Source organism: Mesorhizobium sp. LNJC391B00 (assembly GCF_000502535.1).
Lineage (GTDB): Bacteria > Pseudomonadota > Alphaproteobacteria > Rhizobiales > Rhizobiaceae > Mesorhizobium.
The window spans coordinates 173,936-286,673 of sequence record NZ_AYWI01000003.1 but is presented as its reverse complement, the minus strand read 5'-3'; the positions used below and the strand labels follow the sequence as shown (position 1 = coordinate 286,673).

Genomic DNA, 112,738 nt, shown 5'->3' with positions numbered 1-112,738 from the left:
TGATCCGTCATAAAACCGGCGGGACCATAGCCGATCGATGGTGCGGGCGCTATTGTTTAAGGCGCGGTGTTCGGCCGCGCTTCCAGGTGGTGGGCTTTACGGCCTGGACTGATGAGACGGGATAACTGCATGCCTTTGAAAGCAGAACTGCACTGCCACATCGAGGGGGCAGCGGCGCCCGAACTCGTCATCCGTCAGGCGCAGAAATACGGCAAGGACACCTCGCCCTATATCCAGAACGGCTCCTTCGTCTGGCATGATTTCACCTCGTTCCTGGCGGCTTATGATTTTTCCGCCGACCTGTTCCGCACCGAGGAGGATTATGCCCGCCTCGCCGACCATTATCTGACCAGCCTTGCCCGCGACGGCGCCATCTATTCCGAGGTCTTCACCTCGCCCGACCATGCCGTCAGGGCCGGCCTGTCGCCCAAGGCCTATACCGATGCGCTCGGCGAAGGCATGCTGCGCGCCAAAGCCAAGACCGGCATCGAGGGCCGCATGATCGTCACCGGCGTACGCCATGTCGGCGTCGAATCGATCGAGCAGGCGGCGCGCTTTGCGGCGCGCTGCGGAAATCCGCTGGTCACCGGCTTCGGCGTCGCCGGCGACGAGCGCATGGGCGAGATGGAGGATTATGTCAGGGCCTTCGAGATCGCCCGCGAAGCGGGCCTCGGCATCACCATCCATGCCGGCGAGTTGACCGGCTGGGAGACGGTGCAGGCCGCACTCGACCACATCCGCCCCTCGCGCATCGGCCATGGCGTGCGCGCCATCGAAAATCCCGACCTGGTGCGCCGCATCGCCGATGAGGGCATCGTGCTCGAATGCTGCCCCGGCTCCAACATCGCGCTCAAAGTCTACGACAGTTTCGCCGATCACCCTTTGCCTGCCCTGCAGGCGGCCGGCTGCAAGGTGACGCTGAACTCCGACGACCCACCCTATTTCTGGACCTCGCTGAAGCGCGAATACGACATCGCCGCCGAGCATTTCTCCATGAATGAAAAAGCTTTGACCGCCGTCACCAGGACGGCGATCGAAGCGGCTTTCGTCGACAGGAAGACGAAAAGCGCGCTGCTTGCCCGGCTCGATGCGAAGAGGTGACTGGTGACTGGTGATTGGTTTGCCGGCGGTTCGGCCTGTCAACGGCAATGATCGATCCATCGGGACTCGCAAACCTGCTCACTATTCACTATTCACTATTCACCATTCACTGGAGCAACCCATGCAGGGCGTCACCGTCGTCGACCACCCGCTTGTCCAGCACAAGCTGACCATCATGCGCAAGAAGGAGACGTCGACCGCCGGCTTCCGGCGACTGCTGCGCGAGATCTCGCTGCTGCTCGGCTACGAGGTCACCCGCAACCTCGAACTGACGACGACGACCATCGAAACCCCGATGGAAACCATGGAAGCGCCGACGCTGGAAGGCAAGAAGCTGGTCTTCGCCTCGGTGCTGCGCGCCGGCAATGGCCTGCTCGAAGGCCTGCTCGACCTGGTCCCGGCGGCCCGCGTCGCCCATGTCGGCCTCTACCGCGATCACGAAACGCTGGAGGCGGTGGAATATTTCTTCAAGGCGCCGAGCGATCTCGCCGACCGGCTGGTGATCGTCGTCGATCCGATGCTGGCGACCGCGAACTCGGCCATCGCGGCCATCGACAAGCTGAAGGAGCGCGGAGCCACCAACATCCGCTTCCTTTGCCTGCTGGCGGCGCCAGAAGGCATCGAGCGCTTCACCAAGGCGCATCCGGATGTCCCGATCTTTACCGCTTCCATCGACCGCCAGCTCAACGAGAAGGGCTACATCATGCCCGGCCTCGGCGATGCCGGCGACCGCATGTACGGAACCAAATGACGGCAGCTGGCAAGGCCAGCTGGCATCCAGTCGTTTACCGCCCGTTTACGCAAAGCCGCGGTTTCGGGTTGGCGTTAAAGCGGCACACACCATACGTGGGCAAGAATGGGCCTTCACGAAGGTCCATTCATGCTGCGCAAGCTTGTCATTCTGGGCGTGTTCGCCGGAACGTCGGCATCGATCCCGATCGTCTATCAGTCGAATCCGCAGATTCTCGACAACCTGTTGAAGTCGACCGTCGCCGGCAAGCCGTCCGCGCAGCCTCAGCCCGAACTGAACATGGCCTCGGTTCCCGGCAAGCCGGCCGCACCGCTGCCCACTGGGCGCAAAGTATTGGTGGCGGCTGACGAGCGCGGCCATTTCACCTCCGCCTTCAAGCTCAACGGCCGCCAGGTCGACGGCATGATCGACACCGGCGCCACTTTGGTCGCCATCAACACCTCGACGGCGCGCCGCATCGGCATCTCGCTCAACCCGTCGGACTTCAACCAGCAGGTCAACACCGCCAATGGCGCGATCAGGGCCGCTGTGGTCAACATCGACCGCCTGCAGATCGGCAAGATCAGCGTCGACAACATCCAGGCCGTGGTCCTCGACGACAAGGCGCTGCGCACCAACCTGATCGGCATGAGCTTTTTGCAGCGGCTGGCAAAATACCAGGTCGAAAACGGCACACTGTTGCTGGTGCAGTAGCGCCTTCCGCTACCCGCGCGGCAGCACGCGCCGGATGACAGTCTTGTCGGCGGCTGGTTTCGACGCCCCGATCGTATAGGCCGAAAGCACGGCGGCTGCGGCCGCTTCGGCCTCCGCTTGCGTGCGGGCGTGGACGAGCGCCAGCGGCTCGCCGGTCCGCACCTCGGCGCCGAGCGGCAGCAGCCTGGTGATGCCGACCGCATGGTCGATCCTGTCGTCCGGCCGCGTACGCCCGCCACCGAGCCCGACCACGGCAAGGCCGATATCGCGGGTGGCAATGCCGGTGGCAAAGCCGTTGCCTGCCGCCTTGACCGCAAACTCCACCGCCGCTTTCGGCAAATATTTTTCCGGCTTCTCGACGAAATCGGCGGGACCGCCAAGGGCTGCGACCATACGTGCGAAGGCGGCCGCCGCGCGGCCGCCGGCTAGCGTCTCGGCCGCGCGCCTGAGACCGTCCTGATTGGACGACGCCAGCCCTGCCGATTGCAGCATCTCGGCGGCCAGCGCCAGCGTCACATCCTCCAGTCGCTTGTCGCGGAGCCTCCCGGTGAGGAAATCGACGGCGTTGCGCACCTCGACCGCGTTGCCGGCAGCCGACGCCAGCGGCTCGTTCATGCCGGTGACCAGCGCCGAGGCCTTCAGGCCGGCGCCGTTGGCGATCTCGACCAGGCTGTTGGCCAGTGCTGTCGCGTCGCGCGACTTCTCCATGAAGGCGCCATTGCCGACCTTGACGTCGAGCACCAGCGACTGCAGGCCGGCCGCGAGTTTCTTCGACAGGATAGAGGCAGTGATCAGCGGCACCGATTCCACCGTTCCGGTCACATCGCGGATCGCATAGAGGCGACGGTCGGCGGGCGCGAGATCGGCGGTCTGGCCGATGATGGCACAGCCGGTCTCGAGCACGGTCTTGCGGAAGCGCGCGATATCCGGCTGGCTGATATAGCCTGGGATGGCATCCATTTTGTCCAGCGTGCCGCCGGTATGCCCAAGGCCCCTGCCGGAGATCATCGGCACATAGGCGCCGCAAGCGGCGACGATCGGCGCCAGCATCAGCGAGACATTGTCGCCGACGCCGCCGGTCGAATGTTTGTCGGTGACCGGACCCGGCAGGTCCGACCAGTCGAGCACATCGCCGGAATCGCGCATGGCGAGCGTCAGCGCCACCGCCTCGTCGCGGTTCATGCCGTTGAAGAACACGGCCATGGCGAAGGCGCCGACCTGGCCGTCCGAGACGCTGCCCGAAGTCACGCCCGCGACGAAGGCCGAAATCTCCTGCGGGGACAGTTTCTGGCCGTCGCGCTTGCGGCGGATGATTTCCTGCGGAAGCATCAGGCAGCGCCCTTCGGCTCCGGCAACCCATCCTGGAACACATGCGCAAGGATCGTCGCCAGCCGTGCGCCGCCGATCGGCGCCATGTCCTTGGTCTCCTGGTGCGACAGTTCCGCCCCGGTCATCCCGGCGGCGAGATTGGTGATCACCGAACAGGCGGCTACGCGAAGCCCAAGGAAGCGGGCGAGAATGACCTCCGGCACGGTCGACATCCCTACCGCATTGGCGCCCATGACGCGCGCCATGCGGATTTCAGCAGGGGTTTCGAAACACGGACCGGAAAACCACATATAGACGCCCTTGTGCAGCGCCGTCCCTGTCGCCTTCGCCGCCCGTTCGATCGCCGCGCGCAAGCCGGCATCATAGGCTTCGGTCAGGCCGACGAAGCGGCGGTCGCTCGGTTCGCCGATCAGCGGGTTGGAGCCGGAGAAATTGATGTGATCGGTGATCAGCATCACCGATCCTGGCAGCATGTCGGGATCGACCGAGCCGGCGGCATTGGTAAGGATCAGCTTGGTGATGCCGATGCCGGCAAGCACCTCCAGCGCCGGCCGCATTGCAGCAGCAACGCCGTGCTCGTAGTAATGGGCGCGGCCGGACAGCATCAGCACCGGCGTGCCGGCGAAAAGCCCCGCGACCACCTCGCCGGCATGGCCAGTCACCCCGCTGCGGGGGAAACCCGGCAGGTCGGCATAAGAGATGCGCACGGCATTCTCGACCTGGTCGACAAGCCCGCCAAGGCCCGACCCCAGCACCATCGCCGTTGTTGGCGCCAACCCGTCCAGTCTTTCAACGAGGTGGTCCAGAGCTTCCTTCATATCAGCCAACTCTCACTTCAAAATGTCGCCACGAAACCCGTAGGGCAGCATGTCGCCCATGGTCACGGTCTCGACCACGCCGGTGTTGTCGCAAAGATAGAGCTTTGTGTCCGGCCGGCAGAATTCCGCCAGCCTTTGCCGGCAGCCGCCGCAGGGCGAGCATTTGGCCATGCGTGAGGCAATGACGGCGATTTCCACAATCTTGCCGCCACCGCCCATGATGTAATGGCCGAGCGCCGTGGTCTCGGCGCACCAGCCTTCCGGATAGGACGCGACCTCGATGTTGGCGCCGGTGAAGACACGGCCGTCTTCGGTGCGCAACGCCGCACCCACCGGAAACTTCGAATAGGGCGCGTAGGCCTTGGCCATGGCCTCCTGCGCGGCTTCGAACAGATCATGCGACATCTAGACGTTCTCTCCGACGATCGTGTTCAAAACCCGGCCATTTGCGTTTCCTGGCGCCTTTCGAGCACCAGCCGCATGTTCGACACAGTGCTCCTGGGCGCCCGGATCAACGTTCCTTGACATAGGGCACGCCGCCGGCGCGCGGCGGGATCGCCTTGCCGATGAAGCCGGCAAGCAGGATCACGGTCAGCACATAGGGCAGCGCCTGCATGAACTGCACCGGCACCTTGCCGATCAACGGTAGCGGCGAACCCTGCAGGCGGATCGCCGCCGCGTCGAGGAAGCCGAACAGAAGGCAGGCGAACATAGCGTTGACCGGTCGCCATTTGGCAAAGATCAGCGCCGCCAGTGCGATGTAGCCCTTGCCCGCGGTCATGTCCTTCACGAAGCCGCCATTCTGCACCATCGAGAGGTAGGCGCCGGCAATGCCGGTCAGCACACCGGTGCAGATCAGCGCCCGGTAGCGCAGCCAGGCGACCGAGATGCCGGCGGTGTCGACGGCGGCCGGGTTCTCGCCGACGGCGCGCAGGCGCAGGCCGAAGCGGGTTCGAAACAACACCCACCAGGTGAACGGCACCATGGCGAAAGCGAGATAGACCAGAATCGAATGGCCAGAGAGCAGCTCGGAATAGATCGGCCCAATGATGGGCACATCGTGGATCGCGGCAGCACCAGGCAGAGTGATGGCCTCGAAACGCTCGCCCGGCTGCAGCGCCGGCGTTCGCCCGCCCTGCTGGAACCAGGCCTGGCCCAGAATGATGGTCGAGCCGGCGGCGACGAAGTTGATGGCCACACCGGAGACGATCTGGTTGCCGCGATGGGTGATCGAGGCGAAGCCGTGCACCAGGGCAAAGGCGACCGACATCACGATCGCCATGCCGAGACCGAGGAAGGCCGAATGGAAGACCGAAGCGGCGGCCGCACCTGCAAAGGCGCCGACCAGCATCTTGCCTTCCAGCCCGATGTCGAAAACGCCGGCGCGTTCCGAATAGAGGCCGGCGAGGCAAGCGAGTAGCAGCGGCACCGACAGGCGTATGGTCGAGTCCAGGATCTGCACGATGGCGATGAAGACGTCCATCTCAGGCGCCCTTCCCTTTGACCGCTTCGATGCCGACCGACCTTGGACTGAACGAGGCGAACAGCGCCTGGACGTAGGGCCGGAACATGTGCTCCAGCGCACCGGCAAACAGGATGACCAAGCCCTGGATGATGACGATCATGTCGCGGGAAATCGCCGGCATTTCGAAGGCAAGTTCGGCGCCGCCCTGGTAGAGCATGCCGAACAGGATCGCCGCCAGCACGATGCCGACCGGATGCAGTCGGCCCATCAGCGCCACGGCGATGCCGACGAAGCCGGCGCCGGAGACGAAATCGATCGCCACATTGTGCTGGTCGCCCATCACCGGGTTCAGCGTCATCATGCCGGCCAGCGCGCCCGAAATCATCATTGCGATGATGATGATGCGGGTCTCCGAAATGCCGGCATAGCGCGCCGCTTTCGGGCTGTGGCCATAGGTGCGCATCTCGTAGCCGAGCTTGGTGCGCCAGATCAGCAGCCAGACCAGGAATGCCATGAGCAGCGCCAGCAGGAAGCAGATGTTGAACGGCGCCGAGCGGATCTTGGCGCCGAACAGTTCGATGATCCAGTTGAGTTTGGGCAGTTCGGCGCCGGCGAGGAAGTTGCGCGTCTGCGGCGCCTGCGACGCCGCCGGCTTCAACGGCCCGACCAGGAGGTAGACCATGATCGAGGCCGCGATGAAGTTGAACATGATGGTGGTGATGACGATGTGCGACCCGCGCTTGGCCTGCAGATAGGCCGGAATCAGCGCCCACAGCGCACCGACGGCGGCTCCGGCGACGATCGCCAGCGGAAAGGTCAGCCACCACGGCAGCACAGTGTCGAAGGCGAGGCAGACCACGCCCACGCCAAGGCCGGCAATATAGGCCTGGCCCTCGGTCCCGATGTTGAACAGGCCGCAATGTGCGGCCACCGCCACTGACAGGCCGGTGAAGATGAAGGTGGTGGCATAGAACAGCGTGAAGGCAATGCCGGTTCCCTTGCCGAAAGCGCCCTCGACCAGGATGACGGCGGCACGAAACGGGTTTTCGCCGACCAGCATGACGACGAAACCGGCAACGATGAAGGCCACCGACAGATTGATCAGCGGGACCAGCCCATAATCGGCCCAGGCCGGCAGCTTGGCGTAAGGCGTGCTCACTCTGCCGCCTCCTGGCGATCGACGCCTGCCATCAGCAGGCCAAGCTCGCCTTCGGTCGCCTCGGGGCCACGTTCGCCGACGATGCGCCCGGCAAACATCACCAGGATGCGGTCGGACAGCGAACGGATCTCGTCGAGTTCGACCGACACCACCAGCACCGCCTTGCCCTGGTCGCGCATGGCAATCAGCCGCTTGTGGATGAATTCTATGGCGCCGACATCGACGCCGCGAGTCGGCTGGCCGACGATCAGAACACCGGGATCCTGCTCCATTTCTCGCGCCAGCACGATCTTCTGCTGGTTGCCGCCGGAGAAATTCGCCGTCTTGAGACGCGGATTGCCGGGACGGATGTCGTATTTCTCGATCTTGTCCTTGGCATCGGCCATGATGGCGTCGATGTTGAGGAACGGCCCTTTGAGGTAGCGCGGGTCGTCATGGTAGCCGAGGATCGAATTCTCGTTCTCCTCGAAGGCCAGCACCAGGCCCACATGATGGCGGTCCTCCGGCACATGGGCGAGCCCACGGTCGCGCAACTCGCCGGGATCGGCGGCCCCGGTCAGGTCGATCGGCTTGTCGTCGAGCATCACCGAGCCGGAAACCGCGCGCCTGATGCCGGAAATCGCCTCGAGCAGTTCGGACTGGCCGTTGCCGGCGACACCGGCAATGCCGACGATCTCGCCGGCGCGGATATCGAAGGAGATGTCGTCGACCATGGTGACGCCGCGCTGGTCTTTCACCGTCAGGTTCTTGACTGCGAGCTTGACCGCGCCGGCCTCCGTCTCGCCCTTTTCGACCCGCAGCAGCACGCGCCGCCCGACCATCAGTTCGGCCAGTTCGCCGACTGTCGTCTTGCTGGTCTCGCGCGTCGCCACCATCGTGCCCTGGCGCATGACCGAGACATTGTCGGTGATGGCCATGATCTCGCGCAGCTTGTGGGTGATCAGCACCACCGTTTTCCCCTGGTCCTTCAATTGCCTGAGGATGCGGAACAGATGGTCGGCCTCGGCCGGCGTCAACACGCCCGTCGGCTCGTCGAGAATCAGGATCTCGGCGCCGCGATAAAGCGCCTTCAGGATTTCGACACGCTGCTGCAGGCCGACCGGCAATTCCTCGATGATGGCGTCGGGATCGACTTCCAGCCCGTATTCGCGCTCGAGCCGCTCCAGTTCGGAGCGCGCCTTGGCGATGCTCTTTTTCAACAGCGCATCGCTTTCGGCGCCGAGGATGATGTTTTCCAGCACGGTGAAATTGTCGACCAGCATGAAGTGCTGGTGCACCATGCCGATGCCGAGCGCGATGGCGTCGTTGGAAGTCTTGATCGACGCCGGCTTGCCGCCGACACGGATCTCGCCGCTGTCGGCCTGGTAGAAGCCGTAGAGGATCGACATCAGCGTCGACTTGCCGGCGCCGTTCTCGCCGACGATGCCGTGGATGGTGCCGCGTGCGATCTCCAGATTGATGTCGCGATTGGCGCGAACGGCGCCAAAACTCTTGTTGATGCCGATCAGTTCGATTGCGGCTTGCGCCATGCAGCCTGTCCCACTCTTATTTTTTTATCGCTTGGTCAAAACGCCTAGCATGATGCCCCGCCCGTGCCAATTGGCGGCGCAGTGGCCACTCTCGACAAATCCCGGTGCGCTTGTCAATTTCGAACGTGGCCGCAGACCTTCACATTCACTAATATGCAAGGGTCAACAGTCGCATCATCATGCTGCAACTGCGTGCACCAAGACCTAGGGAGTTTCGAATGATCATGCCTGTCGACCGGCTGACGACGCTGGAAATCCGCGCCGCTGAACAGGAAAAGACCATCGAGGAACTGTCGGGCCAGATCGTCGAGCAGTGGACGGCGATCGAACGCATGCAGCGCAAGCTCGATGCGCTGACCGGGCGCTTCATGGCGCTGGAGGAACAATCGGCACCCGACGTGCCGATAACCAAACCGCCGCACTGGTAGCAAGGAGAAGCCGATGGCGGGTGAAAGCGATCGCGTTGCGCGGGCGGGCGACTATGTGCTTGGCCTGATGAACGATCGCGACCGCGAACGTGCCGAGCGCGACCTGGAGATCGATCCCGCCTTCCGCGACACGGTGATGCGGCTGGCCGAGCGCATGCATGTCTTCGACCGCACGGGGCGGCCCTCGGGCGACGGCGATCGCTGGCGGCTGATCTCGCAACGCATCGCCGAACTGCCGCAGATGCGTGTGGTCGGCCAGGACGAAGCGAAGCCGGTGATCGGCAGACTGGAGCGGAAGCCCTATGGCGTCGGCGTGCATTCGCTCGGTGGCCGACGCGGCTTCGCTATCGCCATTGCGCTGATGGTGGTGTTTGCGCTGGGTTATCTCTTGGGCTTGTTGTCGACCGGCGGTGCGCTTCTGCCCTGACGTCCAAGGCAATCGCATATGGATTCTTGCGAAGAAGGACCCGCAACGCCGGAACTGCCGATCTCCCCCCTTGCGGGGGAGATGGCCGGCAGGCCAGAGGGGGGTGGGCGGGAATGCCGGCATCACCCTNCCTTGCGGGGGAGATGGCCGGCAGGCCAGAGGGGGGTGTGACGGATCGCCAACCTTTTGTCTGATCTTCGAGTAGCCGAGACGTCGGCGGGACAGCACCCCCCCTCTGCCTTGCCAGGCATCTCCCCCGCAAGGGGGGAGATCGGACGTCGCCGGGACCTCCGCCAATCCTCAACGTCCTTTAAAGCCCTCAAACAAAACCGCCGGGCTTTCACCCGGCGGTTCCAAACCTCAGCGCTTACCAATCAATAAGGGCAGGCGTTGTCGGCGGTGTAGTCGTGCACCTGGATCGTGCCGGCGATGATGTCGGCCTTGGCCTTTTCGACGGCAGCCTTCATTTCGTCGGTGACCAGCGCCTTGTTGTTGTCGTCCATGGCGTAGTCGACGCCGCCTTCCTTGAGGCCGAGATTTTGCAGGCCGCCTTTGAAGGTGCCGTTCTTGCCGTCCATGAAGGCGGTGTAGACGGCCACGTCGACGCGCTTCAGCATCGAGGTCAGCACCTTGCCGGGCTGCAGGCCGTTCTGGTTGGAATCGACGCCGATGCCGAGCTTGCCGGCATCCGCCGCTGCTTGCAGCACGCCGACACCGGTGCCGCCGGCCGCGGCATAGACCACGTCGGAGCCCTGGTCGATCTGCGTCTTGGCGATCTCGCCGCCCTTGGCCGGATCGTTCCACGCCGCCGGCGTGTCGCCGGTCATGTTCTGGATGACGTCGGTCGCACCGGCTGCCTTGGCTCCGCCGACATAGCCGCATTCGAACTTGCGGATCAGCGGAATGTCCATGCCGCCGATGAAGGAGACCTTCTTGGACTTCGAGGCCATCGCCGCCAGGATGCCGACGAGATAGGAGCCTTCGTTTTCCTTGAAGACCAGCGAGCGGACATTGGGCATATCGACGGCATCGTCGATGATGGCGAAGTTGAGATCGGGATATTCCTTCGCGACCACCTTCAGCGCATCTTCCCAGGCAAAGCCGGCCATGACGATCGGGTTGCGGCCGTCCTCGGCGAAGCGGCGCAGCGCCTGCTCGCGTTGCGAGGCGTTCGACACTTCGAACTCGACATAGGCGGTGCCGGTCTCAGTCTTGAACTTTTCGGCGCCGTGATAGGCAGCCTCGTTGAAGGATTTGTCGAACTTGCCGCCGAGATCGTAGAGGATGGCCGGCTGGACATCCGCGGCGAAAGCCGGAAGAACCATTGCGGTTGCGGCCAGGAGGCCGAGAACGATACGTTTCATGTGATCCACACCCTGTCGGTTATTTTTTTCCGTTACGCGCCGCCCGTCTGCCCGGTTCTCCGGCAGGCATGCGGCATCAGCCAGGAGTGTACTCCCCTCCCGCTCAAGGCAATCTGGCACGGCCCGAAACAAAATTCACGCGGAATTTTGACCTTTTGGAAAAGCATGCCCCCCGTTGGAAAAACATGCCCAATGCGGTGACAGCTGTGGACGATTGCCGCGTTGTCGTCGCAGTCCGCTGGGACAACCCATCAGCCCGGCGCGAACTCTCCGCCGCGCCGCCGGCGCCGGTAGCCGATCGCATAGAGGATGAAGGCAAGCACCGCGAACACGGCAAACCCCGGCTGGGCAAGCACCCAGGCGATGCCGCCATCCCATATCATCGGATTGACCTTGGCGCGCACGAAGGTCTCGAAGGCCGCGCGGGTGTCGGGCGAAACCGCCAGCCAGCTCGAATTCAGCGGCGTCATGACCAATGCGGAAGCCGCCACCGAGCGCGTCGCGTCGAGCACGGCCATGATGACGGCGACCGAGAGTGCGATCATGGCGGCGAGGCGAAACAAAAAACGCAACATCGAAATCTTCCCCGGTCCTCAAGTTCCTCCCGAGGACCTTCCGGTCAAGGCGAGGAATAGAATGCGCACGCCCGGCGTGCAATCACCATACGCGAATTTGAAGCCTATCGCCCGCCTATATGGCCACCTTTCGGCTCCGCCGATGGACGAGCCAGACGCCAAGGACGCCGCCGCCAATGGCCCCGACCACCAGCCCGGCAAGGCCGATGAACACCGCGAAGTAGCCGCAGCCGCCTTCGAAACAGCTGATGTCGGTGGCTTCGGCGATCCCCGCGCCGAGCGCGAAGCCGGCGACGGCGCCGACGACGGCGCCGAGGGTGATGCCGGCCAGCGCGGCGACGATCGAACTAAAGGCTGACGGTGCCTGAGCTTCCGGCCTTGCATAAAAGGCCTTGGCCTCGTCGCGGCGGCGAAGCAGGTAAATGCAAAACAGGCCGATGACGATTTCGGTGGCGGCGATCGCAAGCTCCCTGGCGGAGACGGTGAAATCGGGCACGGTCAGCGCATAGACCTGCTCGGCCAGCCGCCAGGCGATGGTGGTGAGCTGCCAGATGGTGAAATGACGCGGAAAGCGCGCGGAACGGCTTAAGGCGAGGCCGAGCAGATAAAGCCCCCACACGATGGTGACGATGTCGAAGGCCAGTCCGCCAAGCACGAAATAGAAGACCCTGTCCGGCAGGCCGGAACTCTCGAACAGCCACCGCGCCGAGACCAGCCAGTAGACCGACCATGCCATGACGAAGAGGAGCCAGACCACGGGCACGAAGGACAGCCCGCTGTCCGGAGGCCCTGCGGGCGTCAGCCCGCCTGGCATGCCTCCGGCCGGCGTTCCGCTGGCCGGCTGTTCATTGCTCGATGTCATGTCTGGACGTTGCCCCCGCAAAGCCTCCGCCGCACTCGACAGGTGGCGAGGGGCGAAGTCAAGCGCGGCCGGCCCTGCCGCCTTGCCCGTGCACACCATTCAGAACCGAAGCGCCTTAGAAGCGGAGCCGTTCAAAGCCCCGCGAAACGATGCATGGCCGGCAAAGCGAATAGACTGCCGTTATGGCTTGGCATTCGGCGCCGGATCGACTAGATGAGCCCCGCGCCTGTTTAATTGACGGGCGCCGGGAAGGGCATCCGCTGGTTGGCGGTGTCCATCAAGCGGGTCTTCCCGCAAATCCCAAAGGGATGCATCTCCCCAACCCGCGTGGCAAAACCGGCCGGCGCGAATGCAAGACGGAGAGGTGGCCGAGTGGTTGAAGGCGCACGCCTGGAAAGTGTGTTTACGGGAGACCGTAACGCGGGTTCGAATCCCGCTCTCTCCGCCATAACGTGTTGTTTTTGTGTTTTTTTTGGACTATTTATCGATCTGCCATAACCGGGGAAACTCGACGGTAGCAACTCTTCGGTACCTTGCCCAGCCGGATATCTTGAGTCTCGTGGCGGCGGAGCATTTGCTTGTCCCTCACAGCGATGTCGGGTCTCGTAATCCTAATTCGCCGTCACGCCTCACACAACGAAAAAGCCCGGTCCATAGACGGCAAGATTGGGTCTTTGTGGGTTATCATTGCGCCGAGTTCGAATTTCCACGCTCGCTTAGTGGAGAGCTACGTAGCGCCGAAGCGGAAGACGCGACTTGTCGACAAGGCGTAGATCCCATGGTTGGCGGGGAGCGTTGGGCGTGTCCTTGTGCCGGCGCAGGGATGATGATTTGCTGCGATTCAACAAAGCGGGGGAACGCCATGGCGGACACGGTTATGAAGGCTCCGGTTCTGGATGTAGTTTTAGCATCTGGGATCGACCCCGCCTTAGGCACGGTGTCGGTCACATTTGGATCAATCGACACAAAGAGATTCCAACTCGATTTCTCCGCACAATGTGTTCCTTTGGCAATTGCTGCCCTCTCGGCCGAGATGGGAAAGCTCGTCGCCACTCTTCCTGCCGAAAGGACACCAAAACTGCAGGGCATTTCTATAACGAGCACTCAACTGGCCATGAAAGAGGACGGCACTGTAGCCATCTTTCTCCGATTGGAGAGTGGAGCGGAACTGCCGCTTGATTTTCGGTTGGACGACCTCACCCGCCTGCGCCAACAAATAGACGAAGCGGTTACGCTCGCGGATCGAAAGACCCACCACTGACTGCCGGCGTCTGGCGATTCCGGCAGCGCGATATAGTGGGCATGGCTTCCTGCCCCTGCTGGCCGGGCTCGGCACAACCGGGCCTAATGAAACAAACTGCGACATAGCGCGTTGAGGCTCATTCGCGGAGGGAACTTCAAAAATGGATCCGGTAACGGCTGCTGTGCTAGTTTTGCTTTCTTGCAGCCCCGGAGTCTGCGAACCACTCGATACATCACCGGCCGTTTTCGGATCCCTTGACACATGCCGGTTGACGCTAGCGAGGAGGCTCGCGGACGCGCCCAACGGGGAGATTGTCGGACGATGCCGTTTAATCGATCCGATGGCTACAGGTTCCGTTCCCGCGGGATACAGGACCGTTGTCGTCACGCGGGGCACAGGGGCGGATTCGGTGAGCAGTCGCTATATCGTCCCGCACAAGGACTGAACCCCGCGACATCGCACCTCTTACGTAGGGGAAGGAGGCGCGGGGCCGACCGGCTGTTTTGCCTTGCGCAAACGCTTTCGGCTGGCAAGTTCATCAACCGGCTACCCGCAGCAGCAGTTCGGGCCGGGGTTAATCTCTACGATGGCCGCGTCTACGGGCCTGGCGGCGAAGGCTTCATTCGCCTGAATGTCGGCTGCCCGCGTCCTCTGTTGCGCCAAGGACTGGAGCGCATGTCCAGCGCGCTGGCATCCCTGTGATCGACCGCCAGGGTGCTTCGGATGCGAGCCTGGTACTTGATGCCGGCAGCCGGTAAGGAAACGTCCGAGGGCGACGAGCCGGGTGGCCCGCAAGTCCGGATTCCATAGCCGTGCCGGACACGACCCTCAAGCCAAAGTCGACATGTCCAGCTTGATCGCCGCTACCATTTCACAGCGAACCCGAGCTTGGCGCCCAGGGCGTGGCTATCGCCAAAATCCTTGAGGCTTGTCCGCGCTGTCCCTTCTCCGAAGACGGCGTAGCGACCGTCCGCCCAGCTCAGCGAGCCACCAAGGCCGACACCGCCCCACAGCGCCTGATTTTCGCTGACCAGTTTCGTGCCAGACACATCGACATCATTTCCGTCGAGGAAGTCGTAGTAAAGGTTGCCGAGCCCATAGATGTGCGTGCGGCTGACTTGCCCCGCATCGTCCACCCACTGGTCTTCATAGTCCGCGGAGAGGCCGAGGCGGCCGACGAGACTGTTGGTGCTGCCGGGCGACACGACGGCGCCAAACGGGTCGGTGAACGCGTCGAAGTCGACCGAGGAATAGGCAAGCTGGGCCTGCGGCGTCAGCGACCAGTTGCCGTTGAGGGCGATCTTCTGTCCGGTCTCGATGCTCAGCCCGTAGCCGAAACCGTTGTTGCCGTCCGCAAGCGTGGTGCCCAGCGTGGCCGACCGGATGTCACTGTCATACCATGTCGCCTCGGCCTGCGCGTCGACGTAGAAGCCACCGCTGCCGAACCAGGTGAGCGTGCTGCCGACGCCGTAGCCGGTGGCAGCGATCGACCCTGCCCCGAAGATCGAGGAGACGTCCGACGACGCGGTTCCGTAGTGGGCCGTAATCCCTCCGATCAGGGTACCGGCGTCGCTTTCGTGCAGCAGGCCATCGATGCCGGCCTGCAGCTTCCAGGTGGTCACGTCATAGTTCGTGCCGGAGGTCGACGTCTCAGGCTTGATCTCGGCATGGGCAGCTTCGATGCGCGCCCATATCGCCTTGCCGTCGACCGAGCCCTGGCCTGGCAGGTCCGCACCTTGCGGCGTAGCACCCTCGCCCCACGACCGATTGCCAATGCGTTGCTGCATGGTGCCCAGTTCATTGAAGGCCTGCAGCACCCCTTCATAGGCCTCGTACAGCGGCACGCCGGGCGAATAGAGTGGCTGCGGATCGGGATCGCCGTTGACCAGGGCCGAACGCAGATACCAATCGCCATCGGCCGGTGTGCTGACGCCGTTCTTGTAGAGCCTGTATCCGTAGGCGCCCGCGACGACCGCTGCATCGCCTTCGAAGGTATAATTGCCGTCGAGCGAGAAGCTGCCGTTCGAGACGCCGCCGACGTCGACGATCTTGATGCCTCCGACCGTTTGGGCGCCCGACCCGCCGAAATTGACGACCTGAAGGGTACCCGTCCCTGACGTGTTGCCGGCGATCACCAGCATGTCTGTCGGCGAACCGTCACCACCGAGCGCAGCGTTGAGAACGACGGCGCCGCTATTGCCGACATAGTCGCCGCTTACGGTAAGTGTGTCGCCTGGGACGCCACCCGCGATGCGCACCGTTCCGGCGTTGCTCAGCCCCGCAATCGTCTGGGACGTGCCCGCAAGATCGAGCGTGGCGCCCGAGGCGACGGAAAACTGCGAGGAGGAACTGAACGCGTTCGCAGCGCCCGCGGCAAGCGTGCCGCCGCTGACCGTAGTGGCGCCGGTAAAGCCTGAGTTGTCCAACGCAAGCAGCAGCGTGCCTTGGCCGTCCTTGATGAACGTACCGGCGCCCGAGAACACGCCGGCATAGCTGGCGGAGGCGACTTGGTCGAATGTGAAGGAGGCGCCGGCGCCGATCGCGACATCGCCACCGAAGCGCTCGGCTGCCGAGACGAGGCCGCCTTGATTGACGGTCCAGTCCAGCAGCGACGTGCCTGACAGCGTCAGCACGCCGGCGCCATCCTTCATCATTGCGCCGGTGCCGGAGATATCGCCGGCGAAGCTGGCGTCCGCCGCCTGGTCGAACACGACAGTGCCGGAATTGCCGATGTCGCCACGAATCGAGGTTGCATCGCCGACCAGCGTGCCAGCGCTGACCAACGTGTTGCCGCCATAGCTGTTCGTTCCCGTAAGCGTCAGCGTGCCGGCGCCGGTCTTGGCAAGGCTGCCAGCGCCAGAGATCGCACCGGACAAGGTCAGGTCGGCCACAGTGTCGAAGGTGCCGCCGGCCGACGAAAGCGTGACGTCGCGCGCCGAGCTGAACGCCGCTGTGTTGCGCAGCGTCCCGCCGGAGAGCGTTAGGCCGCCAGCGGCAACGCCGAGATTGTTGTCGGCTGAAACAGATAGCACGCCGCCCAGGACGGTGGTGCCGCCCGTGTAGGTGTTGGCGCCGGACAGCACCAGCGTGCCCGCATCGGTCTTGGTCAGGCTGCTGGTCCCGGTTAGCACGGAGGCGATGGTGGCGGTGTAACCTGCTCCGGCCACCGTGCCGTCGCCGACCCGAATGATGCTCTCGCCGCCAGCGCCATCAAGCGTGATGGCGTCGCCTTCGATGCGGTAGCCATCGGCGGCGAATTGCATGCCCGTAATCGCAAGCGCGCCGGCGCTGCCGTCGGCGATGACGGTGCCGCCGAGCGTCTGGAAGATGGCGAAGCCGGGCTGCGGCTTCATCGCGCCAGTTACCAGGCCGGTGCTCGTCGTCCAGTTCAGGCTTGTCGCCGTCCACGTGCCGTTGCCGCCGTCGACCAGATCATTGTTGGCATTGCCGGCCGCGTCACCATCCCAGAAGAGCAAGTCGGTGCCGACGCTGCTGACGAGATTGACCTGGTTGGCGACGGAGGTCTGCACCGTCAGGTCGGCGGCCGTGACACCGGCCGGCAGATTGCCGAGCTCGAGACCATTGTCGGTGAGTGCGCCGCCATAATTGATTAGCCGGTAGACGCCAGGCCCGAAGCCGCCGACATCGGTGATGTTGAGGCTGCCGTCCAGCGTCAGCGCGCCGGTCACCTCGATCAGGTCGTTGACACCGCCGCCGACAATGCCCGCCTGGCCGAGCTCGTAGTCGAGCATAGAACCGGAGCTCAGGCTGAGCGATCCGACCGTAAGCGTGCCAGGGCTGGACCCCGGCGCCAGCACACCGCCATCGGCGACGATCACCGCGCCGCCGATCGAGCCGGAGCCGCCCAGCGTGCCGCCGCTGTTGACCGTCGTTTCGGTGCTGCCGAGCGAGCCCTCGACGATAAGCTTGCCGCTGTCGACGGTGGTGCGGCCGGAATAGGTACTGTCGCCCTTGAGCACCAGGGTGCCGGCGCCCTCCTTGTAGACGCCGCCCACGCCGCTCAGCTCGCCATTGGCGGTCAGCGTCGTACCCGCCGCCGCGCGGAAGTAGCCATAGGCGGAAGTGAGGTTGACATCGCGGCTCATGGCGAAGCTTGCTGTCGTGCCGAGTTCGCCGCCGTCGAGTGTCAGCAGGCCCGTCGCGGCACCCAGATTCTGGTCCGACGCGACCGAGATGCTTTTGCCGGTCCCGACCTTCGTGCCGCCGCTGTGGGTGTTGGCACCGGTCAGCGTCAGCGTGCCGAAGCCTTCGATGTCGACGCTGCCCGAGCCGGAGATATTTCCGCCGAAGGTGTGGGGGCCGAGGTCGAGAAACGAGACAGCGCCGTTGTCCAGGATGTCGCCACGGATCGCCACGGTGTTGCCGGCAAGCGTTCCTGCATTGACGATGTTGCCACCCGTATAGCTGTTGGACAAATTGGTGACGTTGAGGGTGCCGGCGCCGCTCTTGACCAGTGTGCCGGTGCCGGTCACCTGGCCTGACACGTCCAACTGCGTGCCTGCCACCGTGTCGAACCCGCCGGTCGAATTGATCAGGACATTGCGATTGGTGGCGAAGCTGGTGGTCGTGCGCAACGTGCCGCCGTCGAAGGTCAAGCCGCCCGAGAGGGCGCCCAGATTGTCATTGTTCGAAATCTGCAGGATCCCGCCGGACAAGGTCCAAGGCGTGACGGCAGTTGTCGTCCCCGTTAGGGTCCAGGTGCTGTTTCCGGTTTTCTCGTAGAACCCAAACCCGTCATATTTGGCGCCAGCGCCGATCTGCGACACACCGAAACTGGCGCTGATATCGCCACCCAGCTTGAATGTATCCGCGGCGCTGAAAGCGACCACATTGCCTGTGATGGTGGAGCCGGCCTGAATCTCCAGCGAATTGACGCCGCCGGTGAACTGGATGGCTTTGCCGGCTGCCGGCGTTCCGCCACCGGTGCCGACGGCACCGCCGCTGATCGTACCCGCATTGATGACCGCGATGTTGGCGCCCTTGATCCCTGCGGCGCCATCGCCGCCTGCCAAGGAGCCCTGACCGCCACTGCCGCCAACGATCGTCGCACCTAGCTTGTTGATGACGGTTCCACCTGAAAGCAGCAGAACAGCGGCGCCACCGTCCCCACCGCCGCCGAGAACTGTTCTTCCACCGGCACCCCCGAGCAGATTCCCGCTGTTCTGGATTGTCCCGCCGCCCATCAGGACGATGGCAGCTGCGCCGCCGCCACCACCTGCTTGGACCCCAATTGTGGAGAGACTCGTGCCGCCGGTAACGCTGCCGCCCGCCTCTACAAACACGTTTGCGGACGAGAATATGCCGACGCCGCCACCACCGCTGCCGCTGTTGCCATTGGTCCCACCTCGGCCGCCAGTGCCACCACTCACCGATCCTGTGCCAGTGACTGTAACGTCGGCCGTGGCACTGACGCCCACACCGCCACCGCCACCGCCGCCGCTCCTGACGACGCCATTCGTGCCAGGGGAGCCCAAAGCGCCGGCCCCGCCGCTGATGCTGGTTGCAATGGTCCCGTCTGTCGAGATGACCAGACCCGTAGCACCAGTGGCACCGGCAACGCCATTTGGGTTGTTGGCTGTCCCACTTACCGCTCCCGATCCTCCTGGCGCCCCGTCACCCGTCGTGAGGTCAATGCCGCCACCACCGCCACCAGCGGTCGCGCCATTGGCGGCATTCTGACCCGTGGCACTCGCGAGCGCGCCGTCAACGCCACCTTGTCCAGCGCCTGCGCTGCTACCATTGCCGCCATCGGCCCGAGCCGGCGCGGCGCTCAGCGCAAGGGCAACAGTTAGGATCATCAAGGCGGAAGTGCTGGAGCGAAGCGACACGACTTGCGGCAAGCGCGCGAGATGCAAAACCCAAAACCCATCACGCGCAATCCGCTCCGCCATGCCTAAGCTCCCTGATTCCTGAGTGCGCGAAGGCAGCATGAAAGCTATTCGCCCGCAAGAAGTTTATAGTCGTGAGAGCTACCAAGAAGCTAACGGTGATCAGTAAAATGAAGTCTGCGACTTTTGAGCGACAGAAAATAGTCAATATTAGATATAGCTTATTAAACAGAGACCTTACGGAATCGCGAGAACAATCTCGCTGCATGAATTTATGCGGAAACGTTCGGACCTCCTGGGCCCAGCCGATCCCATCGGGCGGAGGTGAGTTTCGCCTCTACGGGGGCGATGAGGCGCTAGGCTGCCCCTTGGGCGACCCTCACTATCCTGCAAGAAGTGATTCTGTAATCGACTCCCACTCTGCGTCTAGCTTGCCAGTTGCCACAGGCTGCCCGGCGCGGCGGTACCAGTAGGCTGCATTAGAAAGGTCGCCTTCTTTGCGGTGCAGATAGGCATGAACCCATACAGAGGCCGGATCAGATTCGTTGGCCTGCACACACTCATGCGCCCGCTCCCAATCGCCCTGTCTATCCCACCATAGAGCGTGGAGCGCCATCCCAAGATTCGCCGGGGGCTCTACACCCTGAAGGGTCGCACGGAACTCGTCGATGTCCATAGTTACCTCGCCTCTGGCTACGCCGGTCCTGTCCCGTTCCGTGCAACGAAATGCGCCCTCTGCCGGTGATTTGCTCTGTCGACTTTAGCAATGGCTCTGGCGATCTTTAGCGGAAACGGAGTTTTCGCTCGGCAAAGGCCGCATCAAGGGCTTCCAATTGACGAATGCTCGTTGCAGGGCTGCTTCCTGCTTCTAAGCTTCATGGACGGCAGAAGCTGCCACGGAAGCCAAAGGCGCTTCGAGGCTCCATGTTATGCCATGCGGACCGTGTTCGAGAATTCCCTGCCCACTGACCGCTGCGGGCGCAACCCGCTTCAGCACAACGGTTCCAAAGCCACCTTGTCCGACAGTCTGAACCTGCGGACCATCGGTTTCGGCCCAGGTGAGGTGAAAGAGCCTCGAAGCACCGGAACCGGTGATGCCCCATGTGACCGAGATCCGGCCCTTGTCCCCTGAGAGAACCCCGTATTTGGCCGAGTTGGTCGCCAGTTCGTGGAAGGCAATCCCGAGATACTGAACTGCGTTGGGACTGAGCACCAATGATGGGCCCGACATTTCGATCAAATCCCCCCGCGGGAAAGGCTCGACCTGGGCCGCCAAAAGGTCGCTGATCGTGGCACCCTTCCAATCCGCCGATACAAGCAGGTCGTGAGATCGTGACAACGCCATGATGCGCTCGCGCACCTGGGTTTCAAATTGTTTTGGCGTCTCCGATCGCTTGTTGGTCTCCCGGATCATCGACAGGATGACCGAATACTGGTTTTTCACCCGGTGGTTGACCTCGCGCATCAGCATGCGGATGCGATATTCATTCTCCTTCGTCGACGTGATGTCTCGCGCTATCTTCGATGCGCCGGTGATCTGCCCGGTTGCGTTACGCACGGGCGATATCGTCAGTGAAACCGGAACCAGGCTGCCATCCTTGCGCTGGCGGGTCGTTTCGAATGGTTCGACGCGCTCGCCGCGGCGAATGCGTTGGAGAATGCGGGGTTCCTCGTCCTGATGGTCTTCGGGGATCAGCATGGTCACCGACCGGCCAATCGCTTCGTCGGCGGTATAGCCGAAAAGCCGTTCGGCGCCCTGGTTCCAGCTTTTTATGATGGTGTTGAGATCCTTGCTGACGATCGCGTCAAATGAGGATTCCACGATCGCTGAGAGGTGCTGCCTGGTTTCTTCGGCACGTTGGCGGTCCGTCAGGTCCAGCAGCATGTTGACGGCGCCGATCAGAGCGCCGTGCTCGTCCCGCAGCGGTGTCGGGTAGGGCAGGAACGGAAAAAACGATCCGTCGGGACGTTGCGCAACAGCTTGCTGATTGCGGACCGGCCTGTTCTCCTTGAGCGCAATGGCCATCGGGCATTCATCGTGCGGCAATTCCTTGCCGTCGGCAGTGAACAGCTTGAACGTCACGCACCATTTATCCTTGCCGATTTCAGGCTCCCTGCCTGCCAGATCGGCCGCGGCGCGGTTGTAGTAGGTGATCGTCCCATCCTGATCGGTCGTGTAGATGGCGACGGGTAGGCCGTCGAGTATCTGGTGATAGGTACTGTCATGCTGCCTGAGCTCCGAGCGGGTGTGCACCAAGTCGGTTACATCGACCGTGAAGCACCGGGTGTTGATCAGCTTGCCGTCCCGGAAATGTCCGCTTGAGGTGACTTCGACGTGCTTGATCGATCCATCGCTGGCCCTCAATCGCGCCGGATATCTTACGATCTTCTCGCCATTGGCAAGGCGACCCAAAATGTCCTCTATGACGTCCCGGTCGGGATAGAACTCGGCGATGTGGCAACCGAGGTAGTCCTCTGCGGGATAGCCGAGAAGGTCGAGCTCAGCCTGGTTGGCATGCACGATTACGCCGTCTGCGTTCACCAGATGGAGGGCAACGGCGCCGTTTTCGAAGAAATCCTTGTAATCGAAATCCAGACCGTCATTGCTGGACACCCCCGGGTTTTCGAAGGCGACAACATTCGCCTGTGTTGCTTCATGCATCCCAAACACCTTGTCCAGTCCAACCAAATATAATGCGGCTTGGATCAGTTGGTTCCCATTGCTCGCGGTCTCGACCCGCTGCGCACGGGAACCGGACCCTAAAAGGGTCGTAGCCTCGACTCGTCTTCCATCTACAAACGTGCGATCATCCGCGCATGGGCAAACCCTTGGTCCTTGTCGTCGACGACGAAGCCTTGATAGCACTGGATATGGAGTCCACTCTTTCGGAGGCGGGCTTTGCCGTGGCATTGGCGGCGACATGTTCCCAGGCGAAACGTTTTCTTGCGGACCATACCCCCGCCGCAGCGATCCTGGACGTCAGGCTGTCGGACGGCGAGGCTGTTGACGCGGCAAAAACCTTGGCAGGGCGGGCGGTTCCTTTCATCGTCTATTCCGGCCTGGGGCTCGAGGAAACCCCCGAAGCGTTCTCGTCTGGCGTAAGAGTGATGAAACCCGCCGGACCTGCAGAGGTGGTCCGGGCTCTCAAAGCGATGACCGCCGGGCAGCATAAGGCGACGGGATAGCCGTGCTCTGAGCACCTTTGGTCTAAATTAGCCAGGCGCTGCCGGAGCAGCTGCCGCGCCTCACGGAGCAGCGAATTGCGGCCGGTGCCGATCAGGCGAACAAGGTCGCGCCCGTGATCCTCGGTGATGCCGGTCTCCCTGGCAATTGACAGCACCAGTGCTTCTTCCCTTCCACATTCTTAGGGTCGTGCCTTGCCTGTGCTGATCATGCCTTCTCCATCGGCTCAACGCCAAGATCTGAGATCTCATTCTCGACGCACGGTCAACCTCGTTATGCCGCGTTTGAGCGGCGGAGATAGCGGCTCAATTTTGCGTTGCCAGGATCGATCCTGGCACAGCCAAGTGGCCGGTCCGTTCGCACGATAATGCGCCCCGCGCAGGGACGGCGCCAGTACGGGCCAGATCGACCAGACAAATTGAGCGGTCCTATGCCTCTCCGAACTCGGTTTCGTTTCTTGACGTCGGGTGCCGCTCGTAGTCAACGGGCGGCGGCAGGAGCATGATTTCGGTCTCCTTGCGGCCGAACTCCCGGCCGATCTGGAACGCCGCGTAGATCGCGCCGAGGCGGATAAGGAATCTAAGCATGGGGGTTCTCCTTCGATGTTAGGAACCGCAAGGCCGCGAGATTGTTCCATGGTTTGCGAGTGGGGACGATCTTGCCGTCTCACCAGGCATTCCAGCGCCGGCGCGGCAATCTGAGACATGCGGTGCGGCTAGGCTGTTGCGGCCGTTGCCTGGGCCGGGATCCGTTTTCGAGGGGCCGGACGGCGTCTATCGCGGCGTTTCGAAACGACTTTGAGGGGAACGGCCGGCGCTGGAGAAAGTGCGCCAAGCACAGCGTTGACCATGCCGTGGGCTACGAAATCGGCGCTGATGTCGGCGGCCAAAGCTTGCCTTTCTCGCCCGACATCGCCCTGCTCCGCGTCTGACCAGAACACAATCCCAATTCTCAAACCTGCCTTGGCGCGCTTCAGTCTCCGGACCAGAAAGCGGGCATGCTTGAGCGAATCCCGGTTCAGGAAACCGACCACGACGGTGTCGATCGCCTCTAGTTCGAGACGACGAATACCTGCCGGCTCCATATCGACAAAACTGGCCTTCGCCACCGTAGCACCTTGCACCTCCAGCACCTGAGCGAGCATGGCGGCAGCGGCATCGTCGAGTTCGCCGCGACCGCCGGCACAAAGCACCGACATGTCCTTGCCGTCGGGCAGCTCGATCTCTTCCTCTTCGACGCCATCTGTTTCCCTGCTCGCGCTCCCTTCCGCGGTGGTTGCCGGCGCATCTTCCTCGCTTGCCTCTTCCTGTGCATCGTCAGCAAGATTTGCCACAAGAATTTGGGCGCTCGCCGCCACCTGCCTTCGCTGTTGATCGCCCATCACGCCACGCATGCGGTCCTGCTCGCCCAACAGGAGAGCAGGAATGGCGACAGTGTCGTAGAAATCGATCAGGTACTTCTCCTCGAGGATCTCCTCGGCATGGTCAGTGGCCTCGTCGGGATCGCCGGCCAGGAGCCGTTGATAGAGCCGGGCGTGAGATTCAAGGACGGGCTCGTTTCCAAACAGGACGTCGAGAAATTCGAACTGCGGAACATGTCGCCCGAGGACGACGAGGCAAACTGTCAGCGGCGTCGAAAGGACCAGGCCGAGCGGCCCCCACAGCCATGTCCAGAAAATTGCCGCAACGATGATTGCCAAAGGAGAAAGTCCCGTCCGCGAGCCATAGAGCCACGGTTCGATGACGTTGCCGGTTACCAATTCCATGACGACAAACAGCGCGGCGGTCCACAGCACCAGCGACCAGCCGGGCGCAACCGCCAAGGCCAGAAACAAGGGCAGCAGCATGCCGATAACAGGGCCGATATAGGGAACGAAGCGCAGCGCCAGTGCCAGCAACCCCCACAGCAGCGCGTTGGGAATGCCGAGCACCCAAAGGCCAATCGCGATTGGTATGGCGTAGACGATGTTGACCACCAATTGCATGATCAGATAACGGCCAACCCGTTTGCCGGCATCCTGCAATGCCTGCGTTGTGCGATGGAGGTCGCCATAGCCGACGAGGCGGATAAACCGGTCGCGCAGATCCTCGCGCTCAAGCAACATGAAGATGACGACGATGATGATCAGGCCAGCTGATGCCAGCGGGCTGATCAACGGTCCGATGATGTTCTGCAATACCTCCAGAGGTCTCTCGCGGGCGACGATCTCGACGGGAACAGGCTCGCGCCGGGGCTTGTCGGCCGCAGGCGGCGCCACATCCTGCTTGTCGATCTCCTGACCGACGCGCTCGATCACCCCGCTCAGCCTGGCAATTATGCCGCCACCAACGCCCGTCTCCTTGAGGGAACGCACCTTGGTCAGAATGTTTGTCTGGTAGACGGAAATGTTCTGAGCAAGCTCGCTTACCTGGGTCGCAACAATGAAGCTGAACAGGCCCAGGGCCGCGAATGCGCCAATCACGCTCAGAAGCACTGCGGGCAGCCGAGGCAAGCCGACACGCTTCAGTGCGGAGACCATCGGCACCAGCGCAAAGGTCAAAAGCAGCGCGATGGCAATGGGAAGGAACACCTCACGACCGAAATACAGCGCAGCTACTGTCGTGACGATGGTTGCCACGGTAGGCAGAGCTGTGCGCGGATGGGCATTGCCTGCCGCAAGAATCCGTCCTAGCCCTCGCTCGGACGATGAGATGTCGTTTCGACGATTGGCAGCCACGTGATTCCCCCCGTTTCCTAGCGATAGTTAGACCCATTCGCCTGCCGGGCAATGTTTAGCAGGGCCGAATACATACGTTTTGCGGTTTTGCGCCCTGGGCGCTGTGCTCTGACGGTTCAGTCGATATCGTCGGAGCCGCAAATCTGTGGTAAAGCCGCCGCCCAACCAACCAAAGGACGACATCTGTGAGCGAACCGACTGTGGCTGAAGCGACCGAAAGTATCTATGCCTCGCTGCGGGCGGACAATGCCGACATCGACGCCCATATCGCGACGCTCAAGGCTGCGCTGACACGAGAGGGCGCAAAACAGGCGGTGTTCGATCCGGCCAAATTGGCCCAGAACAACCGCTCGGGCCGTAAGTTGATGCAGGCTTATTTTCGCCAGCGCGGCGTGAGCGTGAAGTTTTCGGACCAGTAGCGCGCGGCAGCTTGTGGGAACGGCGTCCCAACGGACGGTCCGTATCTCGCCCGCTCCGCCCTGCGGTGGACTTTCGTCGATCCTAGGCGAATGCCCGCATTGCCCTGCCCAGGTCGGTGTCGCCCCCTGCCCCTGCAGCTCTTGACGGAAACCGGTGCCTCCTGTTTGAGGTGGACCAGGACGTTTGCTGCATGGGGAGATGGGCAAGGGTGGGCAAACAGTGAAGCGCGTTCTTCAGATGCTTGCCGCGGCGATCATCGCGTCCGGGGCGACCGGCTGCACGAGCATTTCCTACTACGCGCAGTCGTTGCAGGGTCACGCGCAGATCATGGCCGCGCGCAGGAATGTCGGGAAACTCATCCTTGACCCTTCGACGCCCGAGGCATTGCGCGCGAAATTGACGTCGGCCAGCGCGATAAGACGGTTTGCGACGGATGAACTGGCATTGCCCGAGAACAGCAGCTACCGCAGCTATGTCGACATCCATCGCGACGCCGTGACCTGGGCCGTTTTCGCCGCGCCGCAATTCTCGCTGGCGCCACGAACATGGTGCTTTCCGGTTTTCGGCTGCGTTCCATACCGGGGTTATTTCTCCCGGAAATCCGCGGCTGAAAGCGCTGTCGAGCTTCAAAGACAGGGCCTCGACGTCTATGTCTCGGGCGTCACCGCCTATTCCACGCTTGGCTGGTCGAGTGACCCGCTACTGAGCACCATGCTGCGTCAGGACGACACCTATCTCGCCAGCCTTGTTTTTCATGAGCTGGCGCATCAGCGGCTTTATGTGGATGGCGATTCCGCATTCAACGAGGCATTCGCCGTTGCCGTCGAAACCAGCGGCGTCAGGAAATGGCTGCGCGCCGCCGGCGACTGGGCCGGATTGCGCCGATACGAAGCCGACCGCAAACGCAGCGCCGATTTTCTCGGACTGGTGGCGAGGACGCGCGACGAGCTAAGGCAGGTCTATGGTAGTCCCCGTACCCCGGAGCAGATGGCGACTGCCAAGGCAGCCGCGATCGAGAGGATGCGGGCGCGCTACCGGCGGATGCGCGACAGGCACTGGGCGGGATACCGGGGATACGACGCCTGGTTCGCTGCCCCGATCAACAACGCCAAGCTCGCCGCAACTTCTGTCTACGGTGAACAGGTTCCGGCCTTTCTTCGCTTGTTCGACCTGTGTTCCGGCGACTATCCGAGGTTTTACGCTTCTGTCCGGCGGATCGCGGATTTGCCCAAATCGTCCCGCGCCGAAGCGCTCAAGGCTGCGGGCACATGCAATTGACTTGAACAAGCACAGGCAGGTCCTGACGATCACCCCAGCGACAGTTCCTTCGTCTGGTGTCTCAAAACGAGGCCGACCGCGCCCAGCAAGGCATCGTTCTCGGTGTGCTTGCCAACGATGATGCGCGTGCGCAGGGCGGGAGCGACATCCCGGGACTTGATCAGCGTATGGCGTTCATAGGACGCGATCAGCGGCGTCAACAGAATGTCCCCTGCCAAAGCCATGTGGCCGCCGATGATGATAAGCGGCGGATTGAGCACCGAGCCGATCAGGCCGAGACCCCGGCCGGCGATCTCGGCGGTATCCTCGATCATCCGCAACGCCCTGACGTCGCCCTGCTCGGCCATGGCGATGACATCGTCCATGGTGACTTGCCGCCCAACGACACGCGAAATCTGTTCCAGCGGCCGGGCAAAACTCGCGTAGAGCTCCAGGCATCCGCGATTGCCGCAGCGGCAAAGGTCGCCGCCGGGATCGATGCTGATGTGCCCGAATTCGCCAGCGCCGCCGGCGACGCCCGTCACCAGCCGGCCATGCTGGACTATGGCGCCGCCGACACCCAGATCGATCTTGAACAGGACGAAATCGTCCTGGCCTACGGCCGCGCCCCACATCAGCTCGGCAATGGCCGCGCAGTTGCTCTCGTTGTCGGCGAAGATCGGCTGTTCCAGGACGGGTCCGAACACATCTCGTATGTTGACGCCGGCCCATGTTGGAACCATGCTTGCGCGCAGCACCACTCCATCGCGGCTGACAGGGCCGGAGACGGAGACACCAACCCCCAGGAGCCCCGCCACCGGCAGACCGTTTTCCCTGTAAGATTGGGCAATTGCCGATTTGACCGCCTGGGCCGCCTGTTGCGGCTGGTAGTCCAGCGCCATTGGAATATTTTGTTCGGCAATGACGGAATGCGAGACATCGGCGACGATGAGCCGTATCTGCTGAAGAGCCAGGTGAATGCCGACGCAGGTGCCCGCTGTCGGATTGAGCGTCACCGCCGCGGCTGGCCTGCCGATGCCTCTGATGCCGTCGCGGCTGGTCGGGGCTTCGATCACCATTCCAGACCTTTTCAAGCCGTTAAGCGCGGTTGACACCGTCGAGCGCGCCAGACCGGTGGCGCGTGCGATCTGCAACGCGGAGAGTGCGCCGCGCTCGCTCAGGCAGCGCACGATCATGCTCTCCGGCGACGCGGAGGGTCTGTCGATCAGCCAGGTTCTAAGCGAAGGTTTTGTCATGGCTCAACATAAACATCGTTGACTGATAGCGCCAATATGTCATCTTGGAAAGAACTCGAGATTGACGCATCTCGCCGGCGGCGGCTTCAAACCGCGGCCATAAGCGGTCGAGACGAACCGTGCAACACGATATGGGAGTGAAACGATGAAGTCCGTCATGACCGCGCTTGCGGCCGCTGCTGCGTGCACATTTTTCGCCGGAACAGCCTTCGCCGAACCCAAGACCAACCTTTTGCACCAGTGGGCGACCGGATCGGACGCCCAGGCGATCGCCAAGCTCGGCGAGATGTTCACCGCCAAGGGCGGCAAATGGGAACAGACCTCGATCGCCGGCCACACCGCCAATACGCTGGCCAAGCTGCGCGCCGACGTGATCGCCGGCAATGCCCCGCCTGCCGTGCAGCTCAAGGGCCCCGAGATCGCCGAATGGAACGAGACCGGCATGACCGCCGATCTCGACGAGTTGGCGGCCTCGGAAGGGTGGGAGAAAGTGGTGGCGCCGGAATTGCTTCCGGTGATGAAGCCGACCGGCAAATGGGTCGCCGCGCCCATGAACATCCACCGCATCAACTGGCTCTGGGCCTCGCCCAAGGTCATGCAGGCGGCCGGCGTGGCGGAAATGCCCAAGACCTGGGCCGAGTTCAATGCCGCCTGCGACAAGATCGTCGCCACAGGCAAGATCTGCATCTCGCATTCGACCGCCGACTGGACGGATTCGACGGTGTTCGAGGTCGTGCTCTACGGCCAGGACATCGATCTCTACCGTAAGGCCTTTGTGGAAGGCGATGTCGAGTCCATGCGCAGCCCGGGAATGGTCAAGGCCTTCACGCAGATGCGCCTGATGACGAGCAAATACATGGATCCGGGCATGGTCGGCCGCGACTGGGATTCGATGTCGGCGCTGGTCGGCAAGGGCGACGCGGCGTTCCACATCATGGGCGACTGGACGATCGGCCTTTTGACCGCCGCCGGCTTCAAGGAAGGCACCGACTATGTCTGCGCCCAGGCGCCGACCGATTGGGGCAAACCCGGCTTCATCCTCAACTCGGACTCGGTCGTGTTCTTCAAGCAGAAGGACCAGGATTACATCGACGGCCAGAAGCTGCTGGCCAGCCTGATCCTGTCGCCCGACTTCCAGACGGTCTTCAACCAGGCCAAGGGCTCGATCCCTGCACGCCTGGATATCGATCTGTCGAAGGGCTTCAATCCGTGCCAGCAGCTCTCGCAGAAGGATCTGCAGGCTTCGATCAAGGACGGCACGCTGGTCCGCTCGATGGCGCACAACATGACCATCCCGCAGAAGATGCGCGGCGCGATCATGGACTCCATTACCGAGTTCGTGGCGACACCGGACATGTCGCCCGAGGATGGCGCCAATGCGATGGCCGACGCGGCGGAAGCACAGAAATAGACGGGAATGGCCGGGCGCGATGCCTATCCGCCCGGCCGTCCTCCCTTCCAGTCCCGTGCTCTGCCAATTTCCGTGCTCTGAATGTCAAATCACGACCTGATCCTGTCGGTCCCGACGCCCGCCCGCCCCTGGCGCGAGCGGCTGGGCTCCGCGATGCCCTTGCTGGTGCTCGGCCCCTCTCTCGTGGCGAGCTTCGTCTACGTCTTCGTGTTCACCGGCTGGACGCTCTATATCTCGCTGTCCAACTCCTCGCTGCTGCCGACCTACGGCTTCGTCGGCCTCGAGAACTACGCGTCGCTGTGGGCGAACCGGCGCTGGAACATCGCCTACAACAACCTGTTTTTCTTCAGCGCTTTCTACATCGTCGGCTCGATGGCGGTGGGACTGCTGCTGGCGATCCTGATCGACCAGCGCGTGCGCGGCGAAGCGGCCTGGCGCACGATCTTCCTCTATCCGCTGGCCGTCTCCTTCATCGTCACCGGCACGGTCTGGAGCTGGCTCTACAATCCGACCGACGGCATCCAGGCCATGGTGCGCGGTTTCGGCTGGGCGAGCTTCAGTTTCGCACTCGCCAGCGACCGGCACTATGCGATCTACGCGGTGATCATCACCGGTGTCTGGCAGGCCTCGGGCTTTGCCATGGCGCTGTTCCTGGCCGGCCTGCGCTCGGTGGATCAGGACCTCGTCAAGGCCGCGCAGATCGACGGCGCATCGACGTTCCGCATCTATCGCAAGGTGCTTCTGCCAACCATTGCGCCGATCTTCCTGGCGGTCGCCGTCATCCAGATCCAGTTCGCCATCAAGACCTTCGACCTCGTGGCGGCCCTGACCAAAGGCGGCCCGGGGATCTCGACCACCTTCCCCGCCATCTACGTCTATGACCTGATGTTCCAACGCGGCCAGATCGGCGAAGGTGCGGCCGCCGCCATCATGATGCTTGCCGCTGTTGCCGTGGTGCTGGTGCCCTATTCATTCTGGGTGGTCTGGCGCCGGCGCAAGGAAGCCGGCCATGGCTGACGTCTCCCTGGACCAGTCGCTCGACCGTCGCGCTGCCGCAGTCGCGTCGCGCCGGCATTTTCTCACCCGCTTCGCCATCTATGGGCTGCTGGTCGTCTTCGCGGCGATCTACCTGGTCCCGTTGCTGGTGGTGGTGCTGAATTCATTCCGCGACCAGCAGGAGATCGCGCGCAACGGGTTGATCTCGCTGCCGCGCAGCTTCCGCCTCGATGCCTGGGGCCAGGCCTGGAGCACCTATTGCATCGGCGGCACCTGCGAGGGCATGCAGCGCAACTTCTACAACTCCCTGAAGATGACGATCCCGGCCACGATCATCTCGACGGCGGTCGGCGCGATGAACGGTTACATCCTGTCGAAATGGCGCTTCAGAGGTTCGGAAGCTTTGTTCACCTGCATGCTGCTCGGCGTCTTCATTCCGGGCCAGATTTCGTTGATGCCGTGGGCGTTCATCCTCGGCAATCTCGGCCTCAGCAATTCGGTCTACGGGCTCGTCCTCATCCACGTTATCCAGGGCATTTCGTTCACCACTTTGTTTTGCCGCAACTACTACGTCAGCATCCCCGACGACCTGATCAAGGCGGCGCGCATCGACGGCGCCGGCTTCTGGCGCATCTTCCGCAAGATCATTCTGCCGCTCTCCTCACCGATCCTGATCGTCACGGTGATCTGGCAGTTCACCGGCATCTGGAACGAATATCTGTTCGGCGTCGTCTTCACCTCCGGGCAGCAACAGCCGATCACGGCAGCGCTCGTCGCGCTGACGGCAAGCGGCACCAATGTGCGCGCCTACGATGTCATGAGCGCCGCCGTGCTGATCGGCGCGCTGCCGCCGCTGCTGATCTATCTCTTCGGCGGCAAGTATTTTGTGCGCGGCCTGACGCAAGGTGCCATCAAATGAGGCGCGATCAAGTGAAGGGCATCGCATGTCGACATTGACCATCCGATCGCTGCGCAAGAACTACGGTGCGGTCGAGGTGCTGAAGGGCGTCGATCTCGAGGCGCAGGACGGCGAGTTCATCGCGCTGGTCGGACCCTCCGGCTGCGGCAAGTCCACTCTGCTGGCGATGATCGCCGGGCTTGAAACCGTTACCTCCGGCGAGATCCGCATCGACGGGCGGCTGGTCAATTCGGTGCCGCCGAAGGACCGCGACATCGCCATGGTGTTCCAGTCCTACGCGCTCTACCCGACGATGACGGTGCGCGAGAACATCACCTTCGGCATGGAAAGCCGCCGCGTCCCGAAGCCGCAGCAGGACGAGGCCGTCAGTCGAGTTGCTGCCTTCCTGCAGATCGAACCGCTGCTTGGCCGCAAGCCCGGACAGCTCTCGGGCGGCCAGCGCCAGCGCGTCGCCATGGGCCGGGCGCTGGTTCGCGATCCCAAACTGTTCCTGTTCGACGAGCCGCTCTCCAATCTCGATGCCAAGCTGCGCGTCGACATGCGCACCGAAATCAAGAAGCTGCATCACCGCGTCGGCAAGACCACGGTTTACGTCACCCACGACCAGGTCGAGGCGATGACGCTGGCGTCGCGCATCGCCGTGATGCACCACGGCGAGGTCCAGCAATTCGACGATCCCGCCACGATCTACAACCGTCCGGCCAACATGTTCGTCGCCGGCTTCATGGGATCGCCGGCGATGAATTTTTTGGCCGCGGAACTGAGCCAGGAAGGCGGCCGCGCCACTGTTGTGTTGCAGACCGCCGACGGCAAGACGGCCAGCCTGCCGATGGTCCAGACGCTCGCTTCCGATACGCCGCGACAGCTCGTGCTCGGCATCCGGCCGGAGCACATCTACCGCTTCGATCCGGATCTTGCGCGCCGCAAGCCGGGCATCGCGCAGATCGATGCCGTGGTCGAGCTGGTCGAACCGACAGGTGCCGAGACCATGGCCGTCCTGCGCCTGGGCGGCAAGGAGATCACCGGCCGTTTCGACCCCGACGGCACGCCGCTTATGGGCGAGACGGTGACGCTCGGCATCGACATGGCGCGTGCCTGCCTGTTCGACCCGACGACCCAACGCCTGATCTGACCGAAGCTTGATCTGAAAAGAGTTCCGCCTTGTCCTTCGCCACCTATCCGAGCCTGTCCGAGCGTGTCGTGCTGATCACCGGCGGTGCGTCGGGCATCGGCGCCGACACGGTCCGCGCCTTCTGCGCCAATGGCGCGCGCGTCGCGTTTCTCGATCTGCAGCAGGAGGCCGGCGAGCAGCTTGCCCGCGACCTCGCCGCCGCGGCAGCGCACGCGCCCCTGTTCCTGCGCTGCGACGTGACCGATATCCCCGCCCTCCAAGCCGCGATCGGCACGGTGCGCGACCGCCTAGGGCCTGTCGCGGTGCTGGTCAACAACGCCGCCGATGACAATCGCCTCTCGGTCGCCGACGTGACGCAGGAATACTGGGACCATGCCCAGGATGTGAACCTCAGGCACCACTTCTTTGCCGCTCAGGCCGTGCATCCGCACATGCAGGAACTGGGCTTTGGTTCGATCGTCAATTTTTCCTCGATCGCCTGGCGTTTCGGCGCGTCAGAGATGGCGCCCTATGCGGCGGCCAAGGCTGCGGTGGTCGGGCTGACCTTCGCGCTGGCGCGGGCGTTTGGCCCCGACAACATCCGCGTCAACGCCATCGAGCCGGGCGCCGTCATCACCGACCGGCAGCGGGAGCTTTGGTACAAGACCCAAGGTTCGGTCGACCAGGTCGTGCAGCGCCAGGTGATCCGCAAGGTTCTGCTCGGCGAGGAGATCGCGCGCACGGTGCTGTTCCTCGCCGCCGACGACAGCCGCATGATCACCAAGCAGTCGATCACCGTGGATGCCGGCCTGAGATGACCACACCTGACTCAAAGGATCGCTTCATACTCGAGGTCGGCCTGAACCCCTACGGCCTGACCTATCATCTCGGCCTCCAGGGCCGCGGCACGCCACGCGCCAATCCTAGACCTGCGGGGCTCGAAGGTTTCATCGCGCTCGCGACCGATCTCGGCGCGCGCGTGCTGGAGATCTGGGTGCCATGGCTGAGCGAGCTTTCCGACGACGCGGTGATCGCGCTGCGCGAACGGCTCGCCGGCCTTCGCATCGCGCCGGTCGTCAGCGGCGGCCTGCTGGTGGGGGAACCGCTCGACGATGCGTTTCGGGCCGCGCGCCTGCTCAAGGCCAAAATCATCCGGACGGCGCTGACGCCGGTTCTCTGCGGCGACCGCAACGCCGCCGGCGAAAAATGGAGCGAGTACGTCGGCATCATTCGAGAGCGATTGGTGGAATGGGGTCCCCGCGCGAATGCCGAAGGGTATGTCCTTGCGATCGAAAACCACCAGGACTTTACCAGCCGGGAACTTGTCAATTTCTGCGCCCTCGGCGGCGAAGACGTCGGCGTCACCTTCGACACCGGCAACACGTTCCCGGTCGGCGAAGCGCCGCTCGATTTTACGAAGGTGATCGCCCCCTATGTCCGCCATGTCCACCTCAAGGATTACCGCGTGCAGTTCACGACCGAAGGCTATCGGCTGATCCGTTGTGCCATCGGCGACGGTGCGGTGCCGTTTGCCGAGCTGTTCGCCATTCTTGGCCAACACCACGATCGCATGACCGCCGTTCTCGAACCGGGCGCCTTGGAGGCCCGGCATGTCCGCTATCTCAGCGACGACTGGTGGCGCGGCTATCCCCCGAAGACGGCGCGCGACTTTGCCGCCTGCCTGGCGGCCGCGCAGCGCAACCGGCTGCCCGACGATGCCGACACCCGCACGCCTTGGGAGCGCGAAGACGACCTCTCACTGGTTTCCTATGAGCTCGACATGATCCGGCGCAGCGCGGCCAACATGCGCAAATTTGGTTTGATGGAGAAGATCTGATGACGGCACGTGAACTCGATGGATTGACCGCCTTCGTCACCGGCTCCGGCCGTGGCCTCGGCCGCGTGATGGCCGAGCGCCTGGCCGAACTCGGCGCCAATGTCGCGATCCACGACATGGACGAGGAAGCGCCGGCCAAATACGGCGAGTTCGCCAATCTGAGCGAAGTGGTCGAGCGCCTGAAGCGGCACGGCACGAAGGTCACGTCGGTGACCGGCAACATTGGCGACCAGAAGGCGGTGGCCGAGATGAAGCGCAGGATCGAGGCCGATCTCGGCGACGTCCATGTGCTGGTCAATTGCGCTGGCGGCGACATCGGCGCCAAGGGCGGCAAGCCGAACCCGAACAACGCCCTCGACATCGAACTGGACGACATCCGCGTGCTCACCGAGAACAATCTGATCGGCACGATGCTGGTCTGCCAGGCCTTCGTGCCGCCGATGAAGCAGCGCGGCGGCGGCTCCGTCATCAACATCGCCTCCGCGGCGGCACATCTCGGCTGCTCGCCCGAGGTCGTTTACTCCACCTTGAAGGCCGCGGTCGTGCATTACACGCGCTGTCTCGCCAAGGAACTGATCGACGACGGCGTGCGCATCAACGCGGTCAGCCCAGGCGCCACGAAGACGGCACGCTTCCAGGCGACCCGCACGGTCGATCCGGAGCGCATGGATTCGAGCAAGAAGTCGCTGAACCGCTATGCCGAGCCGGAGGAGATCGCCGAGGCGGTGGCCTTTCTAGCCGGCCCCCGCGCACGATTTATCAATGGGCAGGTGCTCCGCGTCGATGGCGGGTTTACGATCTTTCCGGGGTGATGGCGGGGTGCCTCGGATTTCAATTTCGGGGCCGAAAGCGGAAGGTCCGTTTTCGGGATTCCTGGGTTAAATTGCCCCCTCACGCCTCAAGCTTTTCGCAGCGTCAAAACGGCTGTGGAGGGATTGGCAGGCTATACCGCTGACGAAGCGCACATGTGACGCACCGAGGATAAGTAACCCCGCTTGGTCACGAGGGCGCTGCCGACCGGTTGGTCGAAACTGGCGCTGGTACTCGCTATTCACGAACTTGCCGATCACCCTGACGAGGTCCACTGAGCAATGGTGAACGTCATTTCTGAAGTCGCAAGCAACTCGGCCGCCCTACTCCATTGAGGTCAGCCATGCCTTCGCGGAGCCGACGCAATCTCTGCTGGAGCCTGCATGCTTCTTCAGGCGCAAGCGCTGTGTCTCAGTGCGGCATGAATCCTTTTCTCAGCCAAGCCAATATCTTGCTCCCATTGAGGACCCTGCGGACACGCCCGGCGGCCCAGCCAGCCTGCATGGTGGCGCCGGTGTGGCAACTGCAGACGATCTCATGCAACTGCCAATCGGAGAGTTCGAAGAAGCGTCTGGCTTCCCCGTAGGTATCCGATTGCATGCCCGACGCACGCAGCAGTGGATCGTCAAAGGCGACACTGATCGCCGATCCGACCGCGCGCGCTTCTCCGCGGACAGAGGGATGCAGATGCTCAGTCCCGGTGAGAGCCACAAGGGAGCGCGTCGGATTTCGATAGAGCAGTTCCGCCCACCGCTCTATCCGTTGCGTCCTTGTAGCCAGCAGAGCCGGCGATAGTGGACTGATGTCCGCGACTGACTGGAGTTGATCGAGTGTCTGGTGCTTCATGACTGCCTCCTGTTGGCCGTTCCAATCCCTAGGCCTTTGCTGCAGGATTGGCTCACACGCTAAGCCGCCTCGTAAAGGAGCGGCGGCCGATCAGGTGTTGCCACCAATCGCCCACAGGCACCACGCGGCGGCATCTGCAGCGACCCCAACTGCATTCCTTCGCCAATGTTCCAGCGGGATGAAAAAAACTGTGCGGCCGGCCGACCCGACGGACCCGGCTGGCGCACGCAGGATCCTGAACTGCTGGACGATGATGACGCAGGCCTGGAAAGGCGGCTAGGTTGGACCTTGCTTTTCAGGCTTGACCATGATGTTTCACTACCCGCTCGGTCATCGAGGGAAGGCCAGGAGCAGAGCCGCTGGCAACGGTGAGTTGCGGACGAGGGCGGGCGGTGGAGGACGACGCCCTTGGGCCGCCAGGTCACTGAAGGACCAACCGAAGCGGCGCTTCGGGCGTAAAAGCGATGTCCTTGTAGGTCTGCAATGTCTGCTTATGGAGGAACGGCGGCAAGGCCTCTTTGACCGGCATGGGGCGCATTGCTGACCGGCAGATTTTCGGCCGACAGCAGACCCTCTGCTGCTTGGGTACCCAGCACGCAAGCTGACATGTGAGACCTCGGTGCGAAGGCCGGGACCAGGCCCACTGCGAACGTACGTGTTGGTTCGCATGTTGGCGCTGAAGCGCCTTATCGTTCAGCCTCGCGGCACATAGATCATATGAACCGTATCGTCATCGATCAATGTGCTCGACACCAGTTGCAGCGGAGGCCTTGCCTCGTGGAAGAAAGGCTTGCCTTGCCGAGCACGAACGGCCTCACGTGCAGGTGATATTCCTCGATCAGGCCCAGCCCGGTCATAAGACCGGCCAGTTCCGGACCGGAAACGCTCAGGATACCCTCCGTGCGGGCCGCGATCTCGCGAATCTGCGTTTCAATATCGCCGGAGATGAGGGTGGCGTTCGGGTCGACCCGTGAAAGTGTGCGCGAAACGACCCATTTGGGCAGCTTGCGCCAGAGTGTCGCGAACTGGCGAAGCGAAGCATCCCATTCCGCGTGATCATCGTCCCAATAGCGCATGACCTCGTACATCCGGCGGCCATACACAGCGCCGGAATGGTTGCGAAGCGTCTCGATCCAGTACTCGAAGTGCTTCTGGCTTGGTGCGCCCATAACCAGATTTCCGGCAAGGTCATCGACATAGCCATCGATGGAAACGTTCATTCCCAAGATAAGTTTGCCCATAAGCAGCACCTTCACCTAGTGGGTCCACGGATTAACCGCTTGTAATTTGCAAGCAGTCAGACGCTATAGCAACTGATTGCAAATCGCAAGTAGCATAGAAAGAAGCGTTCGTGCCGCAAACGAGCCCTGCCTTGTCCCATCAACCCTGCATCCGTCCCGGCTATCGCCCTCTACGCCTGCCTTCCCGAATCAAGCTGCACCCCAAGTCGCTCGTTCCGTCTCCACCGCACCACGGCGCGATAGCTGGTATGATCGACAGGCACGTGAAGGACGAAACGGTCGGGGATTGCGATATCGGCCTTCACCCGCAGCTCCGCACCGTGAGCGTGCTGGTTGCAAACCAGACAATTGATACTGGCGTCGCCAACGCGGATTGTCGCTTCCTTCAGAACAAGATCACGGATATGCGACCGTCGCTCTATCGGTGGGTCAGCCGGCATTGCCTTATCCCTCTGATTTGACGACCTGAAACTCTTCTGAACCCGCAATGGAAAGCGCACTACCGGCCCAGCGGTTGCCTCGAAAGACTGACGAGCTCGGCTTCGTCGACCACGCCGGCCATATAGTTCGCGATAATCCGGGATGCGATGGCGTCGCGTGCTTCGGGCGACTGACCGTCGCGCTTAAGCTGCTCGAATACACGGCCCAACAGCTCGAGTTCGGATGGCTGCAAAACGCCGGCCTCGGTGGCTTTGCGTCGAATGGGCATTTGTGATCCTCCACTACGGTCAACAACATACGACCGCGGCAGGGAAACTCAACTCACCTGTCGAGGGCGCCACGCAGGCGGCGGCGACCACAAATCCCGTTTCGAACGATCGGCGCCTCAGCCGGCGGCCTCAGCCGCCTTGCGCCGCGCGTCGCTCACCGTCAGCCAGGCTGCCGAGACCAGGAAGTAAAAGGCGCCGAACGCGGCATAGGGCGCGACATCGGTGATGCCGACCGTCGCAGCGCTGCCAGCCATCCTCACAAAAAAGATGCCGGCCAGCGCCGACTGGGCGCCACTCAGCACCATTGCCAACTGCGCGCCGGACTTCCAGCGCCGGACTGCGGTTGCCAACTGAAAAAGGCCCGACAGGACCGCCCAGACGCCGAACACCGCGAGCACCGCATTCATGCTTTTGCCCAGAGCAATGGCGACCGCCGCCGTGGTGATGATGCTGATGACCAAATTCAGCAGCTGCGTCTTGTTGCGGCTTAGCCCGCCGCTGCGCTGGGCGTCGACGAAATTGGCCAGCGCATTCCAGGCGGGATAGGCGACCAACATGATGGCTGCCAGGGACGGCATTGTCCTGGAGGCAGTAAAGGCCAGCAGCACCCAGGCCGCCGCCACGGCAAAGCGTATGAAATAGTAGCTCTTGAGCCACGAGGATTGGTTGGCTTCATTCGTCTTGACAAGCATTTTCGGATTTTCCTTTTTTGTGTTTACCTACTAGAAGGTAGGTACGATGGATGCGTCGAAGAGAATTCGGCGGAGGGGCTCGCCGCCCCTGTCGCGCAAATTCCCTGTTAGTGAACCTTCCGAGACAGACGCTGAACGGTCGGCGTCAGAATGGCGCCGAAGATGGCGGGGTTGCCATAGGCGCGCGCGGACAGCATGGCGCCATGAACGGTCGCCATGAAGGTCTCTGCCTCCAGCTCCGCCGAGCCTGCAAATCCGAGAACCCCCTGCTCGGCGCCGCGCTCCATGACCCTGGTCAACCAGGACGACAGAAACCTGAAGTAAGCCCGCACTTCGACGGCAATTTCAGCCGGGAGCGCCGGGAGTTCGCTGGCAAGCAGCGCGCAGACGCAAAACGGAACGCTCGCATCCTCGATGCATTTTGCCCAGTAGTCGGCATAGGTCTGAAGCAGTGCAAGCGGGTCTGGGAGTTTACTTTCCAGATCTGCCATGCCGGCCTCGGTACGCTCGCGATGGCGCGCCACAAGCGTGCGGACAAGATCGACCTTGCTGGGGAAATGATGGTGGATGCTCGCCTTGCGGATCCCCACCTCGCCGGCGATATCGGCATAGCTGAATCCGTTGTAGCCGCCGGCCACGATGAAGTTTCGCGCGGACGCCAGAATCTGATCGGAGGTCGCCACAAGGTTGCTCATGGCGTTTACCTACCTACTAGTAGGACTAGCCGTCAACGCCGAATTTCCGAGCGGGGAGCTTTTCACTCAAGCGATACTGATCTGGCGTCCAGAAATACAAGGCCCGCCGGCAAAGCCGGCGGGCGCAATAGGTCGTAAGATACCTCGCTAGAACCAGCCTCGGTCGCGTTCCTGGCTTTGCCCGAGCAGCATGCCGATCAACAGCCCGGCAATGCCACCAAGCACGAAAGCGCTGCTGATGGTGCCGGGATTTTGCTGGACGGCTTCGGACACCGTCTGCGCCTGCGATCTCAGCTGCTGCGTTGCCCGTGCCGCGCGCTCGGTCGCGCTGCCGTACCAGCCGCCGGCTTCGCCGACGGCATCTTCTGCGCGCTCGGCAAGCGTCCGGTTGATCTTGCTGATCTCGCGCTTCAGCGATGCGACCTGCTTCTCCAGGGCCTCCTGGGCCTCTCGGGCGGAAATCTTCGGGGTGTCCTTCGGGGTGTCGTTCTCGGCCATGGCTGTTCCTTTCGTTGAAGGCAGGGGGAACGGCCAACGGACAAGGATGGTTCCGCTGCCTGCCGTCACGGTCATTCGCCGGGCCGGCCGCTAACTTTGGGAACACTCTCCCGATCCAACGGTTGTGGCTGATGGAGGGCACGCATTTGTCGAATCGATCGAGCCATGCTGAAACGCTGCGGACGGTCTCCGACCTGCTGCACCGCGCCCGCCGTGTCATTCGCGACGGCGGCCATGCGGCGGCGATGTTCGAAATAGACACGCTGCTGCAGGTCGCACAAACAGAGGTTGCGCGCCGCCTCGAACGCAACGATCGCTGAACTTCGATAGGTCACCGCGGTGTTCACTTGCCGGCGGCGAAGGGCCTCGTTTCCCTTTTTGATCGACTTGCAAGGCGCCCATCGAGCGGGTCGCCGTCCTCAGCGTCGGCATGGCAAAGGCGCAAAAAGCCGCTGACGAGGGGCCATCATCGCGGCATCGACCCTCCCGGTTATAACGCTTGGGCGGCGGAACAAAGCTTGGCCGCACTGGTTAGGCTCACAGCACGATGTGTGCCCCAACGAGGATCTCTGTCCATGAAAACACGTGTTCTTCTAGCTTCGCTGGCCACCGCCACAGCCATGGTCTTCGCCCTGCCCGCCTTCGCCGCCGACAGTGCTCAGGACTTTGTCGACAAGGCTGCCATCGGCGGCCTGTTCGAAGTGGACTCCAGCAAGATCGCAGAAGGCAAGGCCCAGGATCAAGGCGTCAAGGATTTCGCCAAGAAGATGATCGACGATCACGGCGCCGCCAACGCCAAGCTTGCGACCATCGCCGGCGAACAGAAGCTGAAAGTGCCGACGGAGCTGGACGCCAAGCACAAGGCCGATCTGGAGGCTCTGCAGAATGCCAACGATGCCGTCGACAAGCCCTATGTCCAGATGCAGCGCGATGCGCATTCGGAGGCGGTCACGCTGTTCGAGAGCTACGCCAAGGACGGCGACAACGCGCAGTTGAAGACCTTCGCCTCCGAGACCTTGCCGACGCTCAAAATGCATCAGGAAATGGTCGAGAAGATCGCTTCCGCCGACAATGCATCGTCGACCACCAGCTCCACCACCCCGGCCGTGAGCACGACCGACACCACCAATCCGGCCGCCCCGGTCCCGGGTGCCAACAGCTTCACCGAGGATCAGGCGAAGAGCCGCATTCAGGATGCCGGCTTCTCCGGCGTGTCCAAGCTGACCAAAGACGACCAGGGCATCTGGCGCGGTCAGGCCACCAAGGATGGCAAGACCACGACCGTGGCGCTCGATTATCAGGGCAACGTCGTTGCCGGCGCCAACTGAACCTCTGAACCAGATCGAGGAGATCAAGACCATGAAAACCGTAACCGGACTTTTCGACAACTACGATGATGCCTCCGATGCCGTCGGCGAACTGGAGGCAATCGGCGTGCCGCAGGCCGACATCAGCATCGTCGCCAACAATTCGGACGACTGGTACGACGATGGCGACACCTCCAACGCCGCCGAGGATGCAGCCGGCGGCGCCGGTCTCGGAGCCGTCATTGGCGGCGCCGGCGGGCTTCTGACAGGGCTCGGCATCATGGCCATTCCGGGCGTCGGTCCGGTCGTGGCCGCAGGATGGCTGGCCGCCACCGCGGTCGGCGCCGTTGGCGGCGCGGTCGTCGGTGGCGCTGCCGGCGGCATCGTCGGGGCGCTGACCGAGTCAGGCGTCCCCGAAAGGGATGCGCATGTCTATGCGGAGGGCGTTCGCCGCGGTGGCACGATGGTGACCGCCAGGGTCAGTGACGAACTCGCCGATGAGGCCGAGCGTATTCTTGGCGAGTCCAACTCGGTCGATCTGCAAGACCGCCGACGCGCCTATGAAGCCGGTGGCTGGACCGGCTTCGATGCCAATGCCGACCCCTACACCGACATCGAGGCCGAGCGCGACAGAACGCGCAACGCCAGCCCACTCTGATCATCGAGCCCCGTCGCCGTACGGCGGCGGGGCCGAAGGTGCTGTCGGCGCACTGCAAGCGACGTTCAGATTCGGCCATAAGGGGCGGGTTCTCATCGGACCTGCCCCTTTTCGCTGTTGCCTTGGCTTGACCGGCTCTCGCCGTGTTAACGTCGAACCAACGAACCCAGCCCCAGGAAGGCATGAGCCCGTCCCCGCAACTGATTGCCGAATGGCCGTTGTCGCCGTCAGCGACACTCGGGTCCGCCGTGCGCTCCAAGGGGATCGAACGCGAAGTCAGAGCCCGCCTGCCATGGGCAGTCAGGAAGCACGTCAAGGCCGAGACGGGGCGCATCGCATTGCGAATGTCGAGATCCGAAGCGGAAGCGTTCAAGGCGGCCTCTGCCAGTATCTCCAAAACACTGGAGGGAGTGGAGGCGCTGCCTGTGCTTCCACGCGAGGTCGAGGATATCCTTACGATCTCTTCGCGCGAGCGCCACAAATGGCTCAAGGACGGTCGGCTGCAAAGCACCGGCACACGCACCGTCAAGATGCGTGGGCGATCAAAGTCTGTCACCTTCCACGTTTTCGACCCGCGCCACATCGAGGACGTCCTTGACCGCGATCTGGCAACCGTGTGGAGAGAGCAGGATGTCCAGGAAGTCGCCGAGAACAGGCGGCGCGGCGCGGGCAAGGCCGCGTTGACGCGCGCGGGAAAGGGCACCGGCCAAGCGCGCACTGCGAGGAACGCCCGGGACACGGAGGGCCCGCCGCCCGGACTGAAGGGCTGGGATGCGTTCGAGGACGAAGGCCTGCTGCGATAATGATGCTGGTGCTTGCCCTTGTCCTTCGTGCGGGGCGAGCCTCCGCCTCAGCGCATCAATCCCGCTGCCCGCAGCGCGTCCTCGATGACCTTGGTAATCCCGCCCGCCGGACCGCCTGGCGGATTGACAGGCTCCGGGGCCGGATCGACACGGACAGCTCGCGGTTTTTCCTTCGGCGAGAAAGGCTGCAATGCAGTGCCTGAAGCGGCCTTGGCTTTCGCCGTGCGTCGTACCTCTGGCTTCGTCAGCCCCCAGAAACGGGCGATGTGGCGCGTCGAGGAAATCCCGACATCCAACATGAACGGCCCTGCTTTGCCGAGAGCATTGTCGCCGCTCGCCTGCAATGGCGTGCCATGGCCCATGCCGGCAATGCTGTATGCCTCGACCACGTCGCGGCCTTTGCCATCGGACCAGACTTTTCGGCTCTGACCGTCGACCTTTTCCGTGCGTGTCGGCGCTTGAGCGAGGCCGTGCACGCCCTGCCATTGCGCCAGCACCGCGTCGGCATTGGAAGGCACCACGGTCGTGTCGGCCGAGCCCTGCCAGATCGAAATCCTCGGCCACGGCCCCTTGTGCGGCGAAGCCTCCCGCAACAGACGCTGCAGGTCGGTTCTGGACGGGCCGCCATGGCCACGCATGCGGTCGAAGGCTTCGGGGATGGTCGAGGCGCTGCCATAGGCAAGCCCGGCAATGATCGCGCCACCGGCAAACACGTCCGGGTAGGTCGCCAGCATCACCGCCGCCATGGCGCCGCCGGCGGAAAGACCGGTGACGAATATCCGCTTGCGGTCGAGACCGTGGGTGACCACCGCCGCCTCGATCATCTGGCGGATGGACAGTGCCTCGCCGCTGTCGCGGCTTACATCGCCCGGCACGAACCAGTTGAAGCAAAGATTGGCGTTGTTGGCGCGCTGCTGCTCGGGGAGAAGCACGGCAAAACCCTGCTCGGCAGCAAGTTCGGTCCAGCCGGAACCATGATCGTAAGCGGCTGCATTCTGGGTACAGCCATGCAGCACCACGACCAGCGCTGCCTGCTTCGGCAGGTTTTCAGGGAGATAAAACCGCGCGCGCAAGGCGCCGGGATTGGACCTGAACCCTGTCATCTCGGACAGGTGATCGTCCTTGCTCTGTCCTGCACCGGCTCGCCGGCCGCGCATCGCGCTCAGCCGGGCGATCGTATCGGATATGTCTCGCAAATCGGTATCCTTGCGCGCCGGAATGGGCAGACTCGTGCACACAACGCACACGCAGCAATATCGTTGCTGCACTGCACAATAACAAGCGGCGCGGCCGATTAAATGACCGATGGATCATAGAATCCGCTGCACGGCTTGTGACGGACGAACGCAATTTGGCCCGGCTGACCTCTGGTCAGTCAGCCGATCGAGGCCGGCAGGCGCCGGGTTACCAGCGCTGATGCACGTAGGGCTTGATGTTCTCGTCGTAGACCGCCTTCACCTTGGCCATCGACTCGGAGGACAACGGCGCAAGCTCCGCCGCTTCCGCATTGGAAACCGCCTGCGCCGGATTGCGGGCGCCGGGAATGACAACCGTCACAGCGTCGAACATCAGGATCCAGCGCAGAGCGAATTTCGCCATCGTGGTGTCGCCTGACACCAGCGGCCGCACCTTCTCGACCGCCGCTAGGCCGACCTCATAGGGCACGCCCGAAAACGTCTCGCCGACATCGAAGGCTTCGCCTTTCCTGTTGAACAGGCGATGGTCGGTGGTCTCGAACTTGGTGTCCGCCCTGAACTTGCCGGACAACAGGCCGCTGGCCAGCGGCACGCGGGCGATGACGGCGACATCGTTCTTTTTCGCCTGGTCGAAGAACAGCTCGGCCGGGCGCTGGCGGAAGGCGTTGAAGATGATCTGCACGCTGACGACGCCGGGATATTGCATCGCCTTCAGCGCCTCTTCGACACGCTCGACGCTGACGCCGTAATTGCGGATCTTGCCCTGCTCGGTGAGCTTGTCGAGACGCTCGAACACCTCCGGATGATAGTAGAGATCGGTCGGCGGGCAATGCAGCTGCACCAGGTCGAGCGTGTCGGTCTCGAGGTATTTCAGGGTGCGGTCGATCCAGCCGGTGAGGTTCTCGACGCTGTAGCCCTCGACCGTCTGCTTCGGCAGCCGCCGTCCGGCCTTGGTGGCGATGAACGGGCGCGCGCCACCGCGTTCCTTCATCACCCGTGCGATCAGCTTTTCCGAACGGCCGTCGCCATAGACGTCGGCGGTGTCGAGGAAGCTGACGCCGGCATCGAGCGCGGCATGCAGGGCGGCGACCGCATCGTCGTCATTGACCTCGCCCCAGGCGGCGCCGATCGCCCAGGCGCCGAAGCCGATCTCGCTGACTGATCTGCCGGTACGGCCAAATTTCCGTGACTCCATTTTGCTTCCTGACTTGCGGCTTTGATGACGGTTCTGATTTCGGGAGCCTCATACCGCATGGCAACGCGATTGACATCCCTCTTCCTGGGATTTACCAGACTACAGGGTTGTATGACAACCCGGCAAGATTGCAACAATTTGGAGCCGGGAGGAACATGTCGCTGATGCGCCAACTTTATCTCGGCGGGGTCGCCGGATGAGCAGTCGGTCAACCGTGGTTGGCTCCCTAATCGTGAACAGCCTTGTCGCGCAGATCCTCGAAGCGGGCATAGCTTTTGGTCAGATGGCTGCGCATGGCGCGGCGCGCGGCGTTGACGTCCCTGGCTTCGATGGCCCCGAGAATGGCGCGATGCTCGCGCTGCATGCGGTCGAGATATTTTTCCCGCTCATCCTCGGTCATGCGATCGAGCCGCGTCCAATGGCGCGGTACCATGGCGCTGCCGAACGTGTCGAACAACCGGGTGAAATTCGGGTTCTGCGTCGCCGCCAGAATGGCGCGGTGGAAGCCGAAATCCTCTTCCGAGCCGGAGCCGCCGGCGCGCACCGCCGCGTCCAGCGCGTCGAGCCGCGCGCTCATCTGTTGAAGCGCCGCCTCGCTGCGCCGTTGGGCCGCAAGGCCGGTCGCTTCCACCTCGATGCCCATGCGCAGTTCGAGCACGCGCAGCACCTCGTCGATCGATTCGAGATCGTCGGGCAGCACGGAAAACGTCTTCGGCGGCGGATCCTTGGCGACGAAGGCGCCGAGCCCCTGGCGCGTGGTGATCAGCCCGCGCGCACGCAGCGCCGCCAGCGCCTCGCGCACCACGGTGCGGCTGACGCCTGTGGCAGCAACAATCTCCTGCTCGGTCGGCAGCCGCTGCCCCGGCGCAAGGTCACCGGATTCGATCTGCGCAATCAGCGTGTTGACCAGACCCGTCCGCAGGTTGGGCGCCTGCGGTATGGCGTCGAAAGTCATGGGCTCCGCCATCAGCGCGACTCCGGTTCGATTCTTGTTCAAAGGATTGCATCGACAGGTGCTCGCCGCAAGGTGACGAAAGGTGAGCCCGCCGGTGTGGGTCCAAGGAGAATTACATGAAAAAACCCGAGGATTGCATGAAAGAACGCATCGGCTTCATCGGCCTGGGCAGTATGGGCGCCGGCATGGCCGACAATCTGCTGCGCAAGGGCTGGCCGCTGACGGTGCATGTCCACCGCAGCCGCACGGCCGCCGACCGGCTGATCGCCGCCGGCGCCACCGAAGCGCCAAGCCCGCGCGCGCTCGCCACCGCGAGCGACATCGTCATCCTGTGCGTCACCGGTTCGCGCGAGGTCGAAGCGCTGGTCAAGGGCGCAGACGGGCTTGCTGCGGCCAAGACGCCGCTGCTGATCATCGACTGCTCGACCTCCAATCCGTCATCGACGACAGCGCTTGCCGCCGACGTCGCGGAGCAGGGGATGACGCTGATGGACGCGCCGCTGGCGCGCACGCCCAAGGAAGCCACCGAGGGCAAACTCGACGTCATGGTCGGCGGTGCGGCCGAGATCGTCGCCCGAGCGCGGCCGGTGCTCGAAGCCTTCGCCGCGCGTGTCGTCCACACCGGCCCGACCGGCAGCGGCCACACCATGAAGCTGCTCAACAATTTCGTTTCGATGGGCTATTCCGCGATCTATTCGGAAGCGCTGAGCCTCGGCGCCAAGGCCGGCCTGACGCCGCAGGTCTTCAACAGTGTCATCTCCGGCAGCCGCATGGATTGCGGCTTCTACCAGGCCTTCTTCGATTTCGTCCTCAACCGCAACGAAAACGCCCAGCGCTTCGCCATCGCCAATGCGCTGAAGGACATGACCTACCTCGCCTCCTTCGCGCAAGCAGCCGGCATCGCCAACCCGATCGGCGCCGCCGTGCGCAACGGGTTCGCTACGGCCGTCACAACAGGCCATGGCGAGAAATTCGTGCCGGCGCTGTCGGATATCGTTGCGGGGTTGAATGGGGTGTCGCTGGTGGAGCCGTCAGCTGGGTGAGGGGGCGGATCGATAAGGCGCGGCAAACGCGTATTCGAGCGTAAGTCAACTGTAGCGTACGCTGGTCGAGCGCGGCGGCTCCGTTCGGAGCGCGCCGAAGACTGCTTCGCATGGCTCACGACAAGCGCCTTACATATCGGCGGATTGGTGAAGCCAGTCTCGCCCAAGCAGAAGGTGAAGCGACTCCTAAACAAGCGAAAAAAGAAGTAGGCTCTCGGCTGGGAGGACTACTAATGGCGCAAGAAACTTTCACTAAGGAATCGTTTTGGGCCGAGCTGGATAAACTTGGCGAGAGTGAAGTGCGGACACGCGTCGTCACCAAGCGATATGGCGAAGTTGGACAGAAGCGAGCCCTTGCAGAAGACTGGCTTCAAGATTTGGACCGCAATCGTGCGTCGCTCTCCAATTTGGAACAGATACGCATTGCCCGAAGCGCAAAAAACGCCGCATGGGCGGCAGCTGTTGCAGCAATAATCGCTGCGGTTTGCGCCATTGTGGCTATTGTTGTTGTCCTTTAGCCAGAAGCCTTTTTGGCAAGCTTCCTTTTCTTCGCAGCGGTCAAGGGTTTTGGCTTCTGCGGCATCTTCGGCAAGCGGCGCAACACCTCGTCGCGCTTTTCCTGGTCTTTGTTTTTGGGGGTATCAGGCATGGAAGATAAATTTCGCAATTTAAATTTTGATCCGAGAAGTATCCCGCTTCGTCACCTACAAACAATCGGCCTCGCCTGTGCGGCCTACGCGCAGACCGAAGACCATTTGCAAATGGCGATAGCCGGATGCCTTGGCGTTGACGCTGAGCTTGGCTGGGCTGTTACAAGCCATATGACAGCGCCTCTCCGGGAGAACGTTTTAAAATCCGTCGCAGAAATCAAGCTCGACGATCTAGATGACTTAGACAAGCTCGACGAGCTGATCGAACTGGTAGGTAAGGCGGCCGAAAAGCGAAACAATATCGCGCATAACCTTTGGTGCACCGATGAGCGCACGCGTGAAGTCTTTGTCGTCAAAACGAGCGCAAGAGGTAGCGTTCGCGCTGACATGATCCCAATGCCGCTACCCAAGCTCAGGGAAGACGCGGGCTTCATTTACGAAGCGGGAATAGAACTGTTCCGTTTTCTCATGGCCAAAAATCTTATTCCTGCGCTTCCGTCTGCTGACCGCCCGCGCTTCCATAAGACCAAGGCTGCGCGAAAGAAACGCATTAAAACGTAGATGCTCGTCGATGCCCGCCCCTCGTTGAATTTGGTTCTATCCTCTTTTTGACTGGTGTCTCTCATGACCTCAAATCCTGACCCCTTGCGCAGCATAGGCGTCGCACTTTCAAATTGGTCGTTGGTAGAACTACAGATAGCCAATCTGTTCATGGCGGCGGCTGATATGAGAACCCAACAAAAAGCATATGCCGTTTTTGACGCGATCATCAGTTTCGATACACGACTGGCAATCTGCGACCGGCTGATGTCCTTAGAGGACATCGATGAGATTGAAGCTACCATGTGGGCGCAGCTCTCTGCGAAACTCTCTAAGTCTTACAGAAAACGACACGAGCTGGCGCATTTCTCGGCGAAGTTCGATGATACCGGTGACACCTGTATCGGCATAACGCCGTTTTTTAACTGGACCAAATTCGCAACCAGAACTGATAAAGTTCTTACTGTTTTAGATATTCGCGAGCGATCCAAGAAATTTATAGATCTGCATATGGCGGTGGGATGGTTCAAGGATCGAGCGTTTTTTCGCCACGCAGGATCGCCTCTGCCAGATCAGCCAGAACCCGCCCTCGTTCCTCTAATTCGGGCTTTAGCAATCCAGAGGATAGAAGCGAAGAAACACCAAAGCCCGCCATCTCTGGAGTAATCTGAATTTTCGGTGCCGACCTGGCCTATTATTTCGCGGCGACAGGCCGACACCAATGGCATAACTCCTATCCCTCGGTTTGCTTGCGGATAGCCTTCCTTGCCTTGAATGCCGCACCGGAGGTGCGACCTCCGGCACAGGCGCTGCCGCTTCACTCTCGAGCAGATCAGGCGCGCCTGTAGGCTGGCGAGCACCAACCCATCCTATCAAACCGCAAGATCGGTCGAGCGCGACATGTCCGGAACCGCCTATCTGGTGTCGCCACGCAGGACGAGACGTTTGATGACGCCACTTGAAAACTACCATGCCCGGATGCAGCGGGTGCTGGACCACATCGACCAGCATCTGGACGGCGATCTGGGCCTGGAAGCGTTGAGCGGCGTCGCGGCGTTCTCGAAATACCATTTCCACCGGCAGTTCACGTCAACCTTCGGCTTGTCCGTGCATCGCTATGTCCAGCTCGCCCGCCTGAAGCGCGCTTCGTACCGGCTTGCCGAGAGCGACGCCCAAAGCGTCACCGACATAGCGATGGATGCCGGTTACGACGCGCCGGATGCCTTCGCCCGCGCCTTCAGGCAACGGTTCGGACAATCGCCTTCGTCGTTTCGGAAATCTCCCGACTGGGGGTCGTGGCTCATGGCCTTCGGGCCGCTCGACAAAGCAAGGACCACGCTCATGCAGATAATCTTCGAACCCGACGACGTGATGATCCGCGATGTGCCGCCGACGCCTGTGGCGATCATGGAGCATCGCGGCGACCGGGCGACGCTCCAGGACACCATCCAGCGCTTCATCGCCTGGCGCAAGGCGGCCGGCCTCTCGCCCGAGACAAGCCCGACCTTCAACATCTTCCGTTCCGAAAGGGAGCCGGCGAACCCGGCCGATTACAGCATGGATATCTGTGCCGGAACCGACCTGCCGGTAGAAGGCGGGCGGATCGAGGACGCGCAGATGAAGGCCGGCGTGATCCCCGCCGGACGCTGCGCGGTGCTGCGCTATCCCGGCAACACCAACAATCTCGAGCCGGCAGCGCTTTACCTGTACCGCGAATGGCTTCCGGCCAGCGGCGAGGAGGCGCGCGACTTTCCGATCTATTGCCAACGGCACTTTTCGTCGAACGGACCGGTGCGTGAGGTGGTGCTTGAGCTGTTTCTGCCGCTGAAATAGCGCGGTGGGGTGGCGGCCTATCTCCGCCCCTGAGCTGGTTGAGCCGACGACCGTGTGAAATCTGATATGGCGCTCCCCCACTCCGTCTCGGCTTCGCCGAGCCACCTCTACCCCCACATTCGTGGGGGAGAGGAAACCCAAGCTTTGAAGGGCTGCGATGTCGGAGATTGGCATTTCCTCATCCCCCATGAAATGGGGGGTCCGAAGGACGGGCGAGACCCGTGGCTCGCCCCGGCAAGGTGGCTCGGCGAAGCCGAGACGGAGTGGGGGTCAGCGCCGCCATAGGCGATTGGCCCAGCTCGCGGATAAGGCAAGGCTATCCCTAAGCCTGCCCGCGCACAGCCTTCCGCAACCGCGAATGCCGTACCGGAGACGCCGCCTCGGGCCCCGGCGCTATCTCCGCAGCTTCCCCCTCATGCAACCCCACCCGCAGCGCCGCGCCCGCCAGATGGTCGCGCATCGCCGCTTGCGCTCCTTCGGCGTCGCCGGCACGGATCGCTCTCAGGATGCGCTCATGTTCGCCGAGCGTGATGCGGGCCATGTCGTCCGACTTTTGCTGGTTGCCGGCGGCGAGAATGCTTTCGCGCACCCGCTCGGACACGAAGACCAGGAATTGGCCCATGTAGGAATTGCGCGTCGCCTCGGCGACGGTGCGGTGGAATTCGAGGTCGCTGCGCAGCCAGGCGACGCTGCCATAGGGGGCGGCGCGCATGCCGGACAGCGCATCGCCCATGGCTTTGAGATCGGCGTCGCTGCGCCGTTTTGCGGCAAGGGCCGCCGCCTGCACTTCGAGGATGCCACGCAGTTCGAACAGATTGCGAAACGAGTCGGCGCGCTGCAGCGTCTCATGGTCGATGGTCAGCACCGTCGGGTTGTTGCTCTCGACCACGAAGGCGCCGCGCCCCTGCTGCGACCAGATTCGGCCTTCCGAGCGCAGCCGCGCGATCGCCTCGCGCACCACGTTGCGGCTGACCCCGAAAGTGGTTGCCAGCGCCGCCTCGGTCGGCAGCTGGTCACCCGGCTTCAGCCGGCCTTGCGCGATCTCGCGCGAGATGGAACTGGCCACCAGAGTGGAGAGGTGTGGGCCGCGATTGACCTTGTCGAGTTTCAGCGTCATCGCTCACCTATAGTCGACGGCGGGTGCGGACGCCAGAATGCGGCCGTTGCTGAGAATGTGGCGCGGGTCGAATGCGTCCTTGATGCCGGCGGCGAGGTCGAGCGTCACCGGATCGATGCGTTCGAGGAACGCCTTCTGCTTGACCCGGCCGATGCCGTGCTCGGCGCTGATAGAGCCGCCATAGCGATCGACGACGGTGAAGATCTCGGCTTCCGCCTGCTCGAACAGATGTTCCATCGCCTCGGTGCCCATGCCTTCCGGCGGCACGACGTTGAGGTGGATGTTGCCGTCGCCGACATGGCCGTAGGTGACGGCCAGCGCGTCGGGCCGGGCTTTCTGCAAGGCGGCCAGCGCATCGGTGACGAAATCGGCAAGCCTGGAGATCGGCACCGACACATCGGTGCGCAGGTAGCGCCCGCCCCTGCCCTGCCGCTCGACCATGATCTCGCGGTAGAGCCACAACCGCTCACCTTGAGCCCTGGTCGAAGCGATGACGCCGTCCTCGACGATGTCCTCGACGCTGCCGAGAAACCCCAGCAGCATATTGGAGAGGTCGATCAGCCCGCCCGACGACACCTCGATCAGCACATAGACGGGATAGGGCTGGCTGAGCGGATCGGGAAAATCCTGGCCTTCGCGCATGGTGATCTCGATGCCGCCGCGCAGGATCAGTTCGAAGGCGGTGAGCAAATCGCTGCAATCGCGCCGGGCGCGGGCATAGAGTGCCATCGCATCCTCGACCGAGCGCAAGCCGACAAGTGCTGTTTCGATCTGCGTCGGCTTGGGAAACAGCTTCAGCGCCGCCGCGGTGACGATGCCCAGCGTGCCCTCCGAGCCGATGAAGATCTGCTTCAGATCATAGCCGCGATTGTCCTTGCGCAGCACTTTCAGCCCGTTCCAGATGCGGCCGTCGGCCAGCACCACTTCGAGGCCAAGCACCAGGTCCCGCGTCATCCCGTAGCGCAGCACGTTGAAGCCGCCGGCATTGGTGGCGACATTGCCGCCGATACGGCAGCTGCCCTGCGCGCCGAAGGTGATCGGCAGCAGGCAGTCGCTCGCTTCGGCGGCGCGCTTGGCGTCCTCGAGAATGCAGCCGGCCTCGACCACCATGGCAAAGTCGATCGGGCTGATCGAACGGATACGGTTCATGCGCTCCAGCGAGATGACGATCTCGCCGCCATCCGCCGCCACTGCGGCGCCGACGAGCCCGGTCAGGCCGCCTTGCGGCACGACCGGAATGCGCTCGGCATGGCAGAACCGCATCAGCGCCGACATTTCCTCCACCGAAGAGGGCCGCGCCACCGCCAGCGGCCGGCCGAAATGATCGCCCGACCAATCTCGGCTGTAGCGCGCCAGATCCACTTCCTCGGTCAGCAGCCCGCCATTCGGCAGCAAGCCGGCCAGGGCTGCGATCTGCGATGCGGAGGGTGGCGGCACGGCATTCATGGATTGGCTCTGGGCCCCTCGGCAAAACGGCTGGACAAATACCGGCGGTGTCGTGTTATCATACAACCCTGATTGAGAACATCAAGCGAGGCTTGCCGCCAAGCGTGCGATGTGGATGATCAGACCCGCAAATCACAGAATTCGGAGGACTTCCCCCAATGAGCGACGCCCCGGGCTTTCGCTATATGCACACCATGATCAGGGTGCTCGACCTCGACAAGTCGATCGCCTTCTACACCGAAGTGCTCGGCATGACCTTGCTGCGCCGCGACGACTATCCCGGCGGCAAGTTCACCAACGCCTTTGTCGGCTACGGCCCCGAGGACAAGGAAGCCGTCGTCGAGCTGACGCTGAACTGGGGCCGCGAGGAACCCTATGAGATCGGCACCGGCTTCGGCCACCTGGCGCTCGGCGTCAATGACATCTACGCGGTCTGCGCCGAACTGGAAAAGCGCGGCGCCAAGATCCCGCGCAAGCCCGGCCCGATGCAGCACGGCACCACCCACATCGCTTTCGTCGAAGACCCCGATGGCTACAAGATCGAGCTGATCGGCCTCGACACGATGTAATCCGATCGGGCCGGACCGCATCGGCCTCGCGCCGATGCGGTCCCGTCCTGTCCGCGCTTGCCTGGGAGGCGGGATCACTTGATGACCGCGATCTTGCTGCGGTCGATGGTAATGGCGACGGCAGCGATCAGCACCGCGCCGAACACCATGTTTTCCAGGAAGATATTGACGCCGACGAAGGTCATGCCGATGCGCACGATCGAGATGATCAGCGCGCCGACCGCCGTGCGGGCAACGCCGCCGAGCCCGCCGGTGATCGCCGTGCCGCCGACGATGACGGCGGCGATGGCCGGCAGCAGCAGCTGGTTGGCCAGCACCGGCGAACCGCTCGACAGCCTGGCTGCCAGCACGATGCCGGCGATGGCCGCGAGCATACCCGACGCGGCAAAGGCGATGATCTTGGTGCGGTCGACATTGATGCCCGCGGCCCACGCCGCCGGTTCGCCGGCGCCGACCGCGATCGCTTGCCGGCCGAAGCGTGTGTAGCGCAGCGCCAGAAAGGCGGCGATGCCGATGACCGCCGAAATCAGCACCACCACGGGAATGCCGGCGACAGTGGCGTTGATCCAGGCGGTGTTTTCGCGACCAGCCTCCTCGATGGTGATGGCGCGGCCATTGGAGACCCATAGCGCCAGGCCGGTGACCACGCCGCCGGTGGCGAGCGTCGCCACGAAGGACGGCACGCGTAGCTTGACGTGAACGACGCCGCTCAGGATGCCGAAGGCAAGCCCCGACAGGATCGCCACCGGAAAGGCGGCAAGGCCGAGCGAAGGCAGCAATTGCGCCAGGATGACGCTGGCCAGCGATGCCACCGCCTGGATCGACAAATCGATGCCGCCAAGCAGGATGGCGAAGGTGACGCCGGTCGCCAGGATGAACAGCACGGCGGTGTTGGCAAACAAAAGCGCCACGGTCTCACCGGTGAGGAAGCCGGGCGACCCGATCTCGATGATCAAAAGCAGCGCGACAAGCAGCACCAGCGGAATGGCGCCTTGCGTCCACTTGCCTTCGAAAACCCGCCTGATGGAGAACGCTTCATTCATCGGCTCACACCATTGCCCTGAGAAGATCGACCTGGTTCGGCTTGTTGCCCGGACTGGCATCGAAGCGCGCGGTGATTGCACCATCGCGCATCACCAGCACCTGGTGCGACAGGCCGATCGTTTCCTCCAGCGTGTCGGAAATCAAAAGAATCGCCACGCCTTGCGCGGAGAGATCGCGCACCAGCTCGTAGACCTCTTCCTTGGCGCCGACATCGAGCCCGCGTGTGGGATGGTCGAGCACCAGGATGCGCGAGCCCGCCGTCATCCAGCGCGCCAGCACCACCTTCTGCTGGCTGCCGCCGCTGAGCTTGCGGCAGGCGGCATCGGGGCCGGGCGCCTTGATGCGCAGCCGCTTGATCCAGTCGGCGGCAAGCCGGCGCTCCTTGCCATAGTCGATGGCGCCATGGCGCATGACGCTGGAGAGATCGGCCAGCGAAATGTTCTCCGCGATCGACAGGAACATCACCAGCCCTTCGAGCCGGCGCTCGCGCGGGACATAGCCGATGCCCTTGCGCACCGCCGGTTCCGGCGAGGAGAAGCGCACGGCATCGCCGGCGATTTTCATCTCGCCCGCATCATGCTGGACGAAGCCGCCAACGGTGCGCGTCACCTCCTCGCGGCCGGAGCCGACGACGCCGGCAATGCCGACGATCTCGCCCGCTCTGATCGAGAGATCGACGCCGTGATAGAAACCGTTGGCGCCAAGCCCCTTGGCCTCGACCATCACGATATCGCGCGGCGCCAGCTGGCGGGCCTCGCGGTAATATTCGGCCTGCAGGCCGCGCCCGACCATGATCTCGTGCAGCTCCGGCGCGGTGACTTCGGCTGCGCGGTGCTCGGCGACGACCGCGCCGTCCTTCATCGTGTAGACGCGATCGGAAATATTGAGCACCTCGTCGAGCCGGTGCGAGACGAACACAAAACTGGCGCGGGATTTAAGCGAGCGCACCCGCGCGAACAGCACCTCGATATCAGCGGCGTTGAGCACCGAGGTCGGCTCGTCGAGCAGGATGAGCAACTGCCGCTCGACCACTTCCTCCAAGGTCAGCGCCTTGGCGAGCTCGACCATCTGGCGTGCGGCGAAGGTGAGTTCGGAGGTGCGCGCGGTGACGTCGATGTCGATGCCGATCTTGGCCAGTTGCCGCCGCGCCGCCGCGTTCATGGCGCGCCAATTGACCAGGCCGAAACGGGTGAAGCGGTCCTCTTCGCCGAGATAGATGTTTTCGGCAACCGTCAGGTTCAGCACCAGCGACTGCTCCTGGAACACCATGCCGATGCCATGCCTGGCCGCATCACGGGCGTTGCGCATGCGCAGCTGTTCGCCATCCAGCGTGAGCGAGCCGCCATCCGGCCGGTAACCGCCGGCCAGCACCCGCATCAGCGTCGACTTGCCGGCGCCGTTCTCGCCGATCAGCCCGACAACTTCATTGGGCCGCACCTCGATGGAGACGTCGCGCAGCGCCTGGACGCCGGGGAAATTCTTGATGATGTTGGACGCCTGCAGCATGGCGTTCACTTGACGATTTTCAGGCGGACACGGTCGAGCGACAGCGCCACCGCGGCGATGATCATCAGACCCTGCACCGTCTGCTGGATGTAGGGCGAGATGCCGAGCAGGATCATGCCATTGGCAAGCACGGTGACGATCAGCACACCGATCAGCGTGTTGACGACGCCGCCCTCGCCGCCGGTCAAAGCGGTGCCGCCGACGACCACTGCGGTGACCGCTGCAAACAGCCTGCCGTCGCCGATGACGGCATGCGACTGGCCGAGCTGTGCTGCGGCCAGCACGCCGGCAATGCCGAAGAAGAACCCGGCCAGCGCAAAGGCGGTGATGCGCACGCGCACGACATTGACGCCGGAGAGCTTGGCGACATCCTCATCACCGCCGATCGCCAATATGTGGCGGCCGAGCTTGGTGTGGTACTGGATGACAGTGGCGAGCAGGAAGGCGCCGAACGCGACCCAGACCGCCACCGGCAGGCCGAGGAAACGGTGCAAGGCCAGGTCGCGGATCGAGGCGTCGTTCAGCTTGATGGCCGTGCCGCCCAGCATATAGACCGACAGGCCCAGGCCGATGAACCACATGCCGAGCGTGCCCATGAAGGACGGGATGCGCAGCATGGTCTGGACGAGACCGCTGACGAAGCCCATGGCGGTGCCGGCGGCGATGGCAGCGAGCACCGCCCACCAGCCATAGTCGTTGCCGTTGCCGTCATTGGCGGCGAGCAGCACAAGCACCATCGCCGCCACCGAAAGCGTGCCTTCGACTGCGAGGTCGATGCTGCCCATCAGGATGATGAAGGTCAGCCCCATCGCCAGCGTCAGCGGCACGGCGGCGGAATTCGCAAGCCGCACCAGATTGCGCAGCTCGATGAAATTGGGGTTGGCAATGGCGATGAGTACGCAGAGTACAATCAGCACCGCCAGCGGCGCCAGGCTGCGCCAGCGCCTGCCGCCCAGGAATGTCGCGATGCGGCCGGGGAACGGTGTCATGGGCGTCGTCCGCTCGATGTCCGAAACGGACTTCAGGGGTTCTGTATGGATTGTCAAGAAACCGCTTCCCGTCTGCTGGTGACAGCCGTCGCGACAAGGGGATCGCGACGGCTGCGGGAGGAAGCGGGCCGCCAGGGAGTTGCAGCCCACTCCGATGGATCAGGTGCGGATTGCTCCGGTGACCCGGCCCCACAGATCGTTCCAGTCGATCTCGGGCTTCGCATCGACATTGGTCTTGTAATATTCCTCGACATTGTCGTGCGAGATCAGCACCGCCTTGCCGTAGAACTCACGGTGCTCCGTGGGCTCCTTGGTTGGGTCGAACTTGCCGATCTTGGCGTTGTAGCCGATGGCCAGACCCATGCCGCCCTGCCAGAACGGATCCGAAGTGACGGTGCAGGCGAACTCGCCGGTGCGCACCGCATCGACCGCCGTCTTGATGCCGTCGACGCCAACGATCGGCACCTTGCCGGCGAGATTTTCGGCACGCAGCGCTTCCAGAGCGCCCGAGCCCATATCGTCATTGGCCGCCCAGATGCCCTTGATGTCGTCGCCGAAGCGGGTGAGCAGATTGCCCATCAGGTCGAAGGCTTCGGTCGACTTCCAGTTGGCGACCTGGAAGTCGAGCAGCTTGATGTCCGGGTTGGCGGCGAGCGCCGCATCGAGGCCCTTCTTGCGTTCGATCGCCGCCGTGGTCGAGATCAGGCCGCCGAGTGCGACGATGCCGCCCTTGCCGCCAATGGTCTTGAACAGGATCTCGGCGATGGTCTTGCCGCTGTCGATGCCGTCGAACTCGATATGCGAGACATAGTTCGGGTTGAAATCCTTCGGGTGCAGATCCCCAGGCTTGTTCCACTGGGTCACCACATAGGCGCCGGCCTTGGCGCAGGCCTCGACGATCGGGCGCGCATCGGGCGTGTCGTTGGGATCGGAATTCAGCACCATGTTGCCGCCGGTCTTGGCCAGCATCGCCTTGATGTCGGCAATGCCCTTCTCGCTGTTGCCTTCCGAAACCAGCGTGACGTGTTCCAGCCCGGCCCATTTGGCATACGCTTCCGCGCCGGTCTTCCACACCGCGTGATAGGGGTTGGACAGCGAGCGGATCGACGTCACCAGCGTCGGCTTTTCCTGCGCGCGCAGCACGCTCGGCATCGCGAGTGCCGCCACGCCGGCGGTGGCGCCCATCATCAGCGTGCGCCGGTTGACCGCAAAATTCTTCGTGTCGTTCATACCTCGAAACCTCCCGATTGAATTCTGTTCCGCCCGGCATCTTGCGCAGGGAGCGCGGCCGGGACCTCGTGGTGAGGATCGTCAAGCTCCTCCACTTGTACGACAACCCTTCAACACGATAACCATACCCTTTCTCTTGACGTGGCACAAGCGACTTGAGATCGTCGCGCGCAAGAGGAAGGGGCGGTGATTTTCATCGCCCGCCGGAGCATGATCCCTAGAAGTGGGAACCGGTTTTCTCGGACAAATCGGGAAACCGTTTTGTCCGGAGATCATGCTCCAACAAAGAGAACCCGGGAGTGGAAATGACGGATTACATCATTGTCGGCGGCGGTTCGGCTGGCTGCATTCTGGCCGCCCGGCTGAGCGAGGACCCGGACGTGTCCGTCGTGCTGCTCGAGGCCGGTCCGCCCGACACCGACCGCTACATCCATTTGCCGGTCGGCTTCTTCAAGATGACGTCGGGGCCGCTGATCTGGGGTTATCACACCGCGCCCGGCAAGGAGATCGACGGCCGCACCATGGTCTATCCGCAGGCCCGCGTGCTGGGCGGCGGCTCCTCGATCAACGCCCAGGTGTTCACCCGCGGTTGCCCTGAGGATTATGACGGCTGGGCGACTGAGAATGGCTGTGCCGGCTGGAGCTATGCCGACGTGCTGCCCTACTTCGTCCGCTCCGAGGGCAACGACACTTTTGCCGATGCGCAGCACGGCACTGACGGCCCGCTCGGCGTCTCCAGCGGCGCGCCGCATCCGCTGACCCGCATCTTCGTCAAGGCGGCGCAGCAGGCGGGCCTTCCTTTCCGCGCCGACTTCAACGCCGGTAAGCAGGCGGGCGCCGGCTTCTACCAGACGACGACGCGCCGGGGGAAACGCTCGAGCACGGCGGTCGCCTATCTGAAGCCGGCGCTCGGCCGCAAGAATCTGACGCTACGCACCGACGCCTCCGTCAGCCGCATCGTGGTCGAGAACGGCCGCGCCATCGGTGTCGAGATCATCGTCAATGGCCGCACCGAACTGCTCCGCGCCGAGCGCGAAGTCATCGTCGCCGCCGGCGCCATCGGCTCGCCGAAATTGCTGATGCTGTCCGGCATCGGCCCGGCCGTGCATCTCGGCGAGCACGGCATCAAGGTGGTCCACGATTCCAAAAACGTCGGCCAGAATCTGCACGATCACATGGACGTCGATGTCGTCGCCGAGCTCAACGGACCGCACGGCATCGACCGTTACAAGAAGAAGCGCTGGCAAGCGGTCGCCGGTCTTGAATATGCGCTGTTCGGCAAGGGGCCGGTGGCCTCCAACATCGTCGAGGCCGGCGGCTTCTGGTGGGGCGACCGCGCGGAGAAGACGCCGGACATCCAGTTCCATTTCCTGCCCGGCGCCGGCGTTGAGGAAGGCATCGGCTCGGTTCCCGGCGGCAATGGCTGCACGCTGAACTCCTACCATGTGCGCCCGCGTTCGCGCGGCAGCGTCACGCTCAAGTCCGCGGACCTGCGCGATGCGCCCATCATCGACCCCAACCCGTTCGCCGAGCGCTATGATCTCGAACGCGCCATCGACGGCATCGAGATCAGCCGCGAAATCCTGTCGCAGCCAGCCTTCGCCAGATACATCAGCCGCGAGCATCTGCCCGGCAAGGCGATGCAGGGGCGCTCAGCACTCGAAGCCTTCGCCCGAGAACATGGCCGCAGCGCCTATCACCCAGTCGGCACCTGCCGGATGGGCGGCGATGCCGACAGCGTCGTCGATCCCGAGTTGCGCGTGCGCGGTCTGCAAGGCCTGCGTGTCTGCGACAGCTCGGTCATGCCAAGCATCGTGTCGTCGAACACCAACGCCGCCGTGGTCATGATTGCGGAGAAGGCTGCGGATCTGATTGCGGGGCGAACGCTGCCGGTGGCGTAAGCAGGACAATCGCATGTGGTGGCGCCACGCGATTGCCCTGCCTTGAGCACCTGTCGCTGAGCGCATAGCACTCGAACCGCACTAAAAACGACAGCCTCCCGCAGCGCCTTCAACCGACGCTTGCGCAACCCACCAACCGACCGGAAACCCCCGGTTGCGGGCTCGTTGCCGACGCCGGCGCGGGGATGTGAAAGCGCTTTTGCGCCAGTTCCGCGATCACACCATATGAACCGATCCAAGCTCTGCTAGCTTGTGGGCGTGGGACGTGTCCCGCTTTGGCCGGTGCTTCAGGCAACCCCATCCCAACCCCCCGCCCCCTGCGGTACCGGCCATCCCCCTCCCCCTTTTGGCAGGCTTCTCGACCTGCCATCCTCAGCCGTCCCTGCCAACTTCGAGGTCGACGACGAGGCCTGATGCGTGGCATGCAAATCAAGACCATCGGCAGCGTATCGAGGGATTTCACATCGGCTGTCTGGACGACGTCCTGGAGAGCGACAGATCGGGGTCGAGCCGCCTCAGCTCCCGGTTAATGGCCGCCAGGCGCTCCGGTTCGCCTTCCGTGTTGCAGACATTGAGAGTAACGACGCGTAAGCGCATCAGCGAACCACCGCCGCGATGCGTTCCAACGTGGTGCGCGAAACGGCTCGGCCATCGGCGCGGTTCGGCTTGCCAAATTCCGCCATGCCGCCCATACACGGCTTGAACAACCGCCCCGAGGGTCCGCGCCCATTTTGCCAAAGGATACTCTCCGATGTCTGTGACGCCGTCCCCCTGGTCAAAGCCGTGACGGCCTCCCTCGCAAGCCTGGGCTGGACGGATTTCTTCGGCGACCAGCTTGAAGCCGATGAGGCAGACCTCGTGCCGACGCGCATCGCCTCGGTGCACCGCGACCGCCTGGCCGGCCTGTCCCGGGCAGGGCCAGTGGATCTGACGCTGCCGGCCAATGCCAACACCGGCGACTACGCCGTCGGCGACTGGGTGCTGGTCGAGCAGCATACACATCTGCTGCTCCGCCGGCTGACCCGCAAGACGGTGCTGGAGCGCCGTACCCAGGGCGGCAGGATCCCGCAGCTGGCCGCGGCCAATGTCGACACGCTGTTCATCGTGACGTCCTGCAATGCCGATTTCAACATCGCCCGGCTCGAGCGCTATTTGGCGCTTGCCAACGAGGCCGGAACGACGCCGGTGATCCTGCTGACCAAGGCCGACACCGCTGACGATGCCGAGGCTTACCAAGGCCAGGCCGCCGCCCTGCAGCGTGGGCTGGCCGTGGTGGTGCTGAACCCGCGCGTCGCCGATGCCGCAGCGGCGCTTGCTCCCTGGTGTGGCGCAGGGCAGACGGTGGCGCTGGTCGGCTCCTCCGGCGTCGGCAAATCGACGCTGGTCAACACGCTGGCCGGATCGGCGCAGCAATCGCCGCAACAGACCGCGGGCATCCGGGAACACGATGCCAAGGGTCGCCACACCACCACGGCGCGGTCGCTGCACCCCATTGCCGGTGGCGGCTGGGTGATCGACACGCCGGGCATGCGCACGCTGCATGTCAGCGACGTCGCATCCGGCATCGACACGCTGTTTGCCGAAATCACCGAGCTCGCACCGCTGTGCAAATTCCGCGACTGCACCCATGTCCACGAACCGGGCTGCGCGGTGCAGGCTGCGTTGAAGGCGGGTACGCTCGACCCTGAGCGCCTTGCCCGCTGGCGCAAGCTGTCGGAGGAAAACCAGGGCAACACGCCGGTTCAGAGCGGCCCGCGCGGCAACAAATCGCCTGCCGGGCGCCCGAAGCGGCGTTGAGCGGATAGGAATTGCGGAACGAGACGTCGGAGGCCCGGCATGTGCCGGGCCTCCCTTTTTTCACTCTCCGCGCATCGTTGCCTGGAAGGTCGGCAGGTGCTTCTTCTGCGCATCCAGCATGCGCTCGCGGTAGACGCCGTAGATGACGTCGGTGTCGTGCAGCGTCACGCCGGCAATGGTCGGCGAGGCGAAGACCGGCAGTTCGATGCCGCGCTTGGCGAGCTGCTCGGCGGTGCGCGCGATCAGCTCATGCGCCAGGATCATGGCAAGCACCGTCGATGAGCCCGACACCGGCCGGCTCCAGCCCTCGACCGGCACGATGGCGTCCTCGATCGGCGAACAGGTGTCGATGACGAGGTCGGCGGCATCCGCCAGCCGCTTGCCGGAGGAGTGCGTCGCCGGCTTGTCCAGATTGTTCTTGCTGGTGACCGCGACGACGAAGATGCCGCGCTTCCTGGCATAGAGCGCGGTGTCGATACCGGACGAGTTGCGGCCGCTATGGCCGAAGATTATGATGGAATCACCCTTGTTGAGCGGCTGGTGGTCGAGGAATTTCTCGGCGTATTTTTCCGTCCGCTCCAGCCACAACAGCTCGCGCACGCCGCCGGCGCCGAGCACATTGTGCCACATCACGCGCGGGTCGGTCAGCGGGTTGAAACCGACATAGCTGCCATAGCGCGGAAACACTTCCTGCACCGGCAGCACCGAATGGCCGGAGCCATAGAGATGCACCAGCCCGCCGCCCTCGAGCGAGTCGGCAAAGTGGCTGGCCGCCTGGCCAAAGGCCTCTTCATTGGCTTTCGCAGCCTGGTCGATGAGGGCGGCGAGACGGTGGATGTAGAGATCGGACACGTGGGTACTCCTGTTTGATGTGTCGGTCTGGAATGGATCAGCTTCTTGGGTTCAGCGGCACGCGTCCGGCGCGCAGCGTCGAGCGGATTTCGTAGCGGTCGCCGCGCATGATCGAGACGGTGAATTCGAACGGGCCGCGCTCGTCGGTGGTGATGCGTTCGACGACGAAGGCCGGGCTGCCGACAGCGAGGTCGAGCAGTTCGGCGTCCGCCGCGCCGACCGCGCCGACCCGGTAGTTCTCCCGCGCGGCCACCGGCACGATGCCGTAATGGCGCTCCAGCGCCTCGTAGAGCGAGCCCTGCAGCAGGCCGGCATCGAGGAAGCCCGGCACGCGCACGGCCGACAGCTGCGCCGTCTGGATGCCGATCGGCTCGTTGTTGCCGAGCCGCAGCCTGCGGATGCGCACCACCGGATCGCCCTCTTCGATCTCCAGCGCGCCGGCAGCCGCCGCGTTGGCGGTGGTCAGGCTGCAGTCGAGCAGACGCGAGCCCGCGACCACGCCCATATTGCCCATCTCCTGGGTGAAGCTGGTCAGTTCGCGCGTGCCGGCGACCAGCGTGGTCGAGCGCACGAACGTGCCGCGGCCATGTTCGCGCCTGAGCAGCCCGGCCTCCTCGAGATTGCGCAGCGCGTGGCGCAGCGTGATGCGGCTGACGCCGAACAGGGCGCACAGCCTGTCCTCCGCCGGGATCTGGTCGCCCGTTGCCCATTCGCCGCTCTTGACGATGGCTCGGATCGCCTCTTCGACCTGGTACCAGAGCGGCTCCGGCCGTCTGCGGTCCGGTTGCTGAAAGCTTGCTTCGCTCATCGCACCTGCCTCCACCCTTGCCCAACGGCGCCGGCCAGCGCCGCGCCGACCAGACCGGCGCGGGGACCGAACTTTCCAGCCTTGACGTCGATGCCGCGCAGATGCGGCGGCAGTTGACGTCGCAGCGCCGCAAGCAGCGGCGGCCGGATCACATCCAGCGCGTCCGCCAAACCACCCGAAATCAGCACCGCTTGCGGATCGAGCAGCGCGACAGCGCCTGCAAGCGCGGTGCCGAGCTGTCGCGCCGGCAGTTCAAGCAAGGTGAGTGCAGCCAGCTCGCCGGCCTGGGCAGCGGCGATCAGTTGGCGGCCGTCGGCAAGGCCGACCTGTCCGGCAAGGCCATCGAGCGCCCGGCCCGACGCGACGCGCTCCAGCCAGCCGCTGCGCTCCTCGCCATGATCTTTGACGTCGGCGCAGGCCCAGCCGAACGAGCAGGCGCCGCCATGCGCGCCGGCAACGATGCGGCCATTGGCCAGCACCGCCGAACCGATGCCGGTGCCGATGGCGAGCAGGATCGCATCCGGCATGTTTTTCGCACTGCCTTCGACAGCCTCCGCCAGCAGCGCAATCTGTGCGTCATTGCCGAGCGCTACGCGCAATTTGGGAAACAGCGTCTGGATGTCGACGCCGTCGAGGAACGGCAGGTTGGGGATCCAGCGGCAGATTGAGCCCTCGACCAGACCCGGCACCGCGATGCCAAGCGCTGAGACCGGCCCGGCCTCAGCGCACAGCGCGTCGATGCGCGCAATGAAGGCATCAAGGGTTGCCGGCGCCGGCTCGCTGCCCAGCGCCTCCAACCCACCGACATCGCCCGTAGATACGCCGGCGCGCAGATTGGTGGCGCCGAGATCGATGGCGAGTACCCGCGTCATCGACCGGACCCTTTGCCGAAGGGGAGCGAGAACAGGCCGCTGCCGGCATTCCACGAATGCGACGCCGCCGCGAAGGCCTGCGCATGGCGCGTGCCGCGCAGGCAGCCGCGCAGCCGGTAGAGCGAACTGTAATAGTCGACATAGGGGAAGCTGCTCAGGCCGCGCGCCAGCTCATACTCCATGACCGCGTCGCGCCAGGCCTCGAACCCGTCGCTGACATCGACGAGATGCTCGGGCCGGAAGCCGTCATCGTCCTCCCAGTTCTCGCCGAACAGCAGCAGTTGCGGCGTATGCGCCGGATGGTCGCTGGCAACGGTCGGCAGTCCGGCGAAGAAGATACCGGTCTTGGTCAAATGCGCGGCGGCGCGATGGTCCTTGTGCCAGCTGCCGTGCCAATGGGTGATGACGATCTCGGGTTTCAGCTCGCGAATGATGTCGCCCACTTCGAGCGCCGTCTGATCGTCTGTGGGCAGGAAGCCGTCGCGCAGGCCAAAGCCACGCATGGTGACGCCGAGCCGCTCCGCCGCGCTGCCCGCTTCCTCTTCCTTCTGCACGCAATAATGCGCGGGAACCAGGTACGGATGGCCCTGCTCACCCATGGTCAGATGCAGGAAAGTCACCGTGGCGCCGCGCTTGACGGCAGCGGCCGCCAGCGGCCCGGCCATCACCTCGGCATCGAAGGCGTGCGCGCCGACCACCAGGATCGATTTCGCCGCATAAATTCTGTCTTCGATCATTTCATGCCCCCTCCGGTGCCCACGCCTTCGCGAATCTGGCGCGCCAGCAGACAATACATGATCAGGATGGGCGCCATGGATATCGCCAGCGAGGCGAACACCAGGCCCCAGTCGGTGCGGAACTGGCCGACGAAGACGCTGATCGCCAGCGGCACCGTCTTGTAGCGGTCGTCGAAGATGAAGATCAGCGGGAAGAAGAAATCGTTCCACACCGCGATCGCGGTGAAGATGGCCACGATCGACACCGCCGGCTTGACCATCGGCAGGATGATCTGGAACAGGATGCGCACCTCGCCGGCGCCGTCCATGCGCGCGGCCTCGTCCAACTCGGAGGGTAAGACGCGCATGAAATTGGCGAAGATGAAGACGGCGAAGGGAATGCGGATCGCCGAATAGACCAGGATCAGCCCGGTCAGCGAATCCAGCAGGCCGAGATTGCGCATCAGCGTGAACAGTTCGACCGAGGCGAGCCGGATCGGCAGCATGATGCCGGACAGGAACAGGCCGAGCATGATGGCATTCCAGCCGAGTCTGTATCGGCTGAGCGGATAGGCGGCCATCGCCGAGACGACGATGGTGAGGATGACCGCGCCGCCGGTTACGATCAGGCTGTTGATGAAATTCTGGCCGAGATCGGCGCGCGTCCAGGCGTTGACGAAATTGTCGAAGGCAAAGCTTTGCGGCAGGCCGAGCCTGTTGTCGTAGATCTCGGCCGTGGTCTTGAAACAGGAGACGATGAGGATGTAGAGCGGCAACAGCACAGCCGCCGTCCATACGATCAGCACCGTCCAACCGGGCAGCCGCGCCAGCTGCAGAAAGATGGCCGGTCTTTGCGAAATCGCCAGCGCGCTCATAGCTGCACCGTGCGGCGGTCGAAGAAGCGCAGCATCATGAGCGTGCCGATGCTGAGGATCAAGAACAGCACGGTGCCGAGCGCCAAAGCCAGACCGATATCGGTGATGCCGACAGCACCTTCCGCGCCGAAGGCCAGCCGGTAGAAGTAGGTCACCAGCGTGTCGGTCGAATAGCTCGGATTGCCCTGCACGCCCTGCATGACATAGACGATGTCGAACTGGTTGAAGGTGTTGATGAACGACAGCGTCGTCAGCGTGCCCAGCGCCGGCATCAGCAGCGGCAGCGCGATCGAGAACAGCATGCGCGCATTGCCGGCGCCGTCAAGTTTTGCCGCCTCAAAAATCTGGCCGGAAATCTGCCGCAGACCTGCCGTGTAGATCAGCACCGGCAGGCCCATCCAGTTCCAGGCATCGACGGCGATCAGCATGGCGAGCGCGGTGTGGCTGTTGCCGAGCACGGTCAGGCTGCCCTGGTGCAGGCCAAGCCCGTTGAGCGCCCATTCGACGACGCCGCCCGGTGCCAAAAGCAACCGCCACAGCGCGCCGACGATGACCGGGCTCAGCACCGCCGGAAAGAAGAACACCGACTGGAAGAACGCAGCACCCCTGTCGCGCAGGAACAGCAGCCAGGCGAACAAAAGCCCGATTCCGTTCTGGAACAGCATGATGCCGAAGAACCAGGCGGTGTTGTGCCACAGCGCGCCGTAGAGCCGCGCGCCGCTGGGGAAAACGAACAGCCTTGAGAAATTCGACAGGCCGGCGAACTCGACCATGCGCAGCCCCTTCCAGACGAAGAAGCTGCCCCACAGCGACATCCCCAGGGGATAGAGGACGAACAGCGCATAGACCGCCAGCGCCGGCAGGATGAACAGCACGGCCATGCGCTGCTGCGTGCGGCGAAGGCTGCTGGTGCGGCGAAGGGTGCTCATGCGCTTTTCTGGTCCGTGAGAGGCCGGCCGCTTTTGCGACCGGCCGCGCCTACTGCTTCGGCTTGAACCAGGTGGCGACCGCGGCCTGCATGTCGGCCGCCAGCTTCTCCGGCGCGATGTTGCCTTCGACCATGTCGATGATCTCCGACTGCAGCACCGAAGACGCCGTCGGCGACTGCCAGCGGAAGCCGACCAGCGTCAGATAGGGCGTCGAATTCTTCGCCATCTCCATCATCGCGGCCAGCACTGGATCCTTCACCGTCACATCCGTGCGGGCCGGCGGCCAGCCGAGCTCGTCGGCGAACATCTGCGCGAACTCTGCCGAAGCCATGAAGCCCAGCACCTTGGTCGCGGCTTCCTTGTTCTGGCTCTCGGAGACCAGGCCATAGGAGCCGTCGGAGAAGGCCGAGGTGTAGAGTTTTGCCCCGGCATCGTCGGCGGGGAACGGGAAGATCGAGAATTTCAGCTTCGGGTTCTGCGCCTTGAAGCTGCCGTTCTCGAACGAACCGCCGAGGAACATCGCCGCCTTGCCGCCGATGAACTGCTGCGTGGCGGTGGTGTAGTCGATGCCGGCGAAGCCGTCGGGGAAATACGGCTTCAGCTCGGCGAAGCGCTTCAGCGCCGCCACATAGCGCGGATCCTCGAACGTCGCCTTGCCGCTCATCATCTCGTCGTAGAATTCAGGACCATAGACGGTCGGGCCGACCACGCCGACGGCGATCTCCAACTCCCAGGCCGAGCCGTTGGCGCCGCCGGTGGCGATCGGCGTGATGCCGGCCGCCTTCAGCTTCTCGCAGACAGCGGTGAAATCCTTGTAGGTCTTGGGGATCTCGATGCCCTGGGCGGCGAAAATATCCTGGTTGTAGAAGACGCCCATCATCGGCACCGAGTAGGGCACACCGTAGACTTTTCCGTCAGCGCGGCCGCGCGCGCCGCCAAGCGCCGCGTCCTCCATGTTCTTCAGCTCCGGCACGCTGTCGTCCAGCGCGTCGAGATAGCCGGCCTCGACGAAGGGCTGCAATTCGCCATAGGCCTTGAGCTGGGCGATGTCGGGCCCGCGGCCGCCGCGCAGCGCCGTGCTCAGCCGGTTCTGGTAATCGGCATCGGGCGTGAACTGGATGGCGACCTTGATGCCGGGCTTCTTCACCTCGAAGGCATCGAAGATGCGGCGCATCGCGGCCTCGTCCTCGGTGCGCCAGCTCCACAGCGTCACCGTGCTGTCGGCGGCTCGCGCCGGCAATGAGGGAAAGACGCCGGCGCAGGCGGCGGCAAGGCCGCCGATCAGCCTAAGCGCTGCGCGCCGGTGAAGTGAAAGCATGCTCATTGCCAGTCTCCCATTGTTCTCTGTCTTGGCGTCCCGCGGCGTTCCGGTGCCGTGAGAAGTCATTGGTTCGGCAAAAGTCATTATAATGACATAGCGGTATTCGCAAGAGGTCTGCTGCGCCTCAGGAATGGCGGCGTTGGCCCCCTCACGACATTGCAGTACCCGCATCCGTTTGTTACATAACGATAAATATCCACATTCCAGCGCCGCAAAGAAATCTGTGACCGTACCATGTGAGACTTTTTCGCCAGCAAGCCCTTGCGTCGCCGCGCTGACTTGTCATAACCTCATGTGAACCGATAGGGAGGATGAGGAATGTCGTTTGCCTGGACGTCGAAACTGGCACTGGCCGCAGGCCTCGCCATCCTGCCCGCCACGGCCTGGGCGCAATCGGTCAACATCTCCTATCTCACCCACTGGTCGCCGGAGACGGTGGCGCTGCTGGAAGCGGCGGCCAAGGATTATGCCAAGACCAATCCGGATGTCAGCGTCACCGTGCGCGCCGTCCCCTTCGGCGACCTCCTGACCACGCTGCGCTCGCAAGGCGGCGGCGCGGACGGCCCAACCATCGGCGGCATCTACGATCTCTGGTTGCCGGAACTGGCGCGCGACAAGCTGGTCGCGCCCGCTCCCGATGCGGTGGCCAGCGAGGTCAAGGCCGCCTGGCCGGCGGGCATCACCAGCGCCGCCTCGGTCGGCGGCACGCTTTATGGCATCCCCAACGAAATCGACGTCTATGCGCTGAACTACAACAAGGCGCTGTTCAAGCAGGCCGGCATCGCGGCGCCACCCAAGACCTGGGACGAGTTCAAGGACGCGGCGAAAAAGCTGACCAACAAGGATGCGGGACAGCAAGGCTTCGGCATGATCAATTCATGGGCCGCCGGTGTCGTCCACCCCTTCGCCTCGCTGCTGGTCTCCAATGGCGGCGACCTGGTCAAGGACGGCAAGCCGGTGCTCGACAGCCCGCAGGCCGCCGAGACATTCCAGCTCTATGAAGACCTGATCAAGTCGGGCGCCAGCGTGCCGGCGATGGCGACAGCCGACGCCAACACCACCGGCCCCTTCCTCGACAATTTCGTCTCCGGCAAGACCGGCATGATCATCATGGCCAATTGGTGGGAGAGCGCGCTGAAGGCCGGCATGGGCGACAAGTTCGCCGACATTGCAACGGCGCCGCTTCCCGTCGGCCCGAGCGGCGACAAGCCGCATTCGATCTCTTACTCCTGGATGACCGTGGTCAACGCCAATGCAGGTGCGGCCGAGCAGAAGGCGGCATGGGACTTCCTCGCCTGGCTGAACAATCCAAAGTCCGGCAAGAACGGCGCTTCCGCGATGTCGGATATCCTCATGTCGATGGGCATCCTGCCCTCACGCCTCTCCGACATCGAGGCGCACAAGGACAAGCTCGGCTCGGAATTCCTCTCCGGCTATGTCAGCGTGCTCACCGACGCCAAGCCGTTCCCGGTGGTGCCGGGCGGCCAGGAATTCTCGGAATCGCTGCAGCAGACGCTCGAGGCGTTGCAGTATGGCCAGGTCTCGGCCAAGGATGCGCAGGCGACGGCGCAGGCCGACGCCATTTCGATCCTGGAGCGCGCCGCCAAATAATGATTCAGAGGTACCGTGCCTCGGCGGGCATCATGCTGGCGCCCGCCGTGACGCTGATCGGCATCTTCGTCCTGTTGCCGATGCTGCTCACCGTCTGGCTGTCGTTCCAGGACTGGTCGACGCAGACGCCGTTTTCCAGCGCCAGCTTCATCGGCCTCGACAATTTCCGCGACATTTTTGGCGTCTCCTCGGTTGGCCGCGATTTCAAGGTCGCGTTCGCCAACACAGCCGTCTACACCGCGCTCTCCGTCGTCCTCATCCTGCCTCTGTCGGTGGCCTTCGGCCTGATGGTCTACCAGCAGGATGTGCCCGGCGGCACGGCGCTGCGCACGGTGCTGTTTGCCACCTACATGGTGCCGATGATCGCTGTCGCGCTGGTGTGGTCGAAACTCTATTCGCCGAGCGAAGGCCCGCTCAACCAGATGCTCGGTCTGATCGGCATCGGCCCGCAGCCTTTCCTGTCGTCGCCGCGCTCGGCGCTGATCTCGATCATCTTTCTCAATGTCTGGCAACAGGTCGGTTACTTCACCGTCTTGGCGATCGCCGGGCTGACGCAGATCCAAGGCAGCCTCTACGAGGCGGCGAAGCTCGATGGCGCCAACCGCTTCGAGCAGTTCCGCTTCATCACGCTGCCGCTGATGCGGCGCACGCTGTTGTTCAGCGCCGTCATCGCCATCATCAACGCCGTGCAGGTGTTCGAGCCGGTTGCCCTGATCACGCAGGGCGGGCCGGTCGGCTCGACCAATGTGCTCACCTACCACATCCGCCGCGTCGGCATCGAGCGTGCGCAGGGTGGACTGGGTTCGGCCATGGCGGTCATGCTGATGCTTTCGCTGATTGTCGTCGTCTGCGCGCTGTTTGCCTTCGCCAACCGGAAGAACGACGAATGAGCGCGGGATCGTCGAGCCGGCTGTCGCGCCGGCGCCCGTCCGGCCACAAGGCGCTGCTGGCGACGCTGATGCTGCTGGTCGCCGTCGCCTCGGCCTTCCCGCTGGTCTGGATGGTGCTGTCGAGCCTCAAGACGCCGGCCGAGAGCATGCAGGTGCCGCCGGTGTGGATCCCCCTTACGCCGAGCCTCGACGCCTATAAGAAGGTGTCGGGCGTGGTCAATGTCGGCCGCTCGATGTGGAATTCTCTGGTCATCGCCTCGATCACCACCGCCGGCATCCTGCTGACCAGCATGATGGCCGGCTACGCATTCGCCAAATACCACTTCCCCGCCAAGTCGCTGCTGTTTTCTGTGCTGATCGCCACCATGTTCCTGCCGCCGATCGTGACGTTGATCCCGCTCTATCGCCTGGTCGGCTCGATCGGCCTCAACGCCAGCCTCGCCGGCATCATCGTGCCCAATCTCGCCAATGCTTTCGGCATCTTCCTGATGCGCCAGTTCATCTCCGGCGTGCCCGACGAGCTCATCGACGCCGCGCGCATGGACGGCGCCTCGGAGTTCTTGATCCTCTACAAGATCGTCGCGCCGAGCGTCGCCCCCGCAATCGCGGCTCTGGCCCTCTTCGCCTTCGTCTATCACTGGAACAGCTATCTGTGGCCGCTGACCGTGCTGCAGGGCAATGCCGACGCCTATCCGATCGTCATCAGCCTGAGCCGGTTGCTGAGCTACAACAGGGGCGCGGTCAACACCGGCCTGGTGATGGCCGGCGCCACGCTGGCCGTGCTGCCGCCGCTCATCCTGTTCGCCTTCCTGCAGCGCTTCTTCGTCGATTCCATCGTCGGCTCGGCGATCAAGGGATAGCTCGCCTCACCCGAACCTTGCCGCCGTCCAAGCCCCGCCCGCAGCATTCGACTCCACCGCCGCAGCAACAAACTTCACCCCCCGCGCGCCATCGACGACATCGGGCACCTGTGCCGCGCGCGCCGGATCAACCGTCCCGCCCGAACGGTGCGCGCGAATGATATCGGCGGCGTCGCGGTAGAAATTGGCGAAGGCCTCGATATAGCCCTCCGGATGCGCCGCCGGCATGCGCGAAACGCGCTGGCTCTCAGTGGTCGAGCCATGGCCGCCGCGCACCAGCGTGCGGGTCTCCTCGCCGTAGATGGAGAAGCGCAGTTCTTCCGGCCGGCCGCCCGACCATTCGAGCCCGGCTTTGTCGCCATAGATGCGCACCGAGAGATCATTGTAGTGGCCGGGCGAGGTCTGGCTGGCGAGGATCGTGCCGCGCGCCCCGCCGGTCCAGCGCACCAGCACATGCGCATTGTCGTCGAGCCGGCGTCCCGGCACGGCAGTGAACAGATCCGCCGACACCGCCTCGGCCTCACAGCCGGAGATATAGCTTGCCAGGTTGAAGGCATGCACGCCGATATCGGCCAGCACCGCCGACTGCCCGGCGCGCGCCGGATCGGTGCGCCACTCCGCCTGCTTCTGGCCCTCGGCGTCGATCGGCGTGGTCAGCCAGTCCTGGATGTAGGCGCCATGCACGGACACGATGCGGCCAAGCGCGCCCGCCGCCACCATCTCGCGCGCCTGGCGGACCATGGCGTAGCCGGTGTTGTTGAGCGTGACGACGAAGCGGCGCTTTTTCACCTGCGCCAGCGCCACCAATGCTTCTGCGTCGGCCAGCGTCGTCGACAGCGGCTTGTCGCAGATCACGTCGATGCCGGCCTCGAGAAAGGCCGTGGCGATCGGCGCGTGCAGATGGTTGGGCGTGACGATGACCACCGCCTCGATGCCGTCCGGCCGCGCCGCTTCGGCTCGTGCCATGGCGCGATAATCGGCATAGCTGCGCTCGGGCGCGATGCCGATCTCGGCGGCCGAGGCGGCGGCGTTTTCCGGGTCCGACGACAGCGCGCCGGCGACCAGTACGATCTGGTCGTCCAGGCGCATGGCCAGCCGATGCACGGCGCCGATAAAGGCATTGCGACCGCCGCCGACCATGCCGACCCTGAGCCGCTTGCCCGCCGATCCGTCCGATGTTGCGTAGACCATTTTCAAGCTCCTCCCGGCAGACCGCTTTCGAACATGATTTCCAATTTTCATATTGTAAAACGATCGTATCGCGCTAGCCTGAAATCATGAGTGGGGCAAGCAAGGCATCCGCACGGTCCAGCACCGACGAGGCGGCGACGCGCAAGCGCGGGCGCTCTCTGGCCGCCCTCGGCTACATCCAGCCGCAGACCTATGAGGAGCTGCGCGCCGTGCTGTCGTCGGGCACGGTGCACTTCCCCAAGCGGCTGCGCCAGGTGGCGATCTTCCTGTGGCAGCACCCGAGCGACGTCGCGCTCGGCACCATCGCGCAGGTTGCGGCACAGGCCGGCGTGCAGCCCTCGACGCTGGTGCGCTTTGCCCAGATCTTCGGCTATTCCGGCTTTTCCGATTTCCAGGGCCTGTTCAAGGAGCACATCAAGGGCTCATGGCCGGAAGGGCGCGGCGAACCGCGCACCGAGACCGAGCCAAATCTGCATTTCCTGCACGGCATGGTCGGCGCATCGCAGGCCTCGCTGGGCCGCATCGAGACCGGCTTCGACGTCGAGAGTTTCGACAAGATGGTGGCGCTGCTGGCGGCGGCCGAGCTGATCTATGTCATCGGCTCCAAGCGCGCCTTTCCCGTCACCGCCTATCTCTCGCTGACGCTCTCGCAGCAAGGCGTGCGCAACGTGCTGGTCGACAATGTCGGGTCCTCCGCACTCGACCAGATCGGCTGCATCGGCGGCAGGGATGCCGTGCTCGCTGTCTCCTTCAGCCCCTACAATTCGATCACGCCCGATCTCGTCGCGGTGGCGCATGAGCGCAAGGCGCGTATCGTCACCGTCACCGACAGCACCTTCAGCCCGCTGATCCCGCTCTCGGACAGCTGGCTGGAAGTGGTGGAATCCGACTTTGCCGGCTTCCGCTCACTGGCGGCCTCGCTCGCCGTTGGGATGGCGCTGGTCCATGGCGTGGCGGCGCGGCGCGGCGAATGAGGCGTCACTGGTCCAATTGACTATCGGGAATTGCCGTTCCATATTTCTCAAAATAGAAACTTTATTCCCGGGAGGAGGAATGGAGATCCGGCTTGACGGCAAGGTGGCTCTGGTCACCGGGTCGACGCAAGGCATTGGCCGCGCCATTGCCGAGTCGCTGGCGCGTTCCGGTGCCGCCGGGCTGCTGGTCACCGGCCGAGAGAAGACGCGTGGCGAGGCTGTGGCGGCCGAGCTTTCGCAAATGGGCACGCCGACCATCTTCGTCGCCGCCGACCTTGCCGATCCTGACGCCCCCACCCTTCTGGCGCAAGCCTGCATCGAGCGCTTCGGCCGCATCGATGCGCTGGTCAACGCCGCCGGCCTGACCGATCGCGCCTCCTTCCTCGACGCCAGCCTCGACGACTGGGCGGCGCTGTTTGCCGTCAACACGCGCGCGCCGTTCTTCCTGATGCAGGCCGCGATCACCGACATGAAGAAGCGCGGCCAAGGCGGCGCCATTCTCAACATCCTGTCGATCAACGCCCATTGCGGCTCGCCGGAGCTTGCCGTCTATTCCGCCAGCAAGGGCGCGCTGGCGACGCTGACCAAGAACGCCGCCAACGCCCACCGTTTCGACCGCATCCGCGTCAACGGCATCAATGTCGGCTGGACCGACACGCCGGCCGAACGCATCATGCAGGCGGAGACTTTGGGCAACGGCCCCGGCTGGCTCGAGAAGGCCAATGCCGCGCAGCCTTTCGGCCGGTTGCTGACGCCGGACGACATCGCCAGCCTCGCCGTCTTCCTGCTGTCCGACGCCGCCGGCCCGATGACCGGCGCGGTTGTCGACCAAGAACAGGCGGTGATCGGGGCGAACCGGTGAGCGCCATAGAGCCGCTCGGCCCGGCGCTGCTCGATCGCTTGCCGGCTTCGGTGCAGACACCGTCCTATGACCGTACGCTCCTGGCGCCCGGCATGGCGCATCTCGGCGTCGGCGCCTTCCATCGCTGCCATCAGGCCGAATACACCGACGATCTCATCTCGCTGCGCTTCGACCGCTGGGGCATCGTCGGCATCAACATCCGTCCGCCCAGCCTTGCCGACACGCTGGGACGGCAGGGCGGGCTCTACACAAGGCTGATCCGCGAGAACAGCCACATCGAGGCGCGCGTCATCGGCAGCATCGTCCGGGTGGTCGACAGCCAGGAGAGTGCCGCACCGGCGCTCGGTGTGCTGATCTCACCGGATATCGAGTTGGTGACGATGACGGTGACCGAAAAAGGCTATTGCCACGTCCCGTCCAGCGGCGAACTCGACCTCGGCCACCCTGATATCGTCCATGACCTCGCCAACCCCGAGACGCCGCGCAGCGTGCCCGGCCTGTTGGTGCGGGCGCTGGAGCAGCGCCGGGCCACGCACGGGCGGCCGCTGACGCTGCTGTCCTGCGACAACATTCCGGCCAATGGCGTCATCCTCGGCAACGTCGTGCGCAGCTTTGCCGAACCGCGCGGCAATGGGCTGGCCGATTGGATCGCGGCCAACGTCGCATTCCCCTCGGCCATGGTCGACCGCATTGCGCCGGCGGTGACGCAGGATGACCTCGATAGTGTCGAACAATGGTTCGGCTACCACGATGCCGCCGTCGCTGTCGGTGAGCCGTTCCGGCAGTGGGTGATCGAGGAAAAATTCGCCGGCCGCATGCCGCGCTGGGATCTGGTCGGCGCCACCTTCGTCGACGACGTCACGCCGTTCGAGCATCTCAAGATGCGGGTGCTGAACGGCGCCCAGACGACACTGGCGACGCTCGGCGTGCTGGCCGGGCTCGAGCACACATCGGACGCCATAGCCAACCCGCTGCTGTCGGACTTCATCAGGCGCATGCTGGTCGAGGAGACTGTGCCGACGCTGATGCCGGTATCCGGCGTCCTGCCGCTCGCCTATGTCGAGCAGAGTCTTGCCCGGCTGAAGAACACCGCGATCCGCCACCGCAACCACCAGGTCGCGACCGACGGTTCGCAGAAGATCGTCCAGCGCCTGCTCAACCCGATCCGCGACCGGCTGAGCCAGGGCCAAAGCATCGGGCTGCTGTCGGTGCCGGTCGCCGGCTGGATGGCCTATCTGATCCAGGCCTCGGGACGTTTCGGCAGACGCTGGCCGGTGTCGGACCCCTATGCCGGCAAGGTCGCCGCGATCGCCGACGCCACCGGCCATGATGCACAGGCGCTGGTGTCCGCCATCCTTGCCATCGACGGGATATTCGACCCCGGCCTTGCCGCCGACGATACGTTCCGCGCGGCCGTCACATCGGCGCTGGGCGACCTGCTGTCGGACGATCCGATGGCGGCTGTCCGGCACAGTCTTGAACAAGATGAGGTCGCGAGGTTGAAGCGATCCAAACAATCGGCATTATAGTCGTCGGGTCTAGGGAGGCAGAATGAAACTTGGAGTTCTTACGGCACCGTTTGCGGAGACGCCGCTTGGCGAGGTCGCCGGCTGGGCGCACTCGGCCGGCTTCGAGGCGCTGGAAATCGCCTGCTGGCCGAAGACCTCCGGCGCGACGCGGCGCTATGCCGGCACCAGCCATATCGATGCCGCTTCCACCTCGGCGGCGCAGGCCAAGGAGATCGTCGCTTCGCTGACGGAGAAGAAGCTGACGGTCTCCGGCCTCGGCTACTATCCCAACCCGTTGCATCCGGACCCCGCCCATCGCGAGGCCGTCATCGGCCATCTGAAGAAGGTCATCGTGCTGGCCGCCAATATGGGCGTGCCGGTGGTCAACACCTTCTGCGGTGGCGATGCCTCGAAGACCGTCGACGTCAACTGGCGGGACGCGCTGAAAGTCTGGCCCGAGACCGTCGCCTATGCGCGCGATCACGGGGTAAAACTCACCTTCGAGAACTGCCCGATGATCTTCAGTTATGACGAATGGCCGGGCGGGCACAACATCGCCTATTCGCCCTACATCTGGCGGCGCATCCTCGAGGCCTGGGGCGGCGAGGTCGGCATGAATTTCGACCCCTCGCATCTGGTCTGGCAGATGATCGACCAGGGCCGCTTCATCCGGGAGTTCGGCCCCTACATGCTGCATGTCCACGCCAAGGATTTGATGATCGATCATGATGGTTTGTATGAGCGCGGGATTCTTTCCGCCGGGATAGGCTGGCAGGTGCCGCGCATGCCGGGATTGGGCGATGTCGACTGGAGAGGCTTCTTCTCCGGCCTCTACCGCGCCGGCTATGACGGCTCGGTCATCATCGAACATGAGGACAGGCGGTTTGAAGGCAACGACGATGCGGTGAAGCGGGGCTTCCTGCTCGCCCGCGACGTGCTGCGCCCCTTCGTCAAATGACGAGGTGAATGACTTGGTCCGATCCTGCCGAAGGGTCTGGCCCTGAGACGAAAAACAACAATGTGGAGGAGTACTGACATGAAGAAAATACTGACCATGGTCCCGTTGCTTGCGGGCGCTGCCTTGCTGGCATCGATGGGCGTGTCGTCGGCCGAAGCCAAATATACGATCGGCATTTCCAACACCGTGCAGGGCAATGGCTGGCGCGAGGAAATGGTCTGCGCCATGAAGGCGCAGGCGCTGGCTTCGGGCGAAGTGACGAAGCTCAACATCGCCCACCGCAACACCGATGCCGCCGGCCAGCTCGAAGACATTCGCAATCTGATCAGCGCCAAGGTCGACGCCATCGTCGTCAACCCCGCTGATCCCGCCGGCATCAAGGCGGGCCTGGAAGAAGCCACCAAGGCCGGCATCGTCGTCGTTGCCGTCGACCAGGCGGTGACCGAACCGTCGGCCTACATCATCTCCAACAACCAGGAACAGTATGCCTATCTCGGCGCCAAATGGCTGTTCGGCCAGATGGGCGGCAAGGGCGAGGTGTTCTACATGCGCGGCGCAGCGGGTGCCTCGGCGGACTCGGATCGCGACAAAGGCTTCAAGAAGGCGCTGGCTGAAAACCCCGGCGTGAAGGTGGCTCAGGAAGTCTTCACCGGCTGGCAGCAGGATCAGGCCAAGCAGCAGATGCTGTCGTTCCTGGCCACCGGCACGCCGTTCAACGGTGTGTGGACCTCCGGCATCGACAACGTCATCGTCGACGCGCTGGTCGAATCGCAGGCGCCGCTGGTGCCGGTGGTCGGCGCCGACAATGCCGGCTTCGTCGGCCAGCTGAGCTCGGTGAAAGGTCTCGTCGGTGCAGCCGTCACCAACCCCGGCTCGATCGGCGGCGCGGGCGTGACGCTCGCGCTGCAGATCCTCGACGGCAAGAAGCCGGCGCAGCAGACCGTGCTGGTCGACCCGCAGCTGTGGGACAACGCCACCGACGAAGGCAAGGCCAAGCTGAAGGCAGCCGCCGACCCGTCCCTCAGCCCGGAATGGCCGGTCTCGATCTCGATCCCGGAGTGGACGACCTACACGAAGGAGCAGATCGTGGCCTGCAAGGGGCCGGGGGAGTAAGCCTGGTTTGAATGAACTGGCGAGGACGGCGAACGGCCGTCCTCGCCACACAGACTAGCGCTCTACGGCGCCCCCCTCTGTCCTGCCGGACATCTCCCCCACGGGTGGGGAGATTGGCTGTCATCTCGGCTTTCGCTAATTTTCTACGTCGCAAGACGAGGGACGGCGCCGGAACTGCCAATCTCCCCCCAAGTGGGGGAGATGTCCGGCAGGACAGAGGGGGGCGCCGTAGAGTGCCAGCAAGAGAATTTCTGATGCGGACATCGATTTGACCACCAGCCCCCTCCTCGACGCCACCGGCGTCGCCAAGAACTACGGCGCGGTCGCGGCCTTGCGCAACGCGTCGCTCTCCGTCCGGCCCGGCGAAGTCCACGCGCTTATGGGCGCCAATGGCGCCGGCAAGTCGACGCTGGTAAAGATCCTGACCGGCGCCATTCCCGCCAATGCCGGCCGCATCCTGATCCGCGACGAAGCGCGCGACATTCGCTCGCCCGCCGCCGCGCGCCGCGCCGGGCTGCTGCCGGTCTACCAGGAGCCGTCGCTAATCCCCGATCTCGACGTTCTCTCCAATCTCAGGCTCACCGGCACGCCGGTCGAGCCGTTCCGCGCCTGGGTGCGCGAGCTCGGCATTCTTGACCTCGATCTGCGCGACACCGCGCGCGACATTCCGCTGGCCGTGCTGCGCGTGCTCGACCTGGCGCGGGCGCTCGCCGTCGGGCCCGACGTGCTGCTGCTTGACGAGATGACGGCGGCCCTGCCCGCCAACCTCGCCGAAAAGGTGCTGGAAGTGGTGCGCCGCCAGGGCGATTCAGGCCGCGCCGTGATCTTCATCTCGCACCGCTTCGTCGAAATCTCCGCACTATGCGACCGCGCCACCGTGCTGCGCGACGGCGAGACCGTCGGCGTCGTCGACATCGTGCCGGGCGTCGAGGAAAAGATCGTCGAGCTGATGCTCGGCACCCGTATCGTGAAAACTCATGTCGCCGCCCGCAGCGCCGCCGAGAAGGCCGCGCCCGCGACCACCCGGCCGCGCATTTCGGTGCGAAACCTGCGCGTCGGCGCCAAGCTCAGCGATGTCTCCTTCGATCTCGCCGACGGCGAGGTGGCCGGCGTCGTGGCGCTCGAAGGCCAGGGCCAGGACGAGTTGTTCGCCGCCCTTGCCGGCTCGATCCGGCCCTCCGGCGGCACGATCGAAGTCGATGGCCAGCCGGTGAAATTCTCGCATCCGATCGACGCCATCCGCGCCGGCATTGCCTATGTGCCGGGCGACCGCTCGGAAGCGCTCGCCATGCAGCGCTCGGTGCGCGAAAACATCGCGCTGCCTTTCAGTGCCGCGCTGCGCAACTGGGGCCCGATCAACAGGCGCCGCGAACGCACGACCGTGCTCAGCGCCATCGAGCGGCTGCAGATCGACACCCGCGCGCAAGGCGAGGTGCAGCGCCTGTCCGGGGGCAATCAGCAGAAGGTGACCATCGCCCGCTGGATCGCGGCGGATGCCCGCACCATCCTGTGCTTCGACCCGACGCGCGGCATCGATGTCGGCACCAAGCAGGAGATCTACAAGCTGCTGCGCGAACTCGCCGGCAACGGCAAGTCGGTGCTGTTCTACACCTCGGAGCTGGAGGAGGTGCAGCGCGTCTGCGACCGCGTCATCGTCATCTTCGGCGGCCGCCTGGTCGACATTTTTCCGGTCGAGGAGGCCGACGAGCCGGCGCTGATGCGCGCCGCCTACGGCCTGCCGCGCGGCGCCAAGGCCGATATCGGCATATTGGCTGATCCGACCGCGAACACTTCGGCTTCGCCGGAGGCGACGCCATGAGCCATTTCCTGCGCCGCCAGGGCTGGGTTGTCGGCCTGTTCGCCCTGCTCATCGTCCTGTTCATCGCCACCAGGATCATCCAGCCGGCCTATGGCAGCAATGATTTCGGCTCGCTCGCCCGCGCCGTTCTGCCCTATGCCTTCGCAGTCGCCGCGCAGACGGTGGTCGTCATCGCCGGCGGCATCGACCTGTCGGTCGCCGCCATGATGGCGCTGACCAGCGTCACCGCGGCGTCGATGATGAATGGCGCGAGCGAGGAATACGCGCTGTTCGTGGTGCCCTTCGTGCTGGCCATGGGGTTTGGCCTTGGCGCGCTCAACGGCCTGCTCATCGTCGTCACCCGCGTGCCCGACATTGTCGTCACGCTGGCCATGCTGTTCGTGCTGCAGGGCGCCGCCCTGCTGGTGCTCGATGCGCCCGGCGGTGGCATCGCCGAATGGCTGAAGGCGCTGATCTCCGGCACGGTACCGATCCCCGGCCTGCCCGACGCCGTAGATGCCTGGCTGCCCAAGGCGCTGCTGGTGCTGATCGTGTGCCTCTGCGTCATCTGGATACCGCTGCGGCGCTCGCGCCTCGGCCTCTCCATCTACGCCATCGGCTCTAGCGAACTGGCGGCGTTCCGCTCCGGCGTGCCGGTCAAGCGCACTCGCATCATCGCCTATGCGCTGTCGGGCCTGTTCGCCGCCTTTGGCGGCCTGGCGCTGACCATGAGCACCGGCATCGGCGCCCCCATCCCCGGCCCCTATCTGCTCGCCAGCGTCGCCGCCGTGGTGCTGGGCGGCGTAGCGCTCGGCGGCGGCAAGGGCGGCCTGCTCGGCCCCATCGTCGCCGTCTTCGTGTTGAGGCTGGTGCGCACCGACCTGACGCTGCTCGCCATCGACCCGAATGTCACCGCGATTATTGAAGGGCTGATCATGGTGGCGGTGGTGATGTTCGGGGCGTTTATCACCATGCGGGGGCGGCAATGATGGGTGTGCTGTCGCAGAGAGACGTCGGCGTTCCTTCGCGCCCCCCTCTGTCCTGCCGGACATCTCCCCCACGAGGGGGGAGATTGGATGTCGCGACGACCTTCGCCAATCTCCAACCTTGCAAGAATGAGCGAGGCGCTGAAGCTGCCAATCTCCCCACAAGTGGGGGAGATGGCCGGCAGGCCAGAGGGGGGCGCCGTAGAGCACTGTCCTCACCAACTTGCCGCACCTTGCAAACCTCATCGCGAGCAAGAGCCGCCCCATGAGCACCGCCGCCATCACCCCCGTCCCCTTCGGCCGCCGCATAAAGCGCTTCATGGCCGATCGCCCGCTCATCCCGCTGATCGTCCTGCTCGCCATCCTGGTCGTGATCCTGCAGGTCCTGCGCCCCGGCATCGTCAACGAGCGCTGGATCGCCAACACCATCAAATTCGCCATCCCGCTGGCGATCCTCGCGGGATGCCAGACCATGACCATGCTGACCGGCGGCATCGACCTGTCGGTCGGCACGGTGGCAACGATGAGCGCCTTCATCATGGCGACGCAAGTGGTCAACCAGGACCCGGCGGTGGCGTTCCTGCTGGCGATGATGCCGGCGGTGCTGATCGGCTTCGTCAACGGCATCGGCGTCGGTGTCTTCCGCGTCCACCCGCTGATCATGACGCTGGGCACCAGCCTGATCGGCACCGGCTGCCTGCAGGTCTACCAGCGCACGGTGATCGCGTCGGGCGCAAAAATCCCCGACTTCCTGGCTTGGCTCGGCACCGGCGTGACATGGGGCTTCCCCAACGCGCTGCTTTTGTTCGTGCCGCTCGCCGCCCTCATCGTCTTCACGCTCGCCCGCACCGGCTTCGGCCGCCTGCTCTACGCCGTCGGCGACAATGAGCGCGCGACCCGCCTGTCGGGCGTGCAATACTGGCAGGTCATCACCGCGCTCTACGTCACCTCCAGCGTGCTCGCCGGCATCACCGGCCTGCTCTATATCGGCCTGATCAAGGCGCCGTCGCTGTCGCTCGCCGAACCGCTGGTGCTGCCCTCGGTCGCCGCCGCCGTCATCGGCGGCACCTCCATCTTCGGCGGCCGCGGCGGCTACACCGGCACCATCATCGGCGCCCTGATCCTGACCGTGCTGACGACGCTGCTGACCATCCTGCAGATGCCGGAGGGGGCACGGCGGATCTTGTTCGGGCTGATCGTGCTGTTCGTGACGGCGGCGTATTTGCGGATTGTGGAGGAGCGGTAGGGGGCCGAGGCCAGCGCCAGCCCCCACTCCGTCTCGGCTTCGCCGAGCCACCTCTACCCCCACGTCCGTGGGGGAGAGGAAATGCCAAGCTTTTCGAGCGAAGAAAAAACTCAACACTGTCGAGGCCGCAACCTCGAAAATTAGCGTTTCCTCTCCCCCACGAATGTGGGGGTAGAGGTGGCTCGGCGAAGCCGAGACGGAGTGGGGNGAAAATTAGCGTTTCCTCTCCCCCACGAATGTGGGGGTAGAGGTGGCTCGGCGAAGCCGAGACGGAGTGGGGGGCACCCTAAGCGATTGCCATCACCCTGGGCGCCTGTGCCCACCCAGAGCTCGCCCGCCCCCCTACTTCAACGAAATCGCCATCCCGCTCAAATCCGCATTCACCTGCAGGCCCACCTGCCGGCCCGTAAGCTCGAGCTGGGCGCCCTTGTCGTTGGTCATGACGATCACCTGCGCCCCCTTGCCGAGCGCGCCGCCACCGCCGGCCGCGCCATAAACCCCGGTCGCATCCCGCACCCTGCGGATATGGCGCACGGTGCCCCGGAAATAGGTCTTGGAAACCCCGAAGGCGAAGCCGCCCGAAACGCCGCCGATCGTGATGGGATAGGAGCGGCCGTGGAAGGTCAGCGTCCCCTCGCCGCCGGAACCGCCGACGAAGAAGGCCGCCTTGTAGACGGCAAAGCGGATCGTGCCGCTATCGGCATGCGCGGCGCTGGCAGCGCTGACGGACACAGTTGTGATGGCCGCAACCGCGAGCGAACGAAAGCTGGACGAGATGGTCATGGTGGGAGCTCCTCAAGTGCGCCGCTCACCCAACCGGCAGGCGGCGTCGAATCAAACTGGAACAGTTTAGGCTGGGATTTGGTTCCAGGGAGAGCTCTCGGTGGGTCAAGGCGCAAAGCTGGTGGGGAGAGCGGAGGAGCGCTTCATACAGAGCTGGCAATGCCAATGCCTCGGGGCAAGGGCTATCGCATATGAGCTTTTACGAAGAGGACCCCCACTCTAACTTGCCGGGGCGAGCCAGGGTTTCGCCCGTCCTTCGGACCCTCACAAGGCGGAGGGAACGCTGCCGCACGCCCAGCCCTTTTTTAAGTCGACTTAGACGGTTTTGCGGAAATCAGCGCCAACCTAGTCTCCCTCCCCCTTGTTGGGAGGGATTGAGGGCGGGGGTATTCGTAGGGCGCAAGCCTCCGCTATGGTCCCTGTGCAAACCAATCCCAGCCCTACGGATATTTCCCCGGCTTTGGTGCGTAGATTTGCGGATCGAAGTCCAAATCCTTCGGCAGCGGCAGGCTCGAGCACTGCAGATGCATCTGGCGCGCCAACAGCCTTCGCTGCTGCTGCTCATGCTCCTTGATCGCCGCCACGAGACCCATGCTGTAGGGCCCCAGCACGACGCCGGCGGCCCATCCCGGATGCTCCTTCTCGCGCCGGTCGTAGTTCAAGGCATCCGTGCGGGCCTGCTGGCATTCCGGCGTCGCCCATTTCGGGTCCTGCGGCGAGAGCGAGGCTCCATACTGGACCGGAGACGATACGCACCCTGCCACTGTCGCAGTCAACGCGACGACCATTGCAATTCTCATCCGCAAGCCCCTCCTAATGTAGGAGGCGACTACAAGACGATTCCAGCGGGAAAAAGGCAGCTTCAGGATGCGGATTTTGCAGGGCCGCTCACCCCAGCAGGTTGCGCGCCGTGCGCATGAAGATCTTCGAGCCGATCGGGATCAGATCGTCGGGAAAATCATAGTCGGGATTGTGCAATGACGGGGTGCGCTCGCCCGCGCCGAGGAAGAACATCGCCGACTTCGCCTTGTGGCCGAAAATGCCGAAATCCTCCGAGGCGCGCATCGGCAGGGCTTCCTCGCTGCGCGGCACACCCTCTTCGTCCAACGCGCGGTTGAGATGCTCCACCGCATCGGGCGCGTTGACGCTGGCGACGAAAATCTCATGATAATCGCAGTGCACGGAAAGACGGTGCTCGGCCGCGATCCTGGTGGCCAACGCTTCCGCCGCCGCGACCAGTTCCGCCATGCGCTCGTCGCGCCTTGTACGCAGCGTCGCCCACACCTCGGCGTAGCCGGGCGCGATGCCGAACACGGCCTCGCCCATCGTCGCATGGGTGACGGTGACCATGCTGAAATCATCGTCGGCAAAGGTGCCGCGTCCGAGCGCCGGCAGCAGCGGCATGAGCTCGCTCACCGCCAGCATCGGCGATACGCCGGTTTCGGGCATGGACGAATGCGCGGTCTTGCCGTCCAGCACGATGCGGATGCCGCGCGAGGCGCAGTTGACCACGCCGGGCTTGAGGCGAACCTCGCCGAACGGCACGCCCGGCAGATTGTGCAGGGAGAAAGCAAAATCGGGCGCGATCTCGTCAAAGCGCGCATCGGCGACGACGCCGGCCGCGCCATTGCCGGTCTCTTCCGCCGGCTGGAACATCAAGACGACGCGGCCGCGCGCCGGCCGTTCACGCCCGAGCTGACGGCCGAGTGCGGCCAGGATCGCGGTATGGCCGTCATGGCCGCACATATGCGATTTGCCCGGCACCTGCGAGGCATGGTCGACGCCCGAAAGCTCCTCGATCGGCAGCGCATCGATCTCCGAGCGGAACAGCACCGTAGGCCCTGCCTTGCCGCTGTCATACACCGCTGCCACACCATGGCCGCCAAGCCCGGTCAGCACCTTGTCCGGCCCGGTATCGGCGAGAAAGTCGACAACCTCCTTGGCGGTCTTTTCCTCTTCGTTGGAGATTTCCGGCTGCTGGTGCAGCTTGCGGCGCCATGCCGTCAGCTCGATGATATCGCGATTGGTCAGGGTCATGGCTTGGGCTCCGCTTTGGTGCTGCAGGTTACACAAACACGATAGGGTTTTTCTCACGCCGTGCCATACTGATCAATTCCACTAGTCCATCGGCAAATTCCCGAACCCATGGGTCGGTGCTGGATTCGATCAGTCGCAATTCGCGCTCAAGCTCGCCGAAGCTCGGCTCCTCGATGACGTCTCCAACACCGCTGGCTGAAAGGAGGACCATCCGTTCCAGCGCTGACCCTTCGCCGAGAAGACCGGCAATCAGCTCCCCGAGCGCCGCAATGTGGGCTATGTTTCCGACACGCCAGTCACGCGTTGTGACATCGTCCCAGGTGAGAGTCACGTCTTCGGGATGGATCACCTCGCATTCGCCGTTTTCCGGATCCCGCTGAAAGCGATAGCCGGGGAATTCCCGCTCCATGGTCGAAACGCTTTTAAAAACCGCCAAGTCGAGACCCATGCTCCCTCCCGCCTAACCGAAGATCATCCTTACATTCGGCTCCAACAATCGGTCAAAGCTCTTTTGGACCTATTCTCGAAACATTGGAGAAGAGATGGCCGACCGGTTGCACACTAAGGTCGTCAATCTCATCTCCGACATCTGCCGCCGGATCGACTTCGACTGGGAGATCGTCGGCGAGCGTGGCCTGCCGATCCGGGCGAGTTGCGGTGTCGAGCTGCTGCCGACCAAGGCGATCGGCAATCCGCAGAAGTTCGACGATGTCGTCGTGGTCGGCGGCCTGCTCGACACCAACCGCAGCCTCAGCTCCGAAAAGGAGGCCTTCCTCTTGCGGGCGGCCGAAAAGGGCGTGCCGCTGACGGCACTCTGCACCGGCAGCTTCGTGCTCGCGCTCTACGGCCTGCTCGATGGCTACAGTGCCGCCGTCAGCTGGTTCCATATCAAGATTTCCGCAGCCAATTCCCTGATGTGAACGCCCATGCCGACAGCCTGTTTTCCGTCGATAGGGGCCGCTCGACCTGCGCCGGAGGCACGGGTGCGGCCGACCTTGCCGGCCATTTCGTGTCGCAGTTCATCGGCCGCAAGGCTGCGGAAAAAGCCGCCAAGATCCTCGTGCTCGACCGCATCCGCTCGAGCCTGGATGTGCAGCCCGTCGGCGATCTCTTTCCGGCCGCGTCGAGCCGAGCGGTGAAACGGGCGCTGCTTCTGATGGAAAGCAATCTCCAGGAGACGCTGTCGGTCGCCGAGATCGCGGGCCGGTTGCATTTATCCCGGCGCCAGCTTGAGCGGCTGTTCGGCGCCGAGCTCGGCATCGGCCCGATGGCCGCCTATCTTGCGCTGCGCGTACATCAGGCCAAGTCGCTGCTGGAGGGGAGCGACTTGGCAATCGGCGACATCGCCTACCGCTGCGGTTTTCCCAATGCCGGCCATTTCAGCCGTGTCTTCCGCCATCAGACCGGTATCACGCCGACCCATCTCAGGCATCCGAACCGAATGTCCGGTGTCTTTGCCGACGGCAAGGGGAGCGGTCCCTAAGCCTATATTGGGGCGTGCGATCTCGCCGTTGGTATGATAATATCATACCAACCTGATAGGAGGGATCCATGTCCGCCACCGAAAAACGCACCTTCAGCCTGCCGGCCGAGCAGGCTGCTTTCATCGACCAGCTCGTTCGGTCCGGCACATACGCGACCAGCAGTGAAGTGATCCGCGCCGGTCTTCGCGCATTGCAGGAACGCGACGCCGCCGTGGAGCGCTGGCTGCGTGAGGAGGTCGCGCCGACCTATGATAGGTGGAAGGCAGACCCCTCCCAGGCCATCCCGGCCGACAAGTCTTTTGATAGCATCCGCGCACATCACGCAGCTCGCCTCAAGGGGAACGTGTGAAGCGCCGGCATGTTGTCCTTTTGTCGGAAGCCCAGACGGACCTGTTATGGATATACGATACGGTCGCTCACGCATCCGGCAACCTCACCGCCCTTCGCTACATCGAGCGGATCGAGCGATTTTGCCTGGGTCTCGACTATGCCTCGGAACGCGGAACCCTAAGGGATGATGTGCGGCCGGGGCTTCGCATCGTTGGCTTCGAGCGCCGCCTGACTATGGCCTTCACCGTAGAAGGCGACCAGGTGGTGATTCTCAGGGTGTTCTACGGCGGCGTCAACTGGGAGGACGAGTTGGCGCCTATCGCTCCGTGAACGCCCGCGCGAACGAGTCCAGCATCGGCCGCGCCAGATATTCGAGGAAGGTTCGGTCGCCGGTGCTGATAAACGCCTCGACCGGCGTTCCCGGGTAAAGCTGCTCGGCTTTCACGCCCTGCGGCAGCGTGTCGGTGATCTTCAGCCTGGCGCGGAAATACGCCTCATGCGTGGTTTCATCGATCAGCCGGTCGGCGGAAATTTGCGTCACCGTAGCCGGGACCTCAGGGGTGAGGCGCGCGTTCAGGGCGGACAGCCTGAGTTTCGCCGGCTGGCCGACGCGAACCAGATCCACGTCTTTCGGCCGCAGCTTCGCGTCGACGATGAGGCCCGACGCGGTCGGCAGGATCTCCATGATCTTCTGCCCCGGCGCAATCACGCTGCCTTTGGAGTTGTAGATCGAGGATACCACGATGCCGGCTGCCGGCGCCTTGATCGTCGTGCGCCCCAGCACCGCCTCGGCTGCGGTGATCTGTTCGCCGATGTCGGCCAGGCTGGTGCGAACCTCGTCGAGCTTGGTCAGCGCGTCCTCGACGCGCTGCGTGGTCGCGCGCTCGACCTGCGCCTGGGCTTCGACGATCTGCGTCTTGGTCGCTGCGATATCCGCCTCCAGCGCGCCGGCCTGGCCGACCAGATCGGCCTCGCTGCGCAGAAGCTGCGAATATTCGCTGCGGTTGGTGAGACCCTTGTCGAGCAGGCCGGTTTTGATGCCGAGTTCCTTCTTCACGATCTCGGCCTGTTGCTGGATGGCCAGTTTCTGCGCGTCCAGTCCCAGCGCCGACTCACGATGCATGGCGACGCGCTGCGCCAGGATCGACTGCTCGGAGCGGAACCGGGCGAGCCTGGCCTCAAACTCCTTCTGCTGTTCGTGCACCAGATTGTCGAAATCGCGCTGGAACGGCGCGGGTGCTGCTTCAGCGATCGGCGCCAGCCTGTCCGATCCGTCGCGCTCGGCCTCAAGTCGCGCGGCACTTGCCCTGAGCGCGATCGTCTGTCTGGTCAGCCGGTTGAGGTCGGTCTCGGCCGCCCTGCGGTCGAGCAGGACCAGCGGTTCGCCTTGTTGCACGCGGTCGCCTTCATGCACCAGCAACTGCTCGATGATGCCGCCCTCGGGGTGCTGGATGAGGATGTTGCCGCCCGTCGCCGAGATCGTGCCGGAGGTGATCACCGCGCCGGAGAGCGGCGCGTTCGCCGCCCAATAGCCGAAGCAGCCGACGAAGAGCGCTATGGCCACGTAGCCGACGACGGCCATGCGGCGGAAGTCGGTGCGCGGTCGACCTTCGAAGGCGAGGCTCTGCTGCATCATCGTCTATGACCCGAAGCGGACGCTGTGCGGGCGCACGGTCGGCACGAACGAGCCTGTCACCACCGCGCTCCCGGCCTTGCCGGCCGCCGGTTGCCTCAGCACCTCGCTCGCAGGGCCGAAAGCTTCGACCATGCCGTTGCGCAGGACCATGACGCGGTCGCAGGCCGCGGCGATCGAAGGGCGATGCGTGATGACGACTGTCGTGACGCTTACACTTCGCGCGGCCGAAAGCATCCCTTCGAGCGCCGCCTCCCCACTGCCGTCGAGATGGGCGTTGGGCTCGTCCAGCACCAGCATGCGTGGCTTGCCGTAGAAGGCGCGCGCCAGCCCTATCCGCTGGCGCTCGCCGCCCGACAGCACGGTATGCGACGGGCCTATCATGGTCTGATAGCCGTCGCGCAGCGTGAGAATCAGCTCATGCGCCTCGGCGCGCCTGGCCGCTTCGACGATCGCGGCGTCATCGGCGTCGGGTTCGAAGCGGGCGACATTTTGCGCGATCGATCCCGGGAAAAGCTCCACCTCCTGCGCGAGATAGCCGATATGCCTGCCAAGCTGGGTTTCGTCCCAGCTCCTCAGGTCGGCGCCGTCGACCCTGACCGCGCCGCCGGTCGGCTGCAGCGCGCCCACAAGCAATTTCGCCAGCGTCGATTTGCCGGCCCCGCTCGGGCCGACGATCGCCACCGCTTCGCCGGCGCCGATGGCAAAATTCAACCGCTTGAGGATGGGCTCCGTGCCGAAAGCCGCAGTCGGCGCGATGAAGAACAGATCCTGCACCGAAATCGCGCCCAATGGATCGGGCAGTGCGAGCTTGCGCCCCTGCGCTGGTTGCGCCGCAAGGGCGGTGTCCAGCCGTTTCCAGCATCGCTTGGCGTCGACGATCTGCCGCCAGGATCCGATCAGCTGGTCGAGCGGCTGCAGCGCGCGCGACGACACCAGCGACGAAGCGAAGATCATGCCGGCGGTCATCTGCCCTTGTAGCACCAGCCACGCGCCGGCGCCGAGGATCGCCAGTTGCAGCATCATGCGCAGCGCCCGCGACGTCGCGCTGAAGATCGCATTGGCGCTTCCGGAACGGTCATGCAGGGTCAGCGCCTCAGCAACGTGTTGTCCCCAGACCGCGGCGGCATTTTGCACCATGCCCATGGCGCGCAGCGTGTCGGTGTTGCGGGCGAAGGCCTGCTCCGCCTGGCTGGCCACCGCCGAGCGTTCCGCCGACATGGCATCGTTCCTGCCGATGGCAAGCTGGTTGGCCACGACCAAGAGAAACAGCAGCACGGCGCCGGCGAGCGTCAGCCAGAACAGGACGGGATGGATGAAATAGAGCAAGGCCAGGAAGACGGGCGCAAACGGCAGGTCGAACAACACCGCCACGCCGCGCGACCTGATGAAGGCGCAAGTCGTGGCAAGGTCGTTCAGCGGCGACAGCCCGCTGCCGGCATGTCTGGCGCCAAGCGAGGCGGCGAATGTCCGCGCGCCCAGTTTCTGGTCGACGGTGGCCGCAACACGTTGCGCGTAGATGGCGCGGACCGCGTCCAGCAGGCCGAGGAAGGCGAGCGCGAGGACCGCCATGGCCGAGAGATAAAGCAGCGTCTCGACGCTGGAGGACGGCAACACCCGGTCATAGACCTGCAGCAGATAGAGCGGGATCACCAGGAGCAGGATGTTGATCAGCAACGAAAAGATGCCGATATCGGCAATGCCGCGCAGGAAAACCGGGCGCAGGCCGATGGCCGCATCCCTGAGTGGCGCGCGGTCCCGTGACATCTAGACCGCGTGCTCGGCTGTCGTGCTCAGATGGCTCTGCTGCAAATCGTTCAGCGTATAGGCGTGGATATAGTCGATCTTCATTTGCGCGGGCGTCGCCAGATGGTCGGGCGGCGCGCCGGCTTGACCGCCGACCGCAAGGTCGACCAGCATATACATGGGCTTGTTCATATCGGACGGCGTCGCCGCTTCCGCGACCTGGACGCCATCATAGGTCCAGACCAGCTTGTCCGGCGTCCACAACAGGCCATAGGTGTGATAGCCGTCGGTGTTGGAGACATTCACCGTCGACCCGACCGTGGTGTGGGTTCCCGTCTCATTTGTGTGCGCGGTCATGAGAAGCGCATTCGGGTTCTGCCCATACATTTCGATCACGTCGAGTTCCGGGGGCCATGAACCGTCTTCGGGCAGAAGCCAGAAGGCCGGCCACGCGCCGGCATTTTCCGGGAGATCGGCCCGCATTTCGAAATAGCCATAGGTCTGCGAGAAGGTGTCGTGCGTCGTCAGTATGCCGGAAGTGTATTCGTAATTGTTGATCAGCGGCTTGATGTCGTCGGGCGCATGCGCCGCGGTTATGGTGAGCACGCCGCTTGCGACGCTGAACGGATGGACCGAGCTGGTCGGCGCATAATTGGCGTCGATATACCATTGCAGCTCGCCGTTCTGGGGCTGCGAGCTGCCGTTCTGCGCCCCCCACCAGAAATTGGAATCCCAGATGCCGCTCTGGCCGTTCCACAGGCTCAGCGTGTTGAAATCGTCGTTGAACGACAGCGTCATGCCGGTCTTGTCGATCGGCAGCTCGAACTGGCCGGGCTGAAACTTGTCGATCGTGGTGTTGTGGAACACCAGCACCTCGCTCGAGCCGAGGTTCAGCTGCACGTTCGATCCCACCTGGACCATATTGGCGTGGACGGCCTCGAACGAGGTGAAGGCATAGCCGTTGAGGCGCACCGTGTCGGTCGCGCCGAAATCGGAGATCAGGTCGCTGCCATTGCCCTTGTTGATGATGAAGGTGTCGGCGCCGGCGCCGCCGATCAGGACGTCATTGCCCTTGCCGCCGTCCAGCGTCTGGCTGCCGGCGCCGCCCGTTATGATGTTGTCCTGACCATTGCCGAAGGCATAGTGGCCGTCTCCGGTGACGACGAGGTTCTCGAAATTCGCGGGCAGCTTGTAGCTCATCCAGGTATCGATCGTGTCGACGCCCGCGCCGTAGTTCTCGACCGCTTTGTTGATCGTCGAATAGAGATGGTAATAGTCGTCGCCCGCGCCGCCATACATGGTGACCTTGACGTTGGTGTCGCCCCAGAAGGAATCGTTGCCCGAGGTGCCGTAGCGGTAAGGCGCGCCTCCAGTCGCCGAGAACCAATGGGTGGAAGCGCCGGTATAGGGAAGTGGAATGCCTTTGGCGTTGAGGACTGTGGTCATTCCGACACTCCTTGCGCGTGCTGCCTTGGTCGTTCGACAACCTTCGAGCGACCATTTCGGATCAACTCTTAAATTGATCCGTCGTTCCAGGGAATCATTCTATAGTACACCAAGGAGATCGTCGCCCATCATTTAATAGATAATGCCGAAGGCGTTAAGCTGATCCTAATACAACTTTATAGGAGAGACTTACAATTTTAATAAATTGTGAGATCCGCGCCGAAAGGTTAGGCAACCTGTCAATGATTCATGCAATTTGACGCGACACGACCGCCTGCCTGAGGCGGCGACTCGAAGTCGCGGGCGGATGGCTGCCGGCAAAGGGCTCAAGAAAATTTGACAGGCTATGTCGGACCGGGTGAGGTTCACCCGTCCTTGGGGCATAGAACAACGAAACCACAAAGGATACCGAAGAGATGCCAAGCACCGTACGTTTGCACCGCGTTCTGACGACCAGCCCGGAGAAGGTCTACCGCGCATTCACAGAAGCCGACGCGCTGGCGAAATGGCTTCCGCCGAACGGCTTCACTTGCACCGTGCACAGCTTCGACGCGAAAGTCGGTGGCGCCTTCAAGATGTCGTTCCGAAACTTCACGACGGGCGGCAGCCATTCCTTCGGCGGCGAATATCTCGAACTCGTTCCCGGCGAGCGCCTGCGCTACACCGACAGGTTCGACGACCCCAATTTGCCCGGCCAGATCGAAGTGACCGTGCTGCTGAAGAAAGTGTCGGTCGGCACGGAACTCGACATCACGCAGGCCGGCATTCCGGACGTTATTCCGGCCGAAGCCTGCTATCTCGGCTGGCAGGAGTCGCTGCGCAATCTGGCAAAGCTCGTCGAACCCGAGATCAATCAGTAGAGCCCATCGGATCGGCGGCGCCGCCCAGCCAGTCCGCGCCGCCGACAATGCCGAGCCGAGGACTCATCCCTCACGGCCCGGTGCAGATCGGCAACGGTTGTGGCGGCGGTGGCGGGTTGTCCTTGGCGTATTGCGCGATGATCGGCTCAAGGCTCTTTCGCGGCCAGAATTTCGGCTTGCCGATCTCCTTCAGGCAGGACGCATTCCAATAGGCGCCCGATTTACCAACGGCGGTGATGTCGCGCGATTCCGGGTAGATATAGAGCGTCGTCGGATTGCCCTTCACCATCGAAATGATCTGGTCGGCGTCGGACGGCGACCAGCTGGTGCAGCCATTGCTGCGGCCGCCGGCATAATCCACCAGCTTGCCGTATGGCACGAAGCCGTCATGGTCGGCATAGGAGCTGTTCGGGTTCTTGCGCAGGCACATGCCGCGCAACAGCCGCGCCGCGTGGCCACCGATCACCCGCTGCCTGGCATTCGCCGTCTCCCCCTCACCGTCGAACTGGATGAAGGTGCGCAGCAGCGCCTGGTCCTTTTTTGCGCCGATGCGGTAAAAACCCTTGAATGAGGTCTTTGCCTCGCCGGTCATATAGGCGCCACCGGTCGTCAAGGACGAGTCCAGGGCATTGCCGAAGTTTTTCGCGCAGCGTTTGCCGTTGGAGAAATCGACCACGCCTTTCAAATTTCGGCCGCCCCCATGGCCCGACGAGATCGCCCTGAACGACTGCTTGGCCTCGCAAATGACGTAGTAGCGCCGCCCCAGCACGCCATTGCCGAGATCGCCGGGGCGCGTCGCATCCATGGCGAAATAGCAGCCATTGTGGACCGCGCCTTGCGCGACCTTCTTCAGGTAAAGCGCGCGCGCCCGCTCCAGCACCACTTGCGAAATCTCGCCGTCGTCATTGCCGACATGGGCCTGCAGCCAGGCCGGTATATCGGAGGACGCGGCAAAAGACCGGGCAGACATCGTCAAGGCGATGCCGGCGATGGCGAGGAGGCCAAAGACAAAGACAGCCAGAGATTTCAACCGCACCGGACAACCCTCCCGCCCGAACCGTTCTGCGATTCTCGGAAACCCATCATAAATCGTCGCGCGCCGATCGGCGAAACACATCTTGTTCAGAACCGCGCAAGCAAGTCAGGTAGCTGCCTGTTCGCCTTTCAGAGCGCCAGGCTGCCCTGTTCCGCCTCCGCGGCATTGGGGTCGCCCGGCGCCGTCGCCCAGGCGAGCTCGACCAGCGTCACCGTGCGGCGGCCGGTGCCGTCGAGCTGGCAGACGATGAGGCCCTGCTCCTCGATATAGGTGAGCAGCCGCCGGGCGCGCCGCAGCGAATGCGAGCCGTAGGCGCGCGCGATCGCCGCGTCGCTCGGGCACGGCCAGCCCTCCTTGGCGGCGCGGGCGATCATCATGAACACGCCCTGCATGTCCTCGGGCAGCAGCGAGGCGCGCACGGAAACGTCCTGCCAGGCGTCATCTCCTGCCATGTCGGCGCCGAGCCCGGCGCGGGCACGCGTCAGCATGCGACGGAATTCTGAGAGGTCCGGCACCACCGAAGCGAGGCCTTCGATGCGGCAGCGGACGACGAACTCCTGATAAAGCACTCCGATGACGCGGAAACCCGCATCGGGCTGCGCCAGGATGGCGCGCAGGACACGGTCCACCCGCTCTCGCCGCTCGGCCATATCCTCGGCGCTTACCGCCGGTTCCGCAGGTTCCGGGCGGATCTCCATCGCCGCTGATTTGGCCGCCATCAGCTGGTCGAGCAGCTCCGGCGACGCCATCCGGCGCGGCGCGCGCATCGTCTCGGGCGGCGGCGCCGCCAGGATGATGGCGCGCGCGTCTTCAAGCGCTGTTTCCGGCATTGCCATCAGCCGCGGCGTACCGTTGCGCGGGCTGGTCTCGGTCTGGCCGATGCGCACGCCCAGCGGACGGCGCGACAGCGCTGGGCCCAACGCCATGAAGTGCCCGCGCTCCAGGTCTCGAAACGCCTCGGCCTGACGCCGTTCCATGCCCAGAAGGTCGGCGGCGCGCGCCATGTCGATATCGAGGAAGGTACGGCCCATGAGGAAATTGGACGCCTCCGCCGCGACATTCTTGGCGAGCTTTGCCAGCCGCTGCGTGGCGATGATGCCGGCAAGGCCGCGCTTGCGGCCGCGGCACATCAAATTGGTCATGGCGCCGAGCGAGAGCTTTCGCGCCTCGTCGGACACTTCGCCGGCCACGGCGGGCGCGAACAGCTGCGCTTCGTCGACCACCACCAGCATCGGATACCAATGCTCGCGGGCAACCTCGAACAACCCGCCGAGAAAGGCAGCGGCGCGCCGCATCTGGTTCTCGGCATCGAGCCCTTCGAGATTGAGCACCGTGGAGACGCGGTGGATGCGCGCCCGCTCGCCGGCTGCTTGCAGGCCACGCTCCGTATGCTCCTCGGCATCGATGACCAGATGGCCGTAATGGTCGCCCAGCGAGACGAAATCGCCTTCCGGGTCGATGATGGTCTGCTGCACCCAGGGCGCGCTCTGCTCCAGGAGCCGGCGCAAAAGGTGCGATTTGCCGGAGCCGGAATTGCCCTGCACCAGAAGCCGGGTGGCCAGCAGCTCCTCAAGGTCGAGCGCCGCCGACGCACCCGCCGTCGTCTGTCCCATCTCGATGGCTACGGTCATGTCACGACTCTCCTTGCGGACAGGGCTTATCAACCCGGCCGCGAGCCGTCGAGCGCGCCATGGCAACTCGCCCGCTGTTCCACACCTATGCTGCCAAAGCGCCACACATCAGCCCATCTGCCCAAAGGGAAGGCACATCAAGCGGAGTTGACCGGCGGCAGAAGCGGCGCTTCCAGCCCGTCGAAGGGATCGCGCCAGGCATCGATGGCTTCGAGCCGGCGATACCAACCCAGAACAGAGGGATAGTCCACCAGCGGCAGGCCGGCTGCATCGTTGAACGGCAAAAACGTCGCCATGCGGAAATCGGCATAGGAAAGCGACTTGCCCACAAGCCATGGCCGCTTGGCGAGCTCCGCCTCGAGAATCGCTGCCGCGATGCGGAACTCCGCCAGCCCCTCCTCGACCTTGCCCTGGTCGACAGGCCCAATCCCGTAGCGCTGCTTGGTTCCGCGCTCGAAATGCACGGTGTCGCAGGCCCGCACGAAATTTTCCTTGCCCCAGCTCAGCCAGCGGATCATGTCGGGTTGGTCGCCGCCGCCGCGCCAGAAATCCGAACCCGCTTCGCGCGACAGAAGGCAGGCTATGGCGTCGGCTTCCCACAGGCTGCCGCCCGTCCATGCCAATATCGGCAGGGTAAGATTGGGATTGAGCTGACGAAACCGCTCAGCCTGCCCGGGCGCCATGGGTGCCGCGAACTCACACTCGACCTTGGCCTGCAGATGACGTGCCGTTGCTACCGCAAGGCGCGGATTGGGATTGCGGCTGAAGTACAGTTTCATATCCGGTCCTGGACGCTGTGGGCTCGACCCTATCAAACACGCAAACGTGCCCTCCCGGCAATCTGGTCGGACCACGATTCCGCTGGCACACGCCGTCGTTCGGCGTATTATTTCCTTCGGGAGAGGGTTCTTGGCAGGAGGAAGCCATGAACGTAGTGCAGAGCGTACCTGTCATCGACGTGACAACCCAGAACCTTGTTTCCTCTGCGCTTTCCAGATTCCGCGCCGGCGATACCGTCTCGACCAGGGCGGCGCCCGACGCTATCCGCCGCATGGATCCAACCTGTGTCGACAGCGACGACGATCTCGTCGAGCTCGTCGTCATGGCGGCAATTGGTAAGACCATGGCGGTCGTGTTCGACCACCGCTCCCGCTAGCCCTGTGGGACGAACCTGTGCCGTTCAACTCGCTTGAGCTCGAGTGGATTCGGTTGGCGAGCTTTTACAACTGCAGCCCGGGAGGCGCACGTCTTCGTGCGCGAAGGCCGGCAATAGCATAAGCGGGCAAGACTCAGATCCCCAAGGGATGCGGCATGTAGCCGACGAAGCCGCCGATCTTCCAGTGGCCCGCCACCTTCCTGCAAAAATACAGCGTCTGCCATTTCAGCTTGTCGACGCTGCCATCGGCCTTGGCCACCGAGCCGTTGAACTTCTTGTGCAGCACGGCGCGGTCGCCATCGACATCGATGTCGCGCATGTTGGTGACGCGAAACAGCGCCTCGCGCAGCGGCTCGGCGAATCTGGCCGCCGCCGTCTCCTTGGCCTGGCGCAGCCATTCGTCGCGATAGACGGCAAGGCTCGGGAATTGCAGACGCCAGGCGTCGGCATCGCTGAGGAAATGCGCATGCATGCCGAAGAAGCTGTCGGCGAGGAAATCATCCTCGACCATCGACCAGTCCTGACGGATAAAGGCGTCGATGTCGCGCCGCACCAACATTTCCCAGAGCGCGTGGCGATCGGCATCGCCCTCTGGAAACGGGTTCTTGTCGAAGGTCATTGAAATCTCCTGTCGGGAAAATGCGACGCGCAAGATGCTGGCGAGCCTGCGATAAAGCAACACGCGTTTGGAAAAATGCTGCTTTCCAAAAAGCCCCCTATGAGGATCACCGGGACAGGCGTAGAGCGGTCGTCGAAAACGGGGCGCGGCCCGCCATTCTGAACAGGAGTTTCCTTTGCCTAAAGAGTGTTTTGGAACATCCCACGTGCCGCTGTCGCCGGCCGTGCGCGCCGGGGATTTCGTCTACATCTCAGGTCAGGTGCCGGTCGACAGCGACCGCATCGTGGTCAAGGGCGGCATCACCGAGCAGACCGAGCAGGTGCTGCAGAATGTGAAGGCGGCACTCGCGCTGGCCGGTTGCACCATGGACGATGTCGTCAAGACCACGGTCTGGCTCGAGGACGCGCGCGACTTCGGCGCCTTCAATGCCGTCTACGCCAAGCACTTCCCGAAAAATCCGCCGGCCCGCACCACGGTCGAATCGCGGCTGATGATCGACATCAAGATCGAGGTCGAAGCCGTCGCCTACCGGCCGGTTTGACCAGTCGGGGCATGATCCCGAAAGTGGAAACCGGTTTTCTCGGACAAACGGAAACCGTTTTGTCCAGAGATCATGCCCCAAAACGAAGAGAGGCAGGCGCCGATGCAGTTCGATCTCCTGATCAAGGGCGGCCGCCTGATCGATCCGGCCTCGGGCCTGGACGCGCCGCGCGATGTCGCCGTTGCGGGCGGTCGCGTCGCGGCCATCGAGACTGCCATCGACGCCGAGCATGCTACGCAGGTCGTGGATGCCAGGGATTGCATCGTCACGCCCGGCCTCATCGACCTGCACAGCCATGTCTATTGGGGCGGCACCTCGCTGGGCGTCGACGCCGACCGGCTGGCGGCCAAGAGCGGAACCACCACCTTCATCGATGCCGGCAGCGCCGGCGCCGGCAATTTTCTGGGCTTTCGCCGCCATGTCATCGAGCGCTCGAAGGTGCGTATTCTCGCCTACGTCAACATCTCCTTTGCCGGCATATTCGGCTTCTCGCAAAGCGTCTCGGTCGGCGAATGCAGCGATCTCAGGCTCTGCGAGCCACGCGAGACGGTGGCCGCGGTGCGCGAGCACGCCGATGTCGTCGTTGGGGTAAAAGTGCGCTCCGGCAAGCATGCCGGCGGCGCCAGCGGCATCGCCCCGGTCGATCTTGCGCTGGAAGCCGCCGACCAGGTCGGTCTGCCGCTGATGGCGCATATAGACGAGCCGCCGCCCGGCCGTTCCGAGGTGCTGCCACGGCTGCGCCGCGGCGACATCCTCACCCATTGTTTTCGGCCATTCCCCAACGCGCCGGTGTTCGCTTCCGGCGCGGTGCGGCCGGACATGCGGCTGGCCCGCGAACGCGGTGTCATCTTCGACATCGGCCACGGCATGGGATCGTTCGACTTCGCCGTGGCGAAAGCGATGCTGGCCGAGGGCCTCGCGCCCGACGTCATCTCCAGCGACGTGCATCTCTACTGCGTCGACGGTCCGGCCTTCGACATACTGGTCTGCATGTCGAAGCTGATGGCGCTGGGCATGCCGCTGGTCGAGGTGCTGCGCGCCGCCACGCAAAGGCCAGCCGAGGCGATCGCCAGGCCGGAGCTTGGGACGCTGAAAGTTGGCGGTGTCGGCGATGTCGCGGTGCTGAGACTGCGCCCCGGGCGCTTTACCTTCGTCGATGCGGTCGGTGCGGCGCTGATCGCGGATCAGCGGCTGGTCTCAGAAGGCATTGTTATCGGCGGTGTCTGGTGGCCGAACGAGGCGCCCGACCACAACGAGACCGAGCGCTTCGAGCCGCATGCGGCACATACGCATGTCGAGGTCGCGGCACGGCATTTCGGGCGTGGATAATCTCCCTCCTTGAGGGGGAGATGGCCGGCAGGCCAGAGGGGGTCGGTTCGACCGGACGCAAGCTCCTCGCGGCAGCTGGAGGTCAGCGCTCCACGCGCGGCGACCCCCTCTGTCGCCTTCGGCGACATCTCCCCCTCGAGGGGGGAGGAGATCGCTAGCGCCCTGCGTTACTCACNCGACCCCCTCTGTCGCCTTCGGCGACATCTCCCCCTCGAGGGGGGAGGAGATCGCTAGCGCCCTGCGTTACTCACCGCCCCAAACACCGGCGTCGCAATCCCTTCCATCCGCGCCTTGATCTGCAGCGCCACATATTTCGAGTAAAACCGCGACAGCGCCAGATTGCCGCCGTGGAACCACAGCGCGTCCTGCGCCGTCGGCTTCCACATGTTGCGCAGCTCGCCTTGCCAAGGACCGGGATCGCCCTTGACGCCGGAGCCGAGGCCCCAGCATGGCCCGACCTTGTCGGCGACCTCGCGCGAGACGATGGCCGCCACGGTCTCGTTCATCGACTGGTAGCCGGTACAGGCGACGATCGCATCGACGGCCAGCTCGCTGCGGTCGTCGAACAGGATGCCGGTCGGCGTCAATGAACTGATGCCGACGCCGCTCTTCACTTTGATCTCGCCATTGATGATCAGTTCGCAGGCGCCGACATCGATGTAGTAGCCGGAGCCGGTGCGGTAGGCCTTCATCAACAGCCCGGTCTCGTCCTCCCCGAAATCGATGGCGAAGCCGGCGGCGCGTAGCTGGTCGTAGAAGTCTGCGTCGCGTGCCTTGATCACCTCGTAAAGATCCCGCTGGCCCTTGGGTACAAGCGCGAACGGCGTGGACGCGACGATCAGGTCGGCCTTGTCGGTGCTGATGCCGCGCGCCAAAGCCTTTTCCGAGAAGATCTCGAAGCCGACTTCCATCAGAGTGTCGGATTTCACCACTGTCGTCGGCGACCGCTGGATCATGGTGACGTCTGCGCCGCTCTCCCAGAGGTCGACGCTGACATCGTGCCCCGAGCTTGCCGCGCCGATGACAGCGACACGTCTGCCGCGGAATTTCTCGCCGCTTGCATACTGGCTGGAATGCAGGAGTTCGCCCTTGAAGGTCTCGGCGCCGGGCAGCGCGATCTGGCGTGGCGGGCCATAGGCGCCGGTGGCAAAGACAATGTGCTTCGGCTTCAGCGTGATCTGCCGGCCGACGCGGTCGACCACCACAGTCCACACCTTCTCGGCCTCGTCATAGCTGGCGCTGAGGCATTTGGTGGCGACCCAGTAGTTGAGCTCCATCACCCTGGTGTACATCTCCAGCCAGTCGCCCATCTTGTCCTTGGGCGTGAACACCGGCCAGTTCTCCGGGAACGGAATGTAGGGCAGATGGTCGTACCAGACCGGATCGTGGAGCACGAGCGAGCGATAACGGTTGCGCCAGGAATCGCCGGGGCGCGCATTTTTCTCGATGATGATGGTGGGCACACCGAGCTGCCTCAGCCGCGCGCCGAGCATGATGCCGCCCTGCCCGCCGCCGATCACCAGGCAATAGGGCTGCTCGGTGGCGCCGAGGTCGCGCGTCTCGCGCGCCCGCGCCTCCGCCCAGGTTTCGCGCTTCGGATCGGCCTTGTGACGGATACCAAGCGGCCGCGCCGGTCCCTTTTGTTCCTCGAACCCCTTGAGCTCACGCACCGCCGTGAACAAGGTCCGGCAGCGGCCGTCCGTAAGGCGCACAATCCCTTCGCCCCGCGCGACCGCCGTTTCGAACGTGAACCAGGCCTCGACGGTGCCCTCATCCGAGGTCGCCTCGCCGGACAGCGTCCAGTGTGAGGGCTTCGTTTCCGCCAGCGTCGCTTGCAGCATGTCGCGGATCTCATCGCGGCCTTCCATCGTGGTGATGTTCCAGGTGAAAGCCAGCAGATCGCGCCAGTAGCAATCCTCGACGAACAGGTTGGCGGCCGCCTCGGCGTCATCAGCTTCCAGCGCCCGTGCAAGCGCGCAAAGCCATGTCGCCGCCTGTTTCGATGGTGCCATGTCGAGCATCTGTTTTTCCCTCGTTTTGCGTTCCCATTGTTTCGAAAGACGGAGCCGCCGCAAGAGGGGTCGCGATATCATGGCGTCGGTTTCTAGCGGCCCGGAACGGAGCCATCTCCCGGAAATCTTTATAGGAATTTTATATCTTTCCTCCCGGCCCCGTCTCGAACCTTTATGGCGATCGGGTCCATATTCCATCTCGAGCAAAACGCTGCGGACGCCGTGACCCCAGAGTTACGGCGGGCCGTTCTCATGGAATTTCTGGCTCGCCAGTCGCTGGCGCCAAATACAAGCAGAAGCAAGGACCAACACAAATGGACATCGTCGTCATCGGGATCGAGGTTTTGTTCTTCGGTCTTTCCCTCGCCTACATCAAAGCTTGCGACGCTCTTTAAGCGGAAGGATCGCACCATGCTTGTCGATTACATCCTCGGTGGCGGCGTGACCTTGTTCCTGCTCGTCTACCTGACATACGCCCTCGTTCGCCCAGAACGCTTCTGAAGCAAGGCACGGAAACCCATGACACTCAACGGATGGATACAGATCCTGGTTTATTGCGGGATCGTCGTTTTGCTGGTGAAGCCGCTCGGCGGCTACATGTACCGCGTCTTCAATGGCGATCGCACCTTTCTCTCGCCCATACTCGGGCCCGTTGAGCGCGGCCTCTACCGCATTTCGGGAACCAGCGAGCGCGAGGAGCAGCACTGGACGACCTACGCGGCAGGAATCATCTTCTTCAGCCTTGCCAGCTTCCTGGTGCTGTACTTTCTGCAACGCCTGCAGGGCGTCCTGCCTTACAATCCGGCCGGGATGGCATCGGTCGAACCCAATCTCGCCTTCAACACTGCCGTCAGCTTCGTCACCAACACCAACTGGCAGAATTACGGCGGCGAAAGCACGTTGTCCTACCTCGTGCAGATGGCGGGCCTGACTGTTCAGAACTTCATGTCCGCCGCCGTCGGCATTGCCATTGCGGTGGCGCTGATCCGCGGCTTCGCCTGCGCCTCGGCCAAATCGATCGGCAATTTCTGGGTCGATATGACCCGCTGCACGCTCTACATCCTGCTGCCGCTCAGCATCGTGCTCACCCTTGTCTATGTCTGGCTCGGCATGCCGCAGACGCTCGGGCCTTATGTCGACGCCACCACGCTGGAGGGCGCCAAGCAGACGCTCGCCCTTGGGCCGGTCGCCTCGCAGGTCGCCATCAAGATGCTCGGCACCAATGGCGGCGGCTTCTTCAACGCCAATGCCGCGCATCCTTTCGAAAACCCCGACGCCATCTCCAACATGATCCAGATGGTGACGATCTTCGCGCTGGGTGCTGCACTCACCAACGTCTTCGGCCGCATGGTCGGCAACCAGCGCCAGGGCTGGGCGATCCTGGCCACGATGGGTGTGCTGTTCATCGCTGGCGTCGTTATCTGCTACTGGGCGGAAGCCGCGGGCAATCCGCTGGTCCATGCGTTGGGCGTCGACGGCGCCAACATGGAAGGCAAGGAGAGCCGCTTCGGCATTGCCGCTTCGGCACTATTCGCCGTCATCACCACGGCTGCGAGCTGCGGTGCGGTGAACGCCATGCATGACTCGTTCACAGCACTTGGCGGCCTGGTCCCGATGCTCAACATGCAGCTCGGCGAAGTCATCGTCGGCGGCGTCGGCGCCGGCTTCTACGGCATCGTCATGTTCATCGTCATCACCGTGTTCGTCGCCGGCCTGATGGTTGGCCGCACGCCCGAATATCTCGGCAAGAAGATCGAGGCCAAGGAGGTCAAGATGGCAATGCTCGCCATCCTCGCTCTGCCGTTGGTCATGCTGGTCTTCACGGCAATAGCGGTCGTGCTGCCAAGCGCCGTCGCCTCGATGGCCAATGGCGGTCCGCATGGCTTCTCCGAGGTTCTTTATGCCTACACTTCGGCGGCGGCCAACAACGGCTCGGCCTTTGGCGGCCTTTCCGGCAACACGCCCTGGTACAACATCACGCTCGGCATCTCCATGTGGGTGGGTCGCTTCTTCGTCATCATTCCAGCGCTTGCCATTGCCGGCTCGCTAGCGACGAAGAAGACGGTTCCGGCTTCCGCCGGCACCTTCCCGACCGACGGCCCGCTGTTCGTCGGCCTGCTCGTCGGCGTCATCCTGATCGTCGTCGGCCTGACCTTCTTCCCGGCACTGGCGATCGGACCGATCGTCGAGCACCTGGCTGCCATCAACGGCCAGACATTCTGAGGCTTGTCATGTCCTGGTTCTACCCAAAACGCATGAAGGCCCGGCCGCGAGCCGGCCCACGAGCCGGCAATGAGGGGGAGGAAACGCCCCCTCCCTTCCCCAGCGTATCTACCTTCCTCGGCCTCGCGGCAGTCATGATCGTGATCTGGCTGCTGGCCTATGGCCCGCCGCCCCTCTTTTCGGCATCCGATCGGTCGGTGCCGGCCAACAGTTCAGATACTGGAGCCACCAAATGAGCCAGTCCAAATCCGCGAGCATCATGGATGCCCGCATCCTGTGGCCGGCCATCGGCGGCGCCTTCAGGAAACTCGACCCCCGCACGCTGGTCAGGAACCCGGTGATGTTCGTCGTCGCCATCGTCTCGCTTCTTACCACGGTCCTGTTCGTCAAGGATCTCGCCACCGGCGGCGGCGATTTCGGCTTTACGCTGCAGATCATCATCTGGCTGTGGTTCACCGTGCTGTTCGCCAACTTCGCCGAGGCCGTCGCCGAAGGCCGCGGCAAGGCGCAGGCCGATTCGCTGCGCAAGGCGCGCACCGAAACCCAGGCCAAGCTGCTTGCCGGCGAAGACCGCTCCAGGTTCAAGCTGGTGCCCGGCACCAGCCTGAAGGTTGGCGACATCGTGCTGGTCGAAGCCGGCGACATCATCCCGTCCGACGGTGAAGTGATCGAAGGCGTGGCCTCGGTCAACGAGGCGGCAATCACCGGCGAGTCCGCACCCGTCATTCGCGAATCCGGCGGCGACCGTTCGGCGGTCACCGGCGGCACGCAGGTTTTGTCCGACTGGATTCGCGTGCGCATATCAGCCGCCTCCGGCCACACCTTCCTCGACCGCATGATCTCGCTGGTCGAGGGTGCCTCGCGCCAGAAGACGCCCAACGAGATCGCGCTCAACATCCTGCTCGTCGGCATGACGCTGATCTTCGTGCTGGCCACCGCCACGATCCCGAGCTTTGCCTCCTATTCCGGCGGCTATATCCCGGTGACGGTGCTGGTCGCGCTGTTCGTCACCTTGATCCCGACCACCATCGGCGCCCTGCTGTCGGCCATCGGCATTGCCGGCATGGACCGCCTGGTGCGCTTCAACGTGCTGGCCATGTCCGGCCGTGCCGTCGAAGCGGCGGGCGACGTCGATACGCTTTTGCTCGACAAGACCGGCACCATCACGCTCGGCAACCGCCAGGCCACCGAATTCCGCCCGGTCAAGGGCGTCACCGAACAGGAACTGGCCGATGCCGCGCAGCTCGCCTCGCTCGCCGACGAGACGCCTGAGGGACGCTCGATCGTCGTGCTGGCCAAGGAGAAATACGCCATCCGCGCCCGTGACATGGCAACCTTGCATGCCAGCTTCGTGCCCTTCACCGCGCAGACCCGGATGAGCGGCGTCGACATCGATGGCTCGTCGGTGCGCAAGGGCGCCGTCGATTCGGTTCTCGCCTATGTCAGCCAGTCGACATCGGCCACTCACGGCGCGCGCCCCGGCAGCGACACCGTCAAGGATCTCCAGGCGATCGCCGACGAGATCGCCAAGTCGGGCGGCACGCCGCTGGCCGTCGAGCGTGACGGCCGCCTGCTCGGCGTCGTCCACCTCAAGGACATCGTCAAGGGTGGTATCCGCGAGCGCTTTGCCGAACTGCGCAAAATGGGCATCCGCACCGTGATGATCACCGGCGACAATCCGATGACTGCGGCGGCGATCGCAGCCGAAGCCGGCGTCGACGATTTCCTCGCCCAGGCCACGCCCGAGGATAAGCTGAAGCTGATCCGCGACGAACAGGCCAAGGGCAAGCTGGTCGCCATGTGCGGTGACGGCACCAACGACGCGCCGGCCTTGGCGCAGGCCGATGTCGGCGTCGCCATGAACACCGGCACGGTTGCCGCCCGCGAGGCCGGCAACATGATCGACCTCGATAGTGACCCGACCAAGCTGATCGAGATCGTCGAGATCGGCAAGGCGCTGCTGATGACGCGCGGCTCGCTAACGACCTTCTCGATCGCCAACGACGTCGCCAAATACTTCGCCATCATCCCGGCCATGTTTGCCGTCTTCTACGTTGCGCCGGGACATACAATCGGCCCCCTGCAAGCGCTCAACATCATGCATCTGGCGACGCCGCAGAGCGCCATCCTGTCGGCCATCATCTTCAACGCGCTGATCATCATCGCTCTGATCCCGCTGTCGCTTAAAGGCGTCAAATACCGCGCCATCGGCGCCGGCGCGCTGCTCAGCCGCAACCTGCTGGTCTACGGCCTCGGCGGCATCATCGTTCCCTTCGCCGGCATCAAGGCGATCGACATGATCGTCACCGGCCTCGGCCTCGCTTAAGGAAATACGTCCATGCTCACTCAGATAAGACCCGCTGTTATCATGATCGTCTTTTTCACCGTTTTGACCGGCCTGATCTATCCCCTGGGCATGACCGGCATCGCCCAGGCGCTGTTTCCGCACCAGGCCAATGGCAGCTTGATCGAGAAAAACGGCACGGTCATCGGCTCCGAACTGATCGGCCAGGGCTTTGCCGACGACAAGTATTTCCATGGCCGCCCCTCGGCTGCCGGCGACGGATACAACGCCGCAGCGTCCAGCGGCTCCAATCTCGGTCCAACCAACCCCAAGCTGATCGACCGCATCAAGGGCGATGTTGCAAAGCTGAAGGCGGAGAACCCGAACCAGCCGGTGCCGATGGATCTGGTGACGACGTCCGGCAGCGGCCTCGACCCCGCCATCAGCCCGGACGCCGCCTATTTCCAGGTCGCTCGGGTGGCCAAGGCCAGGGGCTTCGACGAAGCCAAGGTCAAGGCGCTTGTCGACAGCCATGTCGAAGGCCGCGAACTCGGCTTCCTCGGCGAGCCGGTCGTCAATGTGCTGGCGCTCAACCTGGCACTGGACGATACCAAGCAGTGAGAGACAATCTCTGAAGCCAGGGGCCAGGGATCGACACGATCCTCGGCGCCGTTCATGATCGAGCCTGATGCCGGACGCCAGAAGCAACTATACCAGACCCTCTCCGGACGCGCTGCTCGAGCATGCGGAACGGGAAGAGCGCGGCCGCCTGCGGATATTTCTGGGTGCTGCACCCGGTGTCGGCAAGACCTACGAAATGCTGATGGCCGGCCGCGCCATGCTTGCCGACGGCATCGACGTGGTCATCGGCATCGTCGAAACCCACGGCCGCAAGGAAACCCTGGCGCTGGTCGAAGGCTACGAGGTCATCCCGCGCCAGAAGGTCGACTACAAGGACCGCGTGCTGAATGAGATGGACATCGACGCCATCCTCGCCCGCCGGCCGGCGCTGGTGCTCGTCGACGAACTCGCCCACACCAACGCACCCGGCAGCCGCCACCCCAAGCGCTATCTCGACGTCCAGGAAATCCTTGCGCGCGGCATCGATGTCTACACCACGCTCAACATCCAGCATGTCGAGAGCCTGAATGACGTGGTGGCGCAGATCACCCGGGTCAGGGTGCGCGAAACGGTCCCGGACTCCATCATCGACCAGGCCGATGACATCGAGATCATCGACCTCACGCCCGACGACCTGATCAAGCGGCTGAAAGAGGGCAAGGTCTATTTCCCCAACACTGCCCAGCGCGCAGTCGAAAACTATTTCTCGCCGGGCAATCTGACCGCGCTTCGGGAATTGGCGCTGCGCCGCACCGCCCAGCGCGTCGACGAGCAGTTGCTCAACCACATGCAGTCGCACGCGATTCCCGGCCCTTGGGCGGCGGGCGAAAGGGTGCTCGTCTGCGTCGATGCGCGTCCGGGCGGAGCGTCTCGTGTCCGCTATGCGCGCCGGCTGGCCGACCGGCTGCGCGCACCGTGGACGGCGCTGCATGTCGACACGCCGCGTTCGGCCGCCATGTCGGAGGAAGACAAGGACCGGCTGGCCACACTGTTGCGCCTGGCCGAGCAGCTCGGCGCCGAGGTGACGACCATTCCGGGCCAGAACGTCGCCCAGGACATCGTCCGCCACGCCATGGCCAACAACTTCACCCATATCGTCGTCGGCAGGCCGACCCGCTCGCGCTGGCGCGAACTGATCGAGGGTTCGCTCACCTACGATCTGATCCGCAATGCCGGCGATATCAGCGTCCATGTCATTTCAGGAACGGAGCGCGACAACGAGGCCACGTCGAGGGTCAAGGCGGCGGCCGAGCAGACGCCATTTCAAATCTGGCCTTATCTTTTCTCGACCGTCTATGTCGCCGGCGCGCTTGCCGTCAGCGCCGTCCTCGATCAGTTCCTCGACGTTCGCAACCTTGCCAGCGTGCTGCTGCTGGCGGTGCTGACATCGGCAGTGACCTTTGGCCTGTGGCCGGCGCTGTACGCCTGTTTCCTCAGCGCCATTGCCTTCAACTTCTTCTTTCTCGAGCCGCGCTACACGATGACGATCCGCGATCCGGAGAGCATCGTTGCCTTCGCCGTCTNGTCTTCCTCGTCGTTGCCGTCATCGCCAGCAATCTGACGGCGCGTGTGCAGCGTCAGGCAGCCGCCGCCCGTTCACGCGCCCGGGCCACCGAGGACATCTACCTCTTTTCAAAGAAGCTCGCCGGCGCCGGCACGCTCGACGACGTTTTGTGGGCCACAGCCTTCCAGATCGCCTCGATGCTGAAGCTGCGCGTGGTGCTGCTTTTGCCGGAAGAAGGCACGATCACCGTCAAGGCCGGTTATCCCCCCGATGACACGCTGGCCGAGGCCGACATCGCGGCTGCACGCTGGGCTTGGGAACACAACCGGGCTGCCGGCCGTGGCGCCGATACCCTGCCCGGGGCAAAACGCCTCTACCTCCCCTTGCGCACCGCACGCACGGCCGTCGGCGTCGTCGGCCTCGACAATGACAAGCAAGGCCCGCTGCTGACGCCCGAGCAACAGCGCCTGCTCGACGCGCTGGCCGACCAGGCGGCGGTTGCCATCGAGCGCATCCAGCTGGTCGCCGATGTCGACCGCGCCAGGCTGGCGGCCGAGGCCGACCGCTTGCGCTCGGCACTGCTGACGTCGATCTCGCATGATCTGAAGACGCCGCTGGCGGCCATCATGGGCGCGGCCGGCACGCTCAGGGAATTTGCGCCGGCACTGCCCGAGAACGATCGGGCCGAGCTGCTGACCACCGTGCTCGACGAGTCCGAACGGCTGAACCGCTTCATCGCCAATCTGCTCGACATGACCAAGATTGAATCGGGCGCCATGGAACCGAATTTCGCCCTGCACTATGTCGGCGATGTCGTCGGCTCGGCCTTGCAGCGGGCACGCAAGATCACTGCCGGGCACAAGACCGAGGTTGATATTCCGGCCGACCTGCCGATGCTGAAGCTTGATCCCGTGCTGTTCGAACAAATGCTGTTCAATCTGCTCGACAATGCCGCGAAATACGCGCCACAGGGATCGACAATCCGGCTGCAGGGCTGGGCCGACAATGGCTCCGTCGCGCTGCAGATCATGGATGAGGGACCGGGCATTCCGCCCGCCGACCTGGAGCGCGTCTTCGACAGCTTTTACCGGGTGCGCAAGCGCGATCAGGTCCAGGCCGGCACCGGGCTCGGCCTGTCGATCTGCCGGGGCTTCATCGAGGCGATGGGCGGCACGATCATGGCGGCGAACCGCAGCGATCGCCAAGGCGCGGTCTTCACCATCCGCATGCCGAAGCCGGCACGATCGCCCGGCCTGGACGAACGGAACGCGGACGGGCAAAACTCTGGTGATCCGGCATGACAAATTCCAACGTCAGCATACTGGTCGTCGACGACGAGCCGCCGATCCGCAAACTGCTGCGCGTCGGCCTCGGCAGCCAGGGCTATGCGGTCAGCGAAGCGCCCAACGCCAACGCTGCGATCGAACTCGTCGATGCACAAAAGCCGGATCTGATCCTGCTCGACCTCGGCCTGCCCGGCATGGGTGGCCTCGATCTCCTGCGGAAATGGCGCGGCGACGGCCTCGACGTGCCCGTGGTCATCCTGTCCAGCCGCACCGACGAAGCCGGCATCGTCGCGGCGCTCGAACTCGGCGCTGACGACTACATCACCAAGCCGTTCGGCATGAACGAGCTGGTCGCCCGCATCCGCGTCGCGCTGCGCCACAAATTCCAGCAGCAGGGCGAAAAGCCGGTGTTCCACACCGGCGATCTCAGCGTCGACCTGGTCAAGCGCATCGTCAAGGTCGAAGGCAAGGAGATAAAGCTCTCCCCCAAGGAGTACGACATATTGCGCATTATGGTGCAGCATGCCGGCAAGGTGCTGACCCACCATTTCCTTCTGAAGCAGGTGTGGGGCGATTCGACCGACGTGCAGTATCTCAGGGTCTATGTCCGCCAGCTCCGGCAGAAGATCGAAAAATCACCCGACCAGCCGCGCTACATCACCACCGAGACCGGGGTGGGGTACCGGCTGCGCGAGGTTGAGTAGCCGCGCGCTCGCTGCTCAGTCCGCCGAGAGTTCCGCGGTCCGTGCCAGTGCGCCGCCGAAGCCGTTGAGCGGGATGGTGAAACTCACCGCTTGACCGGTGTCGGCCGCGAAGGCGTCGATCTTCAGCGTGGTGGCTGCCTTGAGCAGCGGCGTGACGCTGGCATCGAACGCCACCGGCACCAGGCAGCCGACGGCCTGGCAGGTGTTGAACGGCAGGCTGCCTTCCAGCTTCTGGTCGTCGATGGTCAGGCTGACGCCTTTGGCGAGCGCCAGGCCGAACGGCAGCGCCAGCGTTCCGGCGGCATCCTCGCCGCTCTTGCTCGACAGCTCGATGGCCAGCAGGCGCTGGTTGGACTGCTTGTTGAACTGCTGATGCGACAGGCTGCAAACCTTGGCCGTGCCGGTTACCTGGCAATTGACCGTCCAGTCGCCATGTGTCTCGGACAGCGCCGAGGCGCCGCCAGGCAATGTCGGGCCGGCAGCAGGGGCGGGCGCTGCGGCGGCAGGCGCCGCCTTGTCGGTCTTGGTTTGCGCCGCGACTGCCACCGGGCCAAGAATACAGATGCTGCCCAGTAGCGCCGCGAAATATACTTGCCTGCTTTTCATCAATATGCTCCCGATTGTGCCTCGAGTCAGCCGCGATTGAGGCCGAGATCCGCGCCCGATAGAGCGGTCAATCGATCTTTTCTGTCAAGTGCGGCCGGGCCGCTTCCTCAGGGATTTCGCCAACCCGTGGCAGATCGGCCCATGGCAGACCGGCCCATGGCAGATCGAGACGAACGCCCTATATAGAGAGGAGGTTATATCTGTACGGGAATGAACTGATGTCGACGCTTCGCCTATCGACAGTTCTCATGTCGGCAATGCTGGCGGCGGCAACGCTCGCCGGCATCATGCAATCTGCTGCGGCTCAGTCCGTCAATCCCAGCGCCAACCGGCTGATCCAGCAGAACCAGCTGCAGCAATTGCGCAACAGCCTGCAGCGGCAGCAGTTCCAGCAACAGCAGCAGCAATATCGCGAGCAGGACCGTCGGATCGTGCCGCAGCCGCGCCCCGAAGTGCCCGTCGTCCGGCAAGCTTGTCCGATTCAGATCGTCAACAACCAGATTGTGCGTGTTTGCCGTTGATATCGGTCGCTTGCGATTTACTTAGTCGACTTATTTACTAAAAATGCTCATTGCCTCGCGGGCATATCAGGGTTTGCAGGCGGCGTGCGGCGGTGCGCCCGCCGACCGGATTTTCAGCACATGGCGACGACGAAGAAAAAGGCGGTACGCAAGGCAAGGCGAGGCGAACGCATTCGCCAGGTCGCCGCCATTCCCTTTCGTCTGGACGTTTCAGGCAATTTCGAAGTGATGCTGGTGACGTCGCGAGCGACGAAGCGCTTTATCGTGCCCAAGGGCTGGCCGATGAAAGGAAAGAGCGGGCGCAAGGCCGCCACCATCGAGGCGCGCGAAGAAGCCGGCGTGCTCGGCAAGACCCGCAAGGCGCCTGCCGGCAGCTATTCCTACTGGAAACGGCTGGAGCACAATTTTGTGCGCGTCGACGTCGTCGTCTATCTGTTGGAGGTGTCCGAGGAACTGGCCAACTGGCAGGAGGCCAAGAGCCGCCAGCGGGCATGGCTCAAGCCGCAGGACGCGGCGTTGCTCATCGATGAGCCGGATCTCTCGACGCTGATGGCCAACCTGGCGCCGCCTCAGCCGGCAGTGCCGGACCCGGCCTGACCAACCTCACTTGCCCTCGTCCCCTTCAGCGGGACCCTCATCCCCCTCAGCGGGAAATGGCCGCAGCGGCGTGCCCGTATAGGCCCACAGCCATTCGCGCGGCAGCGGCCCTTTGTTGCGCTCGCTTTGCTGCGACTGTTCCCATGCATGCGCCAGGATGCCGACCGAGCGCGAGAGCACGAACAGGCCGCGCGTCAACGGCGGCGGAAAGCCGAGCTCGCCATAGATGACGGCGGTGGCGCCGTCGATGTTGAGCGGTATTTTCTTCCCCTTGCGCCGTGCCGCCTCTGATTCGACGGCCTCGGCGATGTCGGCAAAGCGTCCGCTGACGACGCCGCGCGCGGCAAACTCGCGCGTCACTGCGATCAGGCGCGGCGCGCGCGGATCGACCGGGTGGAAGCGATGGCCAAATCCCGGCACATAGCCTTTCTCCTCGGCGAAGAAACGGTCGAGCCGTGCGGCTACGGCTTGGTCCAGCGCAACACCCTGGTCAAGTGCCACGGCAATGTCGCCATAGAAGGACAGCGCCTGTTCGCCGGCGCCGCCATGCACGTCACCCAGCACGTTGACGGCGGACGCCATGGCGCTGTTGATGCCGACGCCGCAGGTGATGGCCATGCGGGCAATGGCGATCGACGGCGCCTGCGGCCCGTGGTCGACGGCCGCCCCCAGCGCAATGCCGAGCAGCGCCGCCTGCTCCTCGCTCGGCAATTCGCCGCGCAGCATCAGCCAGATCGTGGCCGGAAAGCTGACGCGGCCGATCAGCTCCTGGATTTCATAGCCGCGCAGCCGGATAATGCCGGGGCTCATCTCGATGATGCCGGTCTGCCACCATTCCTCGCCGCGTTCGCGGCCGGTTTTTCTCTCGCTCACGCGCTTCTCCTGGCGCGCGGCGGCAGGGTGGAAAAAACCTCGTCCATATGCTCGCCCAGCACAGGCGGCGGCAGGACCGGCAAGGGTGCCGCGCCATCGACCATGAAGCCGCCGCGCACCACGGTCAGCGGCTGCGCCATGCCGGGCAGACCCTGGAAACGCGTGGTCATGTCGCGCTCGACCACCTGGCGCTCGCCAAGCACTTGGGGGATCGTCAGCACCCGGCCCGCCGGCACGCCGGCGCGGTTGAATTTTTCCTCCCAGGCTGCGGCCGAGGCGCTCGCCAAGGCCGTCTCGATCAGCACCTTCAGCACAGCGCGGTTCTGCTTGCGCGTCTCGCGCTCGGCAAAGCGCGGATCGTCGGCCAGTTCCGGCTGGCCGATCAGCCGGCAAAGCGTGACGAACTGCTCCTGCTTGTTGGCGGCGATGTTGAGCAGGCCGTCGCCGGTGCGAAACGCGCCGGAGGGCGCAGCCGTCATGTTCTCATTGCCCATCGGCTGCGGCTCGACGCCGGCGGTCAGATAGTTGGACACCG

The 112,738-nt window shown here is 63.8% G+C and carries 110 protein-coding genes, 1 tRNA gene and 1 pseudogene (1 of these 112 only partly in view); 57 read left to right on the top strand and 55 right to left on the bottom strand.

What is annotated here, in order from left to right; all coding sequences use genetic code 11:
- The first annotated feature begins 129 nt into the window (after window positions 1-129).
- From X750_RS155620 to X750_RS155630, 3 genes are all read left to right on the top strand, one after another.
- Window positions 130-1,101 (top strand): adenosine deaminase, encoded by a 972-nt coding sequence (locus tag X750_RS155620; RefSeq protein ID WP_023671130.1) that lies wholly within the window; start codon window positions 130-132, stop codon window positions 1,099-1,101.
- 121 nt (window positions 1,102-1,222) lie between these two features.
- Window positions 1,223-1,852 (top strand): uracil phosphoribosyltransferase, encoded by a 630-nt coding sequence (upp, locus tag X750_RS155625; RefSeq protein ID WP_023747103.1) that lies wholly within the window; start codon window positions 1,223-1,225, stop codon window positions 1,850-1,852.
- Between the two features lie 129 nt (window positions 1,853-1,981).
- Window positions 1,982-2,545, top strand: a complete 564-nt coding sequence (locus X750_RS155630; RefSeq protein ID WP_023747102.1) for a TIGR02281 family clan AA aspartic protease — start codon at window positions 1,982-1,984, stop codon at window positions 2,543-2,545.
- A 9-nt stretch (window positions 2,546-2,554) separates the two neighbouring features.
- Here X750_RS155630 and deoA read toward each other — a convergent pair whose 3' ends face one another.
- From deoA to X750_RS155660, 6 genes are all read right to left on the bottom strand, one after another.
- On the bottom strand, window positions 2,555-3,874 hold the full coding sequence (gene deoA, locus X750_RS155635; RefSeq protein WP_023740922.1) for a thymidine phosphorylase: 1,320 nt from the start codon (window positions 3,872-3,874) through the stop codon (window positions 2,555-2,557).
- Window positions 3,874-4,692 carry a purine-nucleoside phosphorylase gene (locus X750_RS155640; protein WP_023686468.1) on the bottom strand — a complete coding sequence of 273 codons (819 nt, stop codon included), beginning with the start codon at window positions 4,690-4,692 and terminating at the stop codon, window positions 3,874-3,876. The genes deoA and X750_RS155640 overlap by 1 nt, the downstream gene beginning before the upstream one ends.
- A 12-nt stretch (window positions 4,693-4,704) precedes the next feature.
- A complete protein-coding gene (cdd, locus tag X750_RS155645; RefSeq protein ID WP_023683183.1) occupies window positions 4,705-5,097 on the bottom strand; it encodes a cytidine deaminase in 393 nt (130 codons plus the stop codon).
- 106 nt (window positions 5,098-5,203) lie between these two features.
- A complete protein-coding gene (locus tag X750_RS155650) occupies window positions 5,204-6,175 on the bottom strand; it encodes an ABC transporter permease (RefSeq protein ID WP_023683182.1) in 972 nt (323 codons plus the stop codon).
- A 1-nt stretch (window position 6,176) separates the two neighbouring features.
- Complete coding sequence (locus tag X750_RS155655; RefSeq protein ID WP_023747101.1) at window positions 6,177-7,316, bottom strand: ABC transporter permease; 1,140 nt, start codon at window positions 7,314-7,316, stop codon at window positions 6,177-6,179.
- On the bottom strand, window positions 7,313-8,845 hold the full coding sequence (locus tag X750_RS155660) for an ABC transporter ATP-binding protein (protein ID WP_023747100.1): 1,533 nt from the start codon (window positions 8,843-8,845) through the stop codon (window positions 7,313-7,315). Before X750_RS155660 ends, X750_RS155655 begins: the two co-directional genes overlap by 4 nt.
- Before the next feature lie 221 nt (window positions 8,846-9,066).
- Here X750_RS155660 and X750_RS155665 point away from each other — a divergent pair, with 221 nt between their 5' ends.
- Both X750_RS155665 and X750_RS155670 read left to right on the top strand, forming a co-directional pair.
- Entirely contained in the window at window positions 9,067-9,273 is a 207-nt protein-coding gene (locus X750_RS155665; protein WP_198020972.1) for a SlyX family protein, read from the top strand.
- A 13-nt stretch (window positions 9,274-9,286) separates the two neighbouring features.
- Window positions 9,287-9,700: a hypothetical protein gene (locus X750_RS155670; protein ID WP_023747098.1), complete on the top strand. Its 414-nt coding sequence runs from the start codon at window positions 9,287-9,289 to the stop codon at window positions 9,698-9,700.
- A 374-nt stretch (window positions 9,701-10,074) separates the two neighbouring features.
- On the opposite strand, the gene X750_RS155675 is transcribed toward X750_RS155670, so the two are convergent.
- The 3 genes from X750_RS155675 to X750_RS155685 all read right to left on the bottom strand — a co-directional run bounded on the left by X750_RS155675 (window position 10,075) and on the right by X750_RS155685 (window position 12,501).
- Window positions 10,075-11,064: a BMP family ABC transporter substrate-binding protein gene (locus tag X750_RS155675; RefSeq protein WP_023683177.1), complete on the bottom strand. Its 990-nt coding sequence runs from the start codon at window positions 11,062-11,064 to the stop codon at window positions 10,075-10,077.
- Between the two features lie 251 nt (window positions 11,065-11,315).
- Window positions 11,316-11,639, bottom strand: a complete 324-nt coding sequence (locus X750_RS155680; protein WP_023747097.1) for a hypothetical protein — start codon at window positions 11,637-11,639, stop codon at window positions 11,316-11,318.
- A gap of 115 nt (window positions 11,640-11,754) precedes the next feature.
- Window positions 11,755-12,501 (bottom strand): hypothetical protein, encoded by a 747-nt coding sequence (locus X750_RS155685; RefSeq protein ID WP_023747096.1) that lies wholly within the window; start codon window positions 12,499-12,501, stop codon window positions 11,755-11,757.
- 358 nt (window positions 12,502-12,859) lie between these two features.
- On the opposite strand from X750_RS155685, the gene X750_RS155690 reads away from it, so the two are divergent.
- Window positions 12,860-12,949: transfer RNA gene (locus X750_RS155690), tRNA-Ser, on the top strand.
- A 414-nt stretch (window positions 12,950-13,363) separates the two neighbouring features.
- A complete protein-coding gene (locus X750_RS155695; protein WP_023747094.1) occupies window positions 13,364-13,762 on the top strand; it encodes a hypothetical protein in 399 nt (132 codons plus the stop codon).
- 845 nt (window positions 13,763-14,607) lie between these two features.
- Here the strand turns inward: X750_RS155695 and X750_RS1000000163645 are convergent.
- The 3 genes from X750_RS1000000163645 to X750_RS155700 all read right to left on the bottom strand — a co-directional run bounded on the left by X750_RS1000000163645 (window position 14,608) and on the right by X750_RS155700 (window position 22,255).
- Entirely contained in the window at window positions 14,608-19,134 is a 4,527-nt protein-coding gene (locus tag X750_RS1000000163645) for an autotransporter outer membrane beta-barrel domain-containing protein (RefSeq protein WP_156932373.1), read from the bottom strand.
- An 841-nt stretch (window positions 19,135-19,975) separates the two neighbouring features.
- Window positions 19,976-20,269 carry a hypothetical protein gene (locus X750_RS1000000164225; protein WP_023704064.1) on the bottom strand — a complete coding sequence of 98 codons (294 nt, stop codon included), beginning with the start codon at window positions 20,267-20,269 and terminating at the stop codon, window positions 19,976-19,978.
- Window positions 20,270-20,461: 192 nt separating this feature from the next.
- On the bottom strand, window positions 20,462-22,255 hold the full coding sequence (locus X750_RS155700) for a PAS domain S-box protein (protein WP_023747092.1): 1,794 nt from the start codon (window positions 22,253-22,255) through the stop codon (window positions 20,462-20,464).
- 155 nt (window positions 22,256-22,410) lie between these two features.
- Here X750_RS155700 and X750_RS155705 point away from each other — a divergent pair, with 155 nt between their 5' ends.
- Window positions 22,411-22,779, top strand: a complete 369-nt coding sequence (locus X750_RS155705; protein ID WP_023747091.1) for a response regulator — start codon at window positions 22,411-22,413, stop codon at window positions 22,777-22,779.
- Window positions 22,780-23,205: 426 nt separating this feature from the next.
- Here the strand turns inward: X750_RS155705 and X750_RS1000000165690 are convergent, their stop codons facing one another.
- Together X750_RS1000000165690 and X750_RS155710 are read right to left on the bottom strand one after the other, a co-directional pair.
- Window positions 23,206-23,364 (bottom strand): hypothetical protein, encoded by a 159-nt coding sequence (locus X750_RS1000000165690; RefSeq protein ID WP_023747090.1) that lies wholly within the window; start codon window positions 23,362-23,364, stop codon window positions 23,206-23,208.
- Between the two features lie 128 nt (window positions 23,365-23,492).
- A complete protein-coding gene (locus tag X750_RS155710; protein ID WP_023747089.1) occupies window positions 23,493-25,493 on the bottom strand; it encodes an AI-2E family transporter in 2,001 nt (666 codons plus the stop codon).
- Between the two features lie 185 nt (window positions 25,494-25,678).
- Here X750_RS155710 and X750_RS155715 point away from each other — a divergent pair, with 185 nt between their 5' ends.
- Both X750_RS155715 and X750_RS155720 read left to right on the top strand, forming a co-directional pair.
- Entirely contained in the window at window positions 25,679-25,912 is a 234-nt protein-coding gene (locus X750_RS155715) for a hypothetical protein (protein WP_023686482.1), read from the top strand.
- Between the two features lie 199 nt (window positions 25,913-26,111).
- Entirely contained in the window at window positions 26,112-27,191 is a 1,080-nt protein-coding gene (locus tag X750_RS155720) for an aminopeptidase (RefSeq protein WP_031242735.1), read from the top strand.
- Window positions 27,192-27,220: 29 nt separating this feature from the next.
- Here X750_RS155720 and X750_RS155725 read toward each other — a convergent pair whose 3' ends face one another.
- Entirely contained in the window at window positions 27,221-28,426 is a 1,206-nt protein-coding gene (locus X750_RS155725) for an ROK family transcriptional regulator (protein ID WP_023747087.1), read from the bottom strand.
- A 145-nt stretch (window positions 28,427-28,571) separates the two neighbouring features.
- Between X750_RS155725 and X750_RS155730 the strand changes: the two genes are divergently transcribed.
- From X750_RS155730 to X750_RS155760, 7 genes are all read left to right on the top strand, one after another.
- Window positions 28,572-29,837 (top strand): ABC transporter substrate-binding protein, encoded by a 1,266-nt coding sequence (locus tag X750_RS155730; protein WP_023710878.1) that lies wholly within the window; start codon window positions 28,572-28,574, stop codon window positions 29,835-29,837.
- A gap of 81 nt (window positions 29,838-29,918) precedes the next feature.
- Window positions 29,919-30,854 (top strand): sugar ABC transporter permease, encoded by a 936-nt coding sequence (locus tag X750_RS155735; protein ID WP_023671101.1) that lies wholly within the window; start codon window positions 29,919-29,921, stop codon window positions 30,852-30,854.
- Window positions 30,847-31,752 carry a carbohydrate ABC transporter permease gene (locus tag X750_RS155740; RefSeq protein WP_023671100.1) on the top strand — a complete coding sequence of 302 codons (906 nt, stop codon included), beginning with the start codon at window positions 30,847-30,849 and terminating at the stop codon, window positions 31,750-31,752. The genes X750_RS155735 and X750_RS155740 overlap by 8 nt, the downstream gene beginning before the upstream one ends.
- Window positions 31,753-31,777: 25 nt before the next feature.
- Window positions 31,778-32,884 carry a sn-glycerol-3-phosphate ABC transporter ATP-binding protein UgpC gene (ugpC, locus tag X750_RS155745; RefSeq protein WP_023747086.1) on the top strand — a complete coding sequence of 369 codons (1,107 nt, stop codon included), beginning with the start codon at window positions 31,778-31,780 and terminating at the stop codon, window positions 32,882-32,884.
- A 29-nt stretch (window positions 32,885-32,913) separates the two neighbouring features.
- Window positions 32,914-33,681 (top strand): SDR family oxidoreductase, encoded by a 768-nt coding sequence (locus X750_RS155750; protein ID WP_023747085.1) that lies wholly within the window; start codon window positions 32,914-32,916, stop codon window positions 33,679-33,681.
- A complete protein-coding gene (locus X750_RS155755) occupies window positions 33,678-34,700 on the top strand; it encodes a sugar phosphate isomerase/epimerase (protein ID WP_023747084.1) in 1,023 nt (340 codons plus the stop codon). The genes X750_RS155750 and X750_RS155755 overlap by 4 nt, the downstream gene beginning before the upstream one ends.
- Window positions 34,700-35,512, top strand: a complete 813-nt coding sequence (locus tag X750_RS155760) for an SDR family oxidoreductase (protein WP_023747083.1) — start codon at window positions 34,700-34,702, stop codon at window positions 35,510-35,512. The genes X750_RS155755 and X750_RS155760 overlap by 1 nt, the downstream gene beginning before the upstream one ends.
- A 409-nt stretch (window positions 35,513-35,921) precedes the next feature.
- Here X750_RS155760 and X750_RS155765 read toward each other — a convergent pair whose 3' ends face one another.
- The 7 genes from X750_RS155765 to X750_RS155790 form a co-directional block, all read right to left on the bottom strand.
- Window positions 35,922-36,356, bottom strand: coding sequence for a hypothetical protein (locus X750_RS155765; protein WP_023671095.1), 435 nt, complete (start codon window positions 36,354-36,356; stop codon window positions 35,922-35,924).
- Between the two features lie 737 nt (window positions 36,357-37,093).
- Entirely contained in the window at window positions 37,094-37,612 is a 519-nt protein-coding gene (locus X750_RS01000000162760; protein ID WP_348524464.1) for a dihydrofolate reductase family protein, read from the bottom strand.
- A 155-nt stretch (window positions 37,613-37,767) separates the two neighbouring features.
- Window positions 37,768-38,037 carry a PilZ domain-containing protein gene (locus X750_RS1000000166780; RefSeq protein WP_023726509.1) on the bottom strand — a complete coding sequence of 90 codons (270 nt, stop codon included), beginning with the start codon at window positions 38,035-38,037 and terminating at the stop codon, window positions 37,768-37,770.
- 59 nt (window positions 38,038-38,096) lie between these two features.
- Window positions 38,097-38,306, bottom strand: coding sequence for a hypothetical protein (locus X750_RS155775; RefSeq protein ID WP_023671091.1), 210 nt, complete (start codon window positions 38,304-38,306; stop codon window positions 38,097-38,099).
- 117 nt (window positions 38,307-38,423) lie between these two features.
- Window positions 38,424-38,999: a DUF308 domain-containing protein gene (locus tag X750_RS155780; protein WP_023747082.1), complete on the bottom strand. Its 576-nt coding sequence runs from the start codon at window positions 38,997-38,999 to the stop codon at window positions 38,424-38,426.
- Window positions 39,000-39,106: 107 nt separating this feature from the next.
- The gene (locus X750_RS155785) at window positions 39,107-39,694 is read right to left on the bottom strand and encodes a TetR/AcrR family transcriptional regulator (protein WP_023704145.1); all 588 of its coding nucleotides are present in this window, start codon (window positions 39,692-39,694) and stop codon (window positions 39,107-39,109) included.
- Between the two features lie 147 nt (window positions 39,695-39,841).
- Entirely contained in the window at window positions 39,842-40,192 is a 351-nt protein-coding gene (locus tag X750_RS155790) for a hypothetical protein (RefSeq protein WP_023740888.1), read from the bottom strand.
- 131 nt (window positions 40,193-40,323) lie between these two features.
- Here X750_RS155790 and X750_RS155795 point away from each other — a divergent pair, with 131 nt between their 5' ends.
- The 4 genes from X750_RS155795 (at window position 40,324) to X750_RS155810 (ending at window position 42,960) form a co-directional block, all read left to right on the top strand.
- Window positions 40,324-40,512 carry a hypothetical protein gene (locus X750_RS155795; protein ID WP_023671089.1) on the top strand — a complete coding sequence of 63 codons (189 nt, stop codon included), beginning with the start codon at window positions 40,324-40,326 and terminating at the stop codon, window positions 40,510-40,512.
- Between the two features lie 255 nt (window positions 40,513-40,767).
- A complete protein-coding gene (locus X750_RS155800; protein ID WP_023671088.1) occupies window positions 40,768-41,520 on the top strand; it encodes a DUF4142 domain-containing protein in 753 nt (250 codons plus the stop codon).
- Between the two features lie 31 nt (window positions 41,521-41,551).
- Complete coding sequence (locus X750_RS155805; RefSeq protein WP_023704148.1) at window positions 41,552-42,157, top strand: hypothetical protein; 606 nt, start codon at window positions 41,552-41,554, stop codon at window positions 42,155-42,157.
- Window positions 42,158-42,339: 182 nt separating this feature from the next.
- Window positions 42,340-42,960, top strand: a complete 621-nt coding sequence (locus tag X750_RS155810; protein ID WP_027049775.1) for a hypothetical protein — start codon at window positions 42,340-42,342, stop codon at window positions 42,958-42,960.
- A gap of 47 nt (window positions 42,961-43,007) precedes the next feature.
- On the opposite strand, the gene X750_RS155815 is transcribed toward X750_RS155810, so the two are convergent.
- The 3 genes from X750_RS155815 to X750_RS155825 all read right to left on the bottom strand — a co-directional run bounded on the left by X750_RS155815 (window position 43,008) and on the right by X750_RS155825 (window position 46,318).
- The gene (locus X750_RS155815; RefSeq protein WP_023737589.1) at window positions 43,008-44,156 is read right to left on the bottom strand and encodes a PHB depolymerase family esterase; all 1,149 of its coding nucleotides are present in this window, start codon (window positions 44,154-44,156) and stop codon (window positions 43,008-43,010) included.
- Window positions 44,157-44,364: 208 nt separating this feature from the next.
- On the bottom strand, window positions 44,365-45,351 hold the full coding sequence (locus tag X750_RS155820) for an aldo/keto reductase (RefSeq protein WP_023737588.1): 987 nt from the start codon (window positions 45,349-45,351) through the stop codon (window positions 44,365-44,367).
- Between the two features lie 226 nt (window positions 45,352-45,577).
- Window positions 45,578-46,318, bottom strand: a complete 741-nt coding sequence (locus X750_RS155825) for a FadR/GntR family transcriptional regulator (RefSeq protein ID WP_023737587.1) — start codon at window positions 46,316-46,318, stop codon at window positions 45,578-45,580.
- A 125-nt stretch (window positions 46,319-46,443) separates the two neighbouring features.
- Here X750_RS155825 and X750_RS155830 point away from each other — a divergent pair, with 125 nt between their 5' ends.
- The 5 genes from X750_RS155830 (at window position 46,444) to X750_RS155845 (ending at window position 50,372) form a co-directional block, all read left to right on the top strand.
- Window positions 46,444-47,349, top strand: coding sequence for an NAD(P)-dependent oxidoreductase (locus tag X750_RS155830; RefSeq protein WP_023747081.1), 906 nt, complete (start codon window positions 46,444-46,446; stop codon window positions 47,347-47,349).
- 110 nt (window positions 47,350-47,459) lie between these two features.
- Window positions 47,460-47,867, top strand: coding sequence for a hypothetical protein (locus tag X750_RS1000000165680; RefSeq protein WP_156932372.1), 408 nt, complete (start codon window positions 47,460-47,462; stop codon window positions 47,865-47,867).
- 12 nt (window positions 47,868-47,879) lie between these two features.
- The gene (locus tag X750_RS155835; protein ID WP_156932371.1) at window positions 47,880-48,560 is read left to right on the top strand and encodes a hypothetical protein; all 681 of its coding nucleotides are present in this window, start codon (window positions 47,880-47,882) and stop codon (window positions 48,558-48,560) included.
- Between the two features lie 63 nt (window positions 48,561-48,623).
- Entirely contained in the window at window positions 48,624-49,205 is a 582-nt protein-coding gene (locus X750_RS155840; protein ID WP_031242731.1) for a hypothetical protein, read from the top strand.
- Between the two features lie 279 nt (window positions 49,206-49,484).
- Entirely contained in the window at window positions 49,485-50,372 is an 888-nt protein-coding gene (locus X750_RS155845; RefSeq protein ID WP_023728488.1) for an AraC family transcriptional regulator, read from the top strand.
- A 322-nt stretch (window positions 50,373-50,694) separates the two neighbouring features.
- Here X750_RS155845 and X750_RS155850 read toward each other — a convergent pair whose 3' ends face one another.
- Both X750_RS155850 and X750_RS155855 read right to left on the bottom strand, forming a co-directional pair.
- Entirely contained in the window at window positions 50,695-51,489 is a 795-nt protein-coding gene (locus tag X750_RS155850) for a FadR/GntR family transcriptional regulator (protein ID WP_023671079.1), read from the bottom strand.
- Between the two features lie 3 nt (window positions 51,490-51,492).
- Window positions 51,493-52,935 carry an FAD-binding oxidoreductase gene (locus X750_RS155855; RefSeq protein WP_023733552.1) on the bottom strand — a complete coding sequence of 481 codons (1,443 nt, stop codon included), beginning with the start codon at window positions 52,933-52,935 and terminating at the stop codon, window positions 51,493-51,495.
- Window positions 52,936-53,093: 158 nt separating this feature from the next.
- On the opposite strand from X750_RS155855, the gene gloA reads away from it, so the two are divergent.
- Window positions 53,094-53,504, top strand: coding sequence for a lactoylglutathione lyase (gene gloA / locus X750_RS155860; protein WP_019856614.1), 411 nt, complete (start codon window positions 53,094-53,096; stop codon window positions 53,502-53,504).
- Window positions 53,505-53,578: 74 nt separating this feature from the next.
- On the opposite strand, the gene X750_RS155865 is transcribed toward gloA, so the two are convergent.
- The 4 genes from X750_RS155865 to X750_RS155880 form a co-directional block, all read right to left on the bottom strand.
- Window positions 53,579-54,547 (bottom strand): ABC transporter permease, encoded by a 969-nt coding sequence (locus tag X750_RS155865; RefSeq protein WP_023747077.1) that lies wholly within the window; start codon window positions 54,545-54,547, stop codon window positions 53,579-53,581.
- Between the two features lie 4 nt (window positions 54,548-54,551).
- Window positions 54,552-56,054: a sugar ABC transporter ATP-binding protein gene (locus tag X750_RS155870; protein WP_023747076.1), complete on the bottom strand. Its 1,503-nt coding sequence runs from the start codon at window positions 56,052-56,054 to the stop codon at window positions 54,552-54,554.
- A 5-nt stretch (window positions 56,055-56,059) separates the two neighbouring features.
- Window positions 56,060-57,043: an ABC transporter permease gene (locus X750_RS155875; RefSeq protein WP_023686507.1), complete on the bottom strand. Its 984-nt coding sequence runs from the start codon at window positions 57,041-57,043 to the stop codon at window positions 56,060-56,062.
- Window positions 57,044-57,202: 159 nt separating this feature from the next.
- Window positions 57,203-58,273, bottom strand: a complete 1,071-nt coding sequence (locus tag X750_RS155880) for a sugar ABC transporter substrate-binding protein (RefSeq protein ID WP_023747075.1) — start codon at window positions 58,271-58,273, stop codon at window positions 57,203-57,205.
- Between the two features lie 305 nt (window positions 58,274-58,578).
- Between X750_RS155880 and X750_RS155885 the strand changes: the two genes are divergently transcribed.
- A complete protein-coding gene (locus X750_RS155885) occupies window positions 58,579-60,174 on the top strand; it encodes a GMC family oxidoreductase N-terminal domain-containing protein (protein WP_023747074.1) in 1,596 nt (531 codons plus the stop codon).
- A 459-nt stretch (window positions 60,175-60,633) separates the two neighbouring features.
- Here X750_RS155885 and X750_RS1000000165675 read toward each other — a convergent pair whose 3' ends face one another.
- Complete coding sequence (locus tag X750_RS1000000165675) at window positions 60,634-60,771, bottom strand: hypothetical protein (RefSeq protein WP_023691904.1); 138 nt, start codon at window positions 60,769-60,771, stop codon at window positions 60,634-60,636.
- 186 nt (window positions 60,772-60,957) lie between these two features.
- Between X750_RS1000000165675 and rsgA the strand changes: the two genes are divergently transcribed.
- Window positions 60,958-61,971 carry a ribosome small subunit-dependent GTPase A gene (rsgA, locus tag X750_RS155890; protein ID WP_245261286.1) on the top strand — a complete coding sequence of 338 codons (1,014 nt, stop codon included), beginning with the start codon at window positions 60,958-60,960 and terminating at the stop codon, window positions 61,969-61,971.
- Between the two features lie 60 nt (window positions 61,972-62,031).
- Here the strand turns inward: rsgA and X750_RS155895 are convergent, their stop codons facing one another.
- From X750_RS155895 to X750_RS155925, 7 genes are read right to left on the bottom strand one after another with little or no spacing between them, the layout of a single operon-like run.
- Window positions 62,032-62,823: an SIS domain-containing protein gene (locus tag X750_RS155895; RefSeq protein ID WP_023740873.1), complete on the bottom strand. Its 792-nt coding sequence runs from the start codon at window positions 62,821-62,823 to the stop codon at window positions 62,032-62,034.
- Between the two features lie 37 nt (window positions 62,824-62,860).
- A complete protein-coding gene (locus X750_RS155900; protein ID WP_023683130.1) occupies window positions 62,861-63,631 on the bottom strand; it encodes a GntR family transcriptional regulator in 771 nt (256 codons plus the stop codon).
- Window positions 63,628-64,503: an ROK family protein gene (locus tag X750_RS155905; RefSeq protein WP_023747072.1), complete on the bottom strand. Its 876-nt coding sequence runs from the start codon at window positions 64,501-64,503 to the stop codon at window positions 63,628-63,630. Before X750_RS155905 ends, X750_RS155900 begins: the two co-directional genes overlap by 4 nt.
- Window positions 64,500-65,240, bottom strand: a complete 741-nt coding sequence (locus X750_RS155910) for a PIG-L family deacetylase (protein WP_031195993.1) — start codon at window positions 65,238-65,240, stop codon at window positions 64,500-64,502. The genes X750_RS155905 and X750_RS155910 overlap by 4 nt, the downstream gene beginning before the upstream one ends.
- A complete protein-coding gene (locus X750_RS155915) occupies window positions 65,237-66,094 on the bottom strand; it encodes a carbohydrate ABC transporter permease (RefSeq protein ID WP_023747071.1) in 858 nt (285 codons plus the stop codon). The genes X750_RS155910 and X750_RS155915 overlap by 4 nt, the downstream gene beginning before the upstream one ends.
- On the bottom strand, window positions 66,091-67,023 hold the full coding sequence (locus X750_RS155920; protein WP_023747070.1) for a sugar ABC transporter permease: 933 nt from the start codon (window positions 67,021-67,023) through the stop codon (window positions 66,091-66,093). Before X750_RS155920 ends, X750_RS155915 begins: the two co-directional genes overlap by 4 nt.
- 49 nt (window positions 67,024-67,072) lie before the next feature.
- The gene (locus X750_RS155925; RefSeq protein WP_023747069.1) at window positions 67,073-68,347 is read right to left on the bottom strand and encodes an extracellular solute-binding protein; all 1,275 of its coding nucleotides are present in this window, start codon (window positions 68,345-68,347) and stop codon (window positions 67,073-67,075) included.
- A 315-nt stretch (window positions 68,348-68,662) separates the two neighbouring features.
- Between X750_RS155925 and X750_RS155930 the strand changes: the two genes are divergently transcribed.
- The 3 genes from X750_RS155930 to X750_RS155940 are packed head-to-tail and all read left to right on the top strand — an operon-like array spanning window position 68,663 to window position 71,705.
- Entirely contained in the window at window positions 68,663-69,955 is a 1,293-nt protein-coding gene (locus X750_RS155930) for an extracellular solute-binding protein (protein WP_023747068.1), read from the top strand.
- Entirely contained in the window at window positions 69,955-70,845 is an 891-nt protein-coding gene (locus X750_RS155935; RefSeq protein WP_023747067.1) for a sugar ABC transporter permease, read from the top strand. The genes X750_RS155930 and X750_RS155935 overlap by 1 nt, the downstream gene beginning before the upstream one ends.
- Complete coding sequence (locus tag X750_RS155940; RefSeq protein WP_023747066.1) at window positions 70,842-71,705, top strand: carbohydrate ABC transporter permease; 864 nt, start codon at window positions 70,842-70,844, stop codon at window positions 71,703-71,705. Before X750_RS155935 ends, X750_RS155940 begins: the two co-directional genes overlap by 4 nt.
- Before the next feature lie 6 nt (window positions 71,706-71,711).
- Here the strand turns inward: X750_RS155940 and X750_RS155945 are convergent, their stop codons facing one another.
- Window positions 71,712-72,896, bottom strand: a complete 1,185-nt coding sequence (locus X750_RS155945; RefSeq protein ID WP_023747065.1) for a Gfo/Idh/MocA family oxidoreductase — start codon at window positions 72,894-72,896, stop codon at window positions 71,712-71,714.
- A gap of 86 nt (window positions 72,897-72,982) precedes the next feature.
- Here X750_RS155945 and X750_RS155950 point away from each other — a divergent pair, with 86 nt between their 5' ends.
- From X750_RS155950 to X750_RS155985, 8 genes are all read left to right on the top strand, one after another.
- The gene (locus X750_RS155950) at window positions 72,983-73,870 is read left to right on the top strand and encodes a MurR/RpiR family transcriptional regulator (RefSeq protein WP_023747064.1); all 888 of its coding nucleotides are present in this window, start codon (window positions 72,983-72,985) and stop codon (window positions 73,868-73,870) included.
- Between the two features lie 79 nt (window positions 73,871-73,949).
- Window positions 73,950-74,732, top strand: a complete 783-nt coding sequence (locus X750_RS155955) for an SDR family oxidoreductase (RefSeq protein WP_023747063.1) — start codon at window positions 73,950-73,952, stop codon at window positions 74,730-74,732.
- Complete coding sequence (locus tag X750_RS155960; protein WP_023747062.1) at window positions 74,729-76,261, top strand: mannitol dehydrogenase family protein; 1,533 nt, start codon at window positions 74,729-74,731, stop codon at window positions 76,259-76,261. The genes X750_RS155955 and X750_RS155960 overlap by 4 nt, the downstream gene beginning before the upstream one ends.
- Before the next feature lie 22 nt (window positions 76,262-76,283).
- A complete protein-coding gene (locus X750_RS155965; protein WP_023747061.1) occupies window positions 76,284-77,198 on the top strand; it encodes a sugar phosphate isomerase/epimerase in 915 nt (304 codons plus the stop codon).
- Between the two features lie 78 nt (window positions 77,199-77,276).
- Window positions 77,277-78,311, top strand: a complete 1,035-nt coding sequence (locus X750_RS155970; RefSeq protein WP_023735086.1) for an ABC transporter substrate-binding protein — start codon at window positions 77,277-77,279, stop codon at window positions 78,309-78,311.
- 268 nt (window positions 78,312-78,579) lie between these two features.
- Window positions 78,580-80,130 carry a sugar ABC transporter ATP-binding protein gene (locus X750_RS155975; RefSeq protein WP_023704175.1) on the top strand — a complete coding sequence of 517 codons (1,551 nt, stop codon included), beginning with the start codon at window positions 78,580-78,582 and terminating at the stop codon, window positions 80,128-80,130.
- Window positions 80,127-81,098 (top strand): ABC transporter permease, encoded by a 972-nt coding sequence (locus X750_RS155980; protein WP_023710849.1) that lies wholly within the window; start codon window positions 80,127-80,129, stop codon window positions 81,096-81,098. Before X750_RS155975 ends, X750_RS155980 begins: the two co-directional genes overlap by 4 nt.
- A 262-nt stretch (window positions 81,099-81,360) precedes the next feature.
- Entirely contained in the window at window positions 81,361-82,341 is a 981-nt protein-coding gene (locus X750_RS155985) for an ABC transporter permease (RefSeq protein WP_023747060.1), read from the top strand.
- Window positions 82,342-82,683: 342 nt separating this feature from the next.
- Here X750_RS155985 and X750_RS155990 read toward each other — a convergent pair whose 3' ends face one another.
- The 4 genes from X750_RS155990 to X750_RS156005 all read right to left on the bottom strand — a co-directional run bounded on the left by X750_RS155990 (window position 82,684) and on the right by X750_RS156005 (window position 85,609).
- Window positions 82,684-83,124 carry a hypothetical protein gene (locus X750_RS155990; RefSeq protein WP_023686526.1) on the bottom strand — a complete coding sequence of 147 codons (441 nt, stop codon included), beginning with the start codon at window positions 83,122-83,124 and terminating at the stop codon, window positions 82,684-82,686.
- A gap of 440 nt (window positions 83,125-83,564) precedes the next feature.
- On the bottom strand, window positions 83,565-83,924 hold the full coding sequence (locus X750_RS155995) for a hypothetical protein (protein WP_023747059.1): 360 nt from the start codon (window positions 83,922-83,924) through the stop codon (window positions 83,565-83,567).
- Between the two features lie 88 nt (window positions 83,925-84,012).
- A complete protein-coding gene (locus tag X750_RS156000) occupies window positions 84,013-85,161 on the bottom strand; it encodes an amidohydrolase (protein ID WP_023747058.1) in 1,149 nt (382 codons plus the stop codon).
- A gap of 28 nt (window positions 85,162-85,189) precedes the next feature.
- Window positions 85,190-85,609: a hypothetical protein gene (locus X750_RS156005; protein ID WP_023683109.1), complete on the bottom strand. Its 420-nt coding sequence runs from the start codon at window positions 85,607-85,609 to the stop codon at window positions 85,190-85,192.
- A gap of 94 nt (window positions 85,610-85,703) precedes the next feature.
- On the opposite strand from X750_RS156005, the gene X750_RS1000000166775 reads away from it, so the two are divergent.
- The 4 genes from X750_RS1000000166775 to X750_RS156015 all read left to right on the top strand — a co-directional run bounded on the left by X750_RS1000000166775 (window position 85,704) and on the right by X750_RS156015 (window position 87,305).
- Window positions 85,704-86,081: a DJ-1/PfpI family protein gene (locus tag X750_RS1000000166775; protein WP_245271822.1), complete on the top strand. Its 378-nt coding sequence runs from the start codon at window positions 85,704-85,706 to the stop codon at window positions 86,079-86,081.
- Complete coding sequence (locus tag X750_RS1000000166770) at window positions 86,078-86,644, top strand: helix-turn-helix domain-containing protein (protein WP_245271821.1); 567 nt, start codon at window positions 86,078-86,080, stop codon at window positions 86,642-86,644. The genes X750_RS1000000166775 and X750_RS1000000166770 overlap by 4 nt, the downstream gene beginning before the upstream one ends.
- Before the next feature lie 68 nt (window positions 86,645-86,712).
- Window positions 86,713-86,994 carry a type II toxin-antitoxin system ParD family antitoxin gene (locus tag X750_RS156010; protein ID WP_023669694.1) on the top strand — a complete coding sequence of 94 codons (282 nt, stop codon included), beginning with the start codon at window positions 86,713-86,715 and terminating at the stop codon, window positions 86,992-86,994.
- Window positions 86,991-87,305, top strand: a complete 315-nt coding sequence (locus tag X750_RS156015; protein ID WP_023747057.1) for a type II toxin-antitoxin system RelE/ParE family toxin — start codon at window positions 86,991-86,993, stop codon at window positions 87,303-87,305. The genes X750_RS156010 and X750_RS156015 overlap by 4 nt, the downstream gene beginning before the upstream one ends.
- Here the strand turns inward: X750_RS156015 and X750_RS156020 are convergent.
- From X750_RS156020 to X750_RS156030, 3 genes are read right to left on the bottom strand one after another with little or no spacing between them, the layout of a single operon-like run.
- Window positions 87,292-88,611 carry an HlyD family type I secretion periplasmic adaptor subunit gene (locus tag X750_RS156020; RefSeq protein WP_023747056.1) on the bottom strand — a complete coding sequence of 440 codons (1,320 nt, stop codon included), beginning with the start codon at window positions 88,609-88,611 and terminating at the stop codon, window positions 87,292-87,294. The two genes, X750_RS156015 and X750_RS156020, sit on opposite strands and share 14 nt — an antisense overlap.
- Before the next feature lie 3 nt (window positions 88,612-88,614).
- The gene (locus X750_RS156025) at window positions 88,615-90,375 is read right to left on the bottom strand and encodes a type I secretion system permease/ATPase (RefSeq protein ID WP_023707581.1); all 1,761 of its coding nucleotides are present in this window, start codon (window positions 90,373-90,375) and stop codon (window positions 88,615-88,617) included.
- The gene (locus X750_RS156030) at window positions 90,376-91,800 is read right to left on the bottom strand and encodes a family 16 glycosylhydrolase (RefSeq protein ID WP_023747055.1); all 1,425 of its coding nucleotides are present in this window, start codon (window positions 91,798-91,800) and stop codon (window positions 90,376-90,378) included.
- Between the two features lie 416 nt (window positions 91,801-92,216).
- Here X750_RS156030 and X750_RS156035 point away from each other — a divergent pair, with 416 nt between their 5' ends.
- On the top strand, window positions 92,217-92,660 hold the full coding sequence (locus X750_RS156035) for an SRPBCC family protein (protein WP_023683102.1): 444 nt from the start codon (window positions 92,217-92,219) through the stop codon (window positions 92,658-92,660).
- Between the two features lie 70 nt (window positions 92,661-92,730).
- Here the strand turns inward: X750_RS156035 and X750_RS156040 are convergent, their stop codons facing one another.
- From X750_RS156040 to X750_RS156050, 3 genes are all read right to left on the bottom strand, one after another.
- Complete coding sequence (locus X750_RS156040; RefSeq protein WP_023691929.1) at window positions 92,731-93,696, bottom strand: hypothetical protein; 966 nt, start codon at window positions 93,694-93,696, stop codon at window positions 92,731-92,733.
- 128 nt (window positions 93,697-93,824) lie between these two features.
- A complete protein-coding gene (locus X750_RS156045; protein ID WP_023737555.1) occupies window positions 93,825-95,327 on the bottom strand; it encodes an ATP-binding protein in 1,503 nt (500 codons plus the stop codon).
- A gap of 137 nt (window positions 95,328-95,464) precedes the next feature.
- On the bottom strand, window positions 95,465-96,106 hold the full coding sequence (locus X750_RS156050; RefSeq protein WP_023714111.1) for a glutathione S-transferase family protein: 642 nt from the start codon (window positions 96,104-96,106) through the stop codon (window positions 95,465-95,467).
- A gap of 146 nt (window positions 96,107-96,252) precedes the next feature.
- Between X750_RS156050 and X750_RS156055 the strand changes: the two genes are divergently transcribed.
- Window positions 96,253-96,483 carry a hypothetical protein gene (locus X750_RS156055; protein ID WP_023747054.1) on the top strand — a complete coding sequence of 77 codons (231 nt, stop codon included), beginning with the start codon at window positions 96,253-96,255 and terminating at the stop codon, window positions 96,481-96,483.
- Window positions 96,484-96,616: 133 nt separating this feature from the next.
- On the opposite strand, the gene X750_RS156060 is transcribed toward X750_RS156055, so the two are convergent.
- The gene (locus X750_RS156060; RefSeq protein ID WP_023726474.1) at window positions 96,617-97,102 is read right to left on the bottom strand and encodes a hypothetical protein; all 486 of its coding nucleotides are present in this window, start codon (window positions 97,100-97,102) and stop codon (window positions 96,617-96,619) included.
- Between the two features lie 175 nt (window positions 97,103-97,277).
- Between X750_RS156060 and X750_RS156065 the strand changes: the two genes are divergently transcribed.
- Entirely contained in the window at window positions 97,278-97,643 is a 366-nt protein-coding gene (locus X750_RS156065; RefSeq protein WP_023707576.1) for a RidA family protein, read from the top strand.
- Window positions 97,644-97,745: 102 nt separating this feature from the next.
- Window positions 97,746-98,972 (top strand): amidohydrolase/deacetylase family metallohydrolase, encoded by a 1,227-nt coding sequence (locus X750_RS156070; RefSeq protein ID WP_023726473.1) that lies wholly within the window; start codon window positions 97,746-97,748, stop codon window positions 98,970-98,972.
- A gap of 230 nt (window positions 98,973-99,202) precedes the next feature.
- Here the strand turns inward: X750_RS156070 and X750_RS156075 are convergent, their stop codons facing one another.
- Window positions 99,203-100,993, bottom strand: coding sequence for an NAD(P)/FAD-dependent oxidoreductase (locus X750_RS156075; RefSeq protein WP_023704186.1), 1,791 nt, complete (start codon window positions 100,991-100,993; stop codon window positions 99,203-99,205).
- A 402-nt stretch (window positions 100,994-101,395) separates the two neighbouring features.
- On the opposite strand from X750_RS156075, the gene X750_RS21945 reads away from it, so the two are divergent.
- The 7 genes and pseudogenes from X750_RS21945 (at window position 101,396) to X750_RS156100 (ending at window position 109,606) form a co-directional block, all read left to right on the top strand.
- The gene (locus X750_RS21945) at window positions 101,396-101,485 is read left to right on the top strand and encodes a K(+)-transporting ATPase subunit F (RefSeq protein WP_023669708.1); all 90 of its coding nucleotides are present in this window, start codon (window positions 101,396-101,398) and stop codon (window positions 101,483-101,485) included.
- An 18-nt stretch (window positions 101,486-101,503) separates the two neighbouring features.
- Complete coding sequence (kdpA, locus tag X750_RS156080) at window positions 101,504-103,207, top strand: potassium-transporting ATPase subunit KdpA (protein WP_023747053.1); 1,704 nt, start codon at window positions 101,504-101,506, stop codon at window positions 103,205-103,207.
- An 8-nt stretch (window positions 103,208-103,215) separates the two neighbouring features.
- Window positions 103,216-103,443, top strand: coding sequence for a hypothetical protein (locus tag X750_RS156085; protein WP_023686545.1), 228 nt, complete (start codon window positions 103,216-103,218; stop codon window positions 103,441-103,443).
- Window positions 103,440-105,533, top strand: a complete 2,094-nt coding sequence (gene kdpB, locus X750_RS156090; protein ID WP_023704187.1) for a potassium-transporting ATPase subunit KdpB — start codon at window positions 103,440-103,442, stop codon at window positions 105,531-105,533. Before X750_RS156085 ends, kdpB begins: the two co-directional genes overlap by 4 nt.
- 12 nt (window positions 105,534-105,545) lie before the next feature.
- Complete coding sequence (kdpC, locus tag X750_RS156095) at window positions 105,546-106,112, top strand: potassium-transporting ATPase subunit KdpC (RefSeq protein ID WP_023744101.1); 567 nt, start codon at window positions 105,546-105,548, stop codon at window positions 106,110-106,112.
- A 67-nt stretch (window positions 106,113-106,179) separates the two neighbouring features.
- A pseudogene (locus X750_RS01000000162750) lies at window positions 106,180-108,917 on the top strand (sensor histidine kinase KdpD).
- A complete protein-coding gene (locus X750_RS156100) occupies window positions 108,914-109,606 on the top strand; it encodes a response regulator transcription factor (RefSeq protein WP_023669714.1) in 693 nt (230 codons plus the stop codon). Before X750_RS01000000162750 ends, X750_RS156100 begins: the two are co-directional and overlap by 4 nt.
- A gap of 15 nt (window positions 109,607-109,621) precedes the next feature.
- On the opposite strand, the gene X750_RS0132415 is transcribed toward X750_RS156100, so the two are convergent.
- Window positions 109,622-110,212, bottom strand: coding sequence for an invasion associated locus B family protein (locus X750_RS0132415; protein ID WP_023669715.1), 591 nt, complete (start codon window positions 110,210-110,212; stop codon window positions 109,622-109,624).
- A gap of 218 nt (window positions 110,213-110,430) precedes the next feature.
- Here X750_RS0132415 and X750_RS156105 point away from each other — a divergent pair, with 218 nt between their 5' ends.
- Both X750_RS156105 and X750_RS156110 read left to right on the top strand, forming a co-directional pair.
- A complete protein-coding gene (locus X750_RS156105; protein WP_023683090.1) occupies window positions 110,431-110,733 on the top strand; it encodes a hypothetical protein in 303 nt (100 codons plus the stop codon).
- A gap of 120 nt (window positions 110,734-110,853) precedes the next feature.
- Entirely contained in the window at window positions 110,854-111,330 is a 477-nt protein-coding gene (locus tag X750_RS156110) for an NUDIX hydrolase (protein ID WP_023669717.1), read from the top strand.
- 6 nt (window positions 111,331-111,336) lie between these two features.
- Here X750_RS156110 and X750_RS0132410 read toward each other — a convergent pair whose 3' ends face one another.
- Together X750_RS0132410 and X750_RS0132405 are read right to left on the bottom strand one after the other, a co-directional pair.
- Entirely contained in the window at window positions 111,337-112,203 is an 867-nt protein-coding gene (locus X750_RS0132410) for a citryl-CoA lyase (protein ID WP_031205139.1), read from the bottom strand.
- On the bottom strand, window positions 112,200-112,738 hold the end of the coding sequence (locus X750_RS0132405) for a CoA transferase (RefSeq protein ID WP_031205140.1). Its footprint extends 640 nt past the window's final position; 539 of the gene's 1,179 nt are visible here — the last part of the coding sequence; its start codon lies beyond the right edge, outside the window; the stop codon is at window positions 112,200-112,202. Before X750_RS0132405 ends, X750_RS0132410 begins: the two co-directional genes overlap by 4 nt.

Bases quoted from the DNA above. Each gene is read 5' to 3' on its own strand.
- X750_RS1000000165680 (WP_156932372.1), top strand. From the start codon at position 47,460: ATGGCTCACGACAAGCGCCTTACATATCGGCGGATTGGTGAAGCCAGT.
- X750_RS155725 (WP_023747087.1), bottom strand. From the start codon at position 28,426: ATGACAAAACCTTCGCTTAGAACCTGGCTGATCGACAGACCCTCCGCG.
- ugpC (WP_023747086.1), top strand. From the start codon at position 31,778: ATGTCGACATTGACCATCCGATCGCTGCGCAAGAACTACGGTGCGGTC.
- X750_RS156020 (WP_023747056.1), bottom strand. From the start codon at position 88,611: ATGATGCAGCAGAGCCTCGCCTTCGAAGGTCGACCGCGCACCGACTTC.
- X750_RS155650 (WP_023683182.1), bottom strand. From the start codon at position 6,175: ATGGACGTCTTCATCGCCATCGTGCAGATCCTGGACTCGACCATACGC.
- X750_RS155855 (WP_023733552.1), bottom strand. From the start codon at position 52,935: ATGAATGCCGTGCCGCCACCCTCCGCATCGCAGATCGCAGCCCTGGCC.
- X750_RS155850 (WP_023671079.1), bottom strand. From the start codon at position 51,489: ATGACGCTGAAACTCGACAAGGTCAATCGCGGCCCACACCTCTCCACT.
- X750_RS155685 (WP_023747096.1), bottom strand. From the start codon at position 12,501: ATGACATCGAGCAATGAACAGCCGGCCAGCGGAACGCCGGCCGGAGGC.
- X750_RS155760 (WP_023747083.1), top strand. From the start codon at position 34,700: ATGACGGCACGTGAACTCGATGGATTGACCGCCTTCGTCACCGGCTCC.
- kdpB (WP_023704187.1), top strand. From the start codon at position 103,440: ATGAGCCAGTCCAAATCCGCGAGCATCATGGATGCCCGCATCCTGTGG.
- X750_RS1000000165675 (WP_023691904.1), bottom strand. From the start codon at position 60,771: ATGCGCTTACGCGTCGTTACTCTCAATGTCTGCAACACGGAAGGCGAA.
- X750_RS155695 (WP_023747094.1), top strand. From the start codon at position 13,364: ATGGCGGACACGGTTATGAAGGCTCCGGTTCTGGATGTAGTTTTAGCA.
- X750_RS1000000166780 (WP_023726509.1), bottom strand. From the start codon at position 38,037: ATGCCGGCTGACCCACCGATAGAGCGACGGTCGCATATCCGTGATCTT.
- X750_RS156070 (WP_023726473.1), top strand. From the start codon at position 97,746: ATGCAGTTCGATCTCCTGATCAAGGGCGGCCGCCTGATCGATCCGGCC.
- X750_RS155935 (WP_023747067.1), top strand. From the start codon at position 69,955: ATGATTCAGAGGTACCGTGCCTCGGCGGGCATCATGCTGGCGCCCGCC.
- X750_RS155790 (WP_023740888.1), bottom strand. From the start codon at position 40,192: ATGGCCGAGAACGACACCCCGAAGGACACCCCGAAGATTTCCGCCCGA.
- X750_RS156000 (WP_023747058.1), bottom strand. From the start codon at position 85,161: ATGACCCTGACCAATCGCGATATCATCGAGCTGACGGCATGGCGCCGC.
- X750_RS156030 (WP_023747055.1), bottom strand. From the start codon at position 91,800: ATGACCACAGTCCTCAACGCCAAAGGCATTCCACTTCCCTATACCGGC.
- X750_RS155905 (WP_023747072.1), bottom strand. From the start codon at position 64,503: ATGACGCGGGTACTCGCCATCGATCTCGGCGCCACCAATCTGCGCGCC.
- X750_RS155755 (WP_023747084.1), top strand. From the start codon at position 33,678: ATGACCACACCTGACTCAAAGGATCGCTTCATACTCGAGGTCGGCCTG.
- X750_RS155620 (WP_023671130.1), top strand. From the start codon at position 130: ATGCCTTTGAAAGCAGAACTGCACTGCCACATCGAGGGGGCAGCGGCG.
- X750_RS155675 (WP_023683177.1), bottom strand. From the start codon at position 11,064: ATGAAACGTATCGTTCTCGGCCTCCTGGCCGCAACCGCAATGGTTCTT.
- X750_RS155630 (WP_023747102.1), top strand. From the start codon at position 1,982: ATGCTGCGCAAGCTTGTCATTCTGGGCGTGTTCGCCGGAACGTCGGCA.
- X750_RS155945 (WP_023747065.1), bottom strand. From the start codon at position 72,896: ATGGTCTACGCAACATCGGACGGATCGGCGGGCAAGCGGCTCAGGGTC.
- X750_RS155720 (WP_031242735.1), top strand. From the start codon at position 26,112: ATGGGCAAGGGTGGGCAAACAGTGAAGCGCGTTCTTCAGATGCTTGCC.
- X750_RS155705 (WP_023747091.1), top strand. From the start codon at position 22,411: ATGGGCAAACCCTTGGTCCTTGTCGTCGACGACGAAGCCTTGATAGCA.
- X750_RS155920 (WP_023747070.1), bottom strand. From the start codon at position 67,023: ATGAGCACCCTTCGCCGCACCAGCAGCCTTCGCCGCACGCAGCAGCGC.
- X750_RS156060 (WP_023726474.1), bottom strand. From the start codon at position 97,102: ATGACCTTCGACAAGAACCCGTTTCCAGAGGGCGATGCCGATCGCCAC.
- X750_RS155735 (WP_023671101.1), top strand. From the start codon at position 29,919: ATGTCAAATCACGACCTGATCCTGTCGGTCCCGACGCCCGCCCGCCCC.
- X750_RS156075 (WP_023704186.1), bottom strand. From the start codon at position 100,993: ATGCTCGACATGGCACCATCGAAACAGGCGGCGACATGGCTTTGCGCG.
- X750_RS155785 (WP_023704145.1), bottom strand. From the start codon at position 39,694: ATGAGCAACCTTGTGGCGACCTCCGATCAGATTCTGGCGTCCGCGCGA.
- X750_RS156085 (WP_023686545.1), top strand. From the start codon at position 103,216: ATGTCCTGGTTCTACCCAAAACGCATGAAGGCCCGGCCGCGAGCCGGC.
- X750_RS155730 (WP_023710878.1), top strand. From the start codon at position 28,572: ATGAAGTCCGTCATGACCGCGCTTGCGGCCGCTGCTGCGTGCACATTT.
- X750_RS155825 (WP_023737587.1), bottom strand. From the start codon at position 46,318: ATGGCGGAGCCCATGACTTTCGACGCCATACCGCAGGCGCCCAACCTG.
- X750_RS155795 (WP_023671089.1), top strand. From the start codon at position 40,324: ATGGAGGGCACGCATTTGTCGAATCGATCGAGCCATGCTGAAACGCTG.
- upp (WP_023747103.1), top strand. From the start codon at position 1,223: ATGCAGGGCGTCACCGTCGTCGACCACCCGCTTGTCCAGCACAAGCTG.
- X750_RS155640 (WP_023686468.1), bottom strand. From the start codon at position 4,692: ATGAAGGAAGCTCTGGACCACCTCGTTGAAAGACTGGACGGGTTGGCG.
- X750_RS155915 (WP_023747071.1), bottom strand. From the start codon at position 66,094: ATGAGCGCGCTGGCGATTTCGCAAAGACCGGCCATCTTTCTGCAGCTG.
- X750_RS155900 (WP_023683130.1), bottom strand. From the start codon at position 63,631: ATGAGCGAAGCAAGCTTTCAGCAACCGGACCGCAGACGGCCGGAGCCG.
- X750_RS155780 (WP_023747082.1), bottom strand. From the start codon at position 38,999: ATGCTTGTCAAGACGAATGAAGCCAACCAATCCTCGTGGCTCAAGAGC.
- X750_RS155990 (WP_023686526.1), bottom strand. From the start codon at position 83,124: ATGACCATCTCGTCCAGCTTTCGTTCGCTCGCGGTTGCGGCCATCACA.
- X750_RS156105 (WP_023683090.1), top strand. From the start codon at position 110,431: ATGTCGACGCTTCGCCTATCGACAGTTCTCATGTCGGCAATGCTGGCG.
- X750_RS155670 (WP_023747098.1), top strand. From the start codon at position 9,287: ATGGCGGGTGAAAGCGATCGCGTTGCGCGGGCGGGCGACTATGTGCTT.
- X750_RS155865 (WP_023747077.1), bottom strand. From the start codon at position 54,547: ATGAATGAAGCGTTCTCCATCAGGCGGGTTTTCGAAGGCAAGTGGACG.
- deoA (WP_023740922.1), bottom strand. From the start codon at position 3,874: ATGCTTCCGCAGGAAATCATCCGCCGCAAGCGCGACGGCCAGAAACTG.
- X750_RS155840 (WP_031242731.1), top strand. From the start codon at position 48,624: ATGACCTCAAATCCTGACCCCTTGCGCAGCATAGGCGTCGCACTTTCA.
- X750_RS155950 (WP_023747064.1), top strand. From the start codon at position 72,983: ATGAGTGGGGCAAGCAAGGCATCCGCACGGTCCAGCACCGACGAGGCG.
- X750_RS155830 (WP_023747081.1), top strand. From the start codon at position 46,444: ATGAAAGAACGCATCGGCTTCATCGGCCTGGGCAGTATGGGCGCCGGC.
- X750_RS155995 (WP_023747059.1), bottom strand. From the start codon at position 83,924: ATGAGAATTGCAATGGTCGTCGCGTTGACTGCGACAGTGGCAGGGTGC.
- kdpA (WP_023747053.1), top strand. From the start codon at position 101,504: ATGACACTCAACGGATGGATACAGATCCTGGTTTATTGCGGGATCGTC.
- X750_RS155985 (WP_023747060.1), top strand. From the start codon at position 81,361: ATGAGCACCGCCGCCATCACCCCCGTCCCCTTCGGCCGCCGCATAAAG.
- X750_RS155955 (WP_023747063.1), top strand. From the start codon at position 73,950: ATGGAGATCCGGCTTGACGGCAAGGTGGCTCTGGTCACCGGGTCGACG.
- X750_RS1000000165690 (WP_023747090.1), bottom strand. From the start codon at position 23,364: ATGCTTAGATTCCTTATCCGCCTCGGCGCGATCTACGCGGCGTTCCAG.
- cdd (WP_023683183.1), bottom strand. From the start codon at position 5,097: ATGTCGCATGATCTGTTCGAAGCCGCGCAGGAGGCCATGGCCAAGGCC.
- X750_RS155885 (WP_023747074.1), top strand. From the start codon at position 58,579: ATGACGGATTACATCATTGTCGGCGGCGGTTCGGCTGGCTGCATTCTG.
- X750_RS155700 (WP_023747092.1), bottom strand. From the start codon at position 22,255: ATGCATGAAGCAACACAGGCGAATGTTGTCGCCTTCGAAAACCCGGGG.
- X750_RS21945 (WP_023669708.1), top strand. From the start codon at position 101,396: ATGCTTGTCGATTACATCCTCGGTGGCGGCGTGACCTTGTTCCTGCTC.
- X750_RS156050 (WP_023714111.1), bottom strand. From the start codon at position 96,106: ATGAAACTGTACTTCAGCCGCAATCCCAATCCGCGCCTTGCGGTAGCA.
- X750_RS155965 (WP_023747061.1), top strand. From the start codon at position 76,284: ATGAAACTTGGAGTTCTTACGGCACCGTTTGCGGAGACGCCGCTTGGC.
- X750_RS0132415 (WP_023669715.1), bottom strand. From the start codon at position 110,212: ATGAAAAGCAGGCAAGTATATTTCGCGGCGCTACTGGGCAGCATCTGT.
- X750_RS156045 (WP_023737555.1), bottom strand. From the start codon at position 95,327: ATGACCGTAGCCATCGAGATGGGACAGACGACGGCGGGTGCGTCGGCG.
- X750_RS155880 (WP_023747075.1), bottom strand. From the start codon at position 58,273: ATGAACGACACGAAGAATTTTGCGGTCAACCGGCGCACGCTGATGATG.
- X750_RS155870 (WP_023747076.1), bottom strand. From the start codon at position 56,054: ATGCTGCAGGCGTCCAACATCATCAAGAATTTCCCCGGCGTCCAGGCG.
- X750_RS156005 (WP_023683109.1), bottom strand. From the start codon at position 85,609: ATGGGTCTCGACTTGGCGGTTTTTAAAAGCGTTTCGACCATGGAGCGG.
- X750_RS155970 (WP_023735086.1), top strand. From the start codon at position 77,277: ATGAAGAAAATACTGACCATGGTCCCGTTGCTTGCGGGCGCTGCCTTG.
- X750_RS156010 (WP_023669694.1), top strand. From the start codon at position 86,713: ATGTCCGCCACCGAAAAACGCACCTTCAGCCTGCCGGCCGAGCAGGCT.
- X750_RS155875 (WP_023686507.1), bottom strand. From the start codon at position 57,043: ATGACACCGTTCCCCGGCCGCATCGCGACATTCCTGGGCGGCAGGCGC.
- X750_RS155940 (WP_023747066.1), top strand. From the start codon at position 70,842: ATGAGCGCGGGATCGTCGAGCCGGCTGTCGCGCCGGCGCCCGTCCGGC.
- X750_RS155775 (WP_023671091.1), bottom strand. From the start codon at position 38,306: ATGCCCATTCGACGCAAAGCCACCGAGGCCGGCGTTTTGCAGCCATCC.
- X750_RS155740 (WP_023671100.1), top strand. From the start codon at position 30,847: ATGGCTGACGTCTCCCTGGACCAGTCGCTCGACCGTCGCGCTGCCGCA.
- gloA (WP_019856614.1), top strand. From the start codon at position 53,094: ATGAGCGACGCCCCGGGCTTTCGCTATATGCACACCATGATCAGGGTG.
- X750_RS155925 (WP_023747069.1), bottom strand. From the start codon at position 68,347: ATGAGCATGCTTTCACTTCACCGGCGCGCAGCGCTTAGGCTGATCGGC.
- X750_RS156055 (WP_023747054.1), top strand. From the start codon at position 96,253: ATGAACGTAGTGCAGAGCGTACCTGTCATCGACGTGACAACCCAGAAC.
- X750_RS155820 (WP_023737588.1), bottom strand. From the start codon at position 45,351: ATGGAGTCACGGAAATTTGGCCGTACCGGCAGATCAGTCAGCGAGATC.
- X750_RS155980 (WP_023710849.1), top strand. From the start codon at position 80,127: ATGAGCCATTTCCTGCGCCGCCAGGGCTGGGTTGTCGGCCTGTTCGCC.
- X750_RS155680 (WP_023747097.1), bottom strand. From the start codon at position 11,639: ATGTTGCGTTTTTTGTTTCGCCTCGCCGCCATGATCGCACTCTCGGTC.
- X750_RS155805 (WP_023704148.1), top strand. From the start codon at position 41,552: ATGAAAACCGTAACCGGACTTTTCGACAACTACGATGATGCCTCCGAT.
- X750_RS156100 (WP_023669714.1), top strand. From the start codon at position 108,914: ATGACAAATTCCAACGTCAGCATACTGGTCGTCGACGACGAGCCGCCG.
- X750_RS155910 (WP_031195993.1), bottom strand. From the start codon at position 65,240: ATGATCGAAGACAGAATTTATGCGGCGAAATCGATCCTGGTGGTCGGC.
- X750_RS155930 (WP_023747068.1), top strand. From the start codon at position 68,663: ATGTCGTTTGCCTGGACGTCGAAACTGGCACTGGCCGCAGGCCTCGCC.
- X750_RS156035 (WP_023683102.1), top strand. From the start codon at position 92,217: ATGCCAAGCACCGTACGTTTGCACCGCGTTCTGACGACCAGCCCGGAG.
- X750_RS155765 (WP_023671095.1), bottom strand. From the start codon at position 36,356: ATGAAGCACCAGACACTCGATCAACTCCAGTCAGTCGCGGACATCAGT.
- X750_RS1000000164225 (WP_023704064.1), bottom strand. From the start codon at position 20,269: ATGGACATCGACGAGTTCCGTGCGACCCTTCAGGGTGTAGAGCCCCCG.
- X750_RS155810 (WP_027049775.1), top strand. From the start codon at position 42,340: ATGAGCCCGTCCCCGCAACTGATTGCCGAATGGCCGTTGTCGCCGTCA.
- X750_RS155660 (WP_023747100.1), bottom strand. From the start codon at position 8,845: ATGGCGCAAGCCGCAATCGAACTGATCGGCATCAACAAGAGTTTTGGC.
- kdpC (WP_023744101.1), top strand. From the start codon at position 105,546: ATGCTCACTCAGATAAGACCCGCTGTTATCATGATCGTCTTTTTCACC.
- X750_RS156110 (WP_023669717.1), top strand. From the start codon at position 110,854: ATGGCGACGACGAAGAAAAAGGCGGTACGCAAGGCAAGGCGAGGCGAA.
- X750_RS1000000166775 (WP_245271822.1), top strand. From the start codon at position 85,704: ATGGCCGACCGGTTGCACACTAAGGTCGTCAATCTCATCTCCGACATC.
- X750_RS156025 (WP_023707581.1), bottom strand. From the start codon at position 90,375: ATGTCACGGGACCGCGCGCCACTCAGGGATGCGGCCATCGGCCTGCGC.
- X750_RS155800 (WP_023671088.1), top strand. From the start codon at position 40,768: ATGAAAACACGTGTTCTTCTAGCTTCGCTGGCCACCGCCACAGCCATG.